Raw genomic sequence first — 110,329 nt, 5'->3', positions numbered from 1 at the left:
GCCAGACCGGGTGGATCGTGTTGAAAACGCCGGTGAGATTGGTCGCGATGACCTCATTCCACTGGTCGGGGGTCATCTTGTGGAAAGGCGCATCGCGGGTGATGCCCGCGTTGGCAACGACCACTTCGATAGGGCCAAGGTCGGCTTCGACCTGTTCGATCCCTGCTTTGGAGGCGTCGTAATCTGCCACGTTCCATTTATAGGTCTTGATGCCGGTCTCTTCGGTGAATTTCGCGGCGGCCTCGTCATTGCCTGCATAGGTGGCGGCGACGGTATAGCCCTTGTCCTTCAGCGTGGTCGAAATGGCCGCGCCAATCCCGCGACTGCCTCCGGTGACCAAAGCGATGCGTGACATATAATCCCTCCCTCAAGGTAATGTTCTTGCAATTGCATGTTGTGGCGCGCAACAAAATTGCGCGCCAACTGTAGTCTTAGGGGCGCTCAAGACACATGGCAACACCCATACCGCCGCCGATACACAGCGTCGCCAAACCTTTCTTAGCCCCGCGGCGCTGCATTTCGAACAGCAGTGTGTTAAGCACGCGCGCACCGGAGGCGCCGATTGGGTGGCCAATCGCGATTGCACCGCCGTTGACGTTCACGATTTCCGGATCCCAGCCCATTTCCTTGTTCACGGCGCAGGCCTGCGCGGCGAAGGCTTCGTTGGCTTCCACAAGGTCGAGGTCTTCTGGTTTCCAACCGGCTTTCTCCAGCGCCTTGCGTGAGGCATAGACGGGGCCGACACCCATGATCGACGGGTCGAGACCTGCCGTGGCATAGGAGGCAATGCGCGCCAGCGGGGTGATGCCGCGCTTTTCGGCGTCATCCGCGCTCATCAGCAGGGCACCGGCTGCACCGTCGTTCAGGCCCGAGGCGTTGGCCGCAGTGACCGAGCCGTCTTTGGTAAAGGCAGGACGCAGCTTTTGCATGGCTTCCATGGTGGCCCCATGGCGGATGTATTCGTCCTGATCGACGACAGTCTCGCCTTTGCGGGTTTTGATCGTGTAGGCGACGATCTCATCCGCGAATTTGCCAGCTTTCTGCGCGGCCTCGGCCTTGTTTTGCGAAGCGACGGCGAATTCGTCTTGCTGGTCGCGGCTGATCTGCCATTTTTCGGCGACGTTTTCGGCGGTTTGGCCCATGTGGTAGCCGTTGAACGCATCCCACAGACCGTCGCGGATCATCGTGTCGATGAACTGCAGATCTCCCATTTTTTGACCCGCCCGCAGGTTCTGCGCATGAGGGCTCATGGTCATGTTCTCCTGACCGCCAGCGGCGACGATGTTCGCATCCCCCAGTTGGATGTGCTGGGCCGCCAATGCCACGGCGCGCAGGCCCGAGCCGCAGACTTGGTTGATGCCCCAAGCGGCGCTTTCTTTCGGCAGGCCCGCATTGATATGTGCCTGACGCGCAGGGTTCTGACCTTGGGCGGCGGTCAGCACCTGCCCCAAAATGGTCTCAGAAACTTCGGATGGGTCGACCCCGGCGCGGGCCACCAGTTCTTTTAGAACGGCGGCACCCAGATCATGGGCGGGTGTATTGGCAAACGCCCCGCCGAAACTGCCCACGGCGGTACGGGCGGCGGATGCGATGACGACATTGGTCATGATGTGACTTTCCTCTACCTTGTTGGGCGGGGGCACACCGACACGCGCCATCGTCGGGCGTGGGCGCTCCCGTCCCTCTGATGTAGTGATAGCGGATGCGCTGCAATGCGGCAACTGAGCAGGCAGCGGCACGCTGCCGACATGGCGTTACCCTCTTTTTGCGGTCAGGCTGTGGCGCGCATGCGGTCGAACTCAAGCCAGGCGGGCCGGGTCGTGGGGGCGGCAAAATGGTAGCCCTGCAAACAGTCGACACCCATCTCGACCAGGACCGCTGCGTCAGCCGCGTTCTCCACGCATTCGGCCACGGTGAGCATGTCGAAATGTGTGGCGATCGACATCAGCGCGGCGGTCAGGGCGCGGTTGTCGGGGTTCGTCGCGATGCCCCGAATGAACTGCCCGTCGAGTTTCAGGATGTCGAAGTAGAAATCCTTGAAATAGCGGATCGCCGTTTGCCCCGCACCGAAATCATCCATGGCAAAGCAGATGCCATAGGGCTGCAATTGATCCATAAAGTTCGCCACCAGTTCCGGCACCATCATGGCGGAGCTTTCGGTAATCTCTAGAATCAGCCGTTCGCCCAAGGTCGCGTCGCGGGCCAGCCAGTGGCGCAAGACGCGGGTCCATTCCTGATACCCGATGGAACGGGCCGACATATTGATCGACAGCCGCAATCCGGGGTGGTGGTACAGCGCGTTCAGCCCGAGGCGCAGGGCCAGAACATCCACCTGCCGACCCGTTTCTGTATCTTCAATGACCGGCATGAAATCCTTGGCCGGGATCACGCGGCCGGTGGGGTCAAGCAGGCGGATCAACCCCTCGTGAAAGGCGATGGACGTCGGGTCGCTGGCCCGCATGACCGGCTGGAAGGCCAGCAGGGTCTGACGGTGCGCCACGGCGTCGCGCACCATTTCCAGCGTCGCGGCATCGCGTTGCGTTATCGCGTGGTTAAGCGGGCTGTCCCCACCGGGGGGGATATCGGCAATAGGGCGTTGGAATCGGCGGGGCACGGCGGTACTCTTCTTTCTGTCCTGCCGCAGGTATGGGCGCAAAGGTGATAACACGGTCTTAATCAGCGGCGTTTTCCGCGGTGGATCACGCGGGAGGGTTAAGATGCAGCGCTGTGACTGGGCCGGGGATGACCCAATTTACCAAGCCTACCATGACACCGAATGGGGTGTGCCCGAATATGACAGCCGTGCGTTGTGGGAAAAGCTCATCCTCGACGGATTTCAGGCCGGGCTAAGCTGGATCACGATCCTTAAAAAACGCGATAACTTTCGCGCCGCTTTCGCCGGGTTCGATCCGCATCAGATCGCCGAGTGGGGCGAGGCGGATGTCACGCGCCTGCTGGGCAATCCGGGCATCATCCGCCACCGGGGCAAGATTGAGGCCGCGATCATCAATGCCCGTGCTTGGCAGGAGCTGGAGGCACGCGAAGGCTTCGACAGCTTCATGTGGCGCTATGTAGATGGGTTGCCGTTGCAGCCCGGCTTTGCCACCCAAGCTGAGGTGCCGCCGAAAACCGCGCTGTCAGAACAGGTGAGCAAAGACCTGAAGAAAGCCGGTTTCAAATTTTGTGGACCGACGATCACCTATGCTTGGATGGAGGCCTGCGGGCTGGTGAATGATCACATCCTGACCTGCCATCGCCATGGCCCCTGTGCCGCGATGGCGCGTTAGGGCAGGCGTATTGCCCCTGCTGAAATCCCCCGTTGACTCCCGGCCATGGCACCGTATAAGCGCCCCTTCATTGGTGTTGGTGGACCCCGCAAGGGGAAGCCTGTCGGGCTTCGGCCAAAGGACAACGCCCTTTACCGCCCCTCGGGGCCTCATAAAGGAGAACAGCCGTGACCAAACGCACAGCTGCCAAGCACAAACTAGACCGCCGCATGGGCGAAAACATCTGGGGCCGTCCGAAGTCCCCGGTGAACCGTCGTGAATACGGCCCCGGCCAGCACGGTCAGCGCCGTAAAGGCAAGATTTCCGATTTCGGTATTCAGCTGCGCGCCAAGCAGAAGCTCAAGGGCTACTACGGCGACCTGACCGAAAAGCAGTTCCGCCGCATCTACGGCGAAGCCGAGCGTGTTAAAGGCGATACAGGTGAAAACCTGATCGGTCTGCTGGAGCGTCGTCTGGACGCCGTTGTGTACCGCGCCAAGTTCGTTGCGACCGTTTTCGCTGCGCGCCAGTTCGTAAACCACGGCCACGTTCGTGTGAACGGCAAGAAAGTGAACATCCCCTCCTACCGCGTGAAAGAGGGTGACGTCATCGAAGTGCGTGACCGTTCCAAGCAGTTGGCTTCCGTTCTGGAAGCGGTTCAGCTGCCCGAGCGTGACGTGCCTGACTACCTTGAGACGGATCACTCCAAGCTGACAGCAACCTTCGTGCGCACACCCGGCCTGTCCGACGTGCCATACCCGGTTGTGATGGAGCCTAACCTCGTCGTGGAATTCTACGCGAAGAACTAAGTTTCTTCGCCAGTCGACAATCGAAAGGCCGCGTGGTGCAAACCGCGCGGCCTTTTTCTTTGCGCGGGGCCGGGCCGGGGCGCAGCGATGCAACAGGCTGTCCGGCGGAGGCGCGGATGCAGAATGATTCTGGCATCACCGCTGTCGCCCCGATAGAAGGGCGGCAGTAGCGTGAGGAAAAGAGCGAGATGACACAGATCGCACCGCAACCGGGCATTATGGAGATTGACCTTTACCAAGGGGGTGCGGCGCATGTCGCGGGCCTTGATAATGTGGTCAAACTCAGCTCGAACGAAAACCCGCTGGGGCCAAGCCCTGCCGCCGTCGAAGCCTATCGCCGCGCGGCCTATGACCTGCATCGCTATCCGTCTTCCGATCATAGCGCGCTGCGCGCCTCCATCGCCGAGGTGTTGGGCCTTGATGCGGGGCGGATCATCTGCGGCGCGGGCTCGGATGAAATCATCGCCTTCCTTTGCCAAGCCTATGCCGGACCGGGGACCGAGGTGGTGCACACCGAACACGGCTTTGCCATGTACCGTATCTCGGCCCTCGCCGCCGGGGCCACGCCCGTGGAGGTGCCCGAGCGTGAGCGGGTGACCGATGTCGACGCGATCCTCGCCGCCTGTACCGATGCGACGCGGCTGGTGTTCATCGCCAACCCCAACAACCCCACCGGCACGATGATCGGTCTGGCCGAGATCGAACGGCTGGCTGAGGGGCTGCCGCCGCAGGCTCTTTTGGTGCTCGACGGGGCCTATGCCGAATATGTCGAGGGCTATGACGGCGGGGCCGCACTGGTGGACCGGCGTGATAACGTGGTGATGACGCGCACCTTTTCCAAACTCTACGGGCTGGGCGGTCTGCGCATCGGTTGGGGCTTTGGACCCGCCCATGTGATCGACGTGCTGAACCGCGTGCGGGGGCCTTTCAACCTCTCGCAGGCCGCACTTAACGCCGCCGAAGCGGCGATGCGTGATCGGGCCTATACCGACCACTGCCGGGCCGAGAACGCCCGCTGGCGCACATGGCTCGCCGATGCGCTGGCAGAGATCGGCGTGCCCTCGGATGTTTCGCTCGCCAATTTCGTGCTGGCCCGTTTCGCCAATCAGGCCGAGGCCGAGGCCTGTGACGACTACCTCAAGTCTCAAGGTCTGATCGTGCGCCGGGTGGCGGGTTACAACCTGCCGCAATGTCTGCGCATCACCGTCGGGGATGAGAGTGCCTGCCGCCGCGTGGTCCATGCGGTGCGGCAGTTTAAGGGAGGCAGCTGATGGCTCAGGTCTATGACAGGGTCGCCCTGATCGGGCTGGGGCTGATCGCCTCATCGCTTTTCTGGGCAATGAAACGCGGCGGGCTGGCGGGCGAAGTCACCGGCTATGCCCGCAGCGACGAGACCCGCGCCACGGCGCGCGAGATCGGCCTCTGCGACCGCGTCTGCGACAGCGCCGCCGAAGCCGTCAAGGGGGCCGATCTGGTGGTGCTCTGCGTACCGGTGGGCGTCATGGGGGCCGTCGCCGCCGAAATCGCGCCGCATCTGGCCCCCGGTGCCACGGTGACGGATGTGGGTTCGGTCAAGGCCGACGTGATCGCGCAGGTGGGGCCGCATCTGCCCGAAGGCGTGCATTTCATCCCCGCGCACCCGCTGGCAGGGACCGAGCATTCCGGCCCGCGCAGCGGTTTTGCCGAGCTTTTCGACAACCGTTGGTGTCTGCTGGTCCCAGTCGAGGGGACAGACAAGGACGCCATCGCGCGGCTGCGTGCGCTTTGGGAAGGGGCGGGGGCGAATGTCGAGGAAATGGACGCCGAGCATCATGATCTGGTGCTCGCGGTTACCTCTCATGCGCCGCACCTCATCGCCTATACGATGGTGGGCGTGGCCGACGACCTGCGCCGGGTGACTGACAGCGAGGTGATCAAGTATTCCGCCGCCGGTTTCCGTGACTTTACGCGGATCGCGGCGAGTGACCCCACGATGTGGCGCGATGTGTTCTTGACCAACAAGGACGCCACGCTGGAAATCCTTGGCCGCTTCACCGAAGAGCTTTTCGCCCTGCAACGCGCCATTCGCACCGGTGACGGCGATCATCTGCACGCCTATTTCACACGAACCCGCGCGATCCGGCGCGGCATTATCGAGGCGGGGCAAGACACCGACGCGCCAGACTTTGGCCGGGGCGCACGCAAGTCATGAAGGGCTGGGCTGTCCTGCCGCTGATCGTGCTGGGGCAGATGGCCCTGGCCGCTGGGCCGGACAGTTCGCAACGCCCGGTCCCGCGAGACAATGGCACTACGCTGCCAGTTATCGTGGTGCCCTCGGGTGCGATCGAACAGCCCAAACGTGACCCCGCTGCCCGGGCTGCCGCCGAAGGGGGCCGGGGGATCAAATCCTCTCTCCGTCCCTCCCTCCGCAGCCGCAAGGTTGAGAAAGCCGCCCGCGCCCGGCAGCAGATGCTGGCCAAAGGGGCAGTTTGCGGGGATCTGGCGATCCAAGGCGCGCCGGTGGGCCGGGTGCCGGGCAAGATCAGCGGTTGCGGGATCGAGAACGCAGTCAAGGTGCGCTCGGTCTCTGGTATCAAGCTCAGCAATGCCGCGGTGATGGATTGCACCACGGCCAAGACGCTGGACACATGGGTGCGCCAGTCGGCGGTGCCTGCCTTGGCGGGACAGGGCGGCGGGCTCAAAGAGCTGCGGGTCGCTGCGCATTACGCTTGCCGCACGCGCAACAACCGTAAGGGCGGCAAGATATCAGAGCACGGAAAGGGCCGCGCGATTGATATCTCCGGGTTTGAACTGGCGGATGGCAGCACGATTACTGTGCTTAAGGGCTGGCGGGCACGGCGCAGCAGTAAGGCATTGCGGCGGATGCACCGGGGCGCATGTGGCCCGTTTGGCACCGTCCTTGGCCCCGAATCTGACCGTTTCCACCAAGATCATTTTCATTTCGACACGGCGCGGTATCGCAGCGGCAGTTATTGCCGTTGAGGCCCGCTTACGGCTGGATCAATCGCGGTGCCGGGCCAAGCGGAAGGCCCGCAAGGACCATCTGCCCCTCGGCAAAGACCAGATCAAGATCCAGCCCGCCCGGCGTGCTGCCCCGCGCCTCCAACAGCCGCAGCATGGTATTCACCTGCCCGCGCATGGAGGGCGGCAGGAAGCCCCCACGTTCGCCCGCATCAAGCAGTTTGGACCAATTCGTGACCCGCAGGCTCAAAACCCCGTCGGGAATGCCCTGCGCGTCAAAGGTCAGCGCGCCTTCGGCGCCCAGTGCCACGTCGCCCCATGCGGCATCGACATTCTCAACCGTCAGCGCGTCGATCTGCGGCAGGGTGCCCGCCACCGCGCTATGGCGGTCCAGCGCGCGGGCAAAGGCGACGGCCATCCGCGCTGACAGGATTGGCTGCCCGCCGGGTTGGGCAATTGCCTCGCCCAACACCCTGCGGAGCAGCGGGCCGGGGGTGATCCTGCCCGGCAGCACCGCGATGTTATACTCATTCGCCGCGTCGGAGGATTGTGTGACCCGCAGACGCGATTCTTCGGCCTCTAGCAAAAGCCCGTCGGGACCATTGACCTCCAGATACGTGCTGCGGGCCTCCATCTGCTCAAGTTGCAGTGATAGGCCGGGATGCAGGTCTAGATCCGCCTGCATATTGCGCATGTTCAAAACCAAGGGAAGCGCACCGGCTGGGAAAGCTGCTTGGGCCACGGGGGCCCGTGCCGAAAGGTCACCGGGCCACCAGACAGGGGCAGAAAGATCAAGCTGCGGCGCTTCAAATGCAATGCTCTGGTTCGGTTCAGCCACTGAAAGACCGCTCAGCCGGTTTTGCAGGGTTAGCGGAAAACCTGCCTTGCCGATATCTTTGAGCGTCACATCCCAACCCGCTGCACGACGACTGTCGAGCAGCGCGTTCACTGTGCTTTGCATCTGCGTCGTGGCGGCGGCCCACCACGCGCTGCAAAGCGCCACGAGCAGAATCAGCAACCAAACCAGTTTACGCATCTTGATAGCCCTTCAAATCGTGCTTCAGATGCGGTTTACCGAAGGCCAATAGAAAGGACCAGCAGCATGACAATGTGGGTATTCGGCTATGGCAGCCTTTTGTGGAACCCCGGTTTCGAGGTGGCGGAAAGCGTGATCGCCACGCTTCCGGGCTATGCCCGATCGTTCTGCATGCGCTCGATCCACCACCGCGGCACGGTGGAGCAGCCGGGGCTGGTGCTGGCGCTGGACGAATCCGTCCGCTCGGCCTGTGAAGGCATGGCGATGGGCGTGGCAGAGGGCCACGAGGCGCAGACGCTGGAGTATCTGCGCGAACGTGAGCTAATCTCCTCGGCCTATGTCGAGAAAAACCTCACTGTGCATCTGACCGATGGCCGCGACGTGGAGGCGGTGACCTATGTGATCGACGCGGCGCATGACCAATATTGCGGCGGCTTGCCACTGGAAGAACAGGCCCAGATCATTGCCCGCGCCATAGGCGGGCGCGGGCCAAATACAGAGTATTTAATCAACACAGCCGTGCATCTTTCTGAAGTGGGCTTGCATGACCCCGCGTTGGAGTGGTTGCATGATCGGGTAAAGGCTTTGGCCTCATAAAAACTTGGCAACTCCGCGCAGTTTCAGTGTAAGCTGCGCCGAGAGCAGAATAGAGGGTCAGGAAAGGCCGCATGGCACAGCCAGACCGCAAAGCAAAACCGCAGTTTTCACAACCGGTGCGTCAGATTTCTCTGATGCTGATCGTATTGGCATTGACCGGCGTGGGCGCGTTTTTGGCCCTGCCCAGCGTGCTGCCGATCTTCGCCGCGAACCCATGGCTTAATGGGGTCATCATCTTTGTTTTCGTCGTCGGTGTGCTGGCCTGTTTCTATCAGGTGACGCAGCTTATCGGCTCGGTCCGCTGGATCGAGGATTTCGCCGCTGACAACTCCGAACCCGATGCGCAGCCGCCGCAACTTCTGGCCCCCTTGGCATCGCTTTTGCGCCAGCGTGGCGCGCGGATGCAGGTCAGCACGGCCTCAACCCGTTCGATCCTCGATTCCGTTGCCTCGCGTATTGACGAGGTGCGCGAGATCACGCGCTACATCGTCAACATGCTGATTTTCCTCGGTCTTCTCGGCACCTTCTACGGGCTTGCCACGACGGTGCCTGCGGTGGTCGACACGATCCGTTCGCTCGCCCCCGGTGAGGGGGAGGCAGGGGTTGATGTCTTTGGCCGCCTGATGACCGGGCTTGAGGCGCAGTTGGGCGGCATGGGCGTGGCCTTCGGCTCGTCGCTTCTGGGGCTTGCGGGTTCTCTCGTCGTCGGGCTGTTGGAGCTTTTCGCGGGCCATGGTCAGAACCGGTTCTATCAAGAGCTGGAAGATTGGCTGAGTTCCATCACGCGGGTCGGGCTGACCTCGGGCGACGATGTGAGCGACCAGAACATCATGGCCAGCGTGATGGATCAGATGGTCGAACAGATGGGCGAGATGCAGCAGATGTTCACCCAATCCGATATCAGTCGCACCATGGTGGATGACAAGCTGGGCAAGCTTGCCGATGCAGTGGACCGGATGACCACGCGGATGGAACGTGAAGATCCCACAGGCCCGGCGCTGACGCGGGTGGCCGAAGGGCAAGAGCGTCTCGTCTCAGTTCTTGAGGGGCAGATTGCGGGCGAGGGGATCGACGCGGAAAGTCGGATGCGGCTGCGCTCTATCGACGTCCAGATGCTGCGTATCTTGGAAGAAATCTCTGCCGGGCGGCAGGAAACCATGGCCGAGCTTCGCAAGGATATTTCACTGCTGGCCAAGGCGCTTTCGGGCCAACGTGTACCGGAGGCGCGCCGCTTGCGTGCCGGTGAAACTCCCGGTGGCGGGGACCAGTAATGGCACTTTCCCGGCGGTCAGGCACGCGGTTTCAGGGCTCTATCTGGCCGGGTTTCGTCGACGCGATGACCGGACTTTTGCTGGTTCTGATGTTCGTGCTGACGATCTTTATGGTCGTGCAATTCGTCCTAACTGAACGCATCAGTGGCCAAGAAAGCGAATTGAACGAATTGGCCGGAGAGGTCGCGGCCCTTGCCCAAGCACTTGGAGTGGAGGAGCGCACCACCGCGCGGTTGGAGGCGCGACTCGGCGCGCTCAACGCCTCGCTGAATGACGCACAGGATGAAGTGTCGCGGCAAGAGGCCGTGATTGCCGGGCTAACGACACAGCGTGAAGAACAGGACGCGGCCCTTAGGGCCGCAGAGGCGCAGATCACCGGGTTCGAGGCCCGCGTTGCGGCGCTGTTGGCTTCGCAGGCGACGGATCAGGCTCGTATCGGTACTTTGGAAGTCCGCGAAGCTGAGTTGCTGGATGAGCAAGAGGCGCTGAACCTCGCGCTCAGTACCGCCCGTGATGAAATTGACGCGCAGGCCGAAACAGCCCGTCTGGCTGCGGCGAAACGCGAAGCGTTGGATGCGTTGGTCGCCGACCTGCGTGCGCAGAATGCTGAGGCAGAGGCCGAAGTTGCCACGTTGAATACGCAGGTGGCCGAGGCGGAAGAAGCCCTGAGCGCCGAGGAAGCCGCCCGGCTGGCAGAGGCTGCGGCGGCGCAGGCGCTGCGTGAGCGGTTGGAGAACGCAGATGCGGAACTGACCGCCATGACCCTCGAGCTTGAGGCGCAGCGGAAAGAAGCGGAAGATACCCTGACCTTGCTAGCCGCTGCCCGTGCGGCGCGCAGTGATCTTGATACAGAACTGGCCGCTGCCCTGTTACGGCTGGAGACCCTTGAGCAGAGCGGCACAGAGTTCGAAGCCGAGCGCGCGGCGCTCGAGGCGCAGGTTGATGCGGCCATGGGCACCGAAGAAGACCTGCGGGCGCGATTGGCGCAGGCGGAGGTCACCGAACAGGACTTGAACGCACGACTTTCCGAGGCATTAGGCCGCGTGCAAGTTCTTGAAGAAGAAGGCAATGCGCTGAGTGGCGATCAAGCTGATTTGCGCGAAAGACTGGCGCAGGCGCTGGCAGCTAAGCTCGCTGCCGAGACACTGGCAGAAGACAAAACCACCGCCGCCGAACGCCGCGCGGCACTGTTGGCGCAGGCCGAACAGACTCTGGCCGAGGAAAAAGCCGTGAGCGCCGAGGCGCAGCGTCAGACCGAATTGCTGAACCAGCAGGTCGCGGAATTGCGCGCGCAACTGGGCAATCTACAGGCGCTTTTGGATGATGCCGTGGCGCGGGATGCGGCGAAATCGGTGGAACTGCAATCGCTGGGCTCAGAGTTGAACACCGCACTGGCGCGGGTCGCAGCCGAAGAGCGCCGCCGCGCCGAATTGGAAGCAGCAGAGCGCAAGCGTTTGGAAGAGGAAAGCAAGGATCTGGCGCAGTATCGGTCGGAATTCTTTGGCCGTCTGCGCAACCTTTTGGGCAATCAAGAAGGCGTGCGGATTGAGGGCGACCGCTTTGTCTTCTCCTCCGAGGTTCTTTTTGCACCGGGCAGTGCAGTGTTGAGCCAAGACGGCCAAGCCGAGATCGCCAAAGTAGCGGGTATCTTGCGCAGTGTTGTCGGCGACATCCCTGCCGAGATTGACTGGGTGATCCGGGTCGACGGTCATACCGACAATGTGCCGCTTTCCGGCTTTGGGGAGTTTGCCGACAACTGGGAGCTGAGCCAAGCCCGCGCGCTGTCGGTGGTCAAATATATGGTCAACTTTCTTGGCATCGCGCCGGATCGTCTGGCTGCCAACGGCTTTGGCCAGTATCAGCCCGTGGCCGAAGGCGACACCGAAGCCGCGCGGGCGCAAAACCGGCGGATCGAGTTGAAGTTTACCGAGAAGTGATACTGCCGGGGGATTACTGAACGGTTACGGACCCATGTTTTTCGTCAATGACACGGCCCGAACGGAGCAGGACCACTGTGCCAGTATAGCGACCCGGTGACCACTGCCGGGACATGCGTTTACCGATGGCGCGAAAGGACTGCGCTTGGGGCTTGTCCATTATCACGTCTTTTTCAATCACCACACCGTTTGGGCCTGAAAGGCTTAGCCGCAAAACATCATCCTTTTGCGTGCCGTAGCTATAGCCATAGATCACCATGGCAGGTGCATCTGGGGAGAGGGTGTCGCGCCCGGCATCGCCTGCTTTGATGGCCGCATAGCTGGGCACGTGGTCTGCGAATCCCACCGCGATCAACCCACCGGCGCGGTAGGGCGGGGTGTCTTGCCAAAGGGTGTCGGAGGGCACGGTCGTGCAGTCGCTGCCTTTGGGATCAAAAGGATCAACAGGTTGGCCGTTGTGCCGTAGTGAGAGATGCAGATGGGGGAAGGCGGCTTTGCCGGATTGACCGACCTGCCCAATGACATCACCTTCGGATATTTTCTGACCGTCGGTAACGCGTAGGGAGCCGCGCTTTAGGTGGCAATACTGCGTTTCCCACCCGTTACCGTTGTCGATTACCGCGCCATTGCCGCACTCGCGCCCCCGCACTTCGCTAAGTGGCGCATTGTCTTGCATACCGTCGCGCAGACCTTTGACCACACCGCCTGCCGCTGCGCGGACCGTTACACCTGCGGCCATCGCAGCACGATCGGGCAGGGCAAAGTCGGTGCCTTTGTGCCCGTCATAGGTCAGCCCTGAACAGCGGTAATCCTGCGCGGCACTGCTGGGGTCACGGTCCATATATTGTTGGATGTGGCAATCCTGCCCAAGGGTGCAATCAAGCGGAAAGGCCAATTGCAAGTCCTCCGCCAGCGCGGGGCCAGCGGAGGAGAGGGTCAGGGCCAGAGCGGCCCTGAGGATCATTCTGCGGTCAACAAGGGAGGCCGATCACCTGACAGGCGCTTGCTTTCAACGCCCAGAACTTCGAGTGTCAACTCGCCCTTCTTGGCACCCACCTTGACCACACCGCCTTTGGCGAGCTTGCCGAACAGCAGTTCTTCGGCCAACGGCTTCTTGATGTGCTCTTGGATCACGCGACCCAAGGGGCGTGCGCCCATCTTGTCGTCGTAGCCCTTGTCGGCGAGCCATTCGGCGGCCTTCTTCGACAGTTCGATGGTCACGTTGCGATCCATCAGCTGCGCTTCGAGTTGCAGCACGAACTTTTCGACCACCCGCAGGATCACCGACTTTGGCAGCGGCGCGAAGCTGATGACAGCGTCGAGACGGTTGCGGAACTCCGGCGTGAAGGTCCGCTCGATCGCGGCGGTATCTTCACCGGTGCGACGTTCGCGGCCGAAGCCCACAGCCTCTTTCGCCTGCTCGGAAGCCCCGGCGTTGGAGGTCATGATCAGCACCACATTGCGGAAATCCACCGTGCGGCCATTATGATCTGTCAGCTTGCCGTGGTCCATCACCTGCAACAGGATGTTGTAGACATCCGGATGCGCCTTCTCCATCTCGTCGAGCAGCAGCACGCAGTGCGGATGCTGGTCGACGCCATCGGTCAGCATGCCACCCTGGTCAAAACCGACATAGCCCGGAGGGGCACCGATCAGACGGCTGACCGCGTGTTTCTCCATATACTCCGACATGTCGAAACGCAGGAGTTCCACGCCAAGGGTGTCGGCCAGTTGCTTGGCGACCTCGGTTTTACCCACACCGGTTGGCCCGGCGAAGAGGTAGTTGCCGATGGGTTTGTCCGGCTCGCGCAGGCCAGCCCGCGAGAGTTTGATCGCCGACGACAGCGCGACGATTGCGTCGTCCTGACCAAAGACCACCCGCTTGAGCGAGCTTTCCAGATCCTTCAGCACCACCACATCGTCTTTGCTGACGTTCTTTGGCGGAATGCGGGCGATCTTGGCAACGACAGCTTCGACCTCTTTGGTGCCGATGGTCTTGCGCCGCTTGGAGGCGGCCACGAGATGCTGGGCGGCACCAGCTTCGTCGATCACGTCGATCGCACTGTCAGGCAGCTTGCGATCATTGATGTAGCGATGTGCCAATTCCACCGAAGTTTTGATCGCATCGGCCGTGTATTTGACGCTGTGATGCTCCTCAAAGTAAGGCTTCAGACCCTTAAGGATCTTGGTGGCGTCTTCAACCGAAGGCTCGCTCACGTCGATCTTCTGGAAACGGCGGCTCAGCGCGCGGTCCTTCTCAAAGTGCTGGCGGAACTCCTTATAAGTCGTGGAGCCCATGGTGCGCAGTTTGCCACCCTGAAGCGCAGGCTTCAGTAGGTTGGAGGCATCCATCGCGCCGCCCGAGGTGGCCCCGGCACCGATCACGGTGTGGATCTCGTCGATGAACAGCACCGCGTCTTTATGCTCTTCCAGCTCAGTCACGACCGCTTTGAGACGCTCCTCAAAGTCACCGCGATAGCGGGTGCCGGCCAGCAACGCGCCCATATCGAGGGAGTAGATCGTGGTGTTTTCCAGAACCTCTGGCGTTTCACCTGCAACGATCTTACGTGCCAAACCTTCGGCAATGGCGGTTTTCCCAACGCCCGGATCACCCACCAGAAGCGGGTTGTTCTTGCGCCGACGGCAGAGCACTTGAATGCAGCGCTCAACTTCGCTCTCGCGGCCGATCAGCGGGTCGATATCGCCTTCGCGCGATTTGGCGTTGAGGTCCACGCAGTATTTGGCCAGCGCGGATTCTTTCTTGTCACCGTCGGTGACGCCTTGGGCCTCTTCTTCATGCTCTGGTGCGCCGCTCACGGGGCGTGCTTCGCCGTAAGCCGGATCTTTGGCGACGCCATGGGCAATGAAGTTCACCGCGTCATACCGGGTCATGTCCTGCTCTTGCAGGAAGTAGGCGGCGTTGCTTTCCCGTTCGGCAAATATCGCGACCAGCACATTGGCCCCGGTCACTTCGGTCCGGCCCGAAGATTGCACGTGGATTGCGGCGCGTTGGATCACGCGTTGGAATGCGGCAGTCGGCACGGCCTCAGAACCATCGATGTCGGTGACCAGATTGCTAAGGTCATCATCGACAAACTCAACCAGCGTGTCGCGCAGATCAGAGACGTCGACCGAACAGGCTTTCATCACCTGAACCGCGTCAGGTTCATCAAGCAGCGCCAACAGCAGGTGTTCCAGCGTTGCGAATTCATGGCGGCGGGCATTGGCCAGCGCGAGGGCCGCGTGGATTGCCTGCTCAAGTGTAGTCGAGAATGAAGGCACGGGCGTGCTCCTTTTCGATCGGGGTCGGTGAGGTGCTGAGATGTCTCAGAGCCCGGTCCGACCATGGCCTCATAGTATTAGAGTTTGGTTGATCATCGCCCATCTTCAAGAAGATTCTGGTCCGAATCGGTCACATTTCGCGTGACCGGGGACTTTGGGCCATGATTGCAGGCAATCAGAACTGGTCTTTTCGCTTGCGGATTTCAGTGAACACTTCCGTGTCGGTGGCGTCTGGCATCCCCAATGTCGCGCGAATGGCCGGGTCGGCAGGGCGCAGGAAGGGATTGGTTTCTAGTTCCAGTGAAAGCGGCGAGGGGACGGTCGGCTGCCCCCTGGCGCGGGTGCTGTCGATGTCCTTGGCCCTTGATATAAGCGCCGGGTTCTGCGGATCAACGGTCAGCGCGAATTTTGCGTTGGCGGCGGTGTATTCATGGCCGGAGCAGATCGTCGTGTCGCCGGGCAGGGCGGCCAGCTTTTGTAAACTGTCCCACATCTGCGCGGGCGTGCCTTCGAAGAGACGACCGCAGCCAAGCGCCATGAGGCTGTCGGCGGTGAAGGCCGCCTTGGCCTTGGGCACATGAAAGGCGATATGGCCGATGGTGTGGCCTGAAACATCCAGCACCTCAGCCTTTAGCGCGCCAAGTTCAACGGTGTCGCCCTCTGCCACGTCGCGGTCTAGCGGGGGCAGGCGGTGAGCATCGGCCTTGGCCCCGATCACCTCGGCGGGGAAGCGGGTCAGCACCTCGGCCAGCCCTTGGACATGGTCGGGGTGATGGTGGGTCAGCCAGACTTGGCTCAGCGTCCAGCCACGGCGATCAAGCTCTGCCATGATCGGGGCGGCTTCGGGTACATCGATCAGCGCCACAGCGCCGCTGTCATGATCGCGCAGCAGGAAAGCGTAATTGTCTGACAGACAGGGAATCGTGACCAGATCAAAGGCCATGGCGTCTTACCTCGCTGTGTTGTTATGCTGAAGTCAGAGTGACACTCACCAAGGCGGGCTGCAATGCATCTTGATGTACAGGATCTGCGCAATTTCTATTATCGCAGCGCGTTGGGACGTGCGGCGCAGAAATCCTTACGCGGACGGTTGTTGGAGTTGTGGCCCGAGGCGAAGGGGCAAACCGTCGTGGGCTTTGGCTTTGCGGCACCCCTGCTGCGGCCCTATCTGGCCGATGCCCGGCGCGTAATGGTGTTGATGCCCGGCCCGCAGGGCGTGATGCCTTGGCCTGCGGGGATGCCCAATACCTCGGTCCTGACCGAAGAGACGCTTTGGCCGGTAGAGACGGGGGCGGTGGATAAGCTGGTGTTGATGCATGGGCTTGAGACCTCGGAGCGGCCCAGTGAACTACTTGATGAATGCTGGCGCGTACTGGGGCCGGGGGGCAAGGCGCTTTTCATCGTGCCAAGCCGTGCGGGCATGTGGGCGCGGCGGGACCGCACGCCATTCGGCTATGGGCGGCCCTATTCGCCGGGCCAGTTAGAAACGCAACTGCGCAAGCATCAATTTCTTCCCGAGCGGCACCTTGGGGCGTTGTTCCAATTCCCCTCACAGCAGCGAATCTGGATGAAATCAGCGCCCTTGTTTGAAAAGATCGGTCGCCAGATGCCGACCATGATGGGCGGAGGGGCAATCATGGTGGAGGCAACGAAACTGGTCTATCCGCCGCGCGGTCGCCCGCAACGCAGCCCCGCGCGACGCGCCATTGGCGTGCTAGAGGGGATCGGCGAGCCGCAGGCTAAGCCGGTCTAAGTCTTGCAGACTTGAAGCAAGTGCCGCTTGGTCCCGAGGATTCGCCCACGCTGCGCGGGTTTGACCATAAAGCCCGCATTTTTCTGCGGCAAAGAGCCGCGACAGGCCGCAGCCCTTGCAATATTACAGCACGCCGGGACATTACCTGCCTATACTGTGTTGCCGGGCGTGAACCTGTCTGCTACATCGCCCCTGATTTAGACGTCTTGGGTAACTTCAAGCCGCGCCAACTGCTGGTGACGCGACATCTTCGCATATCCGGCGCTTATTGAACGAGAGGATGGACGTGTCCGAACCTGCTTCCATTTCCACCGGCATCGCGGAACGTTATGCGACAGCCGTGTATGATCTGGCCCGCGAGGCCAATCAGGTCGATGCCATCGAGGGCGATCTTGCCGCGCTTGAAGCGGCCTTGACCGACAGCGATGACTTTCAGCGCCTGATCACTTCGCCGCTTTATACGCGCGAACAGCAGGCGCAGGCGATCAAAGTGCTGGCCGACAAAATGGGCCTGACCAAGACCATGGCGAGCACGCTGGCGCTGATGGCGCAAAAGCGTCGTCTGTTTGTGCTGCCCGCGCTGGTTAAAGCGCTGCGCGAAACGATTGCCGAAGCCAAAGGCGAGATCACCGCTGACGTCACCACGGCCAAGGCGCTGACCAAGACGCAGTCGGACAAGCTGACCAAGTCGCTCAATGCCTCCACCGGCAAAAAAGTATCACTTCATGCGACCGTTGATGAAAGCCTCATCGGCGGTCTTGTCGTCAAAGTGGGCTCGAAAATGATCGATACGTCGATCCGTTCCAAGCTCAATTCCCTCCAGAATGTAATGAAAGAGGTCGGATAAATGGGTATCCAAGCAGCAGAGATTTCTGCGATCCTGAAAGACCAGATCAAGGATTTCGGTCAGGAAACCGAAGTGGCCGAAGTGGGTCGCGTTCTCTCCGTCGGTGACGGTATCGCCCGCGTCTACGGTTTGGACAACGTTCAGGCCGGTGAAATGGTCGAATTCCCCGGCGGCATTCAGGGCATGGCCCTGAACCTCGAAGCCGACAACGTTGGTGTTGTTATCTTCGGTTCCGACCGTGACATCAAAGAAGGCGACACCGTCAAGCGCACCAACTCCATCGTGGACGTGCCAATCGGTGACGAACTGCTGGGCCGCGTTGTTGACGGTCTGGGCAACCCCATTGACGGCAAAGGCCCCATTGGCGCCACCAAGCGCGGCATCGCCGACGTCAAAGCGCCAGGCATCATCCCGCGTAAATCGGTGCATGAGCCGATGGCAACTGGTCTCAAGTCCGTTGACGCGATGATCCCAATCGGCCGTGGCCAGCGTGAGCTGATCATTGGTGACCGTCAGACCGGTAAAACAGCTGTCGCCCTCGACGCGATGCTGAACCAAGCGCAGGTGAACGCTGCTGCTGGCGACGACGAAGGCAAGAAGATGTACTGCGTGTATGTCGCCATCGGCCAGAAGCGTTCGACCGTTGCTCAGCTTGTGAAAAAGCTCGAAGAAACCGGCGCGATCGACTACTCCATCGTTGTGGCCGCGACCGCGTCCGAGCCTGCGCCGATGCAGTTCCTCGCGCCCTATGCCGCGACCGCGATGGCAGAGCACTTCCGCGACAATGGCCGTCACGCCCTGATCATCTATGATGACCTCTCCAAGCAGGCTGTGTCCTACCGTCAGATGTCCCTGCTGCTGCGCCGCCCACCGGGCCGTGAAGCTTACCCGGGCGACGTTTTCTACCTCCACTCCCGCCTGCTTGAGCGTTCCGCGAAGCTGGGTGACGAGGCTGGCAACGGCTCGCTGACGGCTCTGCCGATCATCGAGACCCAAGGTGGCGACGTATCCGCGTTTATTCCGACCAACGTGATCTCGATCACCGACGGTCAGATCTTCCTTGAGACCGAATTGTTCTACCAAGGTATCCGTCCTGCCGTGAACACCGGTCTGTCAGTTTCGCGCGTTGGCTCCTCGGCTCAGACCAAGGCGATGTCGAGCGTGGCTGGCCCGGTGAAACTGTCGCTGGCTCAGTACCGCGAGATGGCGGCCTTCGCTCAGTTCGGCTCCGACCTCGACGCCGCGACCCAGCAGTTGCTGAACCGTGGTGCGCGTCTGACCGAACTGATGAAGCAGCCGCAGTACGCGCCGCTGACCAACTCGGAAATCGTCTGCGTGATCTACGCCGGTACACACGGCTATCTCGACAAGGTGGACGTGTCGGAGGTTGGCCGTTTCGAGGCAGGCCTGCTGGCGCATCTGCGCAGCAAGCACGACGACCTTCTCAAGGACATCACCAACAATGACCGCAAGGTCAAAGGCGAGTTGGAAGAGAAGATCAAAGCCGCCATTGACGGTTTCGCCGCCGACTTCGCTTAAACGGGAGATAAGGCAATGCCAAATCTCAAGGACCTGAAGAACAGGATCGCGTCGGTCAAATCGACCCGCAAGATCACCAAGGCCATGCAAATGGTTGCCGCGGCGAAGCTTCGCCGCGCGCAGGAGGCTGCCGAGGCTTCGCGTCCCTATACGGAGCGGTTCAATGCCGTGATGGCAGGGCTCGCGGCCAGCGTTGGCGGTTCCGACAGCGCGCCCAAGCTGCTCAGCGGCACGGGTGAAGACAAAGTGCATCTGCTGGTGGTCATGACCGCCGAACGCGGGCTGTGCGGCGGCTTCAACAGCAACATCGCAAAAAAGGCGAAAGCCCATGCGCGTGACTTGCTGGCCCAGGGCAAAGAGGTGAAAATCCTCACCGTTGGCAAGAAAGGCCGTGATGCGCTGCGGCGTGACTTGGGCGACCATCTGGTCGGTCATGTTGACCTCAGCGAAGTCAAAAAGATCGGCTATGGTGATGCGCAGAAGATCGCGCAGGACGTGCTGAACCGCTTTGACGCGGGCGAATTTGACGTGGCAACGATCTTCTATGCGAAGTTCGTGAATGTGGTCATGCAGACGCCGACGGCGCAGCAGATCATCCCCGCCAAATTCGACGCCGAAGACGGCGAAGACAGCGGTGCGTCCACATTGTTCGACTATGAACCCAGCGAAGAGGCGGTCTTGGCCGACCTTCTGCCGCGCGGGGTCGCCACGGCGATCTTCTCGGCTCTGCTGGAGAATGGCGCGTCCGAGCAGGGTGCGCGTATGTCGGCGATGGACAACGCCACACGCAACGCGGGTGAGATGATCGACAAACTGACCATCCAGTACAACCGCTCGCGTCAGGCTGTCATCACCAACGAGCTGATCGAAATCATTTCCGGCGCGGAAGCGCTGTAAGCAAATCGGAGAAACGACATGGCAAATGCTGTCGGTAAAATCACACAGGTCATCGGCGCTGTCGTTGACGTTCAATTCGAAGGCGACCTGCCGGAGATCCTCAACGCGCTCCACACTCAGAACCAGGGCAAAACGCTGGTTCTCGAAGTGGCGCAGCACCTTGGCGAAAACACGGTTCGCGCCATCGCGATGGACGCGACCGAAGGTCTCGTTCGCGGCCAAGCGGTAAGCGACACAGGCGACCAGATCCGCGTGCCCGTCGGCACCGCGACCCTGGGCCGCATCATGAACGTCACCGGCGACGCGGTTGACGAAAAAGGTCCGGTAAACTCTGACGCGACACGCGCCATTCACGGCGAAGCGCCTGAGTTCGCTGAGCAGTCGACCGAGACACAAATCCTCGTGACAGGCATCAAGGTTATCGACCTTCTGGCGCCTTACACCAAGGGTGGTAAAATTGGTCTCTTCGGCGGTGCGGGCGTTGGTAAGACGGTTCTGATCATGGAACTGATCAACAACATCGCCAAAGTGCACTCCGGTCTGTCCGTGTTCGCGGGCGTGGGTGAGCGTACCCGTGAAGGTAACGACCTTTACCACGAGATGATCGAATCCGGCGTTATCGTTCCTGACAACCTGGTGGACTCGAAAATTGCGCTGGTCTACGGCCAGATGAACGAACCTCCCGGTGCGCGTATGCGGATCGCCCTGACCGGTCTGACACTGGCCGAGCAGTTCCGCGACGAATCCGGTTCCGATGTTCTGTTCTTCGTCGACAACATCTTCCGCTTCACGCAGGCAGGTTCCGAAGTGTCCGCTCTGCTGGGCCGTATTCCTTCGGCTGTGGGCTACCAACCAACACTGGCGACCGACATGGGCGTGATGCAGGAGCGTATTGCTTCGACCAAATCCGGTTCGATTACTTCCGTTCAGGCCGTTTACGTTCCTGCGGATGACCTTACCGACCCGGCGCCTGCGACCTCCTTTGCGCACCTCGACGCGACAACGGTTCTTGACCGTTCGATCTCGGAAAAGGGCATCTACCCGGCGGTTGACCCGCTCGGCTCCACCTCGCGTTTGCTTGACCCGCTGATCATCGGCGACGAGCACTACAAGGTGGCGACAGACGTGCAGCAGGTGCTTCAGCGCTACAAATCGCTTCAGGACATCATCGCCATTCTCGGCATGGACGAACTGAGCGAAGAAGACAAACTGACCGTGGCACGTGCGCGTAAGATCGAGCGTTTCCTCAGCCAGCCCTTCGACGTGGCGAAAGTGTTCACAGGCTCCGACGGTGTTCAGGTGCCGCTGGAAGAAACCATCGCGTCCTTCAAGGCCGTGGTTGCCGGTGAATATGATCACCTGCCCGAAGGTGCCTTCTATATGGTTGGTGGCATCGAAGACGTGAAGGCGAAAGCCGAGAAAATGGCGGCAGACGCCGCTTAAGGAGCGCTGACAATGGCAGACACAATGCAATTCGACCTCGTTTCGCCGGAACGGCGGCTGGCATCGATGCAGGTGACGGCCGTGCAGATTCCGGGCACTGAGGGTGACATGACGGCCATGGCCGATCATGCACCCACCATCACCACCCTGCGTCCGGGCCTTCTGCGCGTGGAAGGGCCTGAGGGCACGTCCGAATATGTCGTGACCGGCGGTTTCGCCGAAATCGGCGGTCAGGGCGGCGTGTCTGTGCTGGCGGAACGTGCCGTGGCACGCGCCGACATGACGCAGGAGCAGATGGACAGCATGGTGGCAGAGGCGCATGCCGTCTACGCCCGCGCCAAGGACAACTGGGAAAACGAGCCCGGTCCCGTGGATGATGCAGCCAAGCTTCTGGCCGATATGGTTGCCGTGGGCGATCACATCGGATTGTCGAGCAAACAGCCCAGCCTGTAATGCTTTGAAAATCAGTGAAAAGCCCTGCCTCGGCGGGGCTTTTTGCTTTTATGCCTCCCCCTGCTGCGGCATCATTGCGCGGTGACCCTAAATGCAAGCAGGCCCGAGATATGAAACGACTTCGCAGCCATACCATCGGCGTGGACAGTGGCGATGTCATGCTGTTTTCCGAGTTCGAAGACGGCGGATCGATGTGGACGGGCGAGGGGCAGCGCGAGCGCCGCCGCCGGATCAGCTTTTCAGAACCCTTCCGGGAGCCGCCGCATGTTCAGGTGAGCATGTCGCTTTGGGACATCGACGCCAGCACCGTCACCCGCGCCGATATCGGCGCCGAAGCGGTGACCGAGAGCGGCTTTGACATGGTGTTTCGCACATGGGGCGACACCCGCGTTGCACGGGCGCGTTTGGCATGGACAGCGATTGGCGCGGTGGGGGAGTATGACGACTGGGTCGTCGACTAGACGCGTCGCTCGGTCGGGGAAAGCGGCCAGCAGGGGGAGGGCGGCCCCGCTGGGGCCAGCCCTAGATCACAGCTCGCGGCTTAGCTTGCCGTATACATCCCGTCATAGATCGGGCCTAGCGTTTCCGCCTCGAACAGCGACGAGACCGAGGTGCCGTTCCAGATATTCAGGATCGCTTGGGCGAACATCGGTGCCGTCGGCACGATGCGGATGTTCGGTGCTTTCTTGACCGCGGGCGTCGGCGCGATGCTGTCGGTGATGACAAGCGATTTCATGACTGAATTGGCCACACGCTCAACCGCCGGGCCGGACATGACACCATGTGTAATGTAGGAGTGCACTTCCTTGGCGCCGTTCTCCAACAGCACTTCGGAGGCTTTGCAGAGCGTGCCAGCCGTGTCGCAGATATCGTCCACGATCAGGCATGTCTTGCCTTTCACGTCGCCGATCACGGTCATCTCGGCCACTTCGCCCGCCTTTTCGCGGCGCTTGTCGACGATCGAGAGCGGGGAGTTGATGCGCTTGGCCAGTTCACGCGCACGGGCCACGCCGCCCACATCGGGGCTGACGACCATCAGATCGTCCATCTGGTCCTTAAAGGCGTCCTTGATATCAAGTGCGAAGATCGGCGAGGCATAGAGGTTGTCGACCGGGATGTCGAAGAAGCCCTGAATCTGCGCCGCGTGCAGGTCCATCGTCAGGATACGTTCGATCCCGCTGCCGGTCAGCATGTTGGCGACCATCTTGGCGGTGATCGGCGTCCGGGCCTTGGTGCGGCGGTCCTGACGAGCATAGCCGAAGTAGGGCAAAACGGCCGTCACACGCGCCGCCGAGGACCGGCGCAGCGCGTCGGCCATGATCATCAGCTCCATCAGGTTGTCGTTCGCCGGGTTCGACGTCGGCTGGATGATGAACATATCCTCACCGCGCACGTTCTCATAAACTTCGACGAAAATCTCGCCGTCGTTGAACCGTTCGACTCGCGCATCGACGAGCCCTACGTTAACGCCGCGATGCAGCGACATGCGCCGCGCGATGGCCTTGGCAAGCGGCATATTGGCATTGCCTGAGATCAGTTTTGGTTCTGAAGTGCGTGGCATAGGGGCTCCGGGGCAGCGGTAGGTTGCAGATTCGTGACGTTGACACCGCTTAGCATGCGCTTACGGTCGGGCAAAGCTGCACCGCCCCCGAAGGAGAGCCAAATGGCCCGGATCGACTATTTTTTCGCGACCCTGTCACCCTATTGCTACCTTGCCGGGAATCGGCTTGAGGAGATCGCCGAAAAGCACGGTGCTGAGATCGTGTACAAGCCTTTCGACATTATCGCGGCCTTCCCGCGCACGGGCGGCATGCCCCCGGCAGAGCGTCACCCAAGCCGCAATGAGTACCGCGCGCAAGACCTGCCGCGTCAGGCGCGCAAGCTGGGCCTGCCCTTCAACCTCAAGCCCGCGCATTGGCCTACCAACGGCGCGCCTGCGGCCTATGCGGTGATCGCCGCGCAGAATGCCGGGGGTGGTGATCTGGGCAAGTTGACCCATGCCATCACCCGCGCTGTCTGGGCCGAGGAAAAGGACATTGGCCATGACGATGTGGTCCGTGCCTGTCTGGAAGAGGCGGGTTTTGACCCCGATCTGGCGAACAGCGGCTTGCTGCAAGGGGCCGAGACCTATGCCGCCAACCTTGAGGAAGCCGTCGCGCAAGGCGTCTTTGGGGCGCCTTTTTATATCGTTGGGGATCAGCGATTCTGGGGGCAGGACCGTTTGGAAGACCTTGATCTGCACCTCGGGGGCAAGCTGTGATCCCAGAGGTCAACGCGCGCCGTTTCGGTCACGGCCCGCGCTCGGCCTTGGCGATCCATTGCTCGCTCGCGCACTCCGGTGCGTGGCGGGGCGTTGGGGCGGCCTTGTCGGACGAGTTGACCCTGCGGGCTTTCGATTTGCCCATGCACGGACGGTCGGGCGATTGGGACGGGCAGGGGGATATCCATGACGTGGCGACTGAGATGGCACTGAGCCTGCTCGAAGCGCCGATGGATCTGATAGGCCATTCTTTCGGCGCGACCGTGGCGCTGCGTTTGGCGATCGAGCACCCCGAATTGGTGCGCAGCATTACCCTGATTGAGCCTGTCTATTTCGCCGCTGCCAAGCAGGACGATCCTGACGCGATGGCCGAATACAATGAACAGAACGCGGCATTTGAGGCCGCCTTGGCCGAGGGCGACAAGGAGACCGCCGCGCGGCTGTTCAACCGGGTCTGGGGCGATGGCACGAAATGGGACCAAATTCCCGAACCGACCCGCGCCTATATGGTGGATCGGATCGGTTTCATCCCCGCCTCTTCGCCCTTCCTTGGAGAGGACAGCGCCGGTTTGCTGGCGCCGGGCATGTTCGACCGCGCCTCAATGCCCGCGCTGCTGGTAGAGGGAAGCGCGTCGCCCAAAGCGGCGCATGCGATCAATGCGTCGCTGATGCGCCGCCTGCCGGATGCGCGGCGGGTTTCAGTCGACGGCGCAGGGCATATGGTGCCGATCACGCACCCCGCCGAAGTCGCCGAAGCGATACGCGATTTCCTGAACGACGTGCCGTTGGCGTGATTGCTTAGAAATGGCTTAGGAACTGGTCGATCTGGTCGCGGCTGATCGACCAGTCGCAGACCATCCGCGCGGCCAGCATCTCGTCATCGTCACCCTCCAGCGTGCCATCCCAAAGGTAATAGCGCGCGCCTGCGTCATGCAACTTGCGGTGAATGGCGCGGGGGAAGCGGGCGAAGATCATATTGGCCGCGGGCTCATGCAGAAACTCTGCCCCGGCCTTGCGCAAACCTTCGGCCATATAGGCCGCATTGGCATTTGCCGCCTTGGCCGTTTCCAGCCAAGCCCCGTCCGCGAGATAGCCCGCCATCTGCGCCGAGAGAAAGCGGTGTTTGGAGAACAGATGCGCCCCGCGCTTGCGTCGCAACTCGAACTCCCAAGCCTTTTTGGGGTCGAAGAACACCACGGCTTCGACTCCCATGCAGCCGTTCTTGGTGCCGCCAAAGCTGACCACATCGACGCCCGACTTCCATGTCATCTCAGCCGGGGTGCAGCCCAGTGCCACCAGCGCATTGGCAAAACGCGCGCCGTCCATATGCACGGGCAGGTCGTATTCCTTGGCCACCGCTGTCAGCGCCTGTAATTCTTCAAGGCTATGCACCCCGCCGCGTTCCGTGACCTGCGTGATCGACACCGGGCCGCGTTGGGGCGTGTGCACATCGCCCGCCACCCGCGCGGCGATGGCCCGGCGCAGGACGTCGGGGGTCATCTTGTCGTCGGTCTCTACCAGTGTCAGCTTGGCCGCCCCTGCGTAGAATTCCGGTGCGTTACACTCATCCTCTTCGATATGCGCGACCTTGGAGCAGAAGATCGTCTGCCACGGCTGGGTGTAGCAGGCCAGCGCCAGCGCATTGGCCGCGGTGCCGGTGGCGACGAGGTAAACCTCGGCCTCAGGTGCCTCAAACTGTTCGCGAATCTGCACGCGGACCTCATCCATGATCGGGTCTTTGCCGTAGGGCATCGCGTAATCCGTATTAGCGGCGATCACGCGCTCCATCACCTTGGGGTGGACGGGGCCAGCGTTGTCAGAGGCGAAAAACATCAGGTGGGCTCCTCGATAATATGGTCTTCCCATTCCTCGAATGGGGTATCAAATTCGGACACGGTATCAAATTGCACGCTGACCCCGGCGTCATGGACGCTGTCGGGGGTGCCGGTCAGCAGGGGGTGCCATTCGGGCAGGGGCTTGCCCTCCCAGAGCAGGCGGTAAGCGCAGGTCTGGGGCATCCAATAGGCGTGGGTATCAAGGTTGTCGGGGCGCAGTACGATACAGTCGGGCACGAACTCATGCCGGTTTTCGTAGTGCACACAGCGGCAGGTACTGTCGTCGAGCAGGCGGCAGGCGACGCGGGTCAGGGCCACTTCGCCGCTGTCCTCGTCTTCTAGCTTGTTCAGGCAGCATTTACCGCAACCGTCGCAAAGCGCCTCCCATTCGGTCTGCGACATTTCTTTGAGCGGCTTCTTCTCCCAGAAACGTGGGGCAAGGCCCTTGCGGGGGATCGGATTGCTCATAGCGCCGCCAGAATGGTTCGGGCGCGATCGCAGTCGCCCCCCATCTGGGTGATCAGCGCGTCGAGACTGTCAAACTTTTCTTCGCCGCGCAGGTGCTCGACCAGCCCGACAGACAGCGGCGCGCCGTAGAGATCACCTTTGAAGTCAAAGAGATATGTTTCTAGGTTGGCTTTGTTCTCACCGAACATGGGCCGCACGCCAATGCTGGCCGCACCGTGATAGCTGCCCTTATGCGGCCCCGCGAGCACATCCACCAACACGGCATATACACCAAAGGCGGGCGGGTGCAGGCCGTCGATAGACATGTTGGCGGTGGGGAAGCCCAACTCACGCCCGCGCTGTTCGCCTGAGATCACGGGGCCGTCGATCCGGTGCCAATGGCCGAGCATGGCGGCGGCTTCGCGGGTCTCACCACGGCTCAAGGCTTCGCGGATCGCGGTTGAGGACACGGTGAGGTCATCGCGCTCCATCAGCGGGGCGATGGTGACGCCGAAACCATATTGCGCGCCGAAACGGACGAGATCTTCCGCCGTGCCCGCGCGGCCCTTCCCAAAGCAGAAGTCAGCGCCGACAACCACATGCGCAAGCCCCAGCCCGTCGTGGAGCACGTCGCGGGCGAATGCCTCGGGGCTCAGGCTGGCCAGCGTGCTGTTGAATGCCAGCTCATAGAGCCGCTTAACGCCGATCTTTTCCAGCCGATGCGCGCGGGATTCGCGGCCCATCAGGCGGAAGGGCGGGGCATCGGGCGCGAAATACTCGCGCGGATGCGGCTCGAAGGTGACGACGCCAAGGGGCGCATCGGGGGCGGCACTCTGCGCCAGTTCGATCACCGAGCGGTGGCCAAGGTGAACGCCATCGAAATTGCCAATCGCGGCGGTGGCACCGCGATCTGCAAGGTCGACGAATTGATAATCTCGGATGATCCGCATGCGCCTTGCCTAGCTGCGCGGCGGCGCAAGAGCAAGATGCTCAGGCGGCGAAAACCGCCCGCTCAGTCCAGCTTGGCCGAGGGGGCAAGCACCGTCGCCTCACCGGCGAGCACCGGTTTGCCATCGACCGAACAGCGACAGTCCATTTTCACGCGACGTTTGGCGATGTCCATGTCGGTAACGGTGACTTCGGCCAGCACCATGTCGCCGGGGCGCACGGGGCCGAGGAACTTGAGCGATTGCCCGAGATAGATCGTGCCATGGCCGGGAAGTTGTTCGCCAATCACCGCCGAGATTAGGCCCGCCGTTAGCATCCCGTGGGCGATGCGCCCTTCAAAGATCGTGTCGCGGGCATAGTCGTCATCCAGATGCACCGGGTTATGATCGGTCGAGACCTGCGCGAACATTTCGATATCGGTATCGGTCACGACCTTACGCAGATGGCGAGTCATCCCGATTTCGATGTCTTCGATGCAGATCGTCCCGCGTGGCATATTGTCCAACATGACGGCTCCTTGGTAACAAAGTGACGCCAAAGTGCGTCTTATTGCAACTTTATTACTTCGCAACTGCAGAAAATCAAGTCATTTCTGAGTTAGCGGAGAAATCCGATTGTGTAGGTTGGGGAGGAGGCTTCGCGGTCGAGATAGGCGCGTAGCTTGTCTTCGTCCGGTTGCTGGGTGGTCGCGGTTTCTGCTGCGGCCAGTCCCCCGGTGATGAAAAGCGAATCGATACCTTCGTCCATCGCGCCTTTGACGTCCGTCAGAATGCCGTCTCCGATGGCAAGGATGCGACTGTCGGGGATATCGACCTCAAGCGCTGCAAGACGACGCCGGGCGAGGTCATAGATCGGGCCGTGCGGTTTGCCGAAATAGAGGCTTTCGCCCCCCATTTCCGTATAGAGCGCGGCCAGTGCCCCGGCGCACCATTCGCGCACCTCGCCCCGGTCCACGACGATATCGGGGTTGGCGCAGAGCAGTTTCAGACCGCGTGCGATGGCCTGCTCGAACTCAGGGCGCATGATCTCGGGGTCGGCCATGGCATCGACGGGACCGGTGCAGACGATGCCGTCTGCTTCGGCCAACGGAACGGTCTCTACATTAACCGGGTTTTCGAGGATCGCCAGCGGCTCGAAAAACTTGCGCTCGCCGGGGTGGCCGATGAACCAGACCTTTTCGCCCACCGCACCCCGGAACATGGCAGAGCGCGCGGAATCGCCCGATGTGGCGATGCTGTCCCATGCGTCTTCCGGCACGCCAAACTGCTGCAACTGCTTCTCAACGCCCGAACGCGGACGGGGGGAGTTGGTGACCAACACGACCTTGCCGCCGGTCTTGCGATAGGCCTGCAAGGCCGCCACCGCATCGGGCAGCGCTTTGCGCCCGTCATGCACGCAGCCCCAAAGATCGACGAAAAGCGCGTCATATTGATCGGATACGTCGGGCAGGGCGGAAATAATGCGGGTCATGAGCGGCCTTTCAAAAAGCGAGGGCGGGCACTTGGCCCGCCCGATTGGCTTACATCTTAAGGTTGGGGATGATCTGCTTTTTGCGGCTCATCACGCCGGGCAGCACGACCGTGTCGCCGGAGACCTCGGCGCCAAAGCTCTGCTCGGCGATATGTTTGACCATGTCGTTGGGCACCAGCAGCGTCGCCTCTTCTTTCAGGATGTCGACGATGAACAAGAGCACCTGCGCGGCACCGTCGGCTTCGGCCACTTTCGGCATCTCAGCCATCAGTGCGTCTTTGCGCTCCAACAGCGGCGCGGGGGAGGTGGTTTCCAGCACGCTCACACGCAGGTTGGTGCCGTCGAGGTCGAATTCCTTGCTGTCCATGCGCAGCAGTTCTGCCTCGCTGAAGGACGACACGTCGGATTTCGCGGCGAACATTTCCGTTGCATAGTCGCTGATATCAACGCCCAAGTCCCGCGCGATGTCTTCAGCGATTGCGCGGTCTTCTTGCGTGGTGGTCGGGCTGCGGAATTCCAGCGTGTCTGACAGGATGCAGGACAGGGCCGCTGCCTTTACGCCGCGCGGGGCCTGCGCCCAGTGTTTGCCGATCATCTTGAACATGATGGTCGCGGTGCAGGCGAGCGGCTGGATGTTAATCTCAATCGGTCCGCGTGTTTCCAGCCCGGCCACCAGACGGTGGTGGTCGATGATGCCGGTGATATCGGCGTCATTGATGTTGTCGGGCAGTTCAGTGGGGTTGTTGGTGTCGACGATGACAACCTTGGTGTCGGCCTCAAGCGTGGTCAGGATTTCGGGCTTATCAAGGTTCCATTTGTCGAGCATGAACAGCGCTTCTGTGTTCGGCTCGCCCAGCAGGACCGGCTTAGCGGGAATGCCTTTGATTTCATTCAGATACCAAGCCCAAACGATCGGGCTGCCGGTGCTGTCGGTGTCGGGGGATTTATGGCCAAAAACAAGAGTTGTCATCGGGGCGGTCCTGTCTATTCGGTGGATTTGCGGGCCTTATAGCAGGTTGAATAGGCTTGTCACGCACGCCTGCCGCATTGCGGCATTGCGTGGAGGGTCTAGAGGCCCATTTCAGCGCGCTTCTTTTTTGTAAGGGCGGCGGCGATCATGTCATAGGAGGCACGTATGTGATCACGCAGGCTGTCTTCGCTTGGGCCGGGTTCGGCGTAATGCTGTATCCATTTCAACCCGCGTGAGGCCAGATAGGGGGCGGGCCGCAAGCCGGGGCTGTCGGAGAGCACCTCAAACCCCAGTTCAGTCACCTTGAAAGTAAAAGCGGGCGCTTCCTCGGCCCAGCCGCAGATGGCAAAGACCTTGCCGCCGACCTTCCAAACATCTGCGTTGCCCCATTGCACAACATGGGTTGTCTGGGGCAGGGCGGCGCAGAAGGTGTTGAATTCGTCGCGGGTCATCGCGTCAGTCTAGGGCCGCACGGCCCCTTTGCATAGCATCGCGCGATGGGGCAAGTTGCCCGACATGAGCTCCCCGCGCGAAACCGACCTTTACCCGCCGATCAAGGCTTTCCTTGAGGATCAAGGCTATGTGGTCAAAGCCGAAGTCGGCGCGGCGGATGTGGTAGCAGTGCGTGGGGCCGAGCCGCCGGTAGTTGTGGAGTTAAAGCTCGGCTTTTCGCTGGCGCTGTTTCATCAGTGTCTGGCGAGGCTCAAGGTCTCGGATGACGTCTACCTTGCCGTGGCTCGCCAACCCGGCAAACGCTTTGCCAAAGCGGTGAAGGACAACGTCACGCTGGCGCGGCGACTGGGGTTGGGGCTGATTACCGTGCGGCTGTCGGACGGATTGGTCGAGGTGCATTGCGATCCCGGCCCCTATGCGCCGCGCAAGAATGCCAAACGGGCGGCGATGCTCTTGCGCGAATTCGCGCGGCGGCAGGGGGATCCGAACGATGGCGGCCAAACCCGTGCGGGGCTGGTGACCGCCTACCGTCAAGACGCGTTGAAACTTGCGATTTTCCTCTTTGAGGCAGGCGCGAGCAAAGGCGCGGATGTGGCCCGCGCCACCGGGGTCTCGGCGGCAACCCGCATGATGCGCGACGACCACTATGGGTGGTTTGAAAAGGTCGACAAAGGCATTTACGGGCTGACCCCAGCAGGCGCCGAAGCTGTGGCAACGGCAGGGCGCATTCTGGGCGCTGGTTAACGGTTCCAATCGACGCAAAATTTTTCAACGCCGTTGTTGACAGGACGCGGGCCGCTGCTTAGCTATGCCTCGTTATCACTCACAAGGGTTGAGTGCTAACGGCTGCACCCCTCGCCCGGAGGGGGTGGTTTGGAAGAGTAACTTTGAGCCTTAAGGAGCTGCAAAGATGGCATTGAAACCGCTTCATGACCGTGTGCTGGTAAAGCGTACAGAAAGCGAAGAGAAAACCGCCGGCGGGTTGATCATCCCTGATTCCGCCAAAGAAAAGCCTTCCGAAGGTGAAGTCGTTGCCGTGGGCACCGGCGCACGCAAGGACAACGGCGAGTTGATCGAAATGGCCGTCGCACCCGGCGACAAAATCCTGTTCGGCAAATGGTCCGGCACAGAGGTCACCGTCGACGGCGAAGAAATGCTGATGATGAAAGAAAGCGACATCATGGGGATCATCGCGTAAGCCACCCGGCTTGCCGACCCTTTGAAGACGCTCACATCAATCCAAGATTTTAGGAGAAGACAACATGGCTGCTAAGGACGTCAAATTTGACACCGATGCCCGCAACCGGATGCTCAAGGGTGTAAACATCCTTGCCGACGCGGTGAAAGTCACACTCGGCCCCAAAGGCCGGAACGTGGTTCTGGACAAATCCTTCGGCGCACCGCGCATCACCAAAGACGGTGTATCCGTGGCGAAGGAAATCGAACTCGAAGACAAGTTCGAAAATATGGGCGCACAGATGGTCAAGGAAGTTGCTTCCCGGACCAACGACGAAGCAGGCGACGGCACCACCACCGCGACTGTTTTGGCCCAAGCCATCGTCAAAGAAGGCATGAAATCGGTTGCCGCTGGCATGAACCCGATGGACCTGAAGCGCGGTATCGATCTGGCAACTGCCACGGTCGTCGAAGCGATCAAAGCCGCTGCCCGTGACGTATCCGACAGCGACGAAGTCGCACAGGTCGGCACCATCTCCGCCAATGGCGAAAAAGAGATCGGCCGTCAGATCGCAGACGCGATGCAGAAAGTCGGCAACGAGGGTGTCATCACCGTCGAAGAGAACAAAGGTCTGGAAACAGAGACCGATGTCGTCGAAGGCATGCAGTTCGACCGTGGCTACCTGAGCCCCTATTTCGTCACCAACTCCGACAAGATGACTGTCGAGCTGGAAGACGCGATCATCCTGCTGCACGAGAAGAAACTGTCGAGCCTTCAGCCGATGGTTCCGCTGCTTGAGCAAGTGATCCAGTCCCAGAAACCGCTTTTGATCATCGCCGAAGACGTTGAGGGCGAAGCCCTGGCGACACTCGTCGTGAACAAACTGCGTGGCGGCCTGAAGATTGCTGCTGTGAAGGCACCGGGCTTCGGCGACCGTCGTAAAGCTATGCTGCAGGACCTCGCGGTTCTGACCGGTGGTCAGGTGATCTCCGAAGACCTCGGCATGAAGCTTGAGTCCGTGACCATGGACATGCTGGGTTCTGCCAAGAAAGTTGCGATCACCAAAGACGAGACCACTGTCGTTGACGGTGCTGGCGAGAAAGCCGAGATCGAAGCACGTGTTGCGCAGATCCGTAACCAGATCGAAGAAACCACCTCCGACTACGACCGTGAGAAGCTGCAAGAGCGCGTTGCCAAACTGGCAGGCGGTGTTGCCGTTATCCGCGTCGGCGGCATGACCGAAGTCGAAGTGAAAGAGCGCAAAGACCGCGTTGACGACGCTCTGAACGCGACACGTGCCGCTGTTCAAGAAGGTATCGTTGTTGGCGGTGGTGTTGCTCTGGTTCAGGCCGGCAAAAAGCTCGAAGGCCTGACAGGCGACAACAACGATCAGAACGTCGGTATCTCCATCGTGCGCAAAGCACTGGAAGCACCGCTGCGTCAGATCGCTGAGAACGCTGGCGTGGACGGTTCGGTTGTTGCCGGCAAAATCCGCGAAAGCGACGACCTGAAGTTCGGCTTCAACGCTCAGACCGAAGAATATGGCGACATGTTCAAGTTCGGCGTTATCGACCCTGCCAAAGTTGTCCGCACAGCTCTGCAAGACGCGGCGTCCATCGCTGGTCTGCTGATCACCACCGAGGCGATGGTTGCTGACCGTCCGTCCAAAGAAGGTGCCGGCGGCGGCATGCCCGACATGGGCGGCATGGGCGGCATGGGCGGCATGATGTAAGCCAGCCCAATTGGCTCAAGACCCGGAGGCGCGCCAGAAATGGCGCGCCTCTTTCCGTTCAGGGCGAGAGGTTTGCTGACCCCGCGTTATAATCAGCGCCCTTAACAGGGCAGTTCTACAATCCGGGCGTAGGCGTTCAACATGTCGAGCGCGTTTGCAAAGGTCTCTGACGGGTTTTCTTTTACAATATAGCCCGCGACATTCTTGCTATAGGCTGACTGAACGTCTGTGGGCATATCGGATGTGGTAAAGACGAAAACCACCATTCGTTCCAAGGCTGGATCGGCGCGGACAACTTCCAAGAATTCAAGCCCGCCCATACGCGGCATGTTGAGATCAAGCGTGATGATATAGGGCGGCAATCGCCCATGCCGTTTTATCTCCTCCGCCAGAAACTCCAGCGCATGTTGACCGTCGTGGCAGACTGCCGTTTCATTCACGATCTTCAACTTGCGCATTGCCCGTTGCATAGCCATCACGCTGACTTTGTCGTCATCAACAATAAGAAATTTCGCGGCAGTCGTTTTCATCCAGCGATCCTATGAAACTTGCATCATGCCGCCACCGCGAAAGGCGAAGCACGACGTTGCGATGGCGGTGCCTGAGGCAGTTCGACAACAAAGGCAGAACCACGGCCTTTGTCCGGGTTTGATATCAAGCTGACTTTACCTTTTTGATGGATTGCCAGCTTACTTACGATTGCAAGGCCAAGACCGCTCCCTTCAACTTCATCACGCGATTTAAGGGTTTGGAATAACTCAAATATCGTTTTCTGATGGCGCAGTTCAATTCCAGGCCCATCATCCTGCACAGTTAAGACCAAGCGGTCGCTGACGACCTTGGCATTGACGTGAATTGTCCCATGGCCACGGTCATGATGCTTGATCGCGTTTGAGATGAGGTTTCCGAGAATTTGTTGCAGCGGCGAGAGTTGCACGTCTATTGGCCGGTCGATGCCGCTAAATGTGATCTTGAACCGACCATTGGTATCGATGAAGCGTGCTTGGTCTGCCACCAGTTGCCCAATATTGACCGGCTCGGGAATAGGGTAATCTTGGCCAGCACGGGCATAGTCCAACAAATCGTTCAGCAGTCGATTCAGACGATCAATACGCTGTTGAGCCATCAGTAAATATTCGCGACTTTCTTCGCTGAGGGCGTTTTCATCGTCCTCCAGCACCCAGAAGCTTAATTCATGCACCGCGCGCAGGGGAGAGCGCAAATCATGCGCGGCCACATAGGCGAACTTCTCGAGCTCAATGTTGGAGCGGCGCAGTTCCTCTGCCGTACGGCGGAACACTAGCAAAGCGCGGGCCATCTCACCCAGTTCATCGCGCCCGCGAACGGTAATCGGATGATCAAGGTCACCTTTAGCGATGGCTGTGACGGAATTGGTTAACTTTTGGATGCGACGGTTGAATTGTCGCTCAATCACCAATCCGTTGATCAATACGATGGCGATAAGGGAAAAGGTTGCGGTAAGACCCACAATCCAAATGACCCGGTGGATTGTATTGCTTAGGTTGTCCGTCGCGCGATCTACAAATTGCAGAGTGCTCTGCGTTAGGTCTGAAGACAGGTTAGATAGCTCGACAATCATGGGTAGATGTTCTGCTTGCAACGCCCTGAAACTATCACGAAGTCGTAAACGTGCTGCTGTATGTGCAAAAAAGCCATTCAGGGGGTCGTATAGGTCGTCGCGCAGCGCGGCGATTTGGCGTGCCAACGATTGCCGCGCGTCCACGTCAGCAATGTGAGGGAGACGGGTAATGGCACCTTGCAGATGCTCGTTTACCAAGAGCTTTGCGCGGTCGAGCAGAAGCGGTTTGTCTTGCAGGCCCTGGGTGATGATAATGTTGATAAGAGCGTCAAGACTCAGGCGGATATCATTTAGATTAAGGGTACTTAGCATAATATCAGGAAAGCCTGAGCTAGGCTTCGCGAGGGTGCTATTGGCCGGAGGACCATTTACACCCACTTCGCTCAAGAGTGCATTGGTCCCCGTTGAAAGTTGATAAGCAAGGTCATCAATAATTAGATGGCTTTGTTCCTGAACTTGCTCTGCACGATCAAGGGTCGCTGCGATTTGGGTATCGGCAAGTCGCATCTCCCGATGGCTCAAAAGCGTTGCGGCAGTAGTGCGCCGCAACATTTGTAATTGTCCCTCGAACCGTACTACGAGTGGCGGGGCAATTCCCAAATCCTTCAGGTCATCCAGCCGGTCGAAGACCTCATCAATCTTTATGGCCAACTCTTTTTCAAGGGAAACGGGAGAAACTGCGGCATCTGCTTGGATCAGCTGTTCTACAAGGAGGAATGCGCCGTTTAATGAACGCCCGATGCGTTGTGAGAGAGCCAACATCGGCACAGCTGATTGGGTAAGATGAGCTTGGCTAGTGAGCACGGACCGCATTTGCGCTGTGGCGGCTAATCATGCTGCGCCGATAATCGCGGCCACCAGAAGGAGCCCCAGCCTTAGTCGGGTGCTAATTCGGCTGACAAAAATCTGGAGCAATCGCCAAAGAGGATGCGTCGTAACCATGCCAAATGAATAGTCGGCAGCGATTAATGCAATGTTAATAGCTGCCGACCTAAAACCAATTCCACAGCAGCAGATAGTTATTGGAGCCAGCGGTGAGTTGGAGGGGTACGATGTGCTAAGTGGACGCGGGCTCACGAGGAGAAAGATGGCTTTGGGTCTGGGAGCCGGACTGGGGGCGATGGTAGCTGCGCCAGCATTCGGTAGCGTGGCAATTGATGTGCAGGTGGCTGCAAAGGCGCGTAAGTTGGCGGATAGAAGTCGCCCTCTTTCAGTGCTTTTGCCGGAAGGGTCGCGTGCAAATCTTGGACCGGTTGCCGCAGCTTTCACGGCCAAAACCGGGGTCAAAGTTACCTTGCAAGAGCTGCATATTGACCAGATTAACGCCGAATTAATGTTGAATAGCGTATTGGGTGAAGCGAAATATGACGTCGCCCTACCTGCTACTTTCGGCTTGGCTGACCTTGTTGCGGCGGGCGCGATCCACCCCTTGGACGATTATGCCGCGCGTTACGAGCCCACGGGATTTCGCAACGCTATGCTCTATGAAGAGGGCGATAGATTTGATGGTCAGACTTATGGGTTCCAAACTGACGGCGACGCATATGATAATGTTTTATCATCGCGAAATGCTGCATGATCCCGATATGCGGGCACGCTATGCAGATCGCTTTGGCTATTCTCTTACCACGCCAAGTACTTGGGAGGAGTTGGATCGGCAGATTCGGTTTTTTCATGCGCCAGCGGCTGGCCGCTATGGCGGGTTGTTGTTTCGGACACCCGGCTACCTCGCATGGGAATGGTGGGTTCGGTTTCATGCGAAAGGTTACTGGCCATTTTCGCCCGATATGACACCGCAAATCTCGGAGGAGGCGGGCATAACGGCATTGGAGGAGCTGATTGCGATTACAGATTGTCTCGTTCCCGAAACGTCCAGTCTGGGGTTGTTTGAAAATTGGTCGCGATATGCGAAGGGCGATGTGTATTGCAACATTGGCTGGGGCGGCACGCAGAAATACCTGAATTCTCCACAATCACCGATGCGGGGGCGGATGGTGCATGGCCCCACGCCGGGCGGGAAAGTTGGAAATGAATTGCTGCCGACTCCCTATTTTAATTGGGGGTGGAGCTTTGTTGTGGGCACGGCGTCGACCCAGAAGGAGCTTGGTTACTTATTTTCTCTTTTTGCGGTCACACCAGCTATGTCGACGCTCGCTGTCCGACAAGCGGACGGATTTTTCGATCCTTACCGTGAAGAACACTACAGCGATCCGGGGGTGCAAGATGCCTATTCGGAGCCATTCTTAAAGGTGCAGCGCGCTACGCTTGAGGGGGCCATTCCTGATCTCTATCTCAAAGGACAATCAGAGTATTTCCAAACATTGGGGAGAGGGTTGGACAGGGCTCTGCACGGGGACGTGACGCCGCAGGTGGCCTTAACCCGAGTGGCCCAACAGTGGGAGGTTATTACAAGCCGGGCAGGGCGGGAGAGTCAGGTTAAGAGATGGAGCCAACTGCGTAGTAGATACCCGCCAGAGGCGCGTCGTTTGCTGCGTGATATCGCATAACGCACGTATTACGCAGGATGATAGACGGACCGCATATGCACCTTATTTGATGTCGGAACTCAGGTTCTCCACGATAAACGGTTCCGCCTATGACCCAGCTGCCGCAGGATGCAAGGTCAGGTGCAGGGGAACTTTTCTACCTTTTGATACACGAACTGCAGTTCTATTCGAGCGCTATTGGAACTGCCCGAGTGGACTACCGAAAACACCGAAGTATCCGGGATAAAGCTAGGTGCATCAGTGTCTGATTCGATTAATCTAGTGATCACGACCCCGCTAGATTGTCAGAGCAGGGCAATTGCGGGCTTGGCGCAAACTGCTATCGAGGCTAAGCGAAGGGCTATGCAGCTTTTCCTTCTCTCCGCCCTCACCATGTGCGCCTTTGCGGCCAATTCCATTCTAACGAGAATGGCGATTGATTGGGGGCATATTGATCCCGCGGGATTTGCTCTTGTCCGGGTCGGTGCGGGCGCCATCGTACTGGCGGTCTTGGTCGCGCTGCGGTGCGGACGGTTGCCGCTGTTGCGGCGCAACCGGATCGGCGGAGCGCTAAGCTTGGCTGTCTATATGATCGGTTTCAGTCTTGCTTACATGACGCTGGATGCTGGATTGGGTGCCCTTATTTTGTTTGGTGTAGTGCAGATCACCATGTTCACATACGCCGCGCTTGCTGGTGCGACACCAACAAAACGGCAGATAACAGGCGCGGTAGCGGCCTTTGCTGGGTTGGTGATCGTTCTCTGGCCAGACGGGCAGAGTTCAACGGATATCATTGGTGCCGGGCTTATGGTGCTGGCCGGAATGGGGTGGGCGGCCTATACGATCATTGGTCGCACATCGGGCGATCCTTTGGCTGCGACTTCGGCCAACTTTCTTCTTTGCCTACCTTTTATGCTTATTTTGCCTGCGTTTGCAGGCGGGCATTTCACCGCGACTGGCATGTTAATGGCTGCGCTCTGCGGCGGGGTGACTTCGGGCCTTGGTTACGCTTTGTGGTATGCGGTGTTGACCCGGCTTGATGGCGCTACGGCTGCAGTTGCGCAACTCAGTGTGCCGATTATTGCCATCCTTGCTGGCTCTCTGCTTTTGGGAGAACCCCTCAGTCTTACCCTGCTTCTGGCGACTGCGTTGGTCTTGGGCGGGATTGCTTGGGCGCTTAGCGCAAAATCGGCTCCAACGGGTCATAGGTAATCGCCGCATCTGCAGGAGCGAAAGCAACCGGACCAAGGCTGTCAGGCTTATGCGGTATCTGCGCCATTTCGGCGTGGGTTACCCATTGATGGCGGGTGACAATGGCCTCGCGATCCTGCCAGTCGGGGGCGATTTCGGCTGGGCCGAGTAGGTGACAGCGAAAATATATATCGACTTGATGAAAATCGCCTTCGGGGTCGTGAAATTCATTCACCAGACAAGGAGCCCCTACGGAGATATCCAAGCCGGTCTCTTCAAAAACCTCGCGCCGCAGATTGTCGGGCAGGGAGGCACCGGCCTCTACTCCGCCACCGGGGGCGCACATCAGACCGAGCCGGTTGTCGGCGTAAGCGTTCACCAGCAGCAGTCGGCCTTCGTGCAGCAGTATTGCGCGGGCAGCCAATCGGGGGCAGGGACGGGGCATCGGCATACTTTCGTCAGGTAACGCGCCAAGACCATTTCACAGTCCCGGCAATCAGTCTATCTGAAGGGCATGATGAAACGTCTCTCCTTAATAATTGCCGCCTTTTGGTCGGCGCTGCCGATACCTGTCGCCGCCGAACCCATCGCCGGTCGTTGTGTGGTGCTGTTGCACGGACTGGCCCGGACCGAGGCGTCTTTCGCCGTGATGGAGGCTGCTTTGGCCGCCGAGGGCTACCGTGTGGTACGCCCCGGCTATCCTTCGACCGAGGCCAATATCGCCGAGCTGACCAAGCAAACCCTGCCGCGTGCGGTGGCCGCCTGTGGCGCGGGGCGGATCGACTTTGTGACGCATTCCATGGGGGGCATTTTGCTTCGCGAATGGGTGGCAGAGGCGGGCGCCGATCGGGTGCGGCGCGTGGTGATGCTAGGCCCGCCGAACCACGGCAGTGAAGTGGTTGATGAGCTGGTGGAAAATCCCGCATTTGAATGGCTTAACGGCCCAGCCGGGGCCGAGATTGGTACGGGGGATGAAGCCTTGCCGAACCAATTGCCGCCCGTACCGTTCGAATTGGGAGTGATCGCCGGATCACAGTCGTTGAATCCCTATTTCTCAAGCCTCTTGCCGGGGCCGGATGATGGTAAGGTCTCTGTCGCTTCGACCCGTGTGGCAGGGATGAAAGAGCATATCGTACTGCCGGTGACCCATACATTCATGATGAACAACCCGCGCGTGATTGCGCAGACCATGGCGTTTTTAAGGACGGGCAGTTTCGACCGTTCTATGACGTTTATGGATGGGGTTCTTGAAGCTATCGGCTGCCCTGATGGGGGATGCTTGCCGGGGTTGGGGGATGACAATGCCAAACCTTGATCTGATCGGGGCCGAGGTTCTGCACCCCGAGGGGTTGAGCCGAACGCCGCTTTCATTCGCCGAAGGGCATATCACCGAACGCTCGGCGGGACGGCAGGTTGACCTGACCGGTTTCCAAGTGCTGCCGGGGATCGTTGATCTGCATGGCGATGCGTTTGAACGGCATTTGGCACCGCGGCGGGGGGCGATGAAACAACTCTCCGAAGGGCTGGTATCAGCAGAGGCAGAACTGGCGGCCAACGGAATCACCACGGCTGTGTTGGCGCAGTTCGTAAGCTGGGAAGGCGGGCTGCGCGGGTCTGAATTTGCCAATCAGGTCTTCAACGGTATTCGTGATACGGCCCCCGAACTGGTCACTGATGTTCGTCCGCAACTGCGGTTCGAGACCCATATGCTCGATCTTTATCAGGATCTGCCACAACGGATGGCCGAATGGGGCGTAGGCTATATCGTTTTCAACGATCACCTTCCTCATGATCGGCTGGCGCAGGGCAAACTGCCCAAGCGGCTGGTTGGGCAGGCTCTGAAGGCGGGGCGCAGCCCCGAGACGCATTTGGCACAGATGCAGGACATGCACGCGCGGCGCGAAGAAGTCCCGGCGGCGCTTGATGCGCTTTGCGCAGAACTGTCGCAGCGTGGGATTCGCATGGGTAGCCATGACGATCAAACGCCTGAGCAGCGGGCAGAATGGCGTGCGCGTGGTGTCAGCTTGGCCGAATTCCCCGAAACGCAAGAAGCCGCAGAGGCGGCGCATGCGGCAGGGGATGCAGTGATCATGGGCGCGCCGAACGTGGTGCGCGGCGGCTCGCATAACGGCAATCTTTCGGCGCTTGATTTGATCAGTATGGGGCTGTGCCATGCGCTGGCCTCAGACTATCATTACCCATCCCCGCGGCGTGCGGCGCTTATGCTGGCGCAGAGTGGGCTTTTGGATTTAGCAGGCGCTTGGGCACTTGTATCCTCTGGCCCCGCGCAGGTGCTGGGGCTGACAGATCGCGGCACGCTAATGCCGGGCAAACGTGCCGATATTGTGATCCTCGACAAAGCCACAGGTCGCGTCGCCGCGACATTCGCGGCAGGGCGGGTCAGCTATATGTCAGGGGCGATCGCAGAGCGTTTCGCCGCCTGATCGATCAGTCGCGGGTGATGCGGTTGACGTGGCCCATTTTACGGCCCGATTTAACCTCGGCCTTTCCGTAGAGGTGGATCGCCGTATCGCGCGCGCGGGCAAGCTCCGGCACTTGATCCATATCGTCGCCAATCAGGTTGGTCATCACCACATCCGAATGGCGCGCCCCGTCACCCAAAGGCCACCCAGCCACGGCGCGGACGTGTTGCTCGAACTGATCGATGGCGCAGCCGTTTTGGGTCCAATGGCCTGAGTTATGCACCCGAGGCGCGATCTCGTTCACGATCAGGCCCTGCGGGGTGACGAATAATTCGACCCCCATGACGCCGACATAATCAAGCGCGTTCAAGACCCGACCGGCAAGCAGAACCGCATCGGTACGCTGTGCATTGCTGATCTTTGCGGGGACGGTGGTCGTGTGCAGGATGCCATCCCGGTGAACGTTCTCACCGGGGTCGAAACAAGCCACTTCGCCCGTTGCACTGCGCGCGGCGATGACGGAGATTTCGGCGCTGAAGTTTACGAACCCTTCGAGCACGGACGGCGCGCCGTTCATTTCGGCCCATGCGGCGTCAAGATCGGCATCGTCTTTCAGCCGTGCTTGGCCTTTGCCGTCATAGCCGAAACGCCGGGTCTTGAGGATCGCGGGCGTGCCGATCTGCGCCACGGCGGCTTTCAGTGTTGCAGCGTCAGTGACATCGGCAAAGGGGGCCACCTTCAGGCCGAGGTCGCCGAGGAAGGTTTTCTCGGTCAATCGATCCTGCGAAATCCGGAGCGCCTCGCGGCCCGGGCGGATCGGGGTGATTGCCTCAACCACGTCCAGCGCCTCGGTGGGGATGTTCTCAAACTCGAAGGTCACGATGTCACAGGCGCGGGCGAAAGCCTCCAGCGCTTTGTGGTCGTCATAACCTGCGGTGGTCACCGCATGGGCCACATCGGCAGCGGGCGGGTTGGCACCCGGCTCAAAGATATGGGTCCGAAAGCCTAGCCGCGCGGCGGCGACCGAGAGCATCCGGCCCAATTGGCCGCCGCCCAGAATGCCGATGGTGGCGCCGGTTTGCAGTGGCTCAGTCATGCGGCACCTCGGGGATCGAGGCGCTCAGCGCGTCGCGCCAATCGTCCAACCGCTTGGCCAGTTCCGCATCTTGCAAGGCAAGGATGCCCGCCGCCATCAGGGCCGCATTGGCCGCGCCTGCGGCACCGATGGCCATGGTCGCGACCGGAAAGCCGCGCGGCATCTGCAGGATGGAATAGAGCGAATCCACACCCGAGAGCGCTTTGGTCTGCACCGGCACGCCGATCACCGGCACGCGGGTTTTGGAGGCCATCATGCCCGGCAAATGCGCTGCCCCGCCTGCGCCCGCGATGATGACTTGCAAACCCCGGTCCACGGCCGTTTTGCCATAGTCCCACAGCCGGTCCGGCGTGCGATGGGCGGACACGATGCGCGCCTCAAATGGGATATGAAGCTCGTCCAGCAGGGTCGCTGCTTCGCGCATGGTGGCCCAGTCGGACTGGGACCCCATGATGATGCCAACCGGGGGAGTGGTCATTGCTGAGGGCCTTCTCTTGGTGGATCAGAGCGCGCACTATACCCATCCCGGCCCATGTGGCAACGGCGATTGCCGTGGGCCATAGGGATAATGGGTTAGGCGATAATGTCGGGGGTCAGGCGGTCTTCGATCTGGGCGATAAGATCCTTGAGCCGCAGCTTGCGCTTTTTCAGCCGCTGCAGGGTCAATTGATCGCCAGTTCCTTTCTCAACAAGAGCGTGGATGGCGTCATCCAGATCGCGATGTTCCCGTCGGAAGACCTCAAGCTCAACACGCAGCACTTCATCCGTTTTCATCGACAGATCGGTAGGGGCATTCATGGGTAGGTGATTCCGTTGGGCATCTGAACCTTGAATATAAGCGCTTGAGATCATTTGGCATAGCCCTTGCGCCCCTGCTTAAGCCCCCCCATATTCAATGCAACGGGTTGCCGGTTGCGGGGCCTGTGAAACACTGTCGCTTGACCTGATAAGGACGTGTCGCATGACGAAATTAACGCTTGCCTCTTACCCGCATATGCTTGGGTTTGAACAATTGGAACGGGTGCTGGAACGCAGCGCCAAGGCCGGAAACGAAGGTTATCCGCCGTTCAATATCGAACAAACATCTGACTACAGCTATCGGATCACACTTGCCGTGGCTGGTTTTTCGGAACAGGATCTGTCGATAACAGTTGAGGATAGACAGCTCGTGATCCGTGGGCGTCAGTCTGACGATGGCGAAGACCGGGTGTTCTTGCACCGTGGGATCGCTGCGCGACAGTTTCAGCGCTCGTTCGTACTGGCCGATGGGGTCGATGTGGGCGAAGCCGTTATGGAGAATGGTCTGCTGCATGTCGACCTGACCCGCGCCAAGCCTGAAACAGTGGTTCAAACCATCAAGATCAAGAAGGGGTAATATCATGCAAAACGCAATCACCCACGGGAATGACCGTATGGTCTATGTCAAAACGATCGCTGTCGCTGATCTGCCGCGCGAAGTGCGCGATCAGGCAGAGGGGCTGGAGCTCCTTTACGCGGTCCATGACGCCGAAGGGCAGCAGCTAGCGCTGGTTGGCGATCAAAAGCTTGCGTTCTCTTTGGCACGTGAACATGACTATCGGCCAGTCATGGTGCATTGACGCCATAAGGCATGGCCATCGTCAGAGCCCAAAGCAAGGTCGCAGTTCGCTGCGGCCTTTATTACTGGGAGCGGGCTTATGAAATTTAATTTCGACTCAAGTGAATGCTTTTATCGTATCGGTTGGCGGCGTCATGGCGGCCTATCACCGGACGGGTAATTTGTTTAAAAGCCAAGTTTTCATTTTTGAAATGACCTGACCCCGAAATGCAAAACGCAGCCCCATAGGGCTGCGTTGTCGTTTCAAAGGACAGGGCGGTTTATCCCGTGATCAGCCCCATGTTCTCAAGCTTGAGCAGTACCTGATGCGCGCAGTTGTCGACGTCGACGTTTTCGGTCTCCAGCACCAGTTCGGCATTCTGCGGTACATCGTAGGGATCGGAGATGCCGGTGAACTCTTTGATCTTGCCTTCACGCGCCAGTTTGTAGAGCCCCTTGCGGTCACGGCGTTCACATTCCTCGATAGAGGTCGCGACATGCACTTCGACAAAGGCACCAAAGCTTTCCACATCTTCCCGCACGGCGCGGCGGGTGGCGGCATAGGGCGCGATCGGCGCGCAAATGGCGATGCCGCCATTCCTGGTGATCTCAGATGCCACATAGCCGATGCGGCGGATGTTCAAATCGCGGTGCTCTTTCGAGAAGCCCAATTCAGAGCTGAGGTTTTTGCGGACGATGTCGCCATCCAGCAGTGTCACAGGGCGGCCGCCCATCTCCATCAGCTTGACCATCAATGCGTTAGCAATTGTGGATTTGCCAGAGCCGGAGAAGCCGGTGAAAAAGACCGTGAAACCCTGCTGGCTGCGCGGCGGTTTGGTGCGGCGCAGTTCCTTGACCACTTCGGGGAAGGAGAACCACTCAGGGATTTCCAGACCTTCCTGCAAACGACGGCGCAATTCGGTACCCGAGATGTTCAGGATGGTCACGTCATCTTTGTCTTCAATCTCATCCATGGCCTCATATTGGGCGCGTTCCTGCACCCAGACCATATGTTTGAAATCGACCATTTCGATGCCCATTTCCTCCTGATGCGCGCGGAACAGGTCCTGCGCGTCATAGGGGCCATAGAAATCTTCGCCATTGGAGTTCTTACCGGGGCCAGCGTGGTCGCGGCCGACGATGAAATGGGTGCAGCCGTGGTTCTTGCGGATCAGCCCGTGCCAAACAGCCTCACGCGGGCCGGCCATGCGCATGGCGAGGTTCAAGAGGCTCATCGAGGTGGTGGCAGCAGGGTATTTGTCGAGCACCGCTTCATAGCAGCGCACACGGGTGAAGTGATCGACATCGCCGGGTTTGGTCATGCCGACAACGGGATGGATCAGCAGGTTGGCCTGTGCCTCACGGGCGGCACGGAAGGTGAGTTCCTGATGCGCGCGGTGCAACGGGTTGCGGGTTTGGAAGGCCACGACGCGGCGCCAGCCCAACTTGCGGAAATAGGCGCGCAACTCGTTGGGGGTGTCGCGGCGGCCGCGGAAATCGTAATGCACAGGCTGCTGGATGCCGGTCACCGGGCCGCCAAGATAGACGTTGCCCGCTTGGTTGTGCAGGTAGTTTACCGCCGGATGCGCATCGTCATCGGCGCCGAAAACCTTTTCGGCCTCGCGTGCTTTGTTAGGGGTCCAGCGGTCCGTGACGGTCATGGTCGCAAGGATCACGCCCTCTTGGTCACGCAGGGCGATATCCTGACCCAGTTCGAGGCTTTCGGCAAAGGCTTCGCTGACGTCGAGGTTGATCGGCATGGGCCAGAGGCTGCCGTCGGCCAGACGCATGTTTTCAACGACGCCATCGTAATCTTCCTCGGTCAGGAAGCCTTTGAGCGGGTTGAAACCGCCGTTCATCAACAGCTCAAGATCGCAAATTTGACGCGGGGTCAGGTCAAGGCTGACCAAATTGCCAGCTTCTACCTTCAGTTTTTGTGCGGACTCATAGGAGACATAGAGTTCTGGAATAGGAGCAAGATTACTGGACATTATATCTATCACTTTTCATCAGGTGGCAGGCGGCTTTAGTTGGTCTGCCATAGCTTTAAAGTGCAATAATTGTCTACAGAACCGGGCGTTGATGGTTCGTTAAAGGCGAAAATCCCATAATATTGAGATCGGCCATCATCAGGTTTGGACCGTGCGGCGGAATCCAGAATGATATCCGCCGCACGGGTTTAAGCGTTAAACCTCTTCCTTCACCTCAGCCCCATAGCCAAGCGGAAGAGAGGTATCTTTGCCTTCGTCATCGCCCACTTCGGCAAGGAAACGCTCGGCTTCGAGGGCGGCCATGCAGCCCATGCCCGCGCTGGTCACAGCCTGACGATATTTATGGTCAGTCAGATCGCCCGCGGCAAAGACGCCGGGGATCGAAGTTTCTGTGCTGTCCGGTTTGGTCACGACATATCCGCCCATGTGGGTCTCAAGCGTGTCTTTAACCAACTCGTTAGACGGCGCATGGCCGATCGCCACAAAGACGCCTTTGGCGGGAATATCTGTGATCTCGCCCGTTTTGACGTGTTTCACCTTCACACCTTCGACACCCAGCGGGCTGTCGGTGCCATAAACTTCGTCGAGCTGGTGGAACCACAGCGGTTCGATCTTGGGGTTCTTCATCAAGCGGTCGATCAAAATCTTTTCGGCCCGCAGTTCATCGCGACGGTGGATCAATGTCACTTTAGAAGCAAAGTTGGTCAGGAACAGCGCCTCTTCCACGGCGGTATTGCCGCCGCCGATAACCACAATCTCTTGGCCGCGATAGAAGAACCCATCGCAAGTGGCACAGGCCGAAACGCCGAACCCCTTGAACTTTTCCTCGCTCTCCAGCCCGAGCCATTTGGCCCGCGCGCCAGTGGCAAGGATCACCGCGTCGGCCACATAGGTCGTGCCGCTGTCGCCTTTCGCGTGGAAGGGGCGGCTGGAAAGATCAAGATCGGTGATGATGTCGCCGATGATCTCAGTGCCCATCGCTTTGGCGTGCTCCTGCATGCGGATCATCAGATCGGGGCCTTGAACTTCGCTGTCGCCCGGCCAGTTTTCGACCTCGGTCGTGGTGGTCAGCTGGCCGCCGGGCTCAATCCCTTGCACGAGGATCGGCTCCAACATGGCCCGGCTCGCGTAGACGCCAGCGGTATAGCCCGCAGGGCCGGAGCCGATGATCAGTACCTTGGTTTTACGTGTATCGGCCATCTGGCGCCCCCGGGCTGTCATTGATATTGCCCGCTTCATATAGCGATGGGGAGGGCGCCGTTAAACCCCTGCTGTCGTCTGCGTACATTACGATTATATGAGCAGCGAGACCGATCTGACGGGTGTGCCCGGCAAAGAATATTGCGCTTGTGTGAAACTTTATTGCGTGCAGCCTGTGGGCTGCTATAAGAATCGAAAATTCACTGAGGATGACATGGCGGGTACACGACTAGATCCGATCGACCGGATGATCTTGGCCGAACTGCAATCGGATGGCCGGATGACGAATGTCGAACTGGCCAAACGTGTTGGCATCTCTGCGCCGCCCTGTTTGCGTCGGGTCCGCACGTTGGAAGAGCAGGGCTATATCAAAGGCTATCACGCCGATGTCGACGCGCGCGAACTGGGGTTTGAAGTGCAGGTTTTCGCCATGGTCGGCCTTGCCAGTCAGGCTGAGGTCGATCTGAGCGCGTTTGAAGAGAAATGTCGCAGTTGGCCGCTGGTGCGCGAGTGCCATATGCTTAACGGTGAAGTTGATTTCATCCTGAAATGTGTCGCCCCTGACCTGTCGAGCTTTCAAAGCTTCCTTACCGGGCAATTGCTGACCACGCCCAATGTGGAAAGCGTTAAGACCAGCCTCGTGATCCGTGGTGCCAAGGATGATCCCGGTGTACCCTTCGACGTGCTCGAAGCGCGGCTGTCGACCGCGCCTTAACTTATCCCGCCTTCTTAATCATCTGCCTCCTTAATCGATGGTGCTTTCGTCTGGGCTGTCGGGCGCACGGGGATGGGCCAGCGGGCCGAAATCCGTGCCATGACCAATCTGCGGAAACATTGATAGAAACTGTTCCCGCAGGCTGTGCGAGGCGTCTCGCAGCGCCTGCGCGCCGGGGTGGAATGTCTCCATCTCCAGACCGCTCGCTTTGATCACCGCATGGCGGGACAGGCAGATATGGAACAGGCGCACCGGGGTCGGGGGGGCGACCTCGATCACGTTCACCCCATCCACGAACGCGCGTACCGGCGCAAGAAGCCGAGTACCGCCCGCCTCCGCCCGAAGGTGGTGCGGTGTGTGCAGCACCCGTGCAGCGGGGCCGACGGTGAGAAATGAACTGGGCCGCCCTTCTCCGAAACTGTCGGGCATTATGCGGATAAGAGGCAACCGCCGCCCGGTGTCAGCAGGGACGAAATTACTCGACCCGATCCAAATCAACTGTGCAGGTTCACCCGAAGAGGTGTTGATCATATCGCCGGGCTGAAGGTCTTCGATGGCGATGTCGCCATGCACGGTCTGAATCAAAGTCCCCCGGGCAAAGGCTGCGAATGCGGCTTCGAACAGGGGCAAGACGGGCGCGTTATCCTGACCGATATAGAGCGAACCATCGGCGCGCAGTGCGGCAACTTCGTAGTTGCGCGTTGCTGTGACGGTGGGGTTGCCTGAGTCTTTGGCGGCGGTCGGTGTCATGCAAAACCTCTTGTCGGTCCGTCGCGCCCGGCTTTGCCCGCATCCATGTCGCGGACGTAACACAGTGCAAGTTAACGCGATCCTAAGATCAAAGCGCCATGTTCACCATGCATTGTCAAAGTATCCAGAACATTGCTGCGGCATTCTGCGCCAATTTCTGCTGAAACCGACAGTCTGTTTCCCAACACGGTTCGTCCTTGCCACATTTACACGAAAACGCCCCCCGGCACGAATCAACGTACCGAGGGGCGATCAGTCGCACCGGGCGCCGTGGCGCTGGCGATGCAGGGGAGAAACCTATCAGGCGGTTTTGCGAACCGGCCCGGCACTTGTGCGCTTGGCGATAAAGGCAGCACGCCGTGCGCCCCGGGCCCAAGGCATGACGGTGTCAGACTTTGCAGCGGTCTCGACGACGGACTTGATGAAACGCGGGTTCTTTTTCATGGCTCTGTTCCTCTCGGGTCACGCAGGCATCGTTGCTTGAGTTCACTATCGCAGGGCAATCGGGCCGGTTTTTGACGACGAGAGAGAAACTTACGGAAAATCTTAGATAGGGCACGCGGCAATGCGGCACCCATGCCGTATTTTTGAATCTATTTAATTTCAGTGACTTGCAAAGTTACCCGTGGACAATTCGCCAACTTTACAGCGATTGTTTCGAATTGCTCGGCGCTAATGGGGCGTAAAACTGACGCGCTCTGCCCCAATCCCGCCCTGTTCAGAGCGTGATCGCCGCGAGCAAGCGGCCATAGTCCGCTTCCTTTGCATGGGTGGTGCGGCGATAGGAGTAGAATCGCCCCGGATCGGCATAGGTGCAGTGCCGCGTCCATTCTGCATGACCGACACCTGCCGCGCGCAAACGGTTCAGGCCAAAGCCCGGCAGGTCAAAATGCAGCCGGTCGCCTTCGCCCTGCGCAAAATAGCGGGCGAACTCGGGGTCGGCGTTCATGAAACTGTCTAGAAACTCCGGCCCAACCTCATAGGCGCGTTGGCTGATGGAGGGGCCGATGACGGCCGTGATCTTTTCGCGCTTGGCACCCAGATCGACCATCGCGTCAACGGTCGCCTCAAGTATCCCATCAAGCGCGCCGCGCCAGCCAGCGTGAGCCGCACCGACAACACCGGCTTGCGCATCGGCAAAGAGCACTGGCTGGCAATCCGCGGTCAGAATCGAGAGCGCGATGCCTGGCGTCTTGGTCACCAACGCATCAGCGCGGGGCTTATCATCATAAGGTTCTGTCACCGTAACGACGCTGGCGGAATGCACCTGATGCACCCCCACCAGATGATCCGCAGGCAGACCCATCGCTTCGGCGGCGCGGGCGCGGTTGATGCGCACGATCTCAGATTGGTCAGAACTGCCACTGCCACAATTCAACCCGGCAAAGACCCCAGATGACGCACCGCCGCGTCGGGTGAAAAAACCATGTCGCAGGGGGGCAAGCGCATCTGAGGTGAGAATTTCGAGTGTCATGCTTCTGTTCCAGGGGGCGGGGTCTGACCCTTCGGATAGAGCCCCATCACTTTAAACAGGTTTCCCATTTCCGCCGGGTGCGTCAACCGTCGATGTGCGGCAATGTGGCTGTTAAGCGCCTCTCCGTTCAGCGGTTCGGCTAATTTCTGCGCGCGGGCCGTGATGCCCAAACGCTCTAGGAAAACTCCTTGGGTCACTACGCGGCTATAGCGGCATGGACATGCGCCCGCGAGCGCTTCGAAATCGACATGTGCGGTAATGTCTGCCTTGCCGGGGTTGGCCAGCGGCTTGGCGGGGGCGTGGTCCTCTAACGCTTGCAGCGTGTCGCCAAGCGCACGCCAATCGCCATAATCGATGATTAGCCCCGCGCCGCCGTGGCCTGCGATGCGGCGGCCGACCTCATTCATGACTTTCGTTGCCGGGGCGCATAGTTCGACCAGATCACCGTCTTTGGTATCCTCTAGCCGATGCGCGAGGGCTGGCTGTGGCGCCACCGGAGCAAGGCCGAATGTAAGCTCAGCATCCGTCGCCCCGATGCGCCGCTCTGCCCAGCCTGCGCCATGGCGGATGAATTGGCGGATTGGCAGCACGTCGAAGAATTCGTTTGCGATAAGAAAGAGAGGCGCTTCGGGCAGTTCGGCCACGGTATCAAGGTGCGTAACCTCATGGCCGGCCAATGTCTCGCGTTGCACGCCTCGCAAGGCGGGGGAGGCTTCAATCAATGTTACCTGTGCGGCGGCCAGAAACCCTGGGACTTGCGCGCAGGCACGCAGCACATCGGCCATCAGTGTGCCGCGCCCAGGGCCAAGTTCGGCCAGCGTGAAGGGCGCAGGCGCACCCTGATTCAGCCAGCTTTGCGCCAAGGAGAGGCCGATCAACTCGCCAAACATCTGGCTGATCTCAGGCGCGGTGATAAAGTCGCCCTGCGCGCCAAAGGGTGCGCGTGTCGTGTAGTAGCCCCAGTCGGGATGCAGCAGACAGGACTGCATATAGTCGTCTACCCTCATCGGCCCTTCCAGCGCGATCCGCGCCAGCAGATGATCCTTCAGGCTCATGCCTGCCGCCGCGCTCGGATGATCAAGAAGATGCCAACGGCGATCATCGGCAGCGATAGGATTTGCCCCATGGTCAGCCCCCAGCCGCCGATATGCCACGCCAGCCCCAGCGGGTTGCCGGGGGTGACGAATTGCGCATCCGGTTGGCGCAGGAACTCAACTGCGAAGCGCGCCGCGCCATAGCCCGCAAGAAAGGTGCCGCCGATCAGCCCGGGCATCTTCAGCGCGCCACGTTTCCATGCCATCCAGATTAGCACACCGCCTAGCAGCAACCCTTCCAGCAATGCTTCGTAAAGTTGCGAGGGGTGGCGCGCGCAGATGCCCGCCACGTCGGGGCAGAACTGCGCCGCTTCACCGGGGAAGGCGACGCCCCAAGGCAGGTCGGTCGGGCGCCCCCAAAGCTCGGCGTTGATGAAATTCGCCAGCCGCCCCAGAAACAGCCCCGGTGCCAGCCCCAAGCAGACCATATCCCCGGTTGAGATCACCGGGATGCGATGCCGCCATGTATAGAAGAGCCCGGCCAAAATGACCCCAAGCGCCCCACCATGGAAGGACATGCCGCCTTCCCAAAGCTGCAAGATGGCGGCGGGGTTCGACAGGTAATAGGCTGGTTGATAAAACAGCACATATCCCAAGCGCCCGCCGAGGATTACGCCAAGGATGACCCAAAACAGCAGATCTTCGATCTGTCCGGGCTTCATGACGGGCGTGTCATTCCGCCACAGTTGCGGCTGTTTGACCGCCGCAGTGGCCACGCGCCAGCCCAGCAAAATGCCCACGATATAGGCCAGCGCATACCACCGCAGCGCGAAGGTGGCACCAAACAGGTTAACCGAAAAGATTTCCGGCGCGATATCGGGGAAGGGGAGCATGGCTATCATGTCGCTGATTGAGCAAGGCCGCGCGGGGAAGTCAACCTTGCGAGTAAGGGCTTCGCGCCCCATATAGAGGCTAACAAACCTCCGGAGGCCAGACATGCAGACCCGTAACAAGTTTTTCGACGACGTATCACAGATGATGACAAACGCGATGGGCGTGGCCCAAGGCGCTAAAGACGAGGCCGAGACTGCCATGAAAGGCATGCTTGACCGGTGGTTGGCCGATCGCGATTTCGTCACCCGTGAAGAATTTGACGCTGTGCGCGCCATGGCGCAGAAGGCCCGCGAAGAGAACGAAGTGCTTAAAACCCGGCTCGACAAGCTGGAAGCCAAGGGCTGAGCGCTCAACCACCCCAAAAATTGATCTGCTGCCCCTGCGTGGGGCGGTGATCCTTCCGCTAGCCAGACACCCAAATCTGGGCCGCGCGCAGCATACCCTTCCAAATTCTAGACGTATTCCGCGACTTACCCACAAGTTATTGCGGTTATCCCCTATGATTTGTGGTTATCCCCAAGAAAAAGGTTGCCAGAATGGTCCGCTGGAAGCACCATATATTGTATAGGCGAGGTAAACCTACACGCCTATTTGTGCAGGCTTCCATGGCTGGTGGCGCCCCGGCCCTCCCCATGGAACAGATTGAGAGGTGGCGAAATGGCCCTGTCCGAGCATTACCTTGAAGAAGACATTCACCCCATTGATATCGTTGAAAATCTCGCAGCCCATCACGATTGGGATTTTGACCGCGTCGCGGATGATCAGATTGCCATGGCTGTCGAGGGGCAGTGGCGAACCTATTCCATCACGTTGGCATGGTCAGCCTATGACGAAACACTGCGCCTAATTTGCACCTTTGAGATGGAGCCGCCTGCCGAAAAACTGCCGCAGCTTTACGAATTGTTAAACCTCGTCAACGATCAATGCTGGGCTGGAGCCTTTAGCTTCTGGGCCGATCAGCAGTTGATGGTCTACCGTTACGGGTTGGTCTTGTCGGGCGGTCAGGTCGCGGGGCCAGAGCAGATCGACACGATGATCGGTGCCGCCGTCATGAGTGCGGAACGCTACTATCCCGCGTTGCAATTGCTGGTCTGGGGCGATCAAACCCCCAAGGCCGCGATGGATGTCGCCATTGCAGAGGCTTACGGCCGGGCGTAACAAAGTCCCCGAACAACTTCGGGGGATGACCATGAAAGACGGCAGAGTTGCACGTGATGGCCTAGTTTTGCTGGGCTGCGGCAAAATGGGATCGGCCATGTTGGAGGGCTGGCTGGCGAAGGGGCTGCCTGCAAGCTCGGTTTGGGTCGTGGACCCGAAGCCCTCCGATTGGCTGCAAGGCACCGGCGTGAACCTGAACGCCGATCTGCCTGCTGCGCCAGCGGTGGTGCTGGTGGCAGTTAAGCCCCAGATGATGGCGGACGCGCTGCCGACGCTTCGGGCGATGGGCAATGGTGAGACGCTATTCGTCAGCGTCGCGGCGGGCACCACTATTGGCTATTTCGAAGGCGTCCTCGGAGCCGATACACCGATTGTGCGGGCCATGCCCAACACCCCTGCCGCCATCTCCAAAGGGATCACCGCCATCGTCGGCAACGCCAAGACGGGCAGCCGGTCTTTGGATGAAGCCGAAACGCTGCTGAGCGCGGTGGGCGAGGTCGTCCGCCTGACCGAAGAGGCGCAGATCGACGCGGTCACGGGGGTCAGCGGCTCGGGCCCGGCCTATGTCTTTCACATGATCGAATGCATGGCCGCCGCCGGGGTGGCCCGAGGCTTGCCCGAAGAACTGGCCATGCAGTTGGCCAAGGCAACCGTGGCCGGGGCAGGGGCGCTGGCGATGCAGGCCGAAGAAGACCCCGCCCAGCTTCGCGTCAACGTGACCAGCCCCAATGGCACCACCCAAGCGGCGCTTGAGGTTCTGATGGATGAGGCCGAAGGCTTCCCGCCCTTGTTGAAACGCGCCGTGGCCGCTGCCGCAGACAGATCGCGGGAGCTGGCCAATGGCTGAGATCACTTTCGACGATTTTATGAAAGTCGACATTCGCGTTGGCACGGTCACCCGGGCCGAGGCCTTTCCCGAAGCGCGCAAACCGGCGATCAAACTCTGGGTGGATTTCGGCAATGAGATAGGCGAGCGCAAAACTTCTGCTCAGATCACCGCCCATTACACACCTGAAGCGCTGGTGGGGCGGCAGGTTGTGGCCGTGGTCAATTTCCCGCCGCGCCAGATCGGGCCTTTCATGTCCGAGGTGCTGGTGCTTGGCCTACCGGATAAGGACGGTGAGATCGTGCTGTTGGCGCCAGATCAAAACGTGCCCGAAGGAGGGCGGATGCATTGAAAAAGATATTGATTGCCAGACCTTTGCCCAAGGAAGTCACCGAAGCTTTAAAGGGCTGCGAAGTGACGGTGCGCGAAGAAACCGCGCCGCTTTCGGGCGAAGAAATGCGCGCCGCGCTGCGCGACTATGACGGGGTGATGCCGACTTTGGGTGATGCCTTTTCAGCCGAGGTTTTCGCTGATGTGCCCGAGCCGCGTTGCAAGATCCTCGCCAATTTTGGCGTCGGCTATAACCACATCGACGCGGCAGCGGCCCGCGCGGCGGGGGTGGAGGTGACCAACACGCCCGGCGCCGTCACCGATGCCACGGCGGATGTCGCCATGACACTCATGCTGATGTCCGCCCGCCGCGCCGCCGAAGGGGAGCGGCTGGTGCGCTCCGGCGCTTGGGCGGGCTGGCACCCGACGCAGATGCTGGGGCTGCACCTGACCGGCAAACGGGTCGGCATCGTCGGTATGGGCCGGATTGGTCAAGCCATCGCGCGGCGCTGCCACTATGGGTTCGACATGCAGGTCAGCTATTTCAACCGCAGTGAGAAAGACCTCGATTTCCCCGCTTCCCGTGTCGAAAGCCTGACCGCGCTGGCCGAAGCCGTGGATGTGCTTGTTATCGCCGTGCCCGGCGGCGGCGAGACACGGCATCTGATCGATGAGACCGTTCTCGGCGCGATGAAGCCCCGTGCCCATCTGATCAACATCGCCCGTGGCGATGTGGTGCAGGAGGCCGCCTTGATCGAAGCTTTGCAAGCGGGGCGCATCGGCGGTGCGGGATTGGATGTCTATGAGTTCGAGCCCAAGGTGCCGCAGGCGCTGCGTGATCTCGACAATGTTGTGCTGCTGCCGCATCTCGGCACGGCGGCGCATGAGGTTCGCGTCGATATGGGGCTGATGGCGGTGGCCAATCTGCAAGCCTTCATCGACGGACAGACGCCGCCAAACCGGGTTTAGCCATCGCCCACGGCGGCGCGCCAGTGTTTGCGGCAGAGCGAGACATAGGTCTCGTTCCCGCCGATCTGCACCTGCGCGCCGTCCCGCATGGCCTGCCCTTCGGCATCGCGGCGCACGACCATCGTGGCCTTCTTGCCGCAATGGCAAATGGTGCGCACTTCGCGCATCTCATCGGCCAGCGCGAGCAGGGTGGCGGAGCCGGGGAACAGCTCACCCCGGAAATCGACCCGCAGCCCAAAGCACATGATCGGCACGCCCAGATCATCCACCGCACGGGCCAGTTGCCAGACCTGTTCGACCTCCAGAAACTGCGCCTCGTCGACGAAGATACAGGCGCAGGGGCCTTGCTCCAACCGGCTTTCGATCTTGGCCAGAAGGTCCTCGCCGGGGCCGAAAGTGTCGGCCTCTTGCCCGATGCCAATGCGCGAGGCAATGCGCCCTTCGCCCGCGCGATTGTCGAACTGCGCAGTCAGCAGATAGGGCACCATGCCGCGCTCCACATAGTTGTGTGCCGCCTGCAGCAGCACCGTGGATTTGCCAGCGTTCATGGTGGAGTAATTGAAGTAAAGCTTTGCCATGGGCAGGGTGTTACGCCGCCCATGACAGCGGATCAAGATGCAAACCCCGCCCGATCTCTTGGGCTGGGTGGGACGCGTTAACCGCGCTTTTTGACGATGACCGACCCCACAGAATATCCCGCGCCGAAAGAGCAGATTAGCCCGGTGTCGCCATCCTTCAGATCGTCAGAATTCTTGGCAAAAGCGATGATTGACCCGGCGGAGGAGGTATTGGCGTAGTCTTGTAGAATGTTGGGCTGCTCACCCGTTTCTGGTTCCCGGCCCAGCACCTTGCGGCCAATGAAGTCGTTCATCGATTTGTTCGCTTGATGCAGCCAAATGCGTTTCAAATCTGAGGATTCCAATCCGTTGTGGGCCATATGCCCGCCGATATGATCGGCCACCATGGGCAACACCTCCTTAAACACTTTGCGCCCATTCTGCATGAACTGCATATCGCGCCTGTCGCTCAGCCCGTCGGGACGGGACCGACGGAGGAAGCCGTTGTTGTTGCGGATGTTGTTGGAATACTCCGTCGCACAGCGGGTTGAGATGACATCGAAACAGGGGCCATCGGTATCCTCGGCGCGTTCCAGCAAAGTGGCTGTAGCGACATCGCCAAAGATGAAGTGGCAATCCCGGTCGCGCCATTCGAGGTGGGCTGAGCAAATCTCAGGGTTCACCACCAAGGCGGAGCGGATGGAGCCGGAGCGGATCATATCCGCCGCAGCTTGGATGCCGAAGGTGGCCGAAGAGCAGGCAACGTTCATGTCAAAAGCAAAGCCCTTGACCCCAAGCAGGTCCTGAATTTCGATCGCCACGGCGGGATAGGCGCGCTCTAGATTAGAGGCGGCACAGATTACTGCATCTACATCGGCGGCGGTTTTGCCCGCAGCGGCAAGCGCCTTCTGCGCGGCATCAATGGCCATTTCGGCCATCAACGAGGGTTCCTCGTCCCGGCGCTGCCGCAAGAGGGGGTGCATGATATTGGGGTCGAGAATGCCGGATTTGTCCATCACATAGCGCTGCTCGATCCCGCTGGCCTTGACGATAAACTCTTCCGAAGAATGTGCTTTGGCCTCAACTGTACCAGCCTCAATCGCCTCGGCATTCTCGGCGTTGTAGAGGTCCGCATAGGCGTTAAACGCTTCGACCAGTTCGGCATTGGTGATGGTTTGATGGGGCGTGAAAACGCCCGTACCGGTGATGGCGGCTTGATACATCGCTGTTGTCCCTTTCTCACCAACGGCATGGCTGGTCTACTAAAGCTGAGCAGCCCCGAAAGTTTTGCAAGGGGCATCTGCATGGTCGTCACGCCAAGGTATAGGCGGTCTGAACTGGGGTAAGTGCCCATTTTAGCGAAACTACATCAGACTTGCCACGGCTTTGACAGACCCGGCGTGGGAATGCCGCTACAGTCACGACTTTGATCGCGCCGTCGCGGTCGCGCCATCTTGACTATGCAAACGATAGGGCGCAGTCATCGGACATTAACGATCATTAATTATTCGATGATATTACGAGTTATGCCCTAGAGCCGAAGAATTCGGCGACGATAATGCGGGCCTTGTTGCCCCGGATTTCGTAACGCATAGAGCAAAAGAACTCTACGATCTTAACCTCCGTAGACGAGGGATGGCATGAGGCGCAGCGCTAAAACAACTATGTTTATCGGGCGGATGAAGCATTTTCGCAAGGATGAGAGCGGCGGCATGCTGATCCTTATGCTTGCGATTTTTTTCGGCATAACGATCTTTGGCGGGCTCGCGGTTGATCTGGCGAACCACGAGCGGACGCGGACCACCTTTCAAACCCATCTCGACAATGCGGTTCTGGCCGCGGCGAGCCTGTCGCAAGAGCTTGACGCTGAAGAGGTGGTGCGCAGCTATCTTTTGTCGGCGGGGTTGGACCCAAGTGAAGTCGAAATCGATACAAGTGAAGAGAAAATTGGCGGCATTCTGGTGGGGCGGACGGTCGAAGCCTCTTTGCCTGCGGGGCTGAATACCTATTTCTTTCGTTTCTTCGACATCGAAACGCTTGGCATGACGATCAGCTCCGAAGCGACAGAGCGGGTAGAAGATATTGAAATTTCTCTCGTGCTGGACGTTTCTGGCTCAATGGGGGAACGGACCAGCGACCGGAGCGGGATCAAACTGGACCTTCTCAAGAACGCAGCCAGCGATTTTGTTGAGACCATTCTGAGCGATTCCGAAGAAGGGCGCGTCTCAATCTCGATCATCCCTTATTCGACCAAAGTGAACGCAGGGGCGAATTTACTAGGACAATATACCACCACCAGCGAGCACAACTACTCGCACTGTGTGGATTTTGAAGCGAATGATTACAGTCTGATCTCGCTTGATCCCACGCGCCAGTTGCAGCGCACCGGGCATTTTCAATTTCAGAGCATGTCGACCTCGGATCAAAGCAGGGGGCAGTGGGTTTGTCGCTATGATGCGGGCTTTGCGATCACGCCATTGTCCAATTCGGTCGCCGCACTGAAGGCGCAGATTTCTGCGTTGACCGCCGAAGGGTCAACGTCAATTGATGTGGGCGCAAAATGGGGGCTGGCATTACTTGACCCATCTGCTCAAGCTCCGGTTTCGGGCTTGATTGCCTCCGGCGTGGTGGGGGCAGAGTTTCAGGGACGTCCGCATCCGCACGGTGCCGAGAACAGTATGAAAGTCTTGGTGTTGATGACCGACGGCGAGAACTTTCCAGAGTATCGTCTTGAGCCCGAGTATGCCTCTGGTCAGTCGGATGTCATCCGCACCACGTACAATAATTCAAGCCGGTTCTATGCTGTCGATGCCCCAGAGGGGAGCAATGCGAACGATGGCCGAAGCCCGAATTCGGAGCGCTATTTTTATGCCGTTCACCCCTTCAGTTCGAGTCGGATGTGGGACGACAATACAATGCGCGATCATCCAGACCTTCGGTCCTATAGAAACTACCTAGAGGAAGAGTATTTGGACTGGCCAGAGGTTTGGGCAGAGATGTCGCCCTACTACTACGGCTATAATCTCTATGGGAAACGCTCGAACTATAGCAACTACTGGAATTACTACATGCAGCAATTCTGGGGTAACATGCATGATACGATCAGCGCGGGAGAAAAAGACCGTCGGCTGCGTCAAATCTGTGGTGCGGCCAATGATGCTGGGATCGTAATTTATTCCATCGGCATGGATGTCGACAGCACAAACTCGCTCAACCTTTTGAAAGATTGCGCCTCTTCAGAGACCCATTATTTCAACGTCGAGGGGCTGGAAATTCAGACTGCATTCGACATGATCGCCGCGTCTATTTCTATGTTGCGGTTGACGAAATGATCCCGGCATTCCTTAAAAACCGCTTTCGCAAATCAGAGGACGGGGGCGTGACGATTGAGTTCGTCATTCTGTTTCCCCTTGCGCTCTACTTCTTCTTTCTTGCACTTGAGACTGGCCTGTGGAGCGCGCGTGAGATCATGCTGCGCCGGGCGACCAATCTGGCGGTGAGGGACGTGCGTTTGTCCACGGGAAATACGCCGAATTATGAGGCCATGAAAACGCTGATTTGCGAGCGGTCTGTTTTCCAAGCTGGCTGTCTTGAGGGCATCCGCATCCAGATGGAAGCTATGCCCGTTGCCGATTGGGCCGATCTGACGGGGCCTGCCCCCTGCGTAGATCGGACTGAAGATTATGACGCCGCAAACGATTACAAACCCGGCCAGCAGAACAACCTGATGATGATGCGGGTCTGCCGGTTATTTGATCCGCTTTTGCCGGGAACGGGGTTGGGGCGTCAATTGCCCGAAGGATCTGATGGGGAATATGGTGTGCGGATCACCACCGCCTTCGTGACGGAGCCGCGCGGATGAAGCTTTTGGGCAAACTACAGTGCTTTTACCAAGACGAAGAGGGCAGTCAGACGATTGCCTTCCTTGTGTTGTTGCCGCTTTTGGTCTGGTCGATCATGGCGATGCTGACCTTTACAGACGCCTTTCGCGTGCGGGGCATGGCGACGGATGCCACTGCCGTCATCGCGGATAGCCTCTCGCGTCAAACCACCCCGATTGACATGGATGATCTACGTGGATTTCAGGCCGTCGGCGAACGTTTGACAGGCTATCAGGTTGCGTTGCGTGTGACCCAAGTGCGCTGTGTTCGGGACTGTGCTGATCTCAACGGCCGGACCCTACGGGTTGATTTCTCCCGCGGGATAGATCTGGATAGCCTCGGCAATCAGGATTTCACCGCCGGTGAATCCCGTCAGCGTGTGCCGCTTATGGCTGAAGGTGACCGTTTGGTGTTGGTTGAGACATCATTCATCCACGAACCTATCGCGCAAATCGGGCTTGAGGGCAGGGAGGTCAGTGTATCTCACGCCACCCGCATGCGATTTTCGCCGCAGCTTTGTTGGGAACAATGTACAGTTAGCTGATACCGCCCGAGCAGAATTAGCAAAACTGCGATGCGCGGAACCTGCCGATCTATGTCGCTGGTTCTGCGCCTTTCGTATCAGGGCCGCCCGCCGGACGGCCCCGCTCTCTTAGCCCTGAAGCGCTTTCACACCAATCGCATCCTCAGCCTGTGCTTTGATCGCCAGAGCGGCGGCATGGGCGCCAGCGGCGGTGGTGAAATATGGGATCTTGTCATAAAGCGCGATGGAGCGGATGGACTTGCTGTCTTCGACGGCCTGTGCACCTTCGGTGGTGTTCATCACCAGATGCACATCGCCGTCTTTCATCAGATCGGTGATGTCCGGGCGGCCCTCATAGACCTTGTTCACCACATCGCAGGCGTGACCGTTCTCGGTAAGCCATTCCGCAGTGCCGCGGGTGCCGATTAGGGTAAAGCCTTGGGCAAGCAAGATTTCTGCCGCATCCAGCATGCCTTGGCCCTTGTCCGCATCTTTGACTGAAAGGAATGCGCAGCCCTTACGCGGCAGCGGGTTGCCTGCGCCCATCTGCGCCTTGAGGAAGGCGCGGGGGAAGTCGCGGTCCCAGCCCATGACCTCACCCGTAGAGCGCATTTCCGGCCCCAGCAGCGTGTCGACACCGGGGAAGCGGGCGAAGGGCAGCACGGCCTCTTTGACTGAGAACCACGGCATGTTGGGATCGGCCAGCGTCATCGGGTCGCCCAAGGGCAGGGTGTCTTCGTAAGCGGCAGAGGCGTCATAGGGGGCGCGCAGGGGGAAGTTGCTGAGCGGCTCCCCGGCCATGATCCGTGCGGCGATGGAGGCAATGGCAGAATCGGTCGCCTTGGCCACGAAGGGCACCGTGCGCGAGGCGCGGGGGTTCACTTCGATGAGGTAGATCTCGCCGTCCTTGACCGCGAACTGGATGTTCATCAGGCCCACGACATTGAGCGCCAGCGCCAGTGCGCGGGTCTGCTCTTCGACTTCGGCGATGATTTCGCGGGGCAGGGAGTAGGGCGGCAGGGAACAGGCGCTGTCACCGGAGTGCACGCCCGCCTCTTCGATGTGCTGCATGATGCCCGCGACATGGACGTTTTTGCCGTCGCAGAGCGCGTCGACATCCAGTTCGACCGCGCCCGACAGATAGCTGTCGAGCAGGACGGGGCTGTCGCCCGAGACGACCACAGCGTTGGTGATGTAACGTTCAAGGCTGGCTTGGTCGCGCACAATCTCCATCGCGCGGCCACCCAGAACATAGGAGGGGCGGATCACCAGCGGGAAGCCGATCTCCTTGGCGATCTCCATGGCTTCGGCGTCGGAATGGGCGATGCCGTTGTGCGGCTGCTTGAGGCCGAGGTTCAGCACAAGCTGCTGGAAACGCTCGCGGTCTTCGGCCAGATCAATCATGTCGGGCGTGGTGCCGAGGATCGGGATGCCCGCCTCTTGCAGGCCATTGGCAAGCTTCAAGGGGGTCTGGCCGCCGAACTGGACGATAACGCCGTGCAGTGTGCCATTCTCCTGCTCGACGCGCAGGATTTCCATGACGTGCTCAAAGGTCAGCGGCTCGAAATACAGCCTATCGCTCGTATCATAGTCGGTCGAGACCGTCTCGGGGTTGCAGTTGACCATGATGGTCTCATAGCCCGCGTCGGTCAGTGCATAGCAGGCGTGACAGCAGCAATAGTCGAACTCGATGCCTTGACCGATGCGGTTCGGGCCACCGCCGAGGATGACGACCTTTTTGCGGTCCGACGGGCGCGCTTCGCATTCGGCTTCGCCCATGAGCGGGGTCTCATAGGTGGAGTACATGTAAGGCGTCTGCGCCTCAAACTCGGCGGCGCAGGTGTCGATGCGTTTGAAGACGGCTTTGACGCCGAGAGCCAGTCGCGCGTCGCGAACCTGCGCCTCGCGGCTGTCGGTCAGCATGGCGAGCCGGGCATCGGTGAAGCCCATCATCTTCAACTCGCGGAAGGTATTGGCATCGTCGGGCAGGCCGCTGGCGCGGATGCCTTCTTCGGCTTCGATGATCTCGCGGATCCGGGCAAGGAACCACGGGTCGAACATGGTATGCGCGTGCAGATCGTCGTCGGACATGCCGTGACGCATCGCTTGGGCAATGGTGCGCATCCGGTCGGGCGTGGGGGCCGACACGGCTTTGATAAGCGCCGCCATATTCTCTGGCGCGTCGCCGGGCAGGTCGCTGTTGAGACCGCTGATGGCCACCTCGTCAAAGCCGGTGAGGCCCGATTCCATCGACGCCAGCGCCTTTTGCAGGCTTTCGTGGATGGTGCGGCCGATGGCCATGGTCTCGCCAACCGATTTCATCGCGGTGGTCAGGTAAGGCTCGGCTCCGGGGAATTTCTCGAAGGCGAATTTGGGGATCTTGGTGACGACATAGTCGATCGACGGCTCGAAAGAGGCGGGCGTGACGCCGGTGATGTCGTTGTCGAGCTCGTCCAGCGTGAAGCCCACGGCGAGCTTCGCCGCGATCTTGGCGATGGGGAAGCCGGTCGCCTTGGATGCCAGTGCCGAGGAGCGCGACACGCGCGGGTTCATCTCGATCACGACCATGCGGCCATCGGCGGGGTTCACGGCCCATTGCACGTTGGAGCCGCCGGTCTCCACCCCAATCTCGCGCAGCACGGCGATCGAGTGGTTGCGCATGATCTGGTATTCTTTGTCGGTGAGCGTCAGGGCCGGGGCCACGGTGATGCTGTCGCCGGTGTGCACGCCCATCGGGTCGATGTTTTCGATCGAGCAGACGATGATCGCATTGTCGGCAGTGTCGCGCACCACCTCCATCTCGTATTCCTTCCAGCCGAGCAGCGACTCATCGACGAGGATTTGCCCCATCGGCGAGGCGTCCATGCCCGAGCGGCAGTAGAATTCGTAATCCTCGCGGTTGTAGGCCACGCCGCCGCCGGTGCCGCCCATGGTGAAGGCGGGGCGGATGATGGCGGGCAGACCGACGTATTCCAGCGCCTCAATGGCGAGGTTCACGCCCGCGGCGAGGTCTTTCTTACCGTCTTCGCGTTTGGGGGCGGTGACGATGGTGGCCTTGGGGTTTTCGATGCCCAGACGGTCCATCGCCTCGCGGAAGAGCTTGCGATCTTCGGCCATCTCGATGGCTTCGCGCTTGGCCCCGATCATCTCGACGCCGAATTTCTCAAGCACGCCCATCTCTTCGAGCGCGAGCGAGGTGTTAAGGCCCGTCTGGCCGCCCATGGTGGGCAGCAGCGCATCAGGGCGTTCTTTTTCGATGATTTTGGCGACGATCTCGGGTGTGATGGGCTCGATATAGGTGGCATCGGCGAGCCCGGGATCGGTCATGATCGTGGCCGGGTTGGAGTTGACGAGGATGACGCGATAGCCTTCCTCTTTCAGCGCTTTACAGGCTTGTGCGCCGGAGTAGTCGAACTCGCAGGCTTGTCCGATGACAATCGGCCCCGCACCAATGATCATGATCGACTGGATGTCGGTACGTTTCGGCATGGCGGCCCCCTAAATTTGCAAATTGTCCTGCCTTATAGGCAAGGCGGCTCTGGCTGCAAGGGGGGAATGGCCCTGAAGACCCGAGAAATAAGGGTCGCGCTGTGGCTTCAACCGCTAAGGGTAGCGTTTTAGTGCTTCTAGGGGACTGATTGGATCAGCTTGGCAGGGCGGAACGTTCGGTATTAAGGAAAATGCGCAGTGTCGCCTCGAACTCGCGGGGTTTTTCAGCGTGGAGCCAATGCCCCGCGCCGGGAATTTTGGCAAAGCGCGCTTGCGGAAAAAGCGCCTTGATCGCCTCGCGGTGATCGGGCTGAACATAGTCCGAGGCACCCCCCGAAAGGAACAGGGTCGGCCCCTCGAACTGCCCGCTCACATCCTCGGGCCAGCCGACGATCTTTGGCATCTCCGCCTCAAGCGCGTCGAGGTTCAGCCGCCAGCGCTTGCCGGGCAGGTCGAGCGATTGGGTAAAGAAGCTCTGCAACGCCCGCTCCACCCCCGCCTCGGCCAATTGCGCCTCGGCGTCCGAGCGGCGCTCGACACGGCTGAGGTCCACGCCGCGCATGGCGTCGATGAACATCTGTTGGGTGTGGCCGTAAGCGACGGGCGCGATGTCGGCGACGATCACGCGGCGCAGCAACTCAGGCCGGGTCAGCGCCAGCATCATCACCGCCTTGCCGCCCATGGAGTGACCGCAAATGTCCACCGGGCCGCCAAGATGGGTGATCACTTCGGCCAGATCTTGCGCCATTTCGGGGTAGCTGTGGGTGTCGTGATGCGGGCTGCTGCCGTGGTTGCGCATGTCGACGGTGACAACATGACGCTCGTCTGACAGGCGTTTGGCGATCACGCCCCAGTTGCGGCCAGAGCCATAGAGGCCATGGACGATCAGCAGAGTCGGGCGGTCGGCGGCGGCTTCGCCATATTCGGTGTAATTCAACATGCGGTCAAATTACGGGCATTGCAGGCCGGGGACCAGAGCGATTAGATGCGCCCATGATTGACCGGCAAGATTTCAACACCCGCGCCGAGGCGCTACGCCCCCTGTTCGAGGACCGCTTGCGCATCAAAGCCCGCGATCTGCGTGAGGCTTTTCACCGTGCCGGGCCGGAACTGCCGCGCGGCATTCGTGGCGATGGCGTGCTGTTGGGCAAGACCGAACATCTGGTCGCCAATCCCCATATCGCCCGTCAATTGGAGGATGCCCCTGTTTGGGCGGCATTCAATCGGGTTACGGTCCATTTGAAAAAGATCGATCCTAAAGCCCGGCGGCGTGGGATTATCTTGGATCGCTTGGCCGGGATTGCCTTCAACATTCTCGTGGTCATTGTGGGCTTTGTGATCTGGCTTTGGTGGCGCGGCTACGTTTAAGCCGCCGCGCCGATGGGGTTCAGGCCGGGTCGTAATCCGCGTCCGTCACCTTTTCCATCCATTCGACAGCCTCGCCGACCTGCGCCTCTTGCAGGGCGATATGGGTCATCGCGCTGTCGGGCGCGGCGCCGTGCCAGTGTTTCTCTCCGGGGCCGAACCAGACGACATCGCCTTTGTTCAGCGTCTGCACCGGGCTGCCTTCGGTCTGGGCGCGGCCTGTGCCTTCGGTGACGATCAGGGTCTGGCCCAGAGGGTGGACATGCCACGCCGTGCGCGCGCCGGGCTGAAAGGTCACCGTCACGCCGCGCAGGCGGGCAGGCGCCGGTGCCGAGATCAGCGGGGTCATCTCGGCCTCTCCGGTGAAATAATCTTCGGGGCCGGGTTCAGAAGGGCGGCTGCCCTTGGGGTGAATGATCATGCGGTTCTCCTTTGCAGAAGAATGTGGCGCGGGGAGGGGGGATCGGCAAGGGGGGAGCTGTCTTGCGATGATCGCCCGACCGCCCCATGGGCGGGCGCTTTTGCTGCCGGGCACATCATCTTGGCCGCACATCATGGTTGAGAAATAAAGGGGTAGGAACGCAGGTTGCGTTGCCCACCCGCGGTCGGGCGCCGCCCGGCAGGAGGGCGAAAAAGGCCCCCGCATCGCTGCGAGGGCCAAATCGCTTACAGGTTCGGATACATTGGGAAACGCTGGCACAGCGCTTCGACCTCGGCTTTCACCTTGGCCTCGACCTCGGCATTGCCATCCGCACCATTGGCCGCCAGCCCGTCGACCACTTCGATAATCCAATCGGCGATCTGGCGGAACTCGGCCTCACCAAAGCCGCGCGTCGTGCCGGCAGGGGAGCCGAGACGAATGCCTGAGGTTACCATCGGCTTTTCGGGATCAAACGGCACGCCGTTCTTGTTGCAGGTGATATGCGCCCGGCCCAGAGCTTTCTCGGTGTCGTTGCCCTTCACGCCTTTGGGGCGCAAATCGACCAAGACAACATGGGTGTCGGTGCCGTGTGTCACGGTGTCGAGGCCACCTTTGATCAACTGATCCGACAGGGCCTGCGCATTGGCGATGACCTGTTTGGCATAGGCTTTGAACTCGGGCTGCTGCGCTTCGCCAAAGGCCACGGCCTTGGCCGCGATCACATGCATCAAGGGGCCGCCCTGAATGCCGGGGAAGATGGCGGAGTTGATCTTTTTCGAGATCGCCTCGTCATTGGTCAGGATCATGCCGCCGCGCGGGCCGCGCAGGGTCTTGTGTGTCGTGGTGGTGGCCACATGCGCATGGGGGAAGGGGGAGGGATGCTCACCCGCCGCCACGAGGCCCGCGAAATGCGCCATGTCGACCAGCAGATAGGCGCCCACGCTGTCGGCAATCTCGCGCATTTTGGCAAAGTCGATCTGTCGCGGAATGGCGGAGCCACCGGCAATGATCATCTTGGGCTTATGCTCAGCCGCCAGCTCGGCAACTTGATCGTAATCCAGCAGGTTGTCCTGCTTGCGCACACCGTATTGCACGGCGTTGAACCATTTGCCCGACTGGTTCGGCTTGGCCCCGTGGGTCAGGTGGCCCCCGGCATCAAGGCTCATCCCCAGAATGGTGTCGCCGGGTTGCAGCAGCGCGGTAAAGACACCTTGGTTCGCTTGGCTGCCGGAGTTCGGCTGCACATTGGCGAACTGGCAGTCGAACAGCGCGCAGGCGCGTTCGATGGCAAGGTTCTCGGCTACGTCGACATGCTCGCACCCGCCATAGTAGCGACGGCCCGGATAGCCTTCGGCGTATTTGTTGGTCATGATGCTGCCCTGCGCCTCAAGCACCGCAGCCGAGACGATGTTCTCGCTGGCGATCAACTCGATCTCGTCGCGCTGGCGGCCCAGTTCGGCGTCAATCGCAGCGGCGAGGGCCGGGTCGGAATCAGCAAGAGATTTGGTGAAGAAATCGGACATCAGGGGATCCTCATTGGGGCTGGTTTCGCGTGTTGCCTATCGGAAACGCGGGCCGAGGTGAAGGCTGTAAACCGACAGGTTGCAAGATATGTGCGTCAACACTGGTGGCGCACGGAATAATGTGATTGTTTTGGCCCCAAACGCCGATGATCGGAAACTTCGCCGGGATGAGCCTGCTGACATGTCCTTGAAGATCGCTTTTGTGGCCAGCCGGGCCAGCGTCGCACAGACGGCGCGGGCCGCTTTGATCGGGCGCTATGGCGATGTGCCACTGCGTCAGGCCGAGGTGATCGTGGCGCTTGGGGGCGACGGGTTCATGCTGCATACGCTGCACAGCACCCAAGACATGGACGCGCCGGTCTATGGGATGAACCGCGGGACCATCGGCTTTTTGATGAACGCTTACCGCGAGGGCGACTTGCAAGCGCGGCTGGCGGCGGCGGAAGAGGCGGTGATTAACCCTCTGGTCATGCGTGCCACGCATATCGATGGGACCATCTCGACCGCGCTTGCGATCAACGAGGTGTCCCTGCTGCGCGCTGGGCCGCAGGCGGCTAAGCTGCGCATCACGATAGATGGGCGGCAGCGGATGGAGGAACTGGTCTGCGACGGGGCGCTCGTGGCCACACCTGCGGGTTCCACCGCCTATAACTATTCCGCGCACGGGCCAATCCTGCCGATTGGGTCGGATGTGCTGGCCTTGACCCCGATTGCGGCCTTCCGCCCGCGCCGTTGGCGGGGGGCGCTGCTGCCCAAACGGGCGACGGTGCGCTTTGATGTGCAAGAGCCGCAAAAGCGGCCTGTGATGGCCGATGCCGACGGCCAGTCGCACCGCGACGTGATAACGGTTGAGGTCTCCTCCGATCCAAGTGTCAGCCACCGGATTCTCTTTGATCCCGGTCACGGGCTGGAAGAGCGGTTGATCTCGGAGCAGTTCAACTGATCCTACCCATTCGGGTCTGGCAGATTTCCGCCGCTGCGCTCCTGTGCCGGAACCCAAGTTTCGCGTCAGCGTTGTACCTGCAAGAGCGGGGTATTCCCGCATCTTCGCAGCCGTTGAAAGGAGACCTGCAATGAATTGGGACCGTATCGAAGGCAATTGGAAACAGATGACCGGCGCGGTGAAATCGCAATGGGGCGATCTGACCGACGACGAAATCGCCGAAGCCCGTGGCAACCGCGAGCAATTGGTGGGTAAGATCCAAGAACGCTATGGCATCGCCAAAGACGAAGCAGAGCGTCAGGTGGACGACTTCGCCGCGAAACACTGAGGCTCACAGCTTTGACTGAAAAAGGCGACCCTCTCGGGGGCCAGCCCTTTGCAGTAAATGATGCAACGCTCTCGCAGAGATTCTGCGTGAGCGTTTTTTTGTAGACGCGTTCGATCCCACTTCCTCCTTGTCGCAATAAAGGAGGTACCTATGGCGATTTTTGATGGTTTACGCGCTGAAATTGAGTGCGCAACCGAGGGTTCCGTCCCGTACATCTCTTGCTCATTCCGTGATCAAGGCACCACGCATCTGAACTTCTGGAAGATTTCTGATATCACCTTTCATGACGAGCATGCGCTCATCGAGCATCGTTCGGAAGCCGCAGTGCGGTTCTATCGTGCATCGGATCTGAACTACATCTGCGTGCATTTTGTCAGCGGTTCGTTTCCCGATTATCTCCGCAACGAACTTCCGGATTTCTGGAATGGTTTGAGCGAAGAAGTCCAGATGGCGATGATCAAGGATCATGCAAGCTAATCACCCGAAAAACTCGCTCGCCCGCATCTTCCCGCGGGCGAAGCCGAGCTTCATCGCGGGCGTCTCCTTGGTCTTGGATGAACCCATCCAGTTGTGAGCGAAGCGATAGATCTCGACGACCTTCACCATCGTTTCGGGGTTGTAGAGATAGTGCCTGTCCCAAGCGCGGCCGTTGCCACTTGGTGTATGCGCCGGTCGGGCCGCGAAACGGATGTTGGACCGCACTATGTGGAAGTAGGAATCAACGCTGCGGAGCGTTGCAAGGCGCATTAACCTCGCACGCCGATCAGGGGCCATATCGGATCGGTCTGTGAGGATTCGGATGCGTCTATGGGGCTCGCTTTTTGTGTGGAACGGCCAGGCGAATGGTTCGCCGAGGAGATGGTCTTCGAGCATCCCTTGGATAGAAATGTCCGTCAGTTCGATCTGGTCGGACACGTTCACTGACGGCCACTGCGAACGAGCTATTCCCGTAGCCAGTTCCAGTGCAGCTTTCCCATCACCAACCAGCATATTCCGTTGGTCACTAGACTGATGTTTATCGAACCGAACGACAATGACGTCCGTAGAGGCCTCCTTAATTCGCTTCGCAAAGGCAGCAACAAAAGACAGTGCTAAACCGGAATCGGCATCCAGAACAAAGACATAACGTTCATCGCCTTTCTTAAGAAAGTGGCGGAGGAGGAAGGCGTGCGCCAGTTGCATCACATCCTGTCGAAGCAGCGATCCGCGGTGGGGTAGTTGGAGATCAAGGTCTACGTCAGGCGCTTCTGATGGATGGACCTGAACGCCTTGGGTGATCTTGTCGAGATAAGTCTTGAACTCGGTCTCCGACCAGACCCGCGCCTGGCTTCGAAAGGCTCGTGGCAACTCGAAGTCGCCTGCGGCCGCCATCGCAGACTCGATGTCGGGCAGGTCGATATCAGGATCAAGTCCAAGGTGTGTCGCCATGATGTAGCCTGTGTTGGCGTGCGCCGTGCACAGATGCTGAACCGCGATCTGAGCCCGAGACTTCTTGTTCGGCCAGTTAAGGTGTAGCGTCTGTGAATCTGTCGCAAACCGCCGCCCTACCTTCATCCAATTCACATTTTAAAATGAACCTTCACGGTTAGCCGTATGGTCTATGACCCGATCGTAGATGAAATCGATCTTGCGATATACATCACGCGGGCAGAGTCCGGTGAAGTCACCGATCTTCGAGATGGGCAACCCGTTCGTGATCATCCAGAGCACATCCCGGTTCGCATTGCTTCGATGCTGGCGCCTGATCCGAGAGCCGAGTGAGAATGATGTCAGGCAGGTCTTGCATTTCCATCGCTGCGCACCTTTTGCCGTGCGGCCCGACTTGCGATAAAGCTCGGGATGCTGCGAGAGGGGTTTGTTTCGGTTTGCGCACGCGTCGGCCGGGCAGCAATCGCGCGGCCCCTCCTGCTGGAATCGTTTGCGAAGTCGGCGATATTCATCCACAACGGCCCCGTTGTTCTTAACGATCGAAGATTGCCCACACGCACCGCAGGTGAAGGTCTTTTCATCTCCAGAACCGATCACCTTACCGCGTGGGTAGTTTGGTTTAGTGTTTCCTTTTGGACGACCTAGTTTCTTGAATGGATCCGGAGGTTCCGCAAATAGATCGCATTGCGGATTTCGACAAAAGTTCACGTCGATCCCGTGTTTCGGGAACGGCAGCCTTCGTTGAGAATCTTGCGGAGAAATAATCGCGGGTGTGAGCACGGAGTTTCCCTCTGAAAATACCATATGTGGTAGCTATCGAGGGAAAGGTTGGTCAAAATCTGGCCAACCTAAGCTTTTTAAGAATTTTTTGCATCATTTACTGCAAAGGGCTGGTCTCGGGGGTCGCCTTTTACGTTTCAGGAGAGGCTCACGCCTCGTGCCAGGCGCGATCACCCTTGTCATCTTTGACCCGCGTCGGCAGGCCAATGTCATCGAGAAGGCCAAACAGCGGCTTCGGGTCCAACTCCTCGACGTTGACCATGGTGCCACCGTCATATGTGCCATCGGCGATCAGCATCGCGAAGGCCACGGGCGGCACACCGGCAGTGTAGGAAATGCCCTGAGAGCCGACCTCGTTAAAGGCGTCTTTGTGATCGGCCACGTTATACACGAACACCTCAACCTCTTCGCCATCCTTCACGCCTTTCACCAGATCACCGATGCAGGTTTTACCGGTGTAGTTCGGCGCAAGGCTCGACGGATCGGGCAGTACGGCCTTCACCACTTTCAGAGGCACGACTTCCAGCCCTTCGGCGGTGGTCACGGGCTGCTCGGAAAGCAGTCCGAGATTTTGTAGCACGGTGAAGACATTGATGTAATGATCGCCAAAACCCATCCAGAAGCGCACGTCGGCGTGGGGGTAGTTCGCGGCCAGCGAATGCACCTCATCATGGCCCGACATATAGGCCTTTTGCTTGCCGACCACGGGCAGGTCCCATTCGCGGCCCACTTCGAACATCTTGTTCTCTTTCCACTCGCCTTCCTGCCAGCTGTAGACCGTGCCGGTGAATTCGCGGAAGTTGATCTCAGGGTCGAAGTTGGTCGAGAAGTACTTGCCGTGGTCGCCTGCGTTGATGTCGACGATGTCGATGGATTTGACCTCGTCCATGAACTCATCAACCGCGAAACGGGCGAAGGCGTTAACCATGCCCGGATCGAAACCGGCGCCAAGGATCGCGGTCACGCCCGCTTCGGCGCAGGCTTCGCGGCGCTTCCACTCGTAGTTACCATACCACGGCGGCGTCTCGCAGATTTTGCGGGGGTCTTCGTGGATCGCGGTGTCGATATAGGCGGCACCGGTGTCGATGCAGGCCTGCAGCACGGTCATGTTCACGAAGGGGGAGCCTACGTTGATCACGATCTGGCAGCCGGTTTCCTTGATCAGAGCGGCCACGGCGTCTGTGTCCATCCCGTCGACGGCATGCGCCTTGAAGACGCCATCCTGCTTCATCGCGCCTTTCTCATGCACACTGGCGATGATCGCCTCGCATTTGGAAACCGTGCGGCTGGCGATATGAAGCTCACCCAAACGATCATTATTCTGAGCGCATTTATGCGCCACAACCTGTGCGACGCCGCCCGCGCCGATGATAAGAACATTGCGTTTCATAGTGTTGACCTCTTTCTTGTCACGACAGGGCGGCGGCGAAATCGTCATAGTCGAAATCGCGCACCATTCGGGTGGTTCCGTCCAGCTCGCGAATGGCGATGCTGGGCATTTTGACGCCGTTGAACCAGTTTTTCTTGACCATCGTGTAGCCAGCGGCGTCTTGGAACGAGAGCCGGTCACCGGCTTTCAGCGGCGCATCAAAGCGGAACTCGCCAAAGATATCGCCCGCAAGGCAGGACTTCCCGCAGATCATCCACTCGTGGTCGCCGGTGTTGGGAGCGATCTTGGCCGGTTCGCGGTAGATCAGCAGGTCGAGCATATGCGCCTCGATGGAACTGTCGACGATGGCGAGGTTCTTGCCGTTGAACATCGTGTCGAGCACGGTAACCTCCAGCGTCGCCGCCCCGGTAATCGCGGCCTCACCCGGCTCCAGATAGACCTGCACGCCAAAGCGGTCGGCAAAGGCTTTGAGCCGTAGTGCCAGATCGTCGAGCGGATAGCCTTCGCCGGTAAAATGGATGCCGCCACCGAGGCTGACCCACTCCATCTTGTGCAGCACAGCGCCGAAGCGGTCTTCGATCAGGGTCAGCATCTCATCAAAGCGCTCGAAGTCGTCGTTCTCGCAGTTGTTGTGGAACATCAGCCCGGTGATCCGGTCTGCGACCGCGTCAATCGCCGCCGGGTCATGCTCGCCCAGACGGCTGAAGGGCCGCGCGGGGTCGGCGAGGTCGAACTCCGAGGTCGAGACGCCGGGGTTCGCCCGCAGTCCGCGGATGTGGCTTGAGGATTGCGTGTCGAACTTGTCGAGCTGGCCGATGGAATTGAAGATGATCTTGTCAGCATGTCCCAGCACCTCGCCGATCTCATGCTCGGCATAGGCGACGGAATAGGCATGGGTCTCACCGGGGAATTTCTCGGCCCCGAGCCGCACCTCATAGAGCGAGGAGGAGGTTGAGCCGTCCATATACTCGGACATGAAATCGAAGACCGACCATGTGGCGAAGCACTTCAGCGCCAGCAGGCAACGCGCGCCCGAGAGGGCACGCAGGCGGGCGATCTTCTCCATATTGTCGCGGAGATTGGCCTTGTCGATCAGGTAATAGGGTGTCTGCACGTCGAAAACCTTTCTGCGCGGCCGGAGGGCAAGCTCCGGGAGGGAAAAGACCCACTGGATGTGCTGTCGTGGTTGGCCCCGCTGGGGGCATTTCCGGGGGCGCTTCGCATATTTTGCGCAAGCAACGCAATTGTAAAAAACGCGCGGGCTGGTCTGCGCGCGCGTTTCTGTGGGTCTGAGTTTAGCGCCAGTCCTACAAAGGTCCACCGCCATAAAGTTGATTGGTTACGACTGCGGGTAGCCGATACCCTTCAGCGCGTCACGAATCTCGTCCAAGATTGCCGGGTCGTCGATGGTCGCGGGCGGCTTGAAATCCTCTCCATCCGCGATTTTCACGATGGTCGCGCGGAGGATCTTGCCCGAGCGGGTTTTGGGCAGGCGGTCCACCACCACAGCCTGTTTGAACGCCGCCACCGGACCAATCTGCTCGCGCATTCGGGTGACGCATTCCGCGACGATTTCTTCATGCGAGCGGTTGACGCCTTTGGTCAGGCAGAGAAACCCGATGGGCATCTGCCCTTTAAGCTCATCGCTGACCCCCACCACGGCGCATTCGGCCACATCGGGGTGGCCCGCCAAGACCTCTTCCATCGCGCCGGTCGACAGACGGTGGCCTGCCACGTTGATCACGTCATCGGTGCGCGCCATGATCCAGACATACCCGTCCTCATCAATCCGCCCCGCATCGCCGGTCTCATAATAGCCGGGGAAGGTGGTGAGATAGGATTTGCGAAAGCGGTCCTCGGCGTTCCAGAGCCCCGGCAGGGTGCCGGGGGGCAGGGGCAGCTTGATGGCGATGGCGCCCAACTCACCGCCAGGCAGCGGTTCACCGCGCTCATCCAAAATCTGCACGTCATAGCCCGGCATCGGCACGGTGGGCGAGCCGACCTTGACCGGCAGCGCCTCAAGCCCCGCCGGGTTGCCGACGATGGTATAGCCGGTTTCGGTCTGCCACCAATGGTCGTAGACCGGCTTGCCCAGTTTCTCCTGCGCCCATTCGACGGTATCCGGATCGGCCCGTTCCCCCGCGAGATAGAGCGCACGCAGGCTCGACAGATCGTATTTCTTGATCTCCTCGCCATCCGGGTCTTCGCGTTTGACGGCGCGGATGGCGGTGGGGGCGGTGAAGAAGCTCGCCACGCCATGCTCTTCGATCACCCGCCAGAAGGTGCCCGCATCTGGGGTGCCGACGGGCTTGCCTTCGAACACAACGGTGGTGTTGCCCGCAATCAGCGGCGCGTAGCAGATGTAGCTGTGGCCCACGACCCAGCCCACGTCCGAGGCAGCCCAAAAGACCTCTCCCGGCTCGACGTTATAGATGTTTTTCATCGTCCAGTTCAGCGCCACCAGATGCCCCGCGGTGGGCCGCACCACGCCTTTGGGCGCGCCGGTGGTGCCAGAGGTATAGAGGATATAGGCCGGGTGGTTCCCCTCCACGGGCACGCAGGGCGCGGGACGCACGCCGTCTTGGGCGGCGTACCAGTCGATGTCCCGCTCGGGGTTCAACTCACAGGGTTTCTGGCCGCGTTGCAGGATGATGCAGGTGTCAGGCTTGTGGCTGGCCTGTTCGATGGCTCCGTCCAGCAAAGGTTTGTAATCCACCACGCGCGATGGCTCCACGCCGCAGGAGGCGGCGATGATCGCCTTGGGTTTGCAATCGTCGATCCGCACCGCTAACTCGCTTGAGGCAAAACCGCCAAAGACCACCGAATGGATCGCGCCAATCCGTGCGCAGGCCAGCATCGCTTCAACTGCTTCGGGGACCATGGGCATATAGATCACCACGCGGTCGCCCTTCTCCACGCCCTGCGCCACCAATGCCCCGGCGAGCGAGGCGACATGGGCCTGTAACTCGCTATAGGTCAGGGTCGATTTATTGCCGGTGATCGGGCTATCATAGATGATCGCGACGCGGCTGCCGTTGCCCTGTTCCACATGGCGATCCACAGCGTTGTAGCAGGTGTTCACACTGGCATCCGCGAACCACTCATAGATATGGTCGCCTCGGTCAAACAGCGCGCGCGTCGGCGCGATGTCCCAGTCGATCGCCTCTGCCTGCTCCAGCCAATAGGCTTCCGGGTCGACCTTCCAGCGGTCGTAGGTGTCGCGGTATCCCATGGTGTTCCTCCTCCTGTTGCACTGTGCGGCAAACCCGCGGGCCGGGTATAGCTGTACTGGCGCGCAAATATTTCCATTCACTCTGGCCGCTTAGAAAGAATTCGGCAAGCGGATCGCTATTGTTCCTGTCAGTTGCGGCGCGTCATGCTAGATTATCCCGAAACCCTATTTCTTTTGGAGCCTGCCCACATGCGTCTCGCCCTTTCTTTGCCCCTTGCCTCTTGCCTCGCCATGGTTGCCGCGCTGCCGGTGGCGGCGCAGGACCGTTCGTTTAACTTCGCCCTGCGCGGCGGGGTGGGGGCGGCCCCGGATTATCCGGGCGCCAGCAGCTATCGCGCGACGCCGGATTTGGCCTTTACCTTTGGCTCGCTGGAGTGGGGTGGGCGCAAGATCGGCACCAACATCGGCGAAGCGCCCAAGACCGGTTTCGGCTTTACCGGCGCGTTCCGCTATCTGGGCGAGCGTGACAGTTCCGATCACGCGGAGCTTGCGGGGCTTGAGGATATCGACGCGGCAGTTGAGCTTGGCTTTGGCGTGGTCTACCGCGAGGTGAACTGGCAGGTCTTCGGCAAGGTGCGCCGTGGCTTTGGCGGCCATGAAGGCGTGACCGGCGACATTGGCGCCGACGTGATCTTTCGCCCGGATGAGCGTTGGACCATCACCGCAGGCCCGCGTTTCAGCCTTGGCAATGACACCTATGCCGACACCTATTTCGGCGTCGACACGGCCACGCCGACCTTGGCGGCCTATGAGGCCGAAGGTGGTCTGCTGGGGGCGGGCGTCGAAGTGCAGGCGACCTACCGTCTGGATGATGCATGGGCGCTTGAAGGGGCCGTGGCCTATCAACGCCTGCTGAATGATGCCGGTGACAGCCCGATCACGCAGGCCGGTTCTGACGATCAATGGACCATGCGCTTCGGCGTCAGCCGCGCGTTCAACTGGCGGTTCTAAGCGACATTGCGCTGCCTCTCGGGGCGGCGCGCCTTTTGCGACATCTCGGTCGAAAACGGATCAGTTTGCGGCAGGATTCTTGTCATGATGAAGCTAGGCGCGGCATGATGCCAGCGCCCCTCGCATGACAAAGGGCCCGACCATGGGTGACAAAATCGGCAACAAGAAGAAGCAAGCCAAGGCCGCGGCAAAACCCGCCGCCAAGGCCCCGTCCTCCGTCGCGGACATCAAACCCGCCACGCCCCGTAAATAAGCAAACGCCCGAACACGCAGCGCCGTCCCCAAAGGGGGCGGCGTTTTGATTTGGGTTCAACCGTAATGCGCGACCGGTGTGCCCGCGATGGCGCCCACGTTGAGCAGCCCGCGCGCGGTGATCGAGGGCGACACGATATGCGCCCGGTTGCCCATCCCCATCAGGATCGGCCCCACCTCAAGCCCGTCACCCTTCATTTTCAAGATGTTGCGCACGCCCGAGGCCGCATCGGCATGGGCGAAGACCAGCACATTGGCGGCCCCTTCCATCCGGTTGCAGGGCAGCAGCCGCGCGCGCAACTCGGCGTCAAGCGCGGTGTCGATGTTCATCTCGCCTTCATAAACGAAATCATGGTCGCCTGCGTCGAGGATTTGCAGCGCCGCGCGCAGGCGCTTGCCCGACCCTTCGCCCTGATTGCCAAACTGGCTTTGTGAGCAAAGCGCGACTTTCGGCTCAATGCCAAAGCGCCGGACGTGGCGGGCGGCCCCGATGGCGATCTCGGCGATCTGTTCGGGGGTGGGGTGCAGGTTCACTTGGGTATCCGCGATGAAGAGCGGCCCGTCTTCGAGGATCATCATCGAGAGCGCGCCATGCGGGCGGAAACCGTCGCGGCCCAGCACCTGATTGACGTAGTTCAGATGCCAGCCAAACTCGCCAAAGGTGCCGCAGATCAGGCTGTCGGCCTCACCACGGTGCACCATGACCGCGCCGATGGCGGTGGTGTTCGTGCGCATGATGGCGCGGGCGATGTCGGGGCTGACGCCGCGGCGGCACATCAGGCTGTGATAGGTCTCCCAATAGTCGCGGTAGCGGGGGTCGTTCTCGGGGTTCACCAGATCGACGTTTTGGCCCAGTTGCAGGTTCAACCCGGCCTTTTCGATGCGCCGTTCGATCACCTCGGGGCGGCCAATGAGGATGGGCCGTTCCACCGTCTCTTCGATGATCGCTTGCGCAGCGCGCAGCACGCGCTCGTCCTCGCCTTCGGCAAAGACCAGACGGCGGGGGGAGGAGCGGGCGGATTCGAAAACCGGGCGCATAATCAGCGCCGATTTGAACACCGACCCGTCGAGCTTGCGTTTGTAAGCGTCGAGGTCTTCGATGGGGCGTGCGGCCACGCCCGTCTCCATCGCGGCCTTGGCCACGGCGGAAGAGACCACGCCGATGAGGCGCGGATCAAAGGGTTTCGGGATCAGGTATTCCGCGCCAAAAGTCAGCTGCTCGCCCTGATAGGCCGCTGCCGCCTCCGCGCTCGTCGTGGCGCGGGCGAGGGCGGCGATACCGTCGATACAGGCGATCTTCATCTCATCGTTGATCGTGGTCGCGCCCACATCCAGCGCACCCCGGAAGATGAAGGGGAAACACAGCACGTTGTTGACCTGATTGGGAAAATCGCTGCGCCCTGTGGCGATGATCGCGTCGGGTGCCACGGCGCGGGCCAGATCGGGCAGAATTTCGGGCGTCGGGTTCGCCAGCGCAAAGATGATCGGGCGCTTGGCCATCTTCGCGACCATCTCGGGCGAGAGCACGCCGGGCCCGGAGAGGCCAAGAAAAAGGTCCGCCCCGTCGATCACATCGTCCAGCGTGCGCAGGTCGGATTTCTGCGCATATTCCGCTTTGCTAGGGTTCATGTCTTCGGTCCGGCCTTCATAGACCAGCCCGTTGATGTCACACAGCCAGACGTTTTCGCGCTTCACACCGAGTTTCAGCAGCATGTTGAGGCAAGCGATCCCCGCAGCCCCGCCACCGGTCGAGACGATCTTGATGTCCTCGAACTTCTTGCCCGCCACATGTAGCGCGTTCTTTACCGCCGCACCCACGACGATGGCGGTGCCGTGCTGGTCGTCGTGAAAGACGGGAATGTTCATGCGCTCGCGGCAGATCTTCTCAACGACGAAACAGTCGGGGGCCTTGATGTCTTCGAGGTTGATCGCGCCAAAGCTCGGCTCCATCGCGCAGACGATCTCGGCCAGTTTTTCGGGGTCGGATTGATCCAACTCGATGTCAAAGCAGTCGATATTGGCGAATTTCTTGAAGAGCACGGCCTTGCCCTCCATCACCGGTTTCGAGGCCAGCGCGCCGATATTGCCCAGCCCCAGCACCGCAGTGCCATTGGTGATCACGGCCACCAGATTGCCGCGCGAGGTATAGCGGGCGGCAGTATCCGGGTCGTTCTTGATCTCGATACAAGCCTCGGCCACGCCGGGCGAATAGGCGCGTGCCAGATCGCGGCCATTGGCCAGTGGTTTGGTCGCGCGGACCTCCAGCTTACCGGGCCGGGGGTGTTCGTGGTAGTCCAATGCTGCTTGGCGCAAGTTGGGGGTGTCGGACATCGTTCATGCTCCTCCCGAATAATGGTTTAGCGTTAAACTAATTTTTGCGCGCAAGCAAAGCGGCATTTGAGCGGGTCGGTTTTCGCGGCGGGTGGCTTTGCCCCAGCGTCGCCCTTGCGGGCCATTTTACGCAGGCTTTAAGAGGCGATTGAGGTGACATGTGGTTTTGCATCGCACAGGGCGGGGCAATTTTCTATAGTCCGAGAAAAGGGAGAGCCTAATGACTGATTTGCGCGACGCGGCTGTGTTGGTGCGGGAAAATGCCCATGCGCCCTATTCGAATTTCAAGGTCGGCGCGGCGATCCGCACCGCGTCGGGCGCGGTGTTCAGCGGCTGCAATGTCGAGAACGTCGCCTACCCGCAGGGGACCTGCGCCGAAGCCGGGGCGATTGCCGCCATGGTCGCGGCGGGCGAGCGTGAGATCGCCGAGGTCTATGTCGTAGCGGGCAGCGATATGCCGGTGACGCCCTGCGGCGGTTGCCGCCAGAAACTGGCGGAGTTTTCGGGCGGCGATGTGTCGGTGACCATGGCGACCGTAGCGGGCAAGGAACAACAGACCACCATGGGCGAGTTGCTGCCGGGTGCCTTTGGCGCTGCCCATATGCAGGGTTAACCGCATGAGCGCGCGGGATATTCTGGCACGGCTGCGCCATGGCGAGGCATTGGATGCAGAGGCCCTGACGTGGATGGCAGGCGCGCTGGCCGACGGCCGTGTCAGTGACGCGCAGGCCGGGGCCTTTGCCATGGGCATCTGCCTCAATGGCTTGGACCAGCCGGGCCGCGTGGCGCTGACCCTTGCGATGCGCGATTCGGGGCAAGTGTTGGACTGGGACTTAGACGGTCCGGTGCTCGACAAACATTCCACTGGCGGCGTCGGCGACTGCGTGTCGCTGATCCTTGCCCCGGCGCTGGCGGCTTGCGGGGCATATGTGCCGATGATCTCGGGCCGGGGGCTGGGGCATACGGGCGGCACGCTCGACAAGCTGGAGGCGATCCCCGGCGTTAGCACGCAGTTGGAAGAGGCCCGCTTTCGCGCGGTCGTGCGGGAGGTGGGCTGCGCCATCGTCAGCGCCAGCGGCGACATCGCCCCGGCGGATCGGCGACTTTATGCGGTGCGGGATGTGACTTCGACCGTGGATTCGCTCGACCTGATCACCGCCTCGATCCTGTCGAAAAAGCTCGCCGCCGGGCTGGATGGGCTGGTGCTGGATGTGAAGGTCGGCTCGGGCGCTTTCATGAAGGAACTGTCGCAGGCGCGCGCCTTGGCCGAGGCGCTGAGCGGCACCGCCACGGCGGCGGGTTGCCCGACGACGGCGGTGATCAGCGATATGAACCAGCCGCTGGTGCCGAGCCTTGGCAACGCGTTGGAAGTGGCCGAGGTGATGCGGGTGCTCACCGGGGCGGCCACCGGGCCAATCCTTGATGTGACGTGTGAATTGGGCGGTGGGCTTCTTGCCAACGGGGGTTTGGCCGCGACGGCTGAGGCGGGTGCCGACGCCCTGCGCGCGGTGGTCGCCGATGGCCGCGCGTTGGAGCGTTTCTCCCGAATGCTCAGCGCCATGGGCGCACCTGCCGATTTCGCCGAGAACTGGGAGCGCCTCCTGCCCAAAGCCCCTGTGATCCGAGCGGTCCCCGCGCCGTGCGGAGGCTACGTTAGCGCGATCGACGGCGCGGCACTCGGCATGGCGGTGGTCAATCTCGGCGGAGGTCGGGTGATCGAGGCAGACCAGATCGACCCGGCAGTAGGCCTGTCGGAAGTGCTGCGCTTGGGCGATGAGGTCCGTGCGGGTCAGCCCTTGGCGCTGATCCATGCGCCGGGGGACGCGGCTGCGGATGCGGCAGAGGCGGCGGTTCTGGCGGCGATCACGCTTGGTGACAGGGCGGTTGAAACGCCGGATTTGATCTTGGAAAGGATCGGCTGATGGGACGTGCATTCTTGGTCGTGATCGACTCCGTGGGCATCGGCGGCGCCCCGGACGCGGGGGATTTCTTTAACGGCGATCTGCCGGACACCGGGGCCAATACGCTGGGCCATATCGCGCAGGCCTGTTCGGCTGGTAAGGCAGAAGAGGGACGCAGCGGGCCGCTTGCGCTGCCCAATCTTGACCGGTTGGGTCTAAGCGCTGCGCTGAAGCTCGCCAGCGGGATGGAGGCGCCGGGTTTGAGTGCTGCGCCCGAAGGCCGCTGGGGGGCTGCGACAGAAATCTCTCAGGGCAAGGATACCCCTTCGGGCCATTGGGAATTGGCCGGACTGCCGGTGCCATGGGCTTGGCATTACTTCCCCGATGAGACGCCTGCCTTTCCCGCAGACCTGACCGCAGAGGTCGCGCGGCTGGCGGGCACCGATGGGATCTTGGGCAATTGTCACGCCTCTGGCACCGCCATCATCGAACGGCTGGGGGCAGCGCATTGCGAAAGTGGCTGGCCGATCTGCTATACCTCCGCCGACAGCGTTTTCCAGATCGCCGCCCATGAAGAGACCTTTGGCCTCGACCGCCTGCTAAAACTTTGCCAAGACATCGCACCGCGCCTGCATGAGATGAAGGTGGGCCGTGTCATCGCGCGGCCCTTCACCGGCGAACCGGGCGCATTCCAGCGCACCGCGAACCGGCGCGACTATGCCATCACGCCGCCCAAACCGATGCTGACCAATTGGGTGCAAAACGCCGGGGGGCGGGTCTATGCGGTGGGCAAGATCGGCGACATCTTTACCATGCAAGGCATCGATGAGCTGCGCAAAGGGCCGGATGCCAAGCTGATGGAACACCTGCATGATCTGGTGGATGAGGCCGAAGACGGCAGCCTGACCTTTGCCAATTTCGTGGAGTTCGACAGCCTTTATGGTCACCGCCGCGATGTGTCGGGCTATGCCCGCGCGTTGGAGTGGTTCGACGGTGAGATCGGCAAGGTGATCGCGGCGCTGCGGGACGGTGACATGCTGGTCGTGACGGCGGATCATGGCAATGATCCCACTTGGGCGGGCAGCGATCACACCCGCGAAAGGGTGCCGCTGCTGGTCGCCGGGACCGGGGCAGGGGAACTGGGTCAGATCGGCTTTACCGATGTCGCAGCCCTCGTCGCCGGGCATCTGGGGGTAAAGGTGCCAGCCTAGCCGCGCAGCCTTTGCTTGCGAGCGGGGCGCTTGTGCGGCTAGAAGCGAGGCAAATAAAGGAGCCTGCCGCATGACCGATACCCCCAATCACCTGACGATCGTCGACCATCCGCTGGTGCAGCACAAGCTGACCATCATGCGCGACAAGGACACGCCCACAGCAGTGTTCCGGCAATTGCTGCGTGAGATCAGCCAGTTGCTGGCATATGAGGTCACGCGCGGCCTGCCGATGACGACCAAACGCATCGAAACCCCGATGCAAGAGATGGACGCGCCGACGCTCGATGGCAAAAAGCTTGCGCTGATCTCGATCCTGCGGGCGGGCAATGGTCTGATGGACGGGGTGTTGGAGCTGATCCCCTCGGCCCGGGTCGGTTTTGTCGGTCTGTATCGTGACGAAGAGACACTGCAGCCGGTGCAATATTACTTCAAGGTGCCCGAAGGGCTGGATGATCGTCTGGTGATCGCTGTGGACCCGATGCTCGCCACCGGCAACTCCTCGGTCGCGGCGATTGATCTGCTGAAACAGGCGGGCGCCACCAATATCATTTTCCTCTGCTTGCTCGCCTCGCCCGAAGGCGTGGCCACGATGAAGGAAGCCCATCCCGATGTGCGCATCGTTACGGCCTCGCTGGACGAAGCGCTGAACGAGAAGGGCTATATCATTCCGGGTCTCGGCGACGCGGGCGACCGGATGTTTGGCACCAAGTGATCGGGTAAGATCAGCAATTTAGCGCGCGGTGCTTTACTCAGGCCGCGCGCTGATGCATCGTTCTACCAGATAGTGTGGGGGCATTAGATGACATTTACAAAAAGTATTGCCATGGCAGTGATCGTGGCCGCTTTGGGCGTCGGCGGATCGCAGACGCAGGCACAAGACAGCCGCAGCCAGCCAGCCGAATTTCCGCCGTCCTCTTACAAGGGCAAGCAATATGTAGACAGCGCGGGATGTGTGTTCATCCGCGCAGGGATCGATGGCAATGTGTCATGGGTGCCGCGCATGAGCCGGGCACGGGATCAGGTCTGTGGGTTCCAGCCCACCAATGGCGTTCAAGTAGCAGCGGCCTCGGCGGCCAAAGCTGCCGAAACGGTTCCAACCAGCGCCGCGCCGCCATCGGCCGAGCCGACCCGCGTCGCCGAAGCCTCTGCCGCCCCAGCAAAGACGCGCAAAGCGCCGGTCGCCCGCCCCGCACCGCAAAAAGTGGTCCGCCGTGTGGCCCCCGCACCAATCCGAACAGCCGCGCCCAAGGTCGTGCGTCAAACCGCGCCGCGCCCTGTGCCTGTGGTGCCAAGCAAACCCGTGGCTCTGGCCGCGCCAGCGCCAACCGGATTTGCCACTGCGTGTCCTGCGGCATCGCCTCTGTCGCAGCGCTATATGCGGCGCGGCGATGGGTATACTGTGCGCTGTGGCCCGCAGGCCGAGCCTATTACGGGCCGTCTTGCTCCCTCTGGCCCGCAGCGCGCTACGGCTCCGCAGCCCTACCGCAGTGCAGGTATGATGTCGGGTGTTGCAGGCGCTCCGGCGCGGATTGTCGCGCCTCGTGTGGTTGCTGCACCGGTTCCAAGCGCACCGCCCGTCAAAGCCGTGAGCGCAAGAACGCGTATCGTGCCGAAACATGTGGCGATCAACCGTCAGAACACCACCAACGTGAAAGTGCCGCATGGCTACAAGAAAGTTTGGGAAGACGATCGCCTGAACCCGCACCGCGCCGAGCAGACCTTGAATGGCCGTGCAGACATGTTGCTGATCTGGACCCAGACGGTGCCGCGCCGTTTGGTGAATAAGGCGACCGGGGAAGACGTGACCGCTAAAGTGCCGCTGATCTACCCCTACCTCGACATTGAAACTCAGCGTCGGAAACTCGGGGTGGTCAAAATCGTGGAGCGTGACGGGCAGGTGGTCAAACGGGTTATCCGCTACCGCAATGCCGCGCCGGTTCATCGTGATGCACGCCCGGTTAAGGCCAAGCCGGTCTATTCCAGCCGCTCGGCCTCGGCCACGCAAACGACCTCTAAGGCGGGATACGTTCAGGTTGGTGTCTTTGGTAGCCCCGCCAACGCACAGCGCGCCGCGCGTGAGATTTCAGGCATGGGATTGCCCGCCCGCATTGGCAAGCAGACGCGGGGCGGCAAGACCTACCACAGCGTTCAGGCCGGTCCCATCGCGGGCGGGTCGGTTCAATCAGCGGTTAGCCAACTGCGCCGCGCGGGCTACGGGGATGCCTACCTGCGCCGCTGAGCGAATTGAAATGAGGACAAAAGGCCAGCCGCGGCATTGCCCGGCTGGCCTTTTTTGTGGGTCTGTTAAAGTTTCTTATCCGCCGCAGATATTTTGCAGCCGCAGCCAATCAGCGTCAGAAAGCAGTGGCGCGGTAAGCTTGCCGTTCATCGGATCGCCTTCGATCAGGGGCAGGGTGGTTTCGCCAGTGATGTCACGCGCGTAGGCATAGGGTTTGCTGCGCAGCTCTGCCTTGGCAAAACGCGCCAGCTGTGTGTCGACCTGCGGGGTCGCGGACGGGCGCAGCAGCAATTGTTCGGCGTAGGCGTCAAGCGCCTCGGAAGAGATATCGCCGGTGGTCAGCAGGCGGAAATTTTCGCGCAGGCCGACGGCTTCGAGCAGGGCGCGCAGCGGGTCATGTTCCATCCGCGCGACATCTTCGGTCAGCACATAGCCTGCGGCAACATCGGGTTCTTCGTGATCCTCTAGCACCGCACGATCAAGCACGATAAGGCGTCCGGGCAAATGTAGGCTGGCGCGGGTCATATCAGGTAGGATCGCCACGCGCCCAACGTCCAAACGGTTCGATAGCCGTGTTAATGCGGCACTGCCCCCGGCGCTTTCGCAGGCTGGGCCAGAGACCCGTTCGAGCCTTTTCAGCAGCGCGGTTCCAAGCGAGGCGCGTTTTACATCCGGCACGACTTTGATCGCATGATCGCGCAGCGCGCCGGGCATCCAAAACAACGCGAGTGCTGCCACCACGGCCACCGATGCCACCATGCCCACCCAACGCAAGCGGCCCGGTTTTGGACGGCTGCGGTTGATCGCGCGGCGCAGCTTTTCGATCGCTTCGATCATGTCGGTTTCGTTGTCGGGCAGCTCCAGCGTTTCGCCCGGATCACCATCAGGATGATAGAGCGCAGGCAGTTGGCCCGTGTTGGCCCGTTCAATCGCCGCCAGCGACCAATGGGTGAGCGCTTGATCCTTGAGATCGCTAATCACCAGCGTCGCATCGCCGATAGAGACGATCACCTCGCGCCGCTGCGCATCGGGCGTGGCGCGCCAAAGGCCCGTCGCTTCGAGCCGGGCGTATTTTGTCAAGGCGGTCATGGGGTTCTGCTGCGGGCCTGTCAGTTTTCGCCACTCTACCACGCGCTGCGGGATCAGCAATGGGAGGTGACATAATGCGCGCGCGTTAGAGTGTTGCAGCCCGCTTGCGCAGTTCGAATTTCTGGATTTTCCCGGTGGAGGTTTTGGGTAAGTCGTCAAAGATTACGCGTTTTGGGGTTTTGAACCCGGCAAGCCGCTCGCGGGTGAAGGCAATTAACGCGTCTTCGGTGGCGTCCGCCCCGGGCTTTAATTCAACAAAGGCGCAAGGTACTTCGCCCCATTTGTCATCCGGCTGGGCCACAACGGCGGCAAGATGGACCGCCTCATGCCCCATCAACACGCCCTCGACCTCAACGCTCGAGATATTTTCTCCGCCTGAGATGATGATGTCTTTGGCGCGGTCGGCGATCTGGATGTAACCGTCTGGGTGCTGCACCGCGATGTCGCCGGAATGGAAGTACCCGCCCGCGAAGGCTTCGGCGGTGGCCTCGGGGTTCTTGAGGTAGCCTTTCATCACCGCATTGCCGCGGATCATAATCTCGCCCTGCGCTTTGCCATCGCGCGGAGTCTGGGCCATCTGAGGGTCAGTGACGGTGATGTCTTCCATCATCGGCATGGGGATGCCTTGGCGCGCTTTGATCGCGGCGCGTTCGCTTTCTGACAGCGCGTCCCAATCCCCTTGCCAGAGGCATTCCGTGACATGGCCGAAGGTTTCGGTCAGCCCGTAGACCTGTGTGACGTTGAAGCCGAGCTTTTCGATCTTCGACAGGGTCGCGGGGGCAGGGGGCGCGCCAGCGGTGAAGACCTCGACAGTGTGATCGAAAGCGCGGCGGTCTTGTGCGGCGGCATTGATCAACATGTTCAGCACGATCGGCGCACCGCCGAAATGGGTGACGCCGTGATCGGCAATGGCGTCATAGATCGCACCCGCCGTGATGTCGCGGCAGCAAACCAGTGTGCCGCCCAGTAGAGGCATCATCCATGTGTGGTTCCAGCCGTTGCAGTGAAACAGCGGCACGATCTGCATAAAGACCGGGCGCAGCACCATTTGCCAACTCACCACCGTGCCCATGGTCATCAGGTAAGCGCCACGGTGGTGATAGACCACGCCCTTGGGCCGCCCCGTGGTGCCAGAGGTATAGTTTAGCGCAAGGCTTTCCCATTCGTCTTGTGGCATGAGCCAATCAAAGGCCGGATCGGCCTCTGCCAGCATGTCTTCGTAAAGCGGATGCCGCGTGGTTGCGGGATGCCCTGCTGCAGCGTCAGGCACTTCGATAATCGCGGGGGGCGTGCCCTCCATCTTGGCGCAGGCGGTTTCGGCAAGGTCGATGAATTCGCTGTCGACCAGCAGCACCGCCGCACCGCCATGATCAAGGATGTAGGAAACCGTTCCGGCATCAAGACGGATGTTGATGGTGTTCAGCACCGCACCACAGGCAGGCACGCCAAAATGCGCTTCGGCCTGTGCGGGCAGGTTGGGAATTAACGTGGCCACTACATCGCCCGGTGTGACGCCCATCTTGGCAAGAGCCGAAGCCAGCCGGGTACAGCGCTCATGGTACTGCGCATAGTTTACCCGGTGATCGCCATGGATCACCGCTGTCTGATGGGCAAAGACCTGCGCCGCGCGGCGTAGATGTGACAAAGGCGACAGCGGTACATAATTTGCCGCGCATTTTTCAAGCCCGCGCTCATCCGTCATCCATCCCATGCGACCCCTCCCAAGGCATTGGTTGCGATTTGGGGTTGAGTATTGCTGTCAGGACGTGACTTTGAAAAGAGGGCAGGAAGTGAAAAGGAGGGCAGATGCAAGACGCAGCGGTGAAATCGGGGCTGGCAGCGCTTTGCGCGGTGAGCGGTATGGCGGCTTTGGGGCTGACGGATAATTTCGTCCCCTTCATTACTGAGCGCGGTTCGCTTTGGCAGTTTCATTTCGTGCGCGGTGTCATGGCCGTGGCCTTTCTGATGGTGCTGGCGGTCTTGGGTTTCGGCATTCTCCGGCCCCGGCGGTTCTGGGCTGTGGCGGGGCGTAGCCTGTTTCAGGCCGGTGCCATGTTGATATATTTCGGCTGTCTGGCATTCCTGCCCATCGGGGTGGTGGTGGCAGGGCTCTTCACCTCGCCGCTCTTCGTGCTGATGATCTCGGCCCTGTTTCAAGGCAAGCGCGTCGGCCCGTGGCGGTGGGGCACGGTAGTCGTCGGCTTTGCCGGGGCGTTGATGGTGATCCGCCCCAACCCAAGCGATCTGGATCCCATCGCCTTTCTGCCCCTGCTGGCCGGGGGGCTTTATGCGATTGGTGCCGTAGCCACGCGGGCGTGGTGCGAGGGCGAAAGTACGATGGTCATGACCGCAGGGTTCTTTGGAATGTTGGCGGTGATGGGTGCGATTGGCGTTCTGCTGCTGCCGGGGGCAGAGGTGACGGGGGCCGAAGGTTTTGTCAGTCGCACATGGGGCCCACTTGACGGGCCAATGTGGTTCTGGATCGCGGTGCAGGCGGCGGGGTCCTTGGTGGGGATCGGGCTCTTGGTGCGCGGCTACCAATTGGGCGAGGCCGGTCATGTGGCGATTTTTGAGTATTCGCTGCTGATCTTCGCCAGTTTCTGGGCCTATGTGCTTTGGGATCAGCAGGTACCGCCGCTGGCCTTTGCGGGCATGGCGTTGATTGCACTGGCGGGGGCGGTGATCGCCCTGCGCAGCGAAGAGCCGTCTACCTTGCGCGCGCCGGAGGCGGTGGAGTGATCATCAGCCGGGGCCGAAGCTATGTCTTTGTGCATATCCCCAAGACCGGGGGCACCTCGCTGGCGCTGGCGCTAGAGGGGCGGGCGATGAAGGACGATCTGATGCTGGGCGACACGCCAAAAGCGCTAAAGCGACGGCGGCGGTTGCAGGGCGTGCAGGCGGCGGGGCGGCTCTGGAAGCACTCAACGCTGGAGGATGTCCACGGGTTGCTGCGGCCAGAGGAGTTGGATGGGTTGTATTGCTTCACGCTGGTGCGCAACCCTTGGGACCGGGTGGCGAGCTATTACCGCTGGCTGCGCGGGCAGGGGTTTGATCATCCGGCGGTGGGGCTGGCCAAGGCCACGGATTTCGCAGGGTTTCTGCGGCATCCGCAGACGCAGGCGAGTTTACGGGCGTGGCCCGCGCGGCGGTATATGAAGGATGCGGCGGGGCGGGAGCGGTGCGACCTTTATATTCGGTTGGAGCATTTTGCAGTGGATGCGCAGCCGTTGTTTGAGCACTTGGGGTTCGCGCTGGAGTTGCCGCTGGTGAATGCCTCAGAAGGGGCGGTGGCCTATACGCCCGAGTTGCGCGACGTGGTGGCAGATATCTGCGCCGAGGACATCGCGCGGTTTGGCTACGCTTACCAAGGGCACTAGGCCCGGGACAAGCCGCAGGCGTCGGGCCATCGCCTGCCCGCCCCCCGGGTAGGCGATTTGGTGAGGCTGGGTGCGACAGTGTAAACGCACATCATGGTTGAGGTATAAGTGGTATAAGGCCCCGTCGGATCGCCGACCCGCGGGCAGGCGATGGCCCTCATGACAAAGAAAAAGGGGCGCCGAAGCGCCCCTTTCCCTTACGCCGCCTTGGCGTCCGGGTTGAACCGACCGTAAAAACTCTGGTTCTTCTGTGCCATCTCGCGCAGAAGTTCAGGGCAAGCAAACCGCTCACCAAACTTTTCGGTCAACTGGTCACAACGCTCTGCCGCATAGGGCGCTCCGATCATATCAAGCCAGCTCAGCGGGCCACCGGACCAGGGCGCAAAGCCCCAGCCAAGGATCGCGCCAACGTCACCCTCGCGGATGTCCATCAAGACACCTTCCTCCAGCGCACGCACGGCTTCCAAGGTCTGCGAGAACAGCAAACGGTGCTGCACTTCGATCAGATCGGGCTGTTCCTCGGCCACGGGATACTTGTCGCCCATGCCCTGCCACAGACCCTCGCGCTTGCCCTTAGCGTCATAGCTGTAGAAACCGGCGTTCGCTTTGCGGCCCAGACGGCCCTCTTTCTCCATCCAGAACACCAGCGGGTCGATATCGTCGTTGGGGTACTCATCACCCATCGCCGCCTTGGTCGCCCGGGCGATCTTGGCGCCCAGGTCGATCGAGGTCTCATCCATCAACTGCAATGGCCCCAGCGGCATGCCGACGAGTTTCGCGGCGTTCTCGATCAGCGCAGGCTCGACACCCTCCTGCACCATCCGCACACCTTCGTTGATGTATGGAATAATGCAGCGGTTGGCGTAGAAGAAGCGCGCGTCGTTGACCACGATTGGGGTCTTGCGGATCTGGCGCACATAGTCGAGCGCCTTGGCCACGGCCCGGTCGCCGGTCTCAGCGCCCTTGATGATTTCCACCAGCAACATCTTCTCGACCGGAGAGAAGAAGTGGATGCCAATGAACTGCTCTTGACGGCTCGATGCCTTGGCGAGGTCAGTGATCGGCAGGGTCGAGGTGTTGGAGGCAAAGATGCAATCCTCGGGAATCACCGCTTCGACCTTCTGGGTCATCTCGGCCTTCACCTTGGGGTCTTCAAACACCGCCTCGATGATCAGGTCGCAGCCCTTCAGCGCGTCCAGATCGGTGGTCGCAGTGATCAGGTTCAGCGCAGCCTCTTTCTTCTCCTCAGTCGATTTCTTCCGGGCGATGCCCTTGTCGAAATAGCTCGCGGAATAGGCTTTGCCCTTATCGGCGGCTTCCTGCGTCTGGTCGATCAGCACAACCTGAATGCCCGCCTGCACCGAAACCAAGGTGATGCCCGCACCCATCATGCCTGCACCCAGAACGCCCAGCTTCTTCACGCGCTGGTCCGGCACGCCTTCGGGGCGCACGGCACCTTTCTCCAGCGCTTCTTTGTTGAGGAAAAGCGAGCGGATCATATTGCCTGAGGACGGGTTCATCAGCACATTGGTGAACCAGCGCGCCTCGATTTTCAGAGCCGTGTCAAAAGGCACCAGCGCGCCTTCATAGACTGCCGAAAGCAGTGCTTTGGCCGCCGGATAGACACCTTGGGTCTTACCGTTGACCATCGCATTGGCGCCGACGAAGGTCATGAAACCCGCCGGATGATAAGGCGCGCCACCGGGCATTTTATAACCCTTAGCATCCCACGGCTTCACCAGATCGGCGTCCTTGGCATTCAGCACCCAGTCGCGCGCCGCGGCCATCGGGTCTTCGCTGACCTCATCAATAATGCCGGCCTTTTGCGCGGCAGCGGGCGCCACCATTTTGCCTTCCAAGAGGAAGGGCGAGGCCGCCATCGCACCTAGCTTGCGCACCATCCGCGTGGTGCCACCGGCCCCGGGGAAGATGCCCACAAGGATTTCCGGCAGGCCGATCCGCGCCTTGGGGTTGTCCGCCGCAAAGGTGCGATGCGTCGCCAGCGGCAGTTCCAAACCAATGCCCGCGGCGGTGCCGGGGATCACACAAGCCACGGGCTTGCCGCCCTTGTTGGTCTTGGGGTCCATGCCCGCGCGCTCGATCTTGCGCAGCAGAGCGTGCATCTGCATCGTGCCCTCGAACAGACCCTTGGCCGGATCGTCGCCTGCGTCTTCCTTCATCTTGGCCAGCAGGTTCAGGTCCATCCCTCCGGCAAATGACCCTTCCTTGCCCGAGGTGATCACGATGCCCTTCACGGCGTCATCGGCCAGCGCGTCGTCGATATGCTTTTCCAGATCGCGCAGCCCGTCAAAGGACATCACGTTCATGCTTTTGCCCGGCACGTCCCATGTGATCGTGGCGATGCCGTCGGCGTCTTTGTTCAAAGTAAAATCGGTCATTCTCTTGCTCCCTTACGCGGCTTACACGCGCTCGATGATGGTGGCGGCACCCATGCCGGAGGCGATGCAGAGCGTGGCGAGCCCCACTTCCTTGTCGGCGCGCTCCATCTCATCGAGCAGAATGCCGATGATCATCGCCCCGGTGGCGCCGAGCGGGTGGCCCATAGCGATGCCGCCGCCGTTTACGTTCACCTTGCTGTCGTCCACATCAAAGGCCTGCATGAAGCGCAGGACCACGGCGGCAAAGGCTTCGTTGACCTCAAACAGATCGATGTCGCCGATGGTCATGCCGTTGTCCTTGAGGATCTTCTCGGTCACCGGCACGGGGCCGGTCAGCATGATGGTCGGATCGGTGCCGATCTTGGCGGTGGCTCGAATGCGGGCACGAGGCTTCAGCCCGTGCTGCTCGCCGAACTCCTTGTTACCGATCAGCACCGCGGCAGCGCCGTCGACGATGCCCGACGAGTTGCCCGCGTGGTGGATGTGGTTGATCCGCTCCAAATGCGGGTATTTCATCAGCGCGACCTTGTCGAAGCCGGGCATGACCTCACCCATCTGCTGGAACGCCGGGTTCAAGCCGCCAAGCGACTGCATGTCGGTTTGCGGGCGCATGTATTCGTCACGATCAAGGATCGCGAGGCCGTTCTGGTCGCGCACAGTGATCACGGATTTGTCAAAGCGCCCCTCGTCCCAAGCCCGCGCCGCGCGCTGCTGGGACCGCATGGCCAGCTGGTCGGCCTCGTCACGGGTGAAACCGAACTCGGTGGCAATGATATCGGCCGAAATACCCTGCGGCACGAAGTATTTCTCCATCGCCAGCGTCGGGTCCACGGCAATCGCGGCACCGTCAGCGCCCATCGCGACACGGCCCATCATCTCGACACCGCCGGCGATGTAACCATTGCCCGCGCCGCCTTTGACTTGGTTGGCGGCAAGGTTCACGGCTTCCATGCCGGAGGCACAAAAGCGGTTGATGGCGAGGCCCGGAATGCGCTCATCAAGATCTGAGGCCAACACCGCCGAGCGTGCCAAACAGCCGCCCTGTTCCATGACTTGGGTCACGTTGCCCCAGATCACGTCCTCAACGGCATGACCTTCAAGGTTGTTGCGCTCTTTCAGAGCATTCAATGTCTGCGCCGACAGCCGCAGCGAGGTGACTTCATGCAGCGCGCCGTCCTTGCGGCCCTTGCCGCGTGGGGTGCGGATCGCGTCGTAGATGTAAACGTCTTGGGTCATGTTCATGTCCTCCGAGGGTCAGGCGCGGTCAGCAGGGCTGCCGGGCATCAGGTCGTAAGGGGCCTTCCAGCCCGGTGTTTCGCTCAAACGCGTGAGCCACGCGTCGATATGGGGCCAGTCGCTGCGGTCAAAGCCAAAGGGCTCGGGGTAATAAAGATACCCGCAGCAGCTGAGGTCTGCGTTGGTCAACTCGTCGCCCACGATCCAATCGCGGCCGTCGAGATGGTCGTTCAGCACGCCGTAAGCCGCCTTGAGCCGCCCTTGGCTAAAAGCGATGACCTCGGCGGGGCGTTTGTCTTCGGGCAGGAAATTCATCAGGAAACGGGTCATCCCAGCAACACCACTCAGCTTGTGGTTATCCCATAGCACCCACCGCATGATTTCACGCCGTTCCGTCGCGTCGCGGCCGCCGAATTTGCCCGCCTTTTCCGCGACGTAATCCTGAATCACGCCCGATTGCGTGAGCCGCAGATCGCCGTCGATCATCACCGGGGCCTCACCCATGTTGTTGATCTGCGCGCGGTAGTCGGGCTGCCGCGTCTGGCCGCCGAAAAAGTCGACCTTCACCGGCTCCCAGTCCAAGCCTGAAAGTTCCAAGGCAAGCGCGGCCTTATAGGCGTTGCCGGATTCGCCAAAGCAGTAAAGCTGGATGGTCACGTATCATTCCTCCTCAATCTGTCGTCGTTCGCGGCACGGTCGGACGGTATTTGGTAAAAGGATGAAGAGGGGGTCTTGCGCCCTTATCTTCATCCTTTCTCAAATACCTCTGCGCGGCGGCCGGGGCTGGGCGCGCGGTCAGAGATTGCGCGCGATCAGTTCCTTCATGATCTCGTTGGTGCCGCCGTAGATCCGCTGCACCCGCGCGTCGGCCCACATTTCGCCGACCGCATATTCCTGCATGAAGCCGTAGCCACCGTGCAGTTGCAAGCAGGCATCAAGCACTTCGCCTTGAGTGTCGGTCAGCCAGTATTTTTGCATTGCGGCCTTATCGACGCTGAGTTCCCCGCGCAGGTGTTCGGTGATGCATTCGTCGAGGAAAGCACGCGATACGGCAGTCTTGGTTTTCACTTCGGCCAGTTGAAAGCGGGTATTCTGAAACTGGGTCAGCGGACCGCCGAAGGCTTCGCGTTCTTTGCAGTATTGAATCGTGCGCGCTACTGCACCTTCCATGGCGCCGACCGCACCGCAGCCGATGATCAGGCGCTCTTGCGGGAGTTGTTGCATCATCTGGTAGAAGCCTTGGCCTTCGTCTTGGCCGAGGATGTTTTCTGGTGGAATTTCGACATTGTCGAAGAACAGTTCCGAGGTGTCGGCGGCGTGAAGGCCGATCTTGTCAAGGTTGCGGCCGCGCTGGAAACCCTGCGCGCCGTCGGTTTCGACGACAACGAGCGAGACGCCTTTGGAGCCTTCCTTGGGGTCGGTCTTGGCCGCGACGATAATCAGATTGGCGTGCTGGCCGTTGGTGATGAAGGTCTTTTGGCCCGACAGCTTATAGGCGTTGCCGTCGCGGATCGCCTTGGTTTTGATGCGCTGCACGTCCGATCCGGTGGAGGGTTCGGTCATCGCCAGCGCGCCGACCAGCTCGCCCGAGACCATTTTAGGCAGCCAGCGTTTCTTCTGGTCTTCGGTGCCATAGGCGAGGATGTAATGCGCCACGATGCCCGAGTGGATGCCGTGGCCCCAAGAGGCGAGGTTGGCGCGGGAGCCTTCGATCAGGATCGCGGCCTCGTGGCCGAAATCACCGCCGGCACCACCATATTCTTCGGGCACCGAGGGGCAGAGCAGGCCGAGTTCACCCGCCTGTGCCCAAGTCTCGCGGTCCATCTGGCCTTGCTTGCGCCATTTCTCGAACTTGGGCGCCCATTCGGCGTTGATGAACTGCGCCGTCATATCGGCGATCATCTGGTGTTCGTCGGTCATCCAACTGGATGTCTTGCCTTGCGTCATCCGCCCCTCCCCAGGGTTCAGCGTTTGCGGCTTTCCAGTTCGGCGTTGAACAGGCGCAGCCGCGCGGTCAGGTTTTCCTCGTTCATGACCGAGTTGAAATTCTCGAACAGGAACGACAGTGCTTCCCCTTCATCGAGACCTGCATCCGTGCTGAACTTCTTGAGCCTGCGGTAGCCCTCTTCGGTCATGGCGACGGGGAAGCGGCGGGTCAGGCGGAAGCGTTTGGGCATGGTCTCTCCGGGTGTTGGGCAGGGTGGGGGACAGGCCCCCACCACCCGTTTTAGAAGTTTGCGGCCTCCAGCGCCATGACAGTATCCGCGCCCGATTGGATGCGGGTCAGGTGCAGCGCCGTGGCGGGCAGCTGCCGTGCCATATAGTAGCGCCCAGTGGCCAGCTTCGTCTCATAGAACGTGGCGTCGCCGCTGCCGTTCTTCAACGCCTCTTTCGCAGCCAGACCCATCTTGGCCCACATCAGGCCAAGGCAGACATGGCCGAACATGTGCATGAAGTCGTTGGAGCCTGCGAGCGCGTGGTTGGGGTTCTTCATGCCGTTCTGCATGAAGTACATGCCCGCAGATTGCAGGTCTTTGCTGGCCGCCTTTAGCGGGTCGAGGAAGGCCGCGTCGAACTCGGCATCTTGGCCCGCGTTGTCCTTGATGAAGCCTTTGACCAGATCGAAGAACGCCATCACATGCTTGCCGCCGTCCTGCGCCAGTTTGCGGCCCACGAGGTCGAGCGCCTGAACGCCGTTGGCGCCTTCGTAGATCTGGGCGATCCGGGCGTCACGGGTGAATTGTGACATGCCCCATTCTTCGATATAGCCGTGGCCACCATAGACCTGCTGGGCCTTCACGGTCATGTCGTAGCCTTGATCGGTCAGGAAGCCTTTGATCACGGGGGTCAGCAGCGAGACGAGGCCGTCGGCGTCTTTATCCTCGGCGCGGTGGGCGGCGTCGATCATCGTCGCACCCCAAAGGATAAAGGCGCGGGCGGCTTCGACGAAGCTTTTTTGATCCATCAGCGAGCGGCGGATGTCGGGGTGGACGATCAGCGGGTCAGCCGCTTTTTCGGGCGCCACGGCACCGGTCACGGCCCGGCCCTGCAGGCGGTCGTTGGCGTAGATCACGGCATTTTGGTAGGCGACTTCGGCCTGCGCCAAACCCTGCATGCCGACGCCGACGCGGGCTTCGTTCATCATGGTGAACATGGCGCGCATGCCCTTGTGCTCAGTGCCCAAAAGATAGCCGGTCGCGCCGTCGTAGTTCATCACGCAGGTGGAGTTGCCGTGGATGCCCATCTTTTCTTCGATGGAGCCGACGGAGACGCCGTTGCGCTCACCCAAGGAACCGTCTTCGTTCACCATGAACTTGGGCACGATGAAGAGCGACACGCCTTTGATGCCTTCGGGGCCGCCTTCGATCTTGGCCAGCACCAGATGGATGATGTTGTCTGCCATGTCATGTTCACCGGAGGAGATGAAAATTTTCTGGCCGGAGATTTTGTAGCTGCCGTCGTCTTGTGGGGCCGCTTTGGTGCGCATCAGGCCCAGATCGGTGCCGCAATGCGGCTCGGTCAGGTTCATGGTGCCGGTCCATTCGCAGGAGACCATCTTGGGTAGGTAGGTGTCCTTCTGCGCGTCAGTGCCATGGGCAAGGATCGCCGAGGCCGCGCCATGCGTCAGACCTTGGTACATGGTGAAGGCTTGGTTCGCCGCCGAGAACATTTCGCCCACGGCGGTGCCGAGGACATAGGGCATGTTCTGCCCGCCGTACGCTTCGGGCATGTCGAGGCCCGTCCAGCCGCCTTCTTTCACCTTTTCAAAGGCTTCCTTGAACCCTTTGGGCGTATAGACCACGCCATTCTCCAAACGGCAGCCTTCTTTGTCGCCCACGGCGTTCAGCGGTGCCAGCACCTCGGAGGTTAGCTTGCCTGCTTCGTCAAGGATGGCGGCGGTGAAATCAGGCTCCAGCTCGTCATAACCGGGGGTCTTGCTTTCGGTGACTTTCAGCACGTCATGCAGGACGAATTGCAGGTCTTTGGTGGGGGCTGTATAGCTGGGCATCTAGGCTCTCCGGATGGTCTTTTTATGGATGTCGGAATTTATTCAGCGGCGCGGCGCGGTTGGTTCATGGAGGCGATCATCTTTTCCCCCCATTTCAACTGATCTTTAAGGTCTTCGATTGCTTCGTTCAGCTCTTCACGGCGCGATTCCAGATCGGCCAGCCGGGCGCGGGCCACGTCATAGGCGGCGGCGATTTGAGTCTGCTGTTGGTCGCCCATGTGGTACAGATCAAGCAACTGGCGGATTTCTTCGAGACTGAACCCAAAGCGTTTGCCGCGCAGGATTAGCTTAAGCCGGGCGCGATCGCTTTTGGTGAACAGACGTTTCTGACCTTCCCGCAGCGGGAAGAGCAGCTCTTTCGCTTCATAGAACCGCAGGGTGCGGGGGGTCACCTCATAGGCGTCGCACATCTGGCGGATGGTCAGTGTGTCGGCGGTCATCTCATCACTCTCCGATGGTCATTTCTGGACTTCAGGTGGGGACTGGCACTTTTGATACAATGGAAGCTGACGTTGACGTAAGCGGTACGTTGCGTCACTTTACGGGCGAAGCATTTACAAGTGGGTTTGACAAAGGCGGCGGGGGCAGTGTTATCCGCACCACGGCGCTTGGACATGGGAGTGGACGGGAGATGATAGACCTCAGTCAGCACAACCCCAAAACGCTGGATGAACTGGTTCACGGCTGCCACGAAGCAAAGACCGCCGCGACCCTACTGGCCTGCGGACTGGCCTACTACCAACTGCATGGGATCGATTTGGTAAGTTATCATGGTGATAGCGCAGGCGCGCCCGCGATCCTTTACCGCTTTGCGCCCACAGGTGCGGAAGAACCTCAATGGCATTCTCAGTTTCTGGATATTGAGAGACTGCGCGATAGCCCGCTGGGAGCCATGGTCCGAAAACAGGTGCTGCCGGTCTATTGGTATGACGTTGTCAGAGAGGCGCGTCTGACTCGCAGCGAGACGCTCTATATGGAAGGGCTTCTGCGGCGCCATCCAAATGGCGGCATTTCACTGAAGGTCCACGGTCCGGGTGGGGATTCTGCCGTGGTGGGCTTGGGGTTTGCCGCTAAACAGGCGCGACTATCGCCGAGTGCGCTGTATAAGCTGCTTTGCGCCGCCCAGATCGCACATCTGCGCTATTGCGTATTGGCGGAAAGCCAATCGCCCCGTAATTTTGGGCTCTCCCCGCGCGAGGTTGAGGTATTGGAATGGATCGCCACCGGCAAAAGCAACGGTGTCATTGCCGAGATACTTGGGATTTCACCTCATACCGTCGACACGATTGTGCGGCGAATTTTCTCCAAACTTGATGTGAATGACCGCACCACCGCCGCCATTCGAGGCTTGGGGGCGGGGTTGCTGCGGCGCCCGAAAGACGCGGCACCCTGAAGTAAGGGCATAACATGCCGCATTGTGGCGTGACTGCGTGACGTGACCCCGATGGGGGCAGCCTTTAAGTGCGGGCGCTTGACCTAAAAAGGTAAGAGGCATGTCAGAAAATCAAAATAATAAAGGCTCAGGCAACGGGGCCAAGAACGGTTCTGATGCGAAAACGCGTGCGCGTGTTGTCACCGACCTGAAAGCTGCGTCAGAAGCTATTGAGAATAGCGCATTTGATCTGGCCGGGGAGGCGAACCCTGATACGGTGTCAGACCTTATCCGCATCGCTGCTGATCTGCAAATGATCATCGCAGAGCTATCGCGGCGCGGCAGCCACTGATCCGTCGAACGGGGGCGGGGGTTAACCTTTGCCCGGTTCGATTGCAGCAGCGGTGTCATCGCGTAGCTTTTGTAATTCGGTCATCGCCTCGTCGAGTTGTTGGCGCTGCTCGGCCAACTCTTCCAACTGCCCGTCAGCCATGGTGACCCAAGCCCGCATCTGCGCCTCGGTGCCCTCTTTCTCGTAGATCAAAAGCCACTGACGAATGTCCTCCAGCGCGAAGCCGAACTTGCGGCCCCGCAGGATTAGCTTCATCCGGGCGCGTTCGCGCGGGCCATAGAACCGAGAGCGCCCCTCGCGGTGCGGTTGCAGCAATTCGATATATTCGTAATAGCGCAACGTGCGTGGCGTCACGTCAAATGCCGCGCACATCTCTTTGAATGTCAGGCGTTCATCGTCCAAAGCATCTACTCCCTTCAGGCAAACTATGGTCACGCGCGGGGATGCGCAACAGGTGGTCTTGCCCTTTCGCCATCCCCCCATGATAAAGGTCGAAACCAGACGCAAAGGGGTGAGCTGCATGTCAGACAAGTTGAAAATGGCGCGACAGTTCATTCAGGCGCTGCCCCATTCCATGGCGCTCGGGATGGAGTTACAGGAGCTGGGCGACGGCTCTGCCGAGATTACAATGCCCTATGATGACAAGTTGGTGGGCGACCCAAAAACCGGGGTGATCAGCGGCGGGGCGGTCTCCGCCCTTATGGACACTTGCTGTGGGGCGGCGGTGATGAGCCACCCGAGCAACCCATCGGCCACCGCCACCATGGACCTGCGGATCGAATATCTGCGCGCGGCCACGCCGGGCCAAACGATCACCACCCGCGCGACCTGTTATCACGTGACCCGCTCGGTCGCCTTTGTCCGCGCCACGGCGACAGATGAGGACGCCGAGAACCTTGTCGCCACTGCCACCGGAACCTTCACCGTGGAGGGCCACAAATGACCAAACATCGCAAGCCAGAGCCGGTTCAGGTCGTCAAACAACGCCGTGACGGGGTGCTGCGCGCCATGGTCGAAGGCGTGCCCTATATCCGCTTTCTGGGCATCGAGTTTGAGCGTCGTGGGGATGAGCTGACAGGGATCATGCCCTTTTCCGAACAGTTGATCGGCAACCCGATCCTGCCTGCGCTGCATGGCGGGGCAACGGCGGCCTTCTTGGAGGTGACCGCGATCATCACCCTAAGCTGGGGGCTGATCTGGGAGGATATGGAAAGCGGCGCGCTTGATCTGGACAATCTGGATGCCGACCATTTGCCGCGGCTGCCCAAGACGATTGATTTTACCGTTGATTACCTGCGCTCGGGCCTGCCGCGTGATGCCTATGCGCGGGCGCGGATCAACCGGTCGGGGCGGCGCTATGCCAGCGTTCATGTCGAGGCGTGGCAGGACAACCGTGCCCGTATCTTCGCGCAGGCCACGGGCCATTTCCTGATGCCGCAACGGCGTGGCTGAAGCGGGCGCAGAGACAGAGCCGCTGACCGAGGCAGAGGTGCGCGCGGTAAAGCGCGGCACGTTGGCCGCACGTGATGTGGTGACACACCGCCGGGTGCTGAAGATTGCCCTGCCCATCGTGATTTCCAACGCCACCGTGCCCATCCTCGGCGCGGTTGATACCGGCGTTGTGGGGCAGTTAGGGGCAGCGGCACCAATCGGCGCTGTTGGGCTGGGTGCGATCATCCTCTCGGCGCTCTACTGGATTTTTGGCTTTCTGCGGATGGGCACCGTTGGGCTGACCGCGCAGGCGGCGGGCAATGGCGAAGAGGGCGAGGTCGCAGCGCTCCTCACGCGCGGTCTGCTGATCGGTGCGGGCGCGGGGCTGGCTTTGATGGCACTGCAATGGCCGCTCTTCTGGGCTTCCTTTCAGGTCGCCCCTGCCTCTGCCGAAGTTGAAGGGTTGGCGCGGCAGTACATGGCGATCCGCATCTGGTCCGCCCCCGCCGCCATCTCGATCTATGCAATCACTGGTTGGCTCATTGCGCAGGAACGCAGCCGCGCTGTGCTGGTGCTGCAGGTCTGGATGAACGGGCTGAACATTCTGCTGGATCTGTGGTTCGTGCTGGGCCTTGGCTGGGGTGTCGAGGGCGTGGCGATTGCCACCTTCCTCGCGGAATGGAGCGGGGCGGCCTTGGGGCTGTGGTTCTGCCGGGCGGCTTTCGCGGGCGTGGCGTGGCGCGATTGGGCGCAGGTCTTTGACGGGCCACGCTGGTCGCGCATGATGAAGGTGAACACCGATATCCTGATCCGCTCACTGCTGTTGCAGGCGATCTTTGTCTCCTTCCTCTTCATGGGGTCGGGTCTAGGTGATGTGACCTTGGCGGCCAATCAGGTGCTGCTGCAATTCCTGATGATTACCTCCTACGGGCTGGACGGTTTCGCCTTCGCCGCCGAGGCGATCATTGGCCGGGCCTACGGGGCGGGGCAGCGCGAGGTGTTGCGGCGCGGGGCAGTGCTGACCTCCGCCTGGGCGCTTCTTGTCAGTCTAGTGCTTGCCGTGGTTTTTGCCGCTTTCGGCGGGGCGATCATTGATCTGATGGCCAAAGCGCCGGAGGTCCAAGACCTCGCGCGGGTCTATCTGGCCTATTTGGTAGCCGCCCCGATCTTGGGCTGCGCGGCCTATATGTTCGACGGCATTTTCATCGGTGCGACGCAGTCGCGCGATATGCGCAATATGATGCTGGTGTCGTTTCTGTTCTATGTCGCCGTGGCGCTGCTGCTGGTGCCAAGTATGGGCAATCACGGGCTGTGGATTTCGCTCTTGGTGTCCTTCGTGGTGCGGGGCATCACACTCGGGCTGCGCTATCCGGCCTTGGAGCGCGCGGCGGGCTAGAGCAGCGCCTTCACCGCTTCTGGTGGGCGGCCAATCACGGCGCGGCTTTGGGTAAAGGCGATAGGGCGTTCGATCAGGATGGGATGAACGGCCATAGCGTCGATCAGTGCGTCTTCGGGGCTGTCGCTGGTGAGGTTCAGCTCTTTGAAAACCTTCTCGCCGGTCCGCATCATCTCAATCGCCATCAGGCCAAGCGCGTCGCGGGCGGCAATGATTTCCTCCCGCGTCGGCGCGTCTTCGAGGTAGCGACGAAGGCTCACCGTAGCGCCAGCCTCTTCGATCAATGCCAAGGTTTGGCGGGACTTTGAGCAGCGCGGATTATGCCAAAGGGTAATCACAGCCAGTCCTCGCGCTTGCTGCCCACCGCGTCGGCCACAGTGGCAAAACCATCGCGGGCCAAAAGTGTCTCCAACCCGCTGGTGATCTCACGCACCAGCCCAAGGCCACCGAACACCAGCGCCGTATAAAGTTGCAGCGCCGAAGCACCCGCGCAGATCTTGGCGTAAGCGGTTTCGGCGTCCGACACGCCACCAACACCGATCAGCGGAATGTCAGTCAGCCCGGCAAGCCGCGCCAGAACGCGGGTCGACCGTTCAAACAGCGGTGCACCGGAGAGGCCGCCCGCCTCAGCCGCATGGGCGCTGGCAAGACCCGTCCGGTCGAGTGTGGTATTGGTCGCAATTATGGCAGCGACGCCTGAATTTTGGGCGACCTCGGCCACATCCTCAATCTCGGATTCGCTGAGATCGGGGGCGATTTTCAGGAACACGGGCGTGGCACCGCGCACTTCCATCACCCCTTCGAGCAGGGCCGAGAGTGCCGCTTTGCCCTGAAGATCGCGCAGCTTCTCGGTGTTGGGAGAGGAGACATTCACCGTGGCAAAATCCACGTGATTGCGCGCGGCGGTCATCACCCGGGCGAAGTCGGCAGCGCGGTCGGGGCTGGTCTTGTTCGCGCCGAGGTTTAGCCCCACCGGAACGCCAGAGCCGCGCTGTGACAGGCGGGCGCAGATCGCCTCCATCCCGTCGTTGTTAAAGCCGAAGCGGTTGATCGCTGCGCGATCCTCGGTCAGGCGAAACAGGCGTGGACGCGGATTGCCGGGTTGGGGCAGGGGCGTGGCGGCGCCCACTTCGATAAAACCAAATCCAGCCCGGCTGAGCGGAGCCACAGCGGTCGCGTTCTTGTCAAATCCCGCCGCGAGCCCGACGGGGTTCGGCAGGTCCAGCCCCGCGAGCGTCGTATGCAGACGGGGCGAGGTTTGCGGACCGGGGGCCGGGGCCAGACCTGCCCGCAAGGCGCGGATTGCCAGACCATGCGCGGCTTCGGGATCAATCCGGTGTAGCGCGCTGAGGCCCATCTTTTCAAGCAGCGGCATCATGCGCTTGCTTCGCCCAGACCGGCAGGAAACTCATGCGCGCCATCCACCAAGGGCAGCGGCTGCGCCCAGACCACGTCTTCGAGCGTCAGCTGGCGGTAGAGATGCGGAAACAGCGCGCTCCCGCGTGACGGCTCCCACTTCAGCGCCTCGCCGAGTGCGTCGCTGTCGACCGCAAGCAGAAACAGCCCGTCCTCGCCCTTGAAATGCTTGGCGGCGGTTTCTTCGGCCTGTTCGGCGGTCGAGAAATGCACATAGCCGTCGGTGACATCAATCGGCGCCCCATCGGTGGCCCCAACTTTGCGCAGCGCCGCCCATTCGTCGGCGCGGAATATCTTGAAAATTAGCATGACTTCTGATGCCCGCCGGGCGGGGCGGGGTCAAGACCCGCGGGTGACCATAGGGCAGGTGATATGACCTTTGACACAGGCCTGACGCCGCGCCACGATACCGGCAGAACAAGCAACAGGGGAACTATCATGAAACGATTCCTGACCGCGACCGCTGCGCTGGCTTTGACCAGCGGCATGGCGGCGGCTGAGTATAACCTCACCATTCTGCACACCAACGATTTCCACGACCGTTTTGAGCCGATCAGCAAATATGACGGCCCCTGTAGCGCCGAGGATAACGGCGAAGGGAAGTGTTTCGGTGGCGTCGCGCGGATGGTCACAGCGATTGAAGCCGCACGCGAACGCGCAGGAGAGAACCATCTGCTGCTCGATGCAGGCGACTGGTTTCAAGGCTCACTTTTCTATACGCGATATAAGGGCGAGATGGCCGCCGAGTTTATGTCAAAGCTCGACTATGATGTGATGGCCGTCGGCAACCATGAATTCGACGACGGCCCCAAAGGGCTGGCCGATTTCGTGGCAAAGGTCGATTTTCCGGTGCTGTCGGCGAATATCGATGTGAGCGGTGTTGAGGGGCTGGACGGTGAGATTGGCAAATCCACGGTGCTTGAGGTCGGCGGCGAGCGGATTGGCATCGTCTCAGTCTTGGCTGAAGACACGCCTGAAACCTCGTCGCCCGGACCTGAGGTGATCTTCTCTCCTGCTGCGGACGCTGCGCAGGCCGAGATTGACGCGCTAACGGATGATGGGGTCAACAAGATCATCCTGCTGACCCACGTCGGGCTGGCGGGTGACAAACGGCTTGCGGAAGAGTTGACCGGCGTTGACCTGATCGTTGGGGGCCACTCTCATACATTGCTCAGCAACAGTGATGACAGTGCCGAAGGCGCTTACCCGACAATGGTTGGCGATGTCCCGATTGTTCAGGCCTATGCCTATAGTAAATATCTGGGCGAGTTGAGCGTGACCTTTGACGACGCGGGTGAGGTGACATCGATCTCGGGCGATCCGATCCTGTTGGATGCCTCTATCGAAGAAGATCAGGCAACGGTTGATCTGGTTGCCGAACGTGCCGCGCCGCTGGAAGAGTTGCGCCAAAAGGTCGTGGCTGAGACATCAGAGACCATCGAAGGGAGTCGCGATGTCTGCCGTGCACAGGAATGTGCCATGGGCAACCTCGTTTCCGACGCCATGCTTGACCGGGTGAAGGATCAGGGCATCGACGTGGCCATTTCCAACGCGGGCGGGCTGCGTGCCTCTATCGACGCGGGCGAGGTGACAATGGGCGAAGTTCTGACGGTGCTGCCGTTTCAAAACACGCTCTCAACCTTCCAGATCAGCGGCGCCACTTTGGTTGAGGCGTTGGAAAATGGCGTAAGCCAATTGGAAGATGGCGCAGGCCGTTTTCCGCAAGTGGCAGGCATGTCCTATGCCTTTGATCCCAAGGCAGAGGTGGGTAGCCGTATCAGCGATGTCATGGTTGCGGGTGCGCCCATTGACCTTGAAAAGACATATGGCGCGGTTTCCAACAACTACGTCCGTAATGGCGGCGACGGCTATGCGATGTTCACAGATGCCGAGAATGCCTATGATTTCGGCCCCGACCTTGCCGATGTGACGGCGGAGTATCTGGCGAAGAACGGCAGCTATAAGCCTTACACCGATGGCCGCATCACGATGAAATAAGGATAGGTTTCGACCTGATCTAAGGGGGCGCGTCCAACTGCGGGCGCGCCTTTTATATGTGGCGTGGTGGCGGCCTTTGGCCCATGGAACCGTGCTGCGGCGCGGGGCGCACTTGCACCTTCGCACCGGCAGGATACACAGGCGGCAGATAGATAGGAGATTACCAATGCTCACCCCGTTCCACCTTGCCTATAACGTCCGTGACCTTGACCAAACCCGCGCCTTCTATGGCGACGTGTTGGGCTGCATCGAAGGCCGCTCGACCGAGACTTGGGTCGATTATTCCTTTTTTGGGCACCAAATTTCGATGCATCTGGGAGAGCCTTTTGCCACGCAGGCCACGGGGAAAGTTGGCGAACATATGGTGCCGATGCCGCATCTTGGCGTGGTCTTGCAGATGGACGATTGGAAGGCGCTGGCCGAACGGCTGAAAGGCGCAGAGGTCGATTTCGTTATCGAGCCTTCGCTGCGTTTCGAAGGAGAGCCGGGCGAGCAGGCGACAATGTTCTTTCGCGACCCGTCGGGCAACCCGATTGAGGTCAAAGGTTTTGCGGATATGGAACGGGTTTTCGCCCAGTAAGCCTGAGTGCTAGACCCTCAAAGCCCCGTTATTGCTGCGGGGCTTTGGTTCTTTCTGAGTCGGCTGCTTTACTGCGTAGCGGGCTCATCTAAGCTGATTGCCCCTTCAAAAGCGGGCTGTTCTAAGGTCTGACCGCTGAATGTACCGGGAGTATCGGCGGTGATGTCGAGCGTATAGCTGCCGTTCACAGGGATCGCGCCGCTGGTCCAAGCCTCTCCTTCGCCTGTGATCGTATGGCTGCCCGTGGCGTTGTTGGTAAAGATCACCTGATCGCCCGGCTGCACATGCGTGAATGACGGAAAGTAGGCACCATCGACAATCAGCACGTTGCGGGCTTCGGCCCATGCTCCTGTGGCTGCGAGAGCACTCATGGCAACGGCCAGAGCGCCCGCGCTTTTGCGGTATGAACGTAGCATCATCTGCTCCTTTAGGTCGCCCGACGGGGGCGGATTGGCCGCGTTTGTACAAAGGGATTGCGGCATAACTTTGGCCGTCTTTGGGGTGGCTTAATCGTTCGTCGCCGGTTCGGCTTGCTGGGCCAGCCAGCCGCGAAAGGATGCGAGGGCGGCGGTTTCGTCGCGGTCTTCTGGCCAGACGAGATAGTAATTGCCGATGCTCTGGGTGGTCTGCGAGGCCGCCAGCACCAATTGCCCATCGCGCAGATAGGGGCGGGCGAAAAAGGTCGGCAGCAATGCCACGCCCAGCCCGTGGATCGCCGCCTGCGCCATGGTCGAGAATTGGTCGAACATCATCCCGCCGGGGGGCTCATCGGTCACCCCCAGCGATGACAGCCAGCGCGCCCACCCGCGCGGGCGGGTCTCGAGATGTAACAGCGGCAGGTGCCGCACATCGCGCGCATCCTCCAACGGTTCGGCCAACAGATCAGGCGCACAGACCGGCACGACCGTTTCAGGCAGCAGCGGCAGATAGCGCACGCCGGGCCAGTCTTCATGACCAAAATGAATGGCGGCGTCAAAGCGGCTGCCCGCAAAGGCAAAGGGGTGCAGCCGTGTCGAGAGGTTCACCGTCACCTCAGGATGCGCCCGCGCGAAATCGCGCAGCCGAGGCGCGAGCCAGTGCATGCCGAAAGCGGGAAGGATCGCCAGATCAAGCGTGCCGCCGGTAGGGTTGGTCCGGGCCGAGACCGAGGCCTGGGCCAAACGGTTCAGGATATCGCGCACCTGCGTCACATAGTCCAAACCCGCTTGGGTCGGGGTCAGCCGTCGCCCTTGCCGGATCATTAGCGACACGCCCAGTTGCTCTTCGAGCGTCTTGATCTGGCGGCTCACGGCGCTTTGGGTCAGGTTCAACTCCTGCGCCGCTGCCGTGGCGGTGCCAAGTCGCACGACCGCCTCAAATGACAGCAGGGCCGAGATCGACGGCAAGAAGCGGCGCGGGGCAATCATATGACTTTTTCTCATGAATTCAGGACAAAGCAGCGATAGAGTTCGCGCCGTCAATTTGCAATACTGCCGCAAACCACATCACCCGAAAGGATGCCTCATGACTGCCGAAGCCCCCAAGCTGCGCGCCAAAGACAAACCCGACCTTGGTACATTCGACTGGACGGACCCCTTCCGCCTCGACAGCCAGTTGACCGAAGACGAGCGCATGATCCGCGATTCTGCGCACGCCTATGCGCAAGAAAAACTGCAGCCCCGCGTGATCGACGCTTTCGCCAATGAAGAAACCGACGCAGGCATCTTCCGTGAAATGGGCGACATGGGCCTGCTGGGCGTCACAATCCCCGAGGAATACGGCGGCTTGGGCGGCAACTATGTCTCCTACGGTCTGGTCGCCCGCGAAGTTGAGCGCGTCGACAGTGGCTACCGTTCGATGATGTCGGTACAGGCGAGCCTCGTCATGTACCCGATCTATGCCTACGGCTCCGAAGAGCAGCGTCAGAAGTACCTGCCGAAACTTTGCTCGGGCGAGTGGATCGGCTGCTTTGGTCTGACCGAGCCTGATGCGGGTTCTGACCCTGCCGGCATGAAAACCCGCGCAGTGAAGACCGAGAACGGCTACAAGTTGACCGGCTCCAAGATGTGGATCTCGAACTCCCCCATCGCCGATGTTTTCGTAGTCTGGGCCAAGTCCGAAGCGCATGACGGCAAGATCCGCGGCTTTGTGCTGGAAAAAGGCATGAAGGGTCTGAGCGCGCCGAAGATCGGCAACAAGCTCAGCCTCCGCGCCTCCATCACCGGTGAAATCGTCATGGACGGTGTTGAAGTCGGCGAAGACGCGCTGCTGCCAAATGTGCAGGGGCTGAAAGGGCCGTTCGGCTGTTTGAACCGCGCCCGCTACGGCATCTCTTGGGGTGCGATGGGCGCCGCCGAATTCTGCTGGCATGCGTCGCGCCAGTACGGTCTGGACCGCAAGCAGTTCAACAAGCCGCTGGCGCAGACACAGTTGTTCCAGAAGAAACTGGCGGACATGATGACCGAAATCTCGCTGGGCCTGCAGGGCTCGCTGCAAGTAGGTCGTCTGATGGATGCCGCCAATGCCGCGCCTGAGATGATCTCGATCGTCAAGCGTAACAACTGTGGCAAGGCGCTGGACGTGGCGCGCATGTCGCGGGACATGCATGGCGGCAACGGTATTTCCGGTGAATTCCAAGTGATCCGTCACATGATGAACCTTGAGACGGTCAACACCTATGAGGGCACTCATGACGTCCACGCGTTGATCTTGGGCCGTGCCCAGACCGGCCTGCAGGCGTTCTTTTAAGAAACGGTTTGGGGGGATCACCTCCCCCCATCTCGCCTCGCCGAAAACAAAATCCTTAAATACCAAGAGGCCCCATGGACCGCGTTGCAATCGTTCATGAGAACTTCCTCCGTCGCGTTGCGGCGGGGGATTTTCCCGTTTTCACCTCCCCGCAGAAGGCGCTTGATCGCGACCAGTTGGAGCAGCTCTACCGCGCGCAGGTGCTGAGCCGCGCGCTCGACCTGCAAAGCCGTGTGATGCAAAAAGAGGGGCAGGGGTTCTACACCATCGGCTCCTCTGGTCATGAGGGCATGGCGGCAGTAGCGGCGGCGCTGCGGGTCGATGACATCGCCTTCCTGCATTACCGCGATGCGGCTTTCCAGATCGCCCGGGCCGATCAGGCCGAGGGGCAGGACATGCTGCGTGATATGCTCTTGAGTTTCGCCTGTTCTGCCGACGATCCGATCAGCGGCGGGCGGCACAAGGTGCTGGGCTCGCGCCCGCTGATGATCCCGCCGCAGACCTCGACCATTGCCAGCCACCTGCCCAAGGCCGTGGGGGCCGCGCATTCCATCGGCATGGCACGGCGCAATCGGCCTGAGCACGCAATATTGCCACGCGATGCGATTGCGATGTGCAGCTTGGGCGATGCCTCGGCAAACCACTCCACCGCGCAAGGCGCGATCAATGCGGCTTGCTGGACCGCGGTGCAGGGCGTGCCGCTGCCGCTGCTTTTCGTCTGTGAGGACAATGGCATCGGGATCTCAACCAAGACCCCGACGGGCTGGATCAAAGCCTCCATGTCTGCCCGTCCGGGCTTGAAGTATTTTGAGGGCGATGGGCTGGACCTTCATGCGGCCTATGCTGCGGCGAAAGAAGCGGCGGATTATGTTCGGGTGCATCGCAAGCCTGCCTTCCTACATCTGCGGACCGTGCGTCTTTACGGCCATGCGGGGGCGGATGTGGCGACGTCCTATCTGCCGCGTGCAGAGGTTGAGGCTGATGAGGCGAATGATCCGCTGCTGCATTCCGCGCGGCTGTTGGTGGAGGCTGGAATGAACGCCGATGAAGCGCTGGCGATTTACCGCGATACGCAGGACGCGGTGGCCAAGGCTGCGGAGGAAGTGGTGAAACGGCCTCGGCTCAAGACAGCGTCGGACGTAATGGCAAGCCTCGTGCCGCCAAAGCGCAATTGCGCGGCCAGTAACGGGCCGAGTGCCGAGGTTCGAGCCGAGACCTTCGGCAGCGATATGGCGCAGATGGACAACCCACAGCCAATGTCGCGGCTGATCAACTGGGCGCTGCACGACCTGATGCTGGCGCATCCCGAGACCATGCTGATGGGCGAGGATGTGGGCCGCAAGGGCGGGGTCTATGGCGTTACACAGAAGTTGCAGAGCCGGTTTGGGCCGGGGCGGGTGATCGACACGCTGTTGGATGAACAGAGCATCCTGGGTCTCGCCATCGGTATGGCGCATAACGGGTTTATCCCGATGCCGGAGATCCAGTTCCTCGCCTATCTGCACAATGCCGAGGATCAGTTGCGCGGCGAGGCGGCGACGCTGCCGTTCTTCTCAGATGGGCAGTGGACCAACCCGATGGTGCTGCGCATTGCCGGGCTGGGCTACCAGAAGGGCTTTGGCGGGCATTTCCACAATGACAATTCGCTGGCCGTGTTGCGTGACATTCCGGGGATCATCATTGCTTGCCCCTCGGCGGGGGATGATGCGGCGATGATGCTGCGCGAAGCGCACCGTTTGGCGCGGGAAGAGCAGCGGGTGGTGGTCTTTGTTGAGCCGATTGCGCTTTATCCGATGCGCGATTTGTTAGAGGCCGGGGATGGCGGCTGGATGCGGAACTATCCGGCACCTGATCGGCGGATCGGTCTGGGCGAGGTCGGGGTCACGGGCGAGGGTGCCGATCTGGCGATCGTGAGCTATGGCAACGGGCATTATCTGAGCCAGCAGGCTGCGCATGATTTGGCGGAGCAGGGCGTCAAGGCACGGGTGATAGACCTGCGTTGGTTGGCCCCACTGCCGGAAGAGGCGCTGTTGGCAGCAATCGGGGATCGGCCTGTGTTGATCGTAGATGAATGTCGCCGCACGGGCGGGCAGGCCGAAGCGCTGATGGCGCTGATGGCAGAGCGCGGTGTTGAGCGTTTTGCGCGGCTGACGGCGGAGGATAGCTTTATCGCCACGGGTCCGGCCTATGCGGCGACCCTGCCCTCGCGGGAGGGGATCTTGGCGGCGGCGCGGGAGTTGGTGGGGAGGGCGTAGGAACCACCCGGCCCGGATTCAAGCGGCAGGCGCCGACCCGCAGACAGGCTATGGTCCTCGGTTTTCCGTGGCCCATAGCCCTGCGCGCCTAGTGGCTATCCGCTGGCGCGCCGCCTTGGAAATTATTCCCGTTCACATAATCGCAAGGCTCTTCGCGCATCTCCAGATGCAGCCCGTCGCCTGTGTAGGGGTGCGCGCGGGCAAGGTCTTCGTCCATTTCGATCCCCAGACCGGGCGCTGAGGGGGCGGTGATGAAGCCATCCTCCACCCGGATCGACCCTTTGATCAGCCTATCGTGGAACGGCGTCTCAATGCATTCGCACATCAGGATATTCGGGATCGCGGTGGCAAGCTGCACATTTGCCGCCCATTCCACCGGCCCGGCATAGAGATGCGGCGCCACCTGCGCGTTATAGACCTCGGCCATGGCGGCGATCTTCTTGGCTTCGGCAATGCCGCCCACGCGGCCAAGCGCCGGCTGCAAAATCTCTGCCGCACCGGCGCGCAACAGGGGCGCGAACTCGGCCTTTGTCGTCAACCGCTCGCCCGTTGCCACAGGAATGCGCACGCCGCGCGCGACCTTGGCCATCTGCTCGGGCGCGTCTGGGGGAATCGGCTCTTCGTACCAGAGCGGGCTATAGGGTTCGATTGCCTGCCCCAGCCGGATCGCGCCTGCGGTGGTGAACTGCCCATGGGTGCCGAACAGCAGATCGGCACGGTCACTCACGGCCTCGCGGATGGCTTTGCAAAAGGCCGCCGAGGTGCTGATATCCGACATCGCAGGCATATGCCCACCGCGCAGCGTATAGGGGCCGGCGGGGTCGAATTTCACCGCCGTATAGCCCCGCGCC

Annotated in this window: 114 protein-coding genes (2 of these 114 only partly in view); 58 read left to right on the top strand and 56 right to left on the bottom strand. The window is 60.5% G+C overall.

The window, feature by feature from the left end; translation table 11 throughout:
- The 3 genes from phbB to BM229_RS07830 form a co-directional block, all read right to left on the bottom strand.
- On the bottom strand, window positions 1–355 hold the beginning of the coding sequence (gene phbB, locus BM229_RS07840; protein ID WP_067942768.1) for an acetoacetyl-CoA reductase. The gene continues 368 nt to the left of window position 1, outside the view; the window shows 355 of its 723 coding nt (coding positions 1–355); it begins with the start codon at window positions 353–355; its stop codon lies beyond the left edge, outside the window.
- Between the two features lie 76 nt (window positions 356–431).
- Window positions 432–1,607 carry an acetyl-CoA C-acetyltransferase gene (locus BM229_RS07835; RefSeq protein WP_093927272.1) on the bottom strand — a complete coding sequence of 392 codons (1,176 nt, stop codon included), beginning with the start codon at window positions 1,605–1,607 and terminating at the stop codon, window positions 432–434.
- A gap of 164 nt (window positions 1,608–1,771) precedes the next feature.
- On the bottom strand, window positions 1,772–2,614 hold the full coding sequence (locus BM229_RS07830) for an EAL domain-containing protein (RefSeq protein WP_093927024.1): 843 nt from the start codon (window positions 2,612–2,614) through the stop codon (window positions 1,772–1,774).
- Between the two features lie 103 nt (window positions 2,615–2,717).
- Between BM229_RS07830 and BM229_RS07825 the strand changes: the two genes are divergently transcribed.
- The 5 genes from BM229_RS07825 (at window position 2,718) to BM229_RS07805 (ending at window position 7,057) form a co-directional block, all read left to right on the top strand.
- Complete coding sequence (locus BM229_RS07825) at window positions 2,718–3,287, top strand: DNA-3-methyladenine glycosylase I (protein ID WP_093927023.1); 570 nt, start codon at window positions 2,718–2,720, stop codon at window positions 3,285–3,287.
- 167 nt (window positions 3,288–3,454) lie between these two features.
- Window positions 3,455–4,075, top strand: a complete 621-nt coding sequence (rpsD, locus tag BM229_RS07820; RefSeq protein WP_007118979.1) for a 30S ribosomal protein S4 — start codon at window positions 3,455–3,457, stop codon at window positions 4,073–4,075.
- A gap of 188 nt (window positions 4,076–4,263) precedes the next feature.
- A complete protein-coding gene (gene hisC / locus BM229_RS07815; protein WP_093927022.1) occupies window positions 4,264–5,346 on the top strand; it encodes a histidinol-phosphate transaminase in 1,083 nt (360 codons plus the stop codon).
- Window positions 5,346–6,266: a prephenate/arogenate dehydrogenase family protein gene (locus tag BM229_RS07810; protein ID WP_093927021.1), complete on the top strand. Its 921-nt coding sequence runs from the start codon at window positions 5,346–5,348 to the stop codon at window positions 6,264–6,266. The genes hisC and BM229_RS07810 overlap by 1 nt, the downstream gene beginning before the upstream one ends.
- Entirely contained in the window at window positions 6,263–7,057 is a 795-nt protein-coding gene (locus BM229_RS07805) for an extensin-like domain-containing protein (RefSeq protein WP_093927020.1), read from the top strand. The genes BM229_RS07810 and BM229_RS07805 overlap by 4 nt, the downstream gene beginning before the upstream one ends.
- Window positions 7,058–7,064: 7 nt before the next feature.
- On the opposite strand, the gene BM229_RS07800 is transcribed toward BM229_RS07805, so the two are convergent.
- On the bottom strand, window positions 7,065–8,072 hold the full coding sequence (locus BM229_RS07800; protein WP_093927019.1) for a DUF2125 domain-containing protein: 1,008 nt from the start codon (window positions 8,070–8,072) through the stop codon (window positions 7,065–7,067).
- Between the two features lie 66 nt (window positions 8,073–8,138).
- Between BM229_RS07800 and BM229_RS07795 the strand changes: the two genes are divergently transcribed.
- The 3 genes from BM229_RS07795 (at window position 8,139) to BM229_RS07785 (ending at window position 11,877) form a co-directional block, all read left to right on the top strand.
- Window positions 8,139–8,669, top strand: coding sequence for a gamma-glutamylcyclotransferase (locus BM229_RS07795; protein WP_093927018.1), 531 nt, complete (start codon window positions 8,139–8,141; stop codon window positions 8,667–8,669).
- 71 nt (window positions 8,670–8,740) lie between these two features.
- Complete coding sequence (locus tag BM229_RS07790; RefSeq protein ID WP_093927017.1) at window positions 8,741–9,940, top strand: biopolymer transporter ExbB; 1,200 nt, start codon at window positions 8,741–8,743, stop codon at window positions 9,938–9,940.
- Window positions 9,940–11,877: a peptidoglycan -binding protein gene (locus tag BM229_RS07785; RefSeq protein WP_093927016.1), complete on the top strand. Its 1,938-nt coding sequence runs from the start codon at window positions 9,940–9,942 to the stop codon at window positions 11,875–11,877. The genes BM229_RS07790 and BM229_RS07785 overlap by 1 nt, the downstream gene beginning before the upstream one ends.
- A 13-nt stretch (window positions 11,878–11,890) precedes the next feature.
- On the opposite strand, the gene BM229_RS07780 is transcribed toward BM229_RS07785, so the two are convergent.
- The 3 genes from BM229_RS07780 to gloB form a co-directional block, all read right to left on the bottom strand.
- Window positions 11,891–12,841 (bottom strand): peptidoglycan DD-metalloendopeptidase family protein, encoded by a 951-nt coding sequence (locus BM229_RS07780; RefSeq protein WP_093927015.1) that lies wholly within the window; start codon window positions 12,839–12,841, stop codon window positions 11,891–11,893.
- Window positions 12,838–15,159: an ATP-dependent Clp protease ATP-binding subunit ClpA gene (clpA, locus tag BM229_RS07775; RefSeq protein ID WP_093927014.1), complete on the bottom strand. Its 2,322-nt coding sequence runs from the start codon at window positions 15,157–15,159 to the stop codon at window positions 12,838–12,840. The genes BM229_RS07780 and clpA overlap by 4 nt, the downstream gene beginning before the upstream one ends.
- A gap of 175 nt (window positions 15,160–15,334) precedes the next feature.
- Window positions 15,335–16,102, bottom strand: a complete 768-nt coding sequence (gloB, locus tag BM229_RS07770; RefSeq protein ID WP_093927013.1) for a hydroxyacylglutathione hydrolase — start codon at window positions 16,100–16,102, stop codon at window positions 15,335–15,337.
- A gap of 63 nt (window positions 16,103–16,165) precedes the next feature.
- Between gloB and BM229_RS07765 the strand changes: the two genes are divergently transcribed.
- The 7 genes from BM229_RS07765 to BM229_RS07735 all read left to right on the top strand — a co-directional run bounded on the left by BM229_RS07765 (window position 16,166) and on the right by BM229_RS07735 (window position 22,552).
- Window positions 16,166–16,912, top strand: coding sequence for a class I SAM-dependent methyltransferase (locus BM229_RS07765; RefSeq protein WP_093927012.1), 747 nt, complete (start codon window positions 16,166–16,168; stop codon window positions 16,910–16,912).
- Window positions 16,913–17,198: 286 nt separating this feature from the next.
- Window positions 17,199–17,759, top strand: coding sequence for a F0F1 ATP synthase subunit delta (locus BM229_RS07760; RefSeq protein ID WP_167360224.1), 561 nt, complete (start codon window positions 17,199–17,201; stop codon window positions 17,757–17,759).
- Complete coding sequence (gene atpA / locus BM229_RS07755) at window positions 17,760–19,298, top strand: F0F1 ATP synthase subunit alpha (protein WP_067629561.1); 1,539 nt, start codon at window positions 17,760–17,762, stop codon at window positions 19,296–19,298. It begins immediately after the preceding gene.
- A gap of 15 nt (window positions 19,299–19,313) precedes the next feature.
- Window positions 19,314–20,195, top strand: a complete 882-nt coding sequence (locus BM229_RS07750; protein ID WP_093927010.1) for a F0F1 ATP synthase subunit gamma — start codon at window positions 19,314–19,316, stop codon at window positions 20,193–20,195.
- A gap of 18 nt (window positions 20,196–20,213) precedes the next feature.
- The gene (gene atpD / locus BM229_RS07745; protein WP_093927009.1) at window positions 20,214–21,638 is read left to right on the top strand and encodes a F0F1 ATP synthase subunit beta; all 1,425 of its coding nucleotides are present in this window, start codon (window positions 20,214–20,216) and stop codon (window positions 21,636–21,638) included.
- A 12-nt stretch (window positions 21,639–21,650) separates the two neighbouring features.
- Window positions 21,651–22,091, top strand: coding sequence for a F0F1 ATP synthase subunit epsilon (locus tag BM229_RS07740; RefSeq protein WP_093927008.1), 441 nt, complete (start codon window positions 21,651–21,653; stop codon window positions 22,089–22,091).
- A 110-nt stretch (window positions 22,092–22,201) separates the two neighbouring features.
- Window positions 22,202–22,552: an H-type lectin domain-containing protein gene (locus BM229_RS07735; protein WP_093927007.1), complete on the top strand. Its 351-nt coding sequence runs from the start codon at window positions 22,202–22,204 to the stop codon at window positions 22,550–22,552.
- A gap of 80 nt (window positions 22,553–22,632) precedes the next feature.
- Here BM229_RS07735 and BM229_RS07730 read toward each other — a convergent pair whose 3' ends face one another.
- Entirely contained in the window at window positions 22,633–23,652 is a 1,020-nt protein-coding gene (locus BM229_RS07730) for a ribose-phosphate pyrophosphokinase (RefSeq protein ID WP_093927006.1), read from the bottom strand.
- A gap of 102 nt (window positions 23,653–23,754) precedes the next feature.
- Between BM229_RS07730 and BM229_RS07725 the strand changes: the two genes are divergently transcribed.
- Window positions 23,755–24,351, top strand: a complete 597-nt coding sequence (locus BM229_RS07725) for a 2-hydroxychromene-2-carboxylate isomerase (protein ID WP_093927005.1) — start codon at window positions 23,755–23,757, stop codon at window positions 24,349–24,351.
- Window positions 24,348–25,145 carry an alpha/beta fold hydrolase gene (locus BM229_RS07720; protein WP_093927004.1) on the top strand — a complete coding sequence of 266 codons (798 nt, stop codon included), beginning with the start codon at window positions 24,348–24,350 and terminating at the stop codon, window positions 25,143–25,145. Before BM229_RS07725 ends, BM229_RS07720 begins: the two co-directional genes overlap by 4 nt.
- Before the next feature lie 4 nt (window positions 25,146–25,149).
- On the opposite strand, the gene BM229_RS07715 is transcribed toward BM229_RS07720, so the two are convergent.
- From BM229_RS07715 to BM229_RS07685, 7 genes are all read right to left on the bottom strand, one after another.
- Window positions 25,150–26,184, bottom strand: coding sequence for a threonine aldolase family protein (locus BM229_RS07715; RefSeq protein WP_093927003.1), 1,035 nt, complete (start codon window positions 26,182–26,184; stop codon window positions 25,150–25,152).
- The gene (locus BM229_RS07710) at window positions 26,184–26,654 is read right to left on the bottom strand and encodes a YcgN family cysteine cluster protein (RefSeq protein ID WP_093927002.1); all 471 of its coding nucleotides are present in this window, start codon (window positions 26,652–26,654) and stop codon (window positions 26,184–26,186) included. Before BM229_RS07710 ends, BM229_RS07715 begins: the two co-directional genes overlap by 1 nt.
- Complete coding sequence (locus BM229_RS07705) at window positions 26,651–27,583, bottom strand: bifunctional riboflavin kinase/FAD synthetase (protein ID WP_093927001.1); 933 nt, start codon at window positions 27,581–27,583, stop codon at window positions 26,651–26,653. Before BM229_RS07705 ends, BM229_RS07710 begins: the two co-directional genes overlap by 4 nt.
- A 62-nt stretch (window positions 27,584–27,645) precedes the next feature.
- A complete protein-coding gene (locus BM229_RS07700; protein ID WP_067940580.1) occupies window positions 27,646–28,089 on the bottom strand; it encodes a MaoC family dehydratase in 444 nt (147 codons plus the stop codon).
- Window positions 28,090–28,178: 89 nt separating this feature from the next.
- Window positions 28,179–29,051: a TIGR01459 family HAD-type hydrolase gene (locus tag BM229_RS07695; protein ID WP_093927000.1), complete on the bottom strand. Its 873-nt coding sequence runs from the start codon at window positions 29,049–29,051 to the stop codon at window positions 28,179–28,181.
- 49 nt (window positions 29,052–29,100) lie between these two features.
- The gene (locus BM229_RS07690) at window positions 29,101–30,021 is read right to left on the bottom strand and encodes a manganese-dependent inorganic pyrophosphatase (protein ID WP_093926999.1); all 921 of its coding nucleotides are present in this window, start codon (window positions 30,019–30,021) and stop codon (window positions 29,101–29,103) included.
- Window positions 30,022–30,119: 98 nt separating this feature from the next.
- Complete coding sequence (locus BM229_RS07685; protein WP_093926998.1) at window positions 30,120–30,473, bottom strand: MmcQ/YjbR family DNA-binding protein; 354 nt, start codon at window positions 30,471–30,473, stop codon at window positions 30,120–30,122.
- 64 nt (window positions 30,474–30,537) lie between these two features.
- Here BM229_RS07685 and BM229_RS07680 point away from each other — a divergent pair, with 64 nt between their 5' ends.
- From BM229_RS07680 to groL, 3 genes are all read left to right on the top strand, one after another.
- Window positions 30,538–31,218, top strand: a complete 681-nt coding sequence (locus BM229_RS07680; RefSeq protein WP_093926997.1) for a DUF2161 domain-containing phosphodiesterase — start codon at window positions 30,538–30,540, stop codon at window positions 31,216–31,218.
- A gap of 166 nt (window positions 31,219–31,384) precedes the next feature.
- Window positions 31,385–31,672, top strand: a complete 288-nt coding sequence (gene groES, locus BM229_RS07675) for a co-chaperone GroES (RefSeq protein WP_067267338.1) — start codon at window positions 31,385–31,387, stop codon at window positions 31,670–31,672.
- A gap of 64 nt (window positions 31,673–31,736) precedes the next feature.
- The gene (gene groL, locus BM229_RS07670) at window positions 31,737–33,383 is read left to right on the top strand and encodes a chaperonin GroEL (protein WP_093926996.1); all 1,647 of its coding nucleotides are present in this window, start codon (window positions 31,737–31,739) and stop codon (window positions 33,381–33,383) included.
- A gap of 101 nt (window positions 33,384–33,484) precedes the next feature.
- On the opposite strand, the gene BM229_RS07665 is transcribed toward groL, so the two are convergent.
- Window positions 33,485–33,913: a response regulator gene (locus tag BM229_RS07665; RefSeq protein WP_093926995.1), complete on the bottom strand. Its 429-nt coding sequence runs from the start codon at window positions 33,911–33,913 to the stop codon at window positions 33,485–33,487.
- Window positions 33,914–33,936: 23 nt separating this feature from the next.
- Entirely contained in the window at window positions 33,937–35,745 is a 1,809-nt protein-coding gene (locus BM229_RS07660) for a sensor histidine kinase (protein ID WP_167360209.1), read from the bottom strand.
- Between the two features lie 325 nt (window positions 35,746–36,070).
- Here BM229_RS07660 and BM229_RS18360 point away from each other — a divergent pair, with 325 nt between their 5' ends.
- The 3 genes from BM229_RS18360 (at window position 36,071) to BM229_RS07650 (ending at window position 38,681) form a co-directional block, all read left to right on the top strand.
- A complete protein-coding gene (locus BM229_RS18360; protein WP_244152135.1) occupies window positions 36,071–36,562 on the top strand; it encodes an extracellular solute-binding protein in 492 nt (163 codons plus the stop codon).
- Complete coding sequence (locus BM229_RS07655) at window positions 36,552–37,490, top strand: type 2 periplasmic-binding domain-containing protein (protein ID WP_244152134.1); 939 nt, start codon at window positions 36,552–36,554, stop codon at window positions 37,488–37,490. Before BM229_RS18360 ends, BM229_RS07655 begins: the two co-directional genes overlap by 11 nt.
- Before the next feature lie 342 nt (window positions 37,491–37,832).
- Window positions 37,833–38,681 (top strand): DMT family transporter, encoded by an 849-nt coding sequence (locus BM229_RS07650; RefSeq protein WP_093926993.1) that lies wholly within the window; start codon window positions 37,833–37,835, stop codon window positions 38,679–38,681.
- Here the strand turns inward: BM229_RS07650 and BM229_RS07645 are convergent.
- Window positions 38,647–39,111, bottom strand: a complete 465-nt coding sequence (locus tag BM229_RS07645; RefSeq protein ID WP_093926992.1) for an NUDIX domain-containing protein — start codon at window positions 39,109–39,111, stop codon at window positions 38,647–38,649. The genes BM229_RS07650 and BM229_RS07645 overlap by 35 nt on opposite strands.
- Window positions 39,112–39,174: 63 nt before the next feature.
- Between BM229_RS07645 and BM229_RS07640 the strand changes: the two genes are divergently transcribed.
- Together BM229_RS07640 and BM229_RS07635 are read left to right on the top strand one after the other, a co-directional pair.
- Window positions 39,175–39,975 carry an alpha/beta hydrolase gene (locus tag BM229_RS07640; RefSeq protein ID WP_093926991.1) on the top strand — a complete coding sequence of 267 codons (801 nt, stop codon included), beginning with the start codon at window positions 39,175–39,177 and terminating at the stop codon, window positions 39,973–39,975.
- On the top strand, window positions 39,956–41,104 hold the full coding sequence (locus tag BM229_RS07635) for an alpha-D-ribose 1-methylphosphonate 5-triphosphate diphosphatase (RefSeq protein ID WP_167360208.1): 1,149 nt from the start codon (window positions 39,956–39,958) through the stop codon (window positions 41,102–41,104). The genes BM229_RS07640 and BM229_RS07635 overlap by 20 nt, the downstream gene beginning before the upstream one ends.
- Before the next feature lie 4 nt (window positions 41,105–41,108).
- Here the strand turns inward: BM229_RS07635 and BM229_RS07630 are convergent, their stop codons facing one another.
- The 3 genes from BM229_RS07630 to BM229_RS07620 all read right to left on the bottom strand — a co-directional run bounded on the left by BM229_RS07630 (window position 41,109) and on the right by BM229_RS07620 (window position 42,977).
- Complete coding sequence (locus tag BM229_RS07630; protein ID WP_093926989.1) at window positions 41,109–42,179, bottom strand: 5-(carboxyamino)imidazole ribonucleotide synthase; 1,071 nt, start codon at window positions 42,177–42,179, stop codon at window positions 41,109–41,111.
- Window positions 42,172–42,657: a 5-(carboxyamino)imidazole ribonucleotide mutase gene (gene purE, locus BM229_RS07625; protein ID WP_206054287.1), complete on the bottom strand. Its 486-nt coding sequence runs from the start codon at window positions 42,655–42,657 to the stop codon at window positions 42,172–42,174. Before purE ends, BM229_RS07630 begins: the two co-directional genes overlap by 8 nt.
- A 95-nt stretch (window positions 42,658–42,752) precedes the next feature.
- A complete protein-coding gene (locus BM229_RS07620; protein ID WP_007119020.1) occupies window positions 42,753–42,977 on the bottom strand; it encodes a YdcH family protein in 225 nt (74 codons plus the stop codon).
- Window positions 42,978–43,140: 163 nt separating this feature from the next.
- Between BM229_RS07620 and BM229_RS07615 the strand changes: the two genes are divergently transcribed.
- Both BM229_RS07615 and BM229_RS07610 read left to right on the top strand, forming a co-directional pair.
- Entirely contained in the window at window positions 43,141–43,554 is a 414-nt protein-coding gene (locus BM229_RS07615) for an Hsp20 family protein (protein ID WP_067267324.1), read from the top strand.
- Between the two features lie 4 nt (window positions 43,555–43,558).
- Window positions 43,559–43,777 carry a DUF1150 family protein gene (locus BM229_RS07610; RefSeq protein WP_093926988.1) on the top strand — a complete coding sequence of 73 codons (219 nt, stop codon included), beginning with the start codon at window positions 43,559–43,561 and terminating at the stop codon, window positions 43,775–43,777.
- A gap of 259 nt (window positions 43,778–44,036) precedes the next feature.
- Here BM229_RS07610 and BM229_RS07605 read toward each other — a convergent pair whose 3' ends face one another.
- Window positions 44,037–45,746 (bottom strand): bifunctional sulfate adenylyltransferase/adenylylsulfate kinase, encoded by a 1,710-nt coding sequence (locus BM229_RS07605; protein ID WP_244152133.1) that lies wholly within the window; start codon window positions 45,744–45,746, stop codon window positions 44,037–44,039.
- A gap of 195 nt (window positions 45,747–45,941) precedes the next feature.
- Window positions 45,942–46,946, bottom strand: a complete 1,005-nt coding sequence (gene trxB, locus BM229_RS07600) for a thioredoxin-disulfide reductase (protein WP_093926987.1) — start codon at window positions 46,944–46,946, stop codon at window positions 45,942–45,944.
- 214 nt (window positions 46,947–47,160) lie between these two features.
- Here trxB and BM229_RS07595 point away from each other — a divergent pair, with 214 nt between their 5' ends.
- On the top strand, window positions 47,161–47,661 hold the full coding sequence (locus BM229_RS07595) for an Lrp/AsnC family transcriptional regulator (protein ID WP_093927269.1): 501 nt from the start codon (window positions 47,161–47,163) through the stop codon (window positions 47,659–47,661).
- A 30-nt stretch (window positions 47,662–47,691) separates the two neighbouring features.
- Here the strand turns inward: BM229_RS07595 and BM229_RS07590 are convergent, their stop codons facing one another.
- The 5 genes from BM229_RS07590 to lgt all read right to left on the bottom strand — a co-directional run bounded on the left by BM229_RS07590 (window position 47,692) and on the right by lgt (window position 51,821).
- Complete coding sequence (locus tag BM229_RS07590; RefSeq protein WP_093926986.1) at window positions 47,692–48,411, bottom strand: Hint domain-containing protein; 720 nt, start codon at window positions 48,409–48,411, stop codon at window positions 47,692–47,694.
- Window positions 48,412–48,711: 300 nt separating this feature from the next.
- Window positions 48,712–48,855, bottom strand: coding sequence for a hypothetical protein (locus tag BM229_RS18220; RefSeq protein ID WP_167360207.1), 144 nt, complete (start codon window positions 48,853–48,855; stop codon window positions 48,712–48,714).
- A 274-nt stretch (window positions 48,856–49,129) separates the two neighbouring features.
- Window positions 49,130–49,885, bottom strand: a complete 756-nt coding sequence (gene pgeF / locus BM229_RS07585; RefSeq protein WP_093926985.1) for a peptidoglycan editing factor PgeF — start codon at window positions 49,883–49,885, stop codon at window positions 49,130–49,132.
- Entirely contained in the window at window positions 49,882–50,940 is a 1,059-nt protein-coding gene (locus tag BM229_RS07580; protein ID WP_093926984.1) for a class I SAM-dependent methyltransferase, read from the bottom strand. The genes pgeF and BM229_RS07580 overlap by 4 nt, the downstream gene beginning before the upstream one ends.
- Window positions 50,937–51,821, bottom strand: coding sequence for a prolipoprotein diacylglyceryl transferase (gene lgt / locus BM229_RS07575; RefSeq protein WP_093927268.1), 885 nt, complete (start codon window positions 51,819–51,821; stop codon window positions 50,937–50,939). Before lgt ends, BM229_RS07580 begins: the two co-directional genes overlap by 4 nt.
- 94 nt (window positions 51,822–51,915) lie before the next feature.
- Here lgt and BM229_RS07570 point away from each other — a divergent pair, with 94 nt between their 5' ends.
- The 5 genes from BM229_RS07570 (at window position 51,916) to BM229_RS07550 (ending at window position 55,096) form a co-directional block, all read left to right on the top strand.
- The gene (locus BM229_RS07570) at window positions 51,916–52,158 is read left to right on the top strand and encodes an accessory factor UbiK family protein (protein WP_093926983.1); all 243 of its coding nucleotides are present in this window, start codon (window positions 51,916–51,918) and stop codon (window positions 52,156–52,158) included.
- A gap of 312 nt (window positions 52,159–52,470) precedes the next feature.
- Window positions 52,471–52,971, top strand: a complete 501-nt coding sequence (locus tag BM229_RS07565) for a type III secretion system chaperone family protein (RefSeq protein ID WP_093926982.1) — start codon at window positions 52,471–52,473, stop codon at window positions 52,969–52,971.
- Between the two features lie 31 nt (window positions 52,972–53,002).
- Window positions 53,003–53,818, top strand: a complete 816-nt coding sequence (gene proC, locus BM229_RS07560) for a pyrroline-5-carboxylate reductase (protein ID WP_208604034.1) — start codon at window positions 53,003–53,005, stop codon at window positions 53,816–53,818.
- Entirely contained in the window at window positions 53,811–54,149 is a 339-nt protein-coding gene (locus tag BM229_RS07555; RefSeq protein ID WP_093926980.1) for a tRNA-binding protein, read from the top strand. Before proC ends, BM229_RS07555 begins: the two co-directional genes overlap by 8 nt.
- A complete protein-coding gene (locus tag BM229_RS07550) occupies window positions 54,146–55,096 on the top strand; it encodes a 2-hydroxyacid dehydrogenase (RefSeq protein WP_093926979.1) in 951 nt (316 codons plus the stop codon). Before BM229_RS07555 ends, BM229_RS07550 begins: the two co-directional genes overlap by 4 nt.
- On the opposite strand, the gene BM229_RS07545 is transcribed toward BM229_RS07550, so the two are convergent.
- Window positions 55,093–55,674 (bottom strand): thymidine kinase, encoded by a 582-nt coding sequence (locus BM229_RS07545; protein ID WP_093926978.1) that lies wholly within the window; start codon window positions 55,672–55,674, stop codon window positions 55,093–55,095. The two genes, BM229_RS07550 and BM229_RS07545, sit on opposite strands and share 4 nt — an antisense overlap.
- Before the next feature lie 77 nt (window positions 55,675–55,751).
- A complete protein-coding gene (locus tag BM229_RS07540; protein ID WP_093926977.1) occupies window positions 55,752–56,876 on the bottom strand; it encodes a beta-ketoacyl-ACP synthase III in 1,125 nt (374 codons plus the stop codon).
- 456 nt (window positions 56,877–57,332) lie between these two features.
- Here BM229_RS07540 and BM229_RS07535 point away from each other — a divergent pair, with 456 nt between their 5' ends.
- Genes BM229_RS07535 through BM229_RS07525 form a run of 3 tightly spaced genes read left to right on the top strand, consistent with a single transcriptional unit; the run spans window position 57,333 to window position 60,078 of the window.
- The gene (locus BM229_RS07535) at window positions 57,333–58,985 is read left to right on the top strand and encodes a Tad domain-containing protein (protein WP_167360206.1); all 1,653 of its coding nucleotides are present in this window, start codon (window positions 57,333–57,335) and stop codon (window positions 58,983–58,985) included.
- Window positions 58,982–59,515: a TadE/TadG family type IV pilus assembly protein gene (locus BM229_RS07530; RefSeq protein WP_244152132.1), complete on the top strand. Its 534-nt coding sequence runs from the start codon at window positions 58,982–58,984 to the stop codon at window positions 59,513–59,515. Before BM229_RS07535 ends, BM229_RS07530 begins: the two co-directional genes overlap by 4 nt.
- Window positions 59,512–60,078, top strand: coding sequence for a hypothetical protein (locus BM229_RS07525; protein WP_093926975.1), 567 nt, complete (start codon window positions 59,512–59,514; stop codon window positions 60,076–60,078). Before BM229_RS07530 ends, BM229_RS07525 begins: the two co-directional genes overlap by 4 nt.
- A gap of 108 nt (window positions 60,079–60,186) precedes the next feature.
- Here the strand turns inward: BM229_RS07525 and carB are convergent, their stop codons facing one another.
- Together carB and BM229_RS07515 are read right to left on the bottom strand one after the other, a co-directional pair.
- Window positions 60,187–63,546 carry a carbamoyl-phosphate synthase large subunit gene (gene carB / locus BM229_RS07520; RefSeq protein WP_093926974.1) on the bottom strand — a complete coding sequence of 1,120 codons (3,360 nt, stop codon included), beginning with the start codon at window positions 63,544–63,546 and terminating at the stop codon, window positions 60,187–60,189.
- Between the two features lie 154 nt (window positions 63,547–63,700).
- A complete protein-coding gene (locus BM229_RS07515; RefSeq protein ID WP_093926973.1) occupies window positions 63,701–64,486 on the bottom strand; it encodes an alpha/beta fold hydrolase in 786 nt (261 codons plus the stop codon).
- A 53-nt stretch (window positions 64,487–64,539) separates the two neighbouring features.
- Here BM229_RS07515 and BM229_RS07510 point away from each other — a divergent pair, with 53 nt between their 5' ends.
- Window positions 64,540–64,914 carry a hypothetical protein gene (locus tag BM229_RS07510; RefSeq protein WP_093926972.1) on the top strand — a complete coding sequence of 125 codons (375 nt, stop codon included), beginning with the start codon at window positions 64,540–64,542 and terminating at the stop codon, window positions 64,912–64,914.
- Window positions 64,915–64,933: 19 nt separating this feature from the next.
- Here the strand turns inward: BM229_RS07510 and BM229_RS07505 are convergent, their stop codons facing one another.
- Window positions 64,934–65,332 carry a (R)-mandelonitrile lyase gene (locus tag BM229_RS07505; protein WP_093926971.1) on the bottom strand — a complete coding sequence of 133 codons (399 nt, stop codon included), beginning with the start codon at window positions 65,330–65,332 and terminating at the stop codon, window positions 64,934–64,936.
- Between the two features lie 245 nt (window positions 65,333–65,577).
- Window positions 65,578–66,855: a serine hydroxymethyltransferase gene (gene glyA, locus BM229_RS07500; RefSeq protein WP_093926970.1), complete on the bottom strand. Its 1,278-nt coding sequence runs from the start codon at window positions 66,853–66,855 to the stop codon at window positions 65,578–65,580.
- 181 nt (window positions 66,856–67,036) lie between these two features.
- Between glyA and BM229_RS07495 the strand changes: the two genes are divergently transcribed.
- From BM229_RS07495 to BM229_RS07485, 3 genes are all read left to right on the top strand, one after another.
- Entirely contained in the window at window positions 67,037–67,798 is a 762-nt protein-coding gene (locus BM229_RS07495; RefSeq protein WP_093927266.1) for an NAD kinase, read from the top strand.
- Between the two features lie 130 nt (window positions 67,799–67,928).
- Window positions 67,929–68,126 carry a CsbD family protein gene (locus BM229_RS07490; RefSeq protein WP_093926969.1) on the top strand — a complete coding sequence of 66 codons (198 nt, stop codon included), beginning with the start codon at window positions 67,929–67,931 and terminating at the stop codon, window positions 68,124–68,126.
- Between the two features lie 150 nt (window positions 68,127–68,276).
- Entirely contained in the window at window positions 68,277–68,603 is a 327-nt protein-coding gene (locus tag BM229_RS07485) for a hypothetical protein (protein WP_093926968.1), read from the top strand.
- On the opposite strand, the gene BM229_RS07480 is transcribed toward BM229_RS07485, so the two are convergent.
- From BM229_RS07480 to BM229_RS07460, 5 genes are all read right to left on the bottom strand, one after another.
- Complete coding sequence (locus BM229_RS07480) at window positions 68,604–69,554, bottom strand: hypothetical protein (RefSeq protein ID WP_139226266.1); 951 nt, start codon at window positions 69,552–69,554, stop codon at window positions 68,604–68,606.
- 138 nt (window positions 69,555–69,692) lie between these two features.
- Window positions 69,693–70,334 (bottom strand): hypothetical protein, encoded by a 642-nt coding sequence (locus BM229_RS07475; RefSeq protein ID WP_208604033.1) that lies wholly within the window; start codon window positions 70,332–70,334, stop codon window positions 69,693–69,695.
- Between the two features lie 148 nt (window positions 70,335–70,482).
- Window positions 70,483–71,724, bottom strand: coding sequence for a saccharopine dehydrogenase family protein (locus BM229_RS07470; protein ID WP_093927265.1), 1,242 nt, complete (start codon window positions 71,722–71,724; stop codon window positions 70,483–70,485).
- A gap of 19 nt (window positions 71,725–71,743) precedes the next feature.
- Window positions 71,744–72,838, bottom strand: coding sequence for a carboxynorspermidine decarboxylase (locus tag BM229_RS07465; RefSeq protein ID WP_093926965.1), 1,095 nt, complete (start codon window positions 72,836–72,838; stop codon window positions 71,744–71,746).
- Between the two features lie 225 nt (window positions 72,839–73,063).
- Window positions 73,064–74,956, bottom strand: coding sequence for a propionyl-CoA synthetase (locus BM229_RS07460; protein ID WP_093926964.1), 1,893 nt, complete (start codon window positions 74,954–74,956; stop codon window positions 73,064–73,066).
- Between the two features lie 144 nt (window positions 74,957–75,100).
- On the opposite strand from BM229_RS07460, the gene BM229_RS07455 reads away from it, so the two are divergent.
- Together BM229_RS07455 and BM229_RS07450 are read left to right on the top strand one after the other, a co-directional pair.
- The gene (locus BM229_RS07455) at window positions 75,101–75,907 is read left to right on the top strand and encodes a MipA/OmpV family protein (protein WP_244152131.1); all 807 of its coding nucleotides are present in this window, start codon (window positions 75,101–75,103) and stop codon (window positions 75,905–75,907) included.
- A 142-nt stretch (window positions 75,908–76,049) separates the two neighbouring features.
- Complete coding sequence (locus BM229_RS07450; protein WP_067267274.1) at window positions 76,050–76,160, top strand: malic enzyme; 111 nt, start codon at window positions 76,050–76,052, stop codon at window positions 76,158–76,160.
- A 56-nt stretch (window positions 76,161–76,216) separates the two neighbouring features.
- Here BM229_RS07450 and BM229_RS07445 read toward each other — a convergent pair whose 3' ends face one another.
- Window positions 76,217–78,490 (bottom strand): NADP-dependent malic enzyme, encoded by a 2,274-nt coding sequence (locus BM229_RS07445; protein ID WP_093926963.1) that lies wholly within the window; start codon window positions 78,488–78,490, stop codon window positions 76,217–76,219.
- 220 nt (window positions 78,491–78,710) lie between these two features.
- Here BM229_RS07445 and BM229_RS07440 point away from each other — a divergent pair, with 220 nt between their 5' ends.
- The 5 genes from BM229_RS07440 (at window position 78,711) to BM229_RS07420 (ending at window position 83,841) form a co-directional block, all read left to right on the top strand.
- Window positions 78,711–79,103, top strand: a complete 393-nt coding sequence (locus tag BM229_RS07440; protein WP_093926962.1) for a cytidine deaminase — start codon at window positions 78,711–78,713, stop codon at window positions 79,101–79,103.
- A gap of 4 nt (window positions 79,104–79,107) precedes the next feature.
- The gene (locus BM229_RS07435) at window positions 79,108–80,412 is read left to right on the top strand and encodes a thymidine phosphorylase (protein WP_093926961.1); all 1,305 of its coding nucleotides are present in this window, start codon (window positions 79,108–79,110) and stop codon (window positions 80,410–80,412) included.
- Complete coding sequence (locus tag BM229_RS07430; RefSeq protein WP_093926960.1) at window positions 80,412–81,602, top strand: phosphopentomutase; 1,191 nt, start codon at window positions 80,412–80,414, stop codon at window positions 81,600–81,602. The genes BM229_RS07435 and BM229_RS07430 overlap by 1 nt, the downstream gene beginning before the upstream one ends.
- Before the next feature lie 70 nt (window positions 81,603–81,672).
- Window positions 81,673–82,314, top strand: coding sequence for a uracil phosphoribosyltransferase (gene upp, locus BM229_RS07425; RefSeq protein WP_093926959.1), 642 nt, complete (start codon window positions 81,673–81,675; stop codon window positions 82,312–82,314).
- A gap of 87 nt (window positions 82,315–82,401) precedes the next feature.
- Window positions 82,402–83,841, top strand: coding sequence for an SPOR domain-containing protein (locus BM229_RS07420; protein WP_093926958.1), 1,440 nt, complete (start codon window positions 82,402–82,404; stop codon window positions 83,839–83,841).
- 75 nt (window positions 83,842–83,916) lie between these two features.
- On the opposite strand, the gene BM229_RS07415 is transcribed toward BM229_RS07420, so the two are convergent.
- Both BM229_RS07415 and BM229_RS07410 read right to left on the bottom strand, forming a co-directional pair.
- Window positions 83,917–84,930 carry a hypothetical protein gene (locus tag BM229_RS07415; RefSeq protein ID WP_093926957.1) on the bottom strand — a complete coding sequence of 338 codons (1,014 nt, stop codon included), beginning with the start codon at window positions 84,928–84,930 and terminating at the stop codon, window positions 83,917–83,919.
- A gap of 85 nt (window positions 84,931–85,015) precedes the next feature.
- A complete protein-coding gene (locus tag BM229_RS07410) occupies window positions 85,016–86,641 on the bottom strand; it encodes an AMP-binding protein (protein ID WP_093926956.1) in 1,626 nt (541 codons plus the stop codon).
- Window positions 86,642–86,736: 95 nt separating this feature from the next.
- On the opposite strand from BM229_RS07410, the gene BM229_RS07405 reads away from it, so the two are divergent.
- Window positions 86,737–87,669, top strand: coding sequence for a DMT family transporter (locus BM229_RS07405; protein ID WP_093926955.1), 933 nt, complete (start codon window positions 86,737–86,739; stop codon window positions 87,667–87,669).
- A complete protein-coding gene (locus BM229_RS07400; RefSeq protein WP_093926954.1) occupies window positions 87,666–88,307 on the top strand; it encodes a sulfotransferase family protein in 642 nt (213 codons plus the stop codon). The genes BM229_RS07405 and BM229_RS07400 overlap by 4 nt, the downstream gene beginning before the upstream one ends.
- Before the next feature lie 197 nt (window positions 88,308–88,504).
- On the opposite strand, the gene BM229_RS07395 is transcribed toward BM229_RS07400, so the two are convergent.
- The 7 genes from BM229_RS07395 to BM229_RS07365 all read right to left on the bottom strand — a co-directional run bounded on the left by BM229_RS07395 (window position 88,505) and on the right by BM229_RS07365 (window position 96,391).
- On the bottom strand, window positions 88,505–90,706 hold the full coding sequence (locus BM229_RS07395) for a 3-hydroxyacyl-CoA dehydrogenase NAD-binding domain-containing protein (protein WP_093926953.1): 2,202 nt from the start codon (window positions 90,704–90,706) through the stop codon (window positions 88,505–88,507).
- Window positions 90,707–90,727: 21 nt separating this feature from the next.
- A complete protein-coding gene (locus BM229_RS07390; RefSeq protein ID WP_093926952.1) occupies window positions 90,728–91,942 on the bottom strand; it encodes an acetyl-CoA C-acetyltransferase in 1,215 nt (404 codons plus the stop codon).
- 18 nt (window positions 91,943–91,960) lie between these two features.
- A complete protein-coding gene (locus tag BM229_RS07385) occupies window positions 91,961–92,599 on the bottom strand; it encodes a glutathione S-transferase family protein (RefSeq protein WP_093926951.1) in 639 nt (212 codons plus the stop codon).
- A 138-nt stretch (window positions 92,600–92,737) separates the two neighbouring features.
- Window positions 92,738–93,889, bottom strand: a complete 1,152-nt coding sequence (locus tag BM229_RS07380) for an acyl-CoA dehydrogenase family protein (RefSeq protein ID WP_093926950.1) — start codon at window positions 93,887–93,889, stop codon at window positions 92,738–92,740.
- Window positions 93,890–93,906: 17 nt separating this feature from the next.
- On the bottom strand, window positions 93,907–94,119 hold the full coding sequence (locus BM229_RS07375; RefSeq protein WP_067630099.1) for a hypothetical protein: 213 nt from the start codon (window positions 94,117–94,119) through the stop codon (window positions 93,907–93,909).
- 50 nt (window positions 94,120–94,169) lie between these two features.
- Window positions 94,170–95,951, bottom strand: a complete 1,782-nt coding sequence (locus BM229_RS07370; RefSeq protein WP_093926949.1) for an acyl-CoA dehydrogenase C-terminal domain-containing protein — start codon at window positions 95,949–95,951, stop codon at window positions 94,170–94,172.
- A 38-nt stretch (window positions 95,952–95,989) separates the two neighbouring features.
- The gene (locus tag BM229_RS07365; RefSeq protein ID WP_093926948.1) at window positions 95,990–96,391 is read right to left on the bottom strand and encodes a MerR family transcriptional regulator; all 402 of its coding nucleotides are present in this window, start codon (window positions 96,389–96,391) and stop codon (window positions 95,990–95,992) included.
- Between the two features lie 59 nt (window positions 96,392–96,450).
- On the opposite strand from BM229_RS07365, the gene BM229_RS07360 reads away from it, so the two are divergent.
- Both BM229_RS07360 and BM229_RS07355 read left to right on the top strand, forming a co-directional pair.
- Window positions 96,451–97,344 carry a helix-turn-helix transcriptional regulator gene (locus BM229_RS07360; protein ID WP_167360205.1) on the top strand — a complete coding sequence of 298 codons (894 nt, stop codon included), beginning with the start codon at window positions 96,451–96,453 and terminating at the stop codon, window positions 97,342–97,344.
- A 100-nt stretch (window positions 97,345–97,444) separates the two neighbouring features.
- A complete protein-coding gene (locus tag BM229_RS07355; protein ID WP_093926946.1) occupies window positions 97,445–97,675 on the top strand; it encodes a hypothetical protein in 231 nt (76 codons plus the stop codon).
- A 21-nt stretch (window positions 97,676–97,696) separates the two neighbouring features.
- Here BM229_RS07355 and BM229_RS07350 read toward each other — a convergent pair whose 3' ends face one another.
- The gene (locus BM229_RS07350) at window positions 97,697–98,077 is read right to left on the bottom strand and encodes a MerR family transcriptional regulator (RefSeq protein ID WP_093927263.1); all 381 of its coding nucleotides are present in this window, start codon (window positions 98,075–98,077) and stop codon (window positions 97,697–97,699) included.
- Window positions 98,078–98,195: 118 nt separating this feature from the next.
- Here BM229_RS07350 and BM229_RS07345 point away from each other — a divergent pair, with 118 nt between their 5' ends.
- From BM229_RS07345 to BM229_RS07335, 3 genes are read left to right on the top strand one after another with little or no spacing between them, the layout of a single operon-like run.
- Entirely contained in the window at window positions 98,196–98,618 is a 423-nt protein-coding gene (locus BM229_RS07345; RefSeq protein ID WP_093926945.1) for a PaaI family thioesterase, read from the top strand.
- The gene (locus tag BM229_RS07340; protein WP_093926944.1) at window positions 98,615–99,127 is read left to right on the top strand and encodes a PaaI family thioesterase; all 513 of its coding nucleotides are present in this window, start codon (window positions 98,615–98,617) and stop codon (window positions 99,125–99,127) included. Before BM229_RS07345 ends, BM229_RS07340 begins: the two co-directional genes overlap by 4 nt.
- A 22-nt stretch (window positions 99,128–99,149) precedes the next feature.
- The gene (locus BM229_RS07335) at window positions 99,150–100,502 is read left to right on the top strand and encodes an MATE family efflux transporter (protein ID WP_420855248.1); all 1,353 of its coding nucleotides are present in this window, start codon (window positions 99,150–99,152) and stop codon (window positions 100,500–100,502) included.
- Here BM229_RS07335 and arsC read toward each other — a convergent pair.
- From arsC to BM229_RS07320, 3 genes are read right to left on the bottom strand one after another with little or no spacing between them, the layout of a single operon-like run.
- Window positions 100,499–100,840 (bottom strand): arsenate reductase (glutaredoxin), encoded by a 342-nt coding sequence (arsC, locus tag BM229_RS07330; protein WP_093926942.1) that lies wholly within the window; start codon window positions 100,838–100,840, stop codon window positions 100,499–100,501. The genes BM229_RS07335 and arsC overlap by 4 nt on opposite strands.
- Complete coding sequence (locus BM229_RS07325; protein WP_093927262.1) at window positions 100,837–101,877, bottom strand: quinone-dependent dihydroorotate dehydrogenase; 1,041 nt, start codon at window positions 101,875–101,877, stop codon at window positions 100,837–100,839. The genes arsC and BM229_RS07325 overlap by 4 nt, the downstream gene beginning before the upstream one ends.
- Window positions 101,877–102,227 (bottom strand): DUF952 domain-containing protein, encoded by a 351-nt coding sequence (locus BM229_RS07320; protein ID WP_093926941.1) that lies wholly within the window; start codon window positions 102,225–102,227, stop codon window positions 101,877–101,879. The genes BM229_RS07325 and BM229_RS07320 overlap by 1 nt, the downstream gene beginning before the upstream one ends.
- 129 nt (window positions 102,228–102,356) lie before the next feature.
- On the opposite strand from BM229_RS07320, the gene BM229_RS07315 reads away from it, so the two are divergent.
- A complete protein-coding gene (locus BM229_RS07315; RefSeq protein ID WP_093926940.1) occupies window positions 102,357–103,916 on the top strand; it encodes a bifunctional metallophosphatase/5'-nucleotidase in 1,560 nt (519 codons plus the stop codon).
- Between the two features lie 166 nt (window positions 103,917–104,082).
- Window positions 104,083–104,496 (top strand): VOC family protein, encoded by a 414-nt coding sequence (locus tag BM229_RS07310; RefSeq protein WP_093926939.1) that lies wholly within the window; start codon window positions 104,083–104,085, stop codon window positions 104,494–104,496.
- 68 nt (window positions 104,497–104,564) lie between these two features.
- On the opposite strand, the gene BM229_RS07305 is transcribed toward BM229_RS07310, so the two are convergent.
- Both BM229_RS07305 and BM229_RS07300 read right to left on the bottom strand, forming a co-directional pair.
- Complete coding sequence (locus BM229_RS07305; protein ID WP_093926938.1) at window positions 104,565–104,912, bottom strand: cupredoxin domain-containing protein; 348 nt, start codon at window positions 104,910–104,912, stop codon at window positions 104,565–104,567.
- Window positions 104,913–105,002: 90 nt separating this feature from the next.
- Window positions 105,003–105,902, bottom strand: coding sequence for a LysR substrate-binding domain-containing protein (locus tag BM229_RS07300; protein WP_093926937.1), 900 nt, complete (start codon window positions 105,900–105,902; stop codon window positions 105,003–105,005).
- Between the two features lie 97 nt (window positions 105,903–105,999).
- Here BM229_RS07300 and BM229_RS07295 point away from each other — a divergent pair, with 97 nt between their 5' ends.
- Entirely contained in the window at window positions 106,000–107,223 is a 1,224-nt protein-coding gene (locus tag BM229_RS07295) for an acyl-CoA dehydrogenase (RefSeq protein WP_093926936.1), read from the top strand.
- A 74-nt stretch (window positions 107,224–107,297) separates the two neighbouring features.
- On the top strand, window positions 107,298–109,478 hold the full coding sequence (locus tag BM229_RS07290; RefSeq protein WP_093926935.1) for a thiamine pyrophosphate-dependent enzyme: 2,181 nt from the start codon (window positions 107,298–107,300) through the stop codon (window positions 109,476–109,478).
- An 88-nt stretch (window positions 109,479–109,566) separates the two neighbouring features.
- Here the strand turns inward: BM229_RS07290 and BM229_RS07285 are convergent, their stop codons facing one another.
- Window positions 109,567–110,329, bottom strand: the 3' portion of a protein-coding gene (locus tag BM229_RS07285; protein WP_093926934.1) for a mandelate racemase/muconate lactonizing enzyme family protein. It continues 470 nt past the right edge of the window; the window shows 763 of its 1,233 coding nt (coding positions 471–1,233); its start codon lies beyond the right edge, outside the window; its stop codon occupies window positions 109,567–109,569.

The sequence above is a fragment of the Sulfitobacter dubius genome (assembly GCF_900113435.1).
Lineage (GTDB): Bacteria > Pseudomonadota > Alphaproteobacteria > Rhodobacterales > Rhodobacteraceae > Sulfitobacter > Sulfitobacter dubius.
The sequence above is the reverse complement of the archived record's forward strand: the minus strand, read 5'-3'. Positions and strand labels throughout refer to the sequence as shown.

What these genes read in the sequence shown, in the direction of transcription:
- BM229_RS07325 (WP_093927262.1), bottom strand. Translation starts at nt 101,877, where the DNA reads ATGCCGCTGCTTGAAAAGATGGGCCTCAGCGCGCTACACCGGATTGAT.
- BM229_RS07715 (WP_093927003.1), bottom strand. Translation starts at nt 26,184, where the DNA reads ATGTTTTTCGCCTCTGACAACGCTGGCCCCGTCCACCCCAAGGTGATG.
- BM229_RS07680 (WP_093926997.1), top strand. Translation starts at nt 30,538, where the DNA reads ATGAGCTCCCCGCGCGAAACCGACCTTTACCCGCCGATCAAGGCTTTC.
- BM229_RS07515 (WP_093926973.1), bottom strand. Translation starts at nt 64,486, where the DNA reads ATGTTGAATTACACCGAATATGGCGAAGCCGCCGCCGACCGCCCGACT.
- BM229_RS07445 (WP_093926963.1), bottom strand. Translation starts at nt 78,490, where the DNA reads ATGTCCGACACCCCCAACTTGCGCCAAGCAGCATTGGACTACCACGAA.
- BM229_RS07735 (WP_093927007.1), top strand. Translation starts at nt 22,202, where the DNA reads ATGAAACGACTTCGCAGCCATACCATCGGCGTGGACAGTGGCGATGTC.
- BM229_RS07300 (WP_093926937.1), bottom strand. Translation starts at nt 105,902, where the DNA reads ATGATTGCCCCGCGCCGCTTCTTGCCGTCGATCTCGGCCCTGCTGTCA.
- carB (WP_093926974.1), bottom strand. Translation starts at nt 63,546, where the DNA reads ATGCCGAAACGTACCGACATCCAGTCGATCATGATCATTGGTGCGGGG.
- BM229_RS18360 (WP_244152135.1), top strand. Translation starts at nt 36,071, where the DNA reads ATGGCTTTGGGTCTGGGAGCCGGACTGGGGGCGATGGTAGCTGCGCCA.
- hisC (WP_093927022.1), top strand. Translation starts at nt 4,264, where the DNA reads ATGACACAGATCGCACCGCAACCGGGCATTATGGAGATTGACCTTTAC.
- groL (WP_093926996.1), top strand. Translation starts at nt 31,737, where the DNA reads ATGGCTGCTAAGGACGTCAAATTTGACACCGATGCCCGCAACCGGATG.
- BM229_RS07470 (WP_093927265.1), bottom strand. Translation starts at nt 71,724, where the DNA reads ATGAAACGCAATGTTCTTATCATCGGCGCGGGCGGCGTCGCACAGGTT.
- BM229_RS07640 (WP_093926991.1), top strand. Translation starts at nt 39,175, where the DNA reads ATGATGAAACGTCTCTCCTTAATAATTGCCGCCTTTTGGTCGGCGCTG.
- proC (WP_208604034.1), top strand. Translation starts at nt 53,003, where the DNA reads ATGAAAGACGGCAGAGTTGCACGTGATGGCCTAGTTTTGCTGGGCTGC.
- BM229_RS07650 (WP_093926993.1), top strand. Translation starts at nt 37,833, where the DNA reads ATGCAGCTTTTCCTTCTCTCCGCCCTCACCATGTGCGCCTTTGCGGCC.
- BM229_RS07765 (WP_093927012.1), top strand. Translation starts at nt 16,166, where the DNA reads ATGCATCTTGATGTACAGGATCTGCGCAATTTCTATTATCGCAGCGCG.
- BM229_RS07505 (WP_093926971.1), bottom strand. Translation starts at nt 65,332, where the DNA reads ATGATCATTCACCCCAAGGGCAGCCGCCCTTCTGAACCCGGCCCCGAA.
- BM229_RS07355 (WP_093926946.1), top strand. Translation starts at nt 97,445, where the DNA reads ATGTCAGAAAATCAAAATAATAAAGGCTCAGGCAACGGGGCCAAGAAC.
- BM229_RS07525 (WP_093926975.1), top strand. Translation starts at nt 59,512, where the DNA reads ATGAAGCTTTTGGGCAAACTACAGTGCTTTTACCAAGACGAAGAGGGC.
- BM229_RS18220 (WP_167360207.1), bottom strand. Translation starts at nt 48,855, where the DNA reads ATGAAAAAGAACCCGCGTTTCATCAAGTCCGTCGTCGAGACCGCTGCA.
- gloB (WP_093927013.1), bottom strand. Translation starts at nt 16,102, where the DNA reads ATGGCCTTTGATCTGGTCACGATTCCCTGTCTGTCAGACAATTACGCT.
- BM229_RS07495 (WP_093927266.1), top strand. Translation starts at nt 67,037, where the DNA reads ATGTCCTTGAAGATCGCTTTTGTGGCCAGCCGGGCCAGCGTCGCACAG.
- BM229_RS07390 (WP_093926952.1), bottom strand. Translation starts at nt 91,942, where the DNA reads ATGACCCAAGACGTTTACATCTACGACGCGATCCGCACCCCACGCGGC.
- BM229_RS07410 (WP_093926956.1), bottom strand. Translation starts at nt 86,641, where the DNA reads ATGGGATGGATGACGGATGAGCGCGGGCTTGAAAAATGCGCGGCAAAT.
- BM229_RS07420 (WP_093926958.1), top strand. Translation starts at nt 82,402, where the DNA reads ATGACATTTACAAAAAGTATTGCCATGGCAGTGATCGTGGCCGCTTTG.
- BM229_RS07695 (WP_093927000.1), bottom strand. Translation starts at nt 29,051, where the DNA reads ATGACCCGCATTATTTCCGCCCTGCCCGACGTATCCGATCAATATGAC.
- BM229_RS07565 (WP_093926982.1), top strand. Translation starts at nt 52,471, where the DNA reads ATGGCCCTGTCCGAGCATTACCTTGAAGAAGACATTCACCCCATTGAT.
- atpA (WP_067629561.1), top strand. Translation starts at nt 17,760, where the DNA reads ATGGGTATCCAAGCAGCAGAGATTTCTGCGATCCTGAAAGACCAGATC.
- BM229_RS07630 (WP_093926989.1), bottom strand. Translation starts at nt 42,179, where the DNA reads ATGACTGAGCCACTGCAAACCGGCGCCACCATCGGCATTCTGGGCGGC.
- BM229_RS07365 (WP_093926948.1), bottom strand. Translation starts at nt 96,391, where the DNA reads ATGACCGCCGACACACTGACCATCCGCCAGATGTGCGACGCCTATGAG.
- BM229_RS07610 (WP_093926988.1), top strand. Translation starts at nt 43,559, where the DNA reads ATGCAAAACGCAATCACCCACGGGAATGACCGTATGGTCTATGTCAAA.
- BM229_RS07480 (WP_139226266.1), bottom strand. Translation starts at nt 69,554, where the DNA reads ATGGCGACACACCTTGGACTTGATCCTGATATCGACCTGCCCGACATC.
- BM229_RS07805 (WP_093927020.1), top strand. Translation starts at nt 6,263, where the DNA reads ATGAAGGGCTGGGCTGTCCTGCCGCTGATCGTGCTGGGGCAGATGGCC.
- BM229_RS07750 (WP_093927010.1), top strand. Translation starts at nt 19,314, where the DNA reads ATGCCAAATCTCAAGGACCTGAAGAACAGGATCGCGTCGGTCAAATCG.
- BM229_RS07485 (WP_093926968.1), top strand. Translation starts at nt 68,277, where the DNA reads ATGGCGATTTTTGATGGTTTACGCGCTGAAATTGAGTGCGCAACCGAG.
- BM229_RS07535 (WP_167360206.1), top strand. Translation starts at nt 57,333, where the DNA reads ATGAAGCATTTTCGCAAGGATGAGAGCGGCGGCATGCTGATCCTTATG.
- BM229_RS07555 (WP_093926980.1), top strand. Translation starts at nt 53,811, where the DNA reads ATGGCTGAGATCACTTTCGACGATTTTATGAAAGTCGACATTCGCGTT.
- BM229_RS07635 (WP_167360208.1), top strand. Translation starts at nt 39,956, where the DNA reads ATGACAATGCCAAACCTTGATCTGATCGGGGCCGAGGTTCTGCACCCC.
- BM229_RS07305 (WP_093926938.1), bottom strand. Translation starts at nt 104,912, where the DNA reads ATGCTACGTTCATACCGCAAAAGCGCGGGCGCTCTGGCCGTTGCCATG.
- BM229_RS07725 (WP_093927005.1), top strand. Translation starts at nt 23,755, where the DNA reads ATGGCCCGGATCGACTATTTTTTCGCGACCCTGTCACCCTATTGCTAC.
- BM229_RS07790 (WP_093927017.1), top strand. Translation starts at nt 8,741, where the DNA reads ATGGCACAGCCAGACCGCAAAGCAAAACCGCAGTTTTCACAACCGGTG.
- BM229_RS07665 (WP_093926995.1), bottom strand. Translation starts at nt 33,913, where the DNA reads ATGAAAACGACTGCCGCGAAATTTCTTATTGTTGATGACGACAAAGTC.
- BM229_RS07645 (WP_093926992.1), bottom strand. Translation starts at nt 39,111, where the DNA reads ATGCCGATGCCCCGTCCCTGCCCCCGATTGGCTGCCCGCGCAATACTG.
- BM229_RS07430 (WP_093926960.1), top strand. Translation starts at nt 80,412, where the DNA reads ATGGGACGTGCATTCTTGGTCGTGATCGACTCCGTGGGCATCGGCGGC.
- BM229_RS07455 (WP_244152131.1), top strand. Translation starts at nt 75,101, where the DNA reads ATGCTAGATTATCCCGAAACCCTATTTCTTTTGGAGCCTGCCCACATG.
- BM229_RS07710 (WP_093927002.1), bottom strand. Translation starts at nt 26,654, where the DNA reads ATGAGCAATCCGATCCCCCGCAAGGGCCTTGCCCCACGTTTCTGGGAG.
- BM229_RS07315 (WP_093926940.1), top strand. Translation starts at nt 102,357, where the DNA reads ATGAAACGATTCCTGACCGCGACCGCTGCGCTGGCTTTGACCAGCGGC.
- BM229_RS07580 (WP_093926984.1), bottom strand. Translation starts at nt 50,940, where the DNA reads ATGAGCCTGAAGGATCATCTGCTGGCGCGGATCGCGCTGGAAGGGCCG.
- BM229_RS07440 (WP_093926962.1), top strand. Translation starts at nt 78,711, where the DNA reads ATGACTGATTTGCGCGACGCGGCTGTGTTGGTGCGGGAAAATGCCCAT.
- lgt (WP_093927268.1), bottom strand. Translation starts at nt 51,821, where the DNA reads ATGATAGCCATGCTCCCCTTCCCCGATATCGCGCCGGAAATCTTTTCG.
- BM229_RS07620 (WP_007119020.1), bottom strand. Translation starts at nt 42,977, where the DNA reads ATGAATGCCCCTACCGATCTGTCGATGAAAACGGATGAAGTGCTGCGT.
- BM229_RS07405 (WP_093926955.1), top strand. Translation starts at nt 86,737, where the DNA reads ATGCAAGACGCAGCGGTGAAATCGGGGCTGGCAGCGCTTTGCGCGGTG.
- BM229_RS07320 (WP_093926941.1), bottom strand. Translation starts at nt 102,227, where the DNA reads ATGCTAATTTTCAAGATATTCCGCGCCGACGAATGGGCGGCGCTGCGC.
- BM229_RS07835 (WP_093927272.1), bottom strand. Translation starts at nt 1,607, where the DNA reads ATGACCAATGTCGTCATCGCATCCGCCGCCCGTACCGCCGTGGGCAGT.
- BM229_RS07570 (WP_093926983.1), top strand. Translation starts at nt 51,916, where the DNA reads ATGCAGACCCGTAACAAGTTTTTCGACGACGTATCACAGATGATGACA.
- BM229_RS07595 (WP_093927269.1), top strand. Translation starts at nt 47,161, where the DNA reads ATGGCGGGTACACGACTAGATCCGATCGACCGGATGATCTTGGCCGAA.
- BM229_RS07655 (WP_244152134.1), top strand. Translation starts at nt 36,552, where the DNA reads ATGCTGCATGATCCCGATATGCGGGCACGCTATGCAGATCGCTTTGGC.
- purE (WP_206054287.1), bottom strand. Translation starts at nt 42,657, where the DNA reads ATGACCACTCCCCCGGTTGGCATCATCATGGGGTCCCAGTCCGACTGG.
- BM229_RS07375 (WP_067630099.1), bottom strand. Translation starts at nt 94,119, where the DNA reads ATGCCCAAACGCTTCCGCCTGACCCGCCGCTTCCCCGTCGCCATGACC.
- upp (WP_093926959.1), top strand. Translation starts at nt 81,673, where the DNA reads ATGACCGATACCCCCAATCACCTGACGATCGTCGACCATCCGCTGGTG.
- BM229_RS07605 (WP_244152133.1), bottom strand. Translation starts at nt 45,746, where the DNA reads ATGTCCAGTAATCTTGCTCCTATTCCAGAACTCTATGTCTCCTATGAG.
- BM229_RS07810 (WP_093927021.1), top strand. Translation starts at nt 5,346, where the DNA reads ATGGCTCAGGTCTATGACAGGGTCGCCCTGATCGGGCTGGGGCTGATC.
- BM229_RS07590 (WP_093926986.1), bottom strand. Translation starts at nt 48,411, where the DNA reads ATGACACCGACCGCCGCCAAAGACTCAGGCAACCCCACCGTCACAGCA.
- BM229_RS07545 (WP_093926978.1), bottom strand. Translation starts at nt 55,674, where the DNA reads ATGGCAAAGCTTTACTTCAATTACTCCACCATGAACGCTGGCAAATCC.
- BM229_RS07450 (WP_067267274.1), top strand. Translation starts at nt 76,050, where the DNA reads ATGGGTGACAAAATCGGCAACAAGAAGAAGCAAGCCAAGGCCGCGGCA.
- BM229_RS07345 (WP_093926945.1), top strand. Translation starts at nt 98,196, where the DNA reads ATGTCAGACAAGTTGAAAATGGCGCGACAGTTCATTCAGGCGCTGCCC.
- BM229_RS07415 (WP_093926957.1), bottom strand. Translation starts at nt 84,930, where the DNA reads ATGACCGCCTTGACAAAATACGCCCGGCTCGAAGCGACGGGCCTTTGG.
- BM229_RS07795 (WP_093927018.1), top strand. Translation starts at nt 8,139, where the DNA reads ATGACAATGTGGGTATTCGGCTATGGCAGCCTTTTGTGGAACCCCGGT.
- BM229_RS07435 (WP_093926961.1), top strand. Translation starts at nt 79,108, where the DNA reads ATGAGCGCGCGGGATATTCTGGCACGGCTGCGCCATGGCGAGGCATTG.
- atpD (WP_093927009.1), top strand. Translation starts at nt 20,214, where the DNA reads ATGGCAAATGCTGTCGGTAAAATCACACAGGTCATCGGCGCTGTCGTT.
- BM229_RS07290 (WP_093926935.1), top strand. Translation starts at nt 107,298, where the DNA reads ATGGACCGCGTTGCAATCGTTCATGAGAACTTCCTCCGTCGCGTTGCG.
- BM229_RS07460 (WP_093926964.1), bottom strand. Translation starts at nt 74,956, where the DNA reads ATGGGATACCGCGACACCTACGACCGCTGGAAGGTCGACCCGGAAGCC.
- BM229_RS07700 (WP_067940580.1), bottom strand. Translation starts at nt 28,089, where the DNA reads ATGTTGGACAATATGCCACGCGGGACGATCTGCATCGAAGACATCGAA.
- BM229_RS07730 (WP_093927006.1), bottom strand. Translation starts at nt 23,652, where the DNA reads ATGCCACGCACTTCAGAACCAAAACTGATCTCAGGCAATGCCAATATG.
- BM229_RS07370 (WP_093926949.1), bottom strand. Translation starts at nt 95,951, where the DNA reads ATGCCCAGCTATACAGCCCCCACCAAAGACCTGCAATTCGTCCTGCAT.
- BM229_RS07615 (WP_067267324.1), top strand. Translation starts at nt 43,141, where the DNA reads ATGACGAAATTAACGCTTGCCTCTTACCCGCATATGCTTGGGTTTGAA.
- BM229_RS07705 (WP_093927001.1), bottom strand. Translation starts at nt 27,583, where the DNA reads ATGCGGATCATCCGAGATTATCAATTCGTCGACCTTGCAGATCGCGGT.
- BM229_RS07310 (WP_093926939.1), top strand. Translation starts at nt 104,083, where the DNA reads ATGCTCACCCCGTTCCACCTTGCCTATAACGTCCGTGACCTTGACCAA.
- BM229_RS07540 (WP_093926977.1), bottom strand. Translation starts at nt 56,876, where the DNA reads ATGTATCAAGCCGCCATCACCGGTACGGGCGTTTTCACGCCCCATCAA.
- BM229_RS07340 (WP_093926944.1), top strand. Translation starts at nt 98,615, where the DNA reads ATGACCAAACATCGCAAGCCAGAGCCGGTTCAGGTCGTCAAACAACGC.
- BM229_RS07380 (WP_093926950.1), bottom strand. Translation starts at nt 93,889, where the DNA reads ATGACGCAAGGCAAGACATCCAGTTGGATGACCGACGAACACCAGATG.
- BM229_RS07490 (WP_093926969.1), top strand. Translation starts at nt 67,929, where the DNA reads ATGAATTGGGACCGTATCGAAGGCAATTGGAAACAGATGACCGGCGCG.
- BM229_RS07685 (WP_093926998.1), bottom strand. Translation starts at nt 30,473, where the DNA reads ATGACCCGCGACGAATTCAACACCTTCTGCGCCGCCCTGCCCCAGACA.
- glyA (WP_093926970.1), bottom strand. Translation starts at nt 66,855, where the DNA reads ATGTCCGATTTCTTCACCAAATCTCTTGCTGATTCCGACCCGGCCCTC.
- pgeF (WP_093926985.1), bottom strand. Translation starts at nt 49,885, where the DNA reads ATGACACTCGAAATTCTCACCTCAGATGCGCTTGCCCCCCTGCGACAT.
- BM229_RS07800 (WP_093927019.1), bottom strand. Translation starts at nt 8,072, where the DNA reads ATGCGTAAACTGGTTTGGTTGCTGATTCTGCTCGTGGCGCTTTGCAGC.
- BM229_RS07395 (WP_093926953.1), bottom strand. Translation starts at nt 90,706, where the DNA reads ATGACCGATTTTACTTTGAACAAAGACGCCGACGGCATCGCCACGATC.
- BM229_RS07510 (WP_093926972.1), top strand. Translation starts at nt 64,540, where the DNA reads ATGATTGACCGGCAAGATTTCAACACCCGCGCCGAGGCGCTACGCCCC.
- BM229_RS07660 (WP_167360209.1), bottom strand. Translation starts at nt 35,745, where the DNA reads ATGTTGGCTCTCTCACAACGCATCGGGCGTTCATTAAACGGCGCATTC.
- trxB (WP_093926987.1), bottom strand. Translation starts at nt 46,946, where the DNA reads ATGGCCGATACACGTAAAACCAAGGTACTGATCATCGGCTCCGGCCCT.
- BM229_RS07360 (WP_167360205.1), top strand. Translation starts at nt 96,451, where the DNA reads ATGGAAGCTGACGTTGACGTAAGCGGTACGTTGCGTCACTTTACGGGC.
- BM229_RS07780 (WP_093927015.1), bottom strand. Translation starts at nt 12,841, where the DNA reads ATGATCCTCAGGGCCGCTCTGGCCCTGACCCTCTCCTCCGCTGGCCCC.
- BM229_RS07785 (WP_093927016.1), top strand. Translation starts at nt 9,940, where the DNA reads ATGGCACTTTCCCGGCGGTCAGGCACGCGGTTTCAGGGCTCTATCTGG.
- BM229_RS07295 (WP_093926936.1), top strand. Translation starts at nt 106,000, where the DNA reads ATGACTGCCGAAGCCCCCAAGCTGCGCGCCAAAGACAAACCCGACCTT.
- BM229_RS07740 (WP_093927008.1), top strand. Translation starts at nt 21,651, where the DNA reads ATGGCAGACACAATGCAATTCGACCTCGTTTCGCCGGAACGGCGGCTG.
- BM229_RS07530 (WP_244152132.1), top strand. Translation starts at nt 58,982, where the DNA reads ATGATCCCGGCATTCCTTAAAAACCGCTTTCGCAAATCAGAGGACGGG.
- BM229_RS07690 (WP_093926999.1), bottom strand. Translation starts at nt 30,021, where the DNA reads ATGACAACTCTTGTTTTTGGCCATAAATCCCCCGACACCGACAGCACC.
- BM229_RS07825 (WP_093927023.1), top strand. Translation starts at nt 2,718, where the DNA reads ATGCAGCGCTGTGACTGGGCCGGGGATGACCCAATTTACCAAGCCTAC.
- groES (WP_067267338.1), top strand. Translation starts at nt 31,385, where the DNA reads ATGGCATTGAAACCGCTTCATGACCGTGTGCTGGTAAAGCGTACAGAA.